At 56.7% G+C, this 115,343-nt stretch carries 103 protein-coding genes and 4 tRNA genes (1 of these 107 running past the window's edge); 53 read left to right on the plus strand and 54 right to left on the minus strand.

Annotated elements, in window-relative coordinates:
• Positions 1-2,156, plus strand: a 2,156-nt coding sequence (treF, locus tag AD949_RS10950) for an alpha,alpha-trehalase TreF (protein ID WP_408735771.1), incomplete at its 5' end; no start/stop codon positions are given.
• A 79-nt stretch (positions 2,157-2,235) separates the two neighbouring features.
• Here the strand turns inward: treF and AD949_RS10955 are convergent.
• A complete protein-coding gene (locus tag AD949_RS10955; RefSeq protein WP_048836271.1) occupies positions 2,236-2,931 on the minus strand; it encodes a histidine phosphatase family protein in 696 nt (231 codons plus the stop codon).
• 16 nt (positions 2,932-2,947) lie between these two features.
• The gene (locus tag AD949_RS10960) at positions 2,948-5,164 is read right to left on the minus strand and encodes a hypothetical protein (RefSeq protein ID WP_244463394.1); all 2,217 of its coding nucleotides are present in this window, start codon (positions 5,162-5,164) and stop codon (positions 2,948-2,950) included.
• Positions 5,165-5,346: 182 nt separating this feature from the next.
• Between AD949_RS10960 and rfbB the strand changes: the two genes are divergently transcribed.
• From rfbB to AD949_RS10995, 7 genes are all read left to right on the plus strand, one after another.
• Positions 5,347-6,405 (plus strand): dTDP-glucose 4,6-dehydratase, encoded by a 1,059-nt coding sequence (rfbB, locus tag AD949_RS10965; RefSeq protein WP_048836231.1) that lies wholly within the window; start codon positions 5,347-5,349, stop codon positions 6,403-6,405.
• Positions 6,402-7,313, plus strand: coding sequence for a glucose-1-phosphate thymidylyltransferase RfbA (gene rfbA / locus AD949_RS10970; RefSeq protein ID WP_048836232.1), 912 nt, complete (start codon positions 6,402-6,404; stop codon positions 7,311-7,313). The genes rfbB and rfbA overlap by 4 nt, the downstream gene beginning before the upstream one ends.
• A 48-nt stretch (positions 7,314-7,361) precedes the next feature.
• Entirely contained in the window at positions 7,362-7,919 is a 558-nt protein-coding gene (gene rfbC / locus AD949_RS10975) for a dTDP-4-dehydrorhamnose 3,5-epimerase (RefSeq protein WP_048836233.1), read from the plus strand.
• Positions 7,920-7,934: 15 nt separating this feature from the next.
• Positions 7,935-8,840 carry a dTDP-4-dehydrorhamnose reductase gene (gene rfbD, locus AD949_RS10980; RefSeq protein ID WP_048836234.1) on the plus strand — a complete coding sequence of 302 codons (906 nt, stop codon included), beginning with the start codon at positions 7,935-7,937 and terminating at the stop codon, positions 8,838-8,840.
• Positions 8,841-8,959: 119 nt separating this feature from the next.
• The gene (locus tag AD949_RS10985; protein ID WP_244463395.1) at positions 8,960-9,949 is read left to right on the plus strand and encodes a glycosyltransferase; all 990 of its coding nucleotides are present in this window, start codon (positions 8,960-8,962) and stop codon (positions 9,947-9,949) included.
• A gap of 187 nt (positions 9,950-10,136) precedes the next feature.
• Entirely contained in the window at positions 10,137-12,725 is a 2,589-nt protein-coding gene (locus AD949_RS10990) for an FtsK/SpoIIIE family DNA translocase (RefSeq protein ID WP_371277371.1), read from the plus strand.
• Entirely contained in the window at positions 12,722-13,432 is a 711-nt protein-coding gene (locus tag AD949_RS10995) for an RluA family pseudouridine synthase (RefSeq protein WP_048836237.1), read from the plus strand. The genes AD949_RS10990 and AD949_RS10995 overlap by 4 nt, the downstream gene beginning before the upstream one ends.
• 114 nt (positions 13,433-13,546) lie before the next feature.
• Here the strand turns inward: AD949_RS10995 and AD949_RS11000 are convergent, their stop codons facing one another.
• From AD949_RS11000 to AD949_RS11030, 7 genes are all read right to left on the minus strand, one after another.
• A complete protein-coding gene (locus AD949_RS11000) occupies positions 13,547-14,641 on the minus strand; it encodes a glycosyltransferase family 61 protein (protein WP_048836238.1) in 1,095 nt (364 codons plus the stop codon).
• A gap of 102 nt (positions 14,642-14,743) precedes the next feature.
• Complete coding sequence (locus AD949_RS11005) at positions 14,744-15,925, minus strand: glycosyltransferase family 4 protein (RefSeq protein WP_244463396.1); 1,182 nt, start codon at positions 15,923-15,925, stop codon at positions 14,744-14,746.
• A gap of 64 nt (positions 15,926-15,989) precedes the next feature.
• Positions 15,990-16,661 carry a glutathione S-transferase family protein gene (locus AD949_RS11010; RefSeq protein ID WP_048836239.1) on the minus strand — a complete coding sequence of 224 codons (672 nt, stop codon included), beginning with the start codon at positions 16,659-16,661 and terminating at the stop codon, positions 15,990-15,992.
• Between the two features lie 16 nt (positions 16,662-16,677).
• Entirely contained in the window at positions 16,678-17,808 is a 1,131-nt protein-coding gene (mnmA, locus tag AD949_RS11015) for a tRNA 2-thiouridine(34) synthase MnmA (RefSeq protein WP_048836240.1), read from the minus strand.
• Positions 17,809-17,847: 39 nt separating this feature from the next.
• Positions 17,848-18,162 (minus strand): ferredoxin family 2Fe-2S iron-sulfur cluster binding protein, encoded by a 315-nt coding sequence (locus tag AD949_RS11020; protein WP_048836241.1) that lies wholly within the window; start codon positions 18,160-18,162, stop codon positions 17,848-17,850.
• A gap of 6 nt (positions 18,163-18,168) precedes the next feature.
• Positions 18,169-19,347 carry a cysteine desulfurase family protein gene (locus tag AD949_RS11025; RefSeq protein WP_048836242.1) on the minus strand — a complete coding sequence of 393 codons (1,179 nt, stop codon included), beginning with the start codon at positions 19,345-19,347 and terminating at the stop codon, positions 18,169-18,171.
• Positions 19,348-19,383: 36 nt separating this feature from the next.
• A complete protein-coding gene (locus AD949_RS11030) occupies positions 19,384-20,544 on the minus strand; it encodes a cysteine desulfurase family protein (protein WP_048836274.1) in 1,161 nt (386 codons plus the stop codon).
• A gap of 448 nt (positions 20,545-20,992) precedes the next feature.
• Here AD949_RS11030 and AD949_RS11035 point away from each other — a divergent pair, with 448 nt between their 5' ends.
• Positions 20,993-21,658 (plus strand): alpha/beta hydrolase, encoded by a 666-nt coding sequence (locus AD949_RS11035; protein WP_048836243.1) that lies wholly within the window; start codon positions 20,993-20,995, stop codon positions 21,656-21,658.
• A 144-nt stretch (positions 21,659-21,802) separates the two neighbouring features.
• On the opposite strand, the gene AD949_RS11040 is transcribed toward AD949_RS11035, so the two are convergent.
• Positions 21,803-22,570: an RNA methyltransferase gene (locus AD949_RS11040; RefSeq protein WP_082064767.1), complete on the minus strand. Its 768-nt coding sequence runs from the start codon at positions 22,568-22,570 to the stop codon at positions 21,803-21,805.
• Positions 22,567-23,937 (minus strand): cysteine--tRNA ligase, encoded by a 1,371-nt coding sequence (gene cysS, locus AD949_RS11045; protein ID WP_048836245.1) that lies wholly within the window; start codon positions 23,935-23,937, stop codon positions 22,567-22,569. The genes AD949_RS11040 and cysS overlap by 4 nt, the downstream gene beginning before the upstream one ends.
• 133 nt (positions 23,938-24,070) lie before the next feature.
• Here cysS and AD949_RS11050 point away from each other — a divergent pair.
• Both AD949_RS11050 and AD949_RS11055 read left to right on the plus strand, forming a co-directional pair.
• A tRNA-Thr gene (locus tag AD949_RS11050) sits at positions 24,071-24,145 on the plus strand.
• Positions 24,146-24,239: 94 nt separating this feature from the next.
• Entirely contained in the window at positions 24,240-25,850 is a 1,611-nt protein-coding gene (locus AD949_RS11055) for a DUF6538 domain-containing protein (protein WP_048836246.1), read from the plus strand.
• Between the two features lie 61 nt (positions 25,851-25,911).
• Here AD949_RS11055 and AD949_RS11060 read toward each other — a convergent pair whose 3' ends face one another.
• Positions 25,912-26,526 (minus strand): YajG family lipoprotein, encoded by a 615-nt coding sequence (locus AD949_RS11060; protein ID WP_048836247.1) that lies wholly within the window; start codon positions 26,524-26,526, stop codon positions 25,912-25,914.
• A gap of 311 nt (positions 26,527-26,837) precedes the next feature.
• Here AD949_RS11060 and AD949_RS14175 point away from each other — a divergent pair, with 311 nt between their 5' ends.
• On the plus strand, positions 26,838-27,167 hold the full coding sequence (locus AD949_RS14175) for a hypothetical protein (RefSeq protein ID WP_141325357.1): 330 nt from the start codon (positions 26,838-26,840) through the stop codon (positions 27,165-27,167).
• Here AD949_RS14175 and AD949_RS11065 read toward each other — a convergent pair.
• Entirely contained in the window at positions 27,159-27,830 is a 672-nt protein-coding gene (locus tag AD949_RS11065) for a recombinase family protein (RefSeq protein ID WP_048836249.1), read from the minus strand. The two genes, AD949_RS14175 and AD949_RS11065, sit on opposite strands and share 9 nt — an antisense overlap.
• Before the next feature lie 277 nt (positions 27,831-28,107).
• Between AD949_RS11065 and AD949_RS11070 the strand changes: the two genes are divergently transcribed.
• Positions 28,108-28,722: a helix-turn-helix domain-containing protein gene (locus AD949_RS11070; protein WP_048836250.1), complete on the plus strand. Its 615-nt coding sequence runs from the start codon at positions 28,108-28,110 to the stop codon at positions 28,720-28,722.
• A gap of 245 nt (positions 28,723-28,967) precedes the next feature.
• Positions 28,968-29,876, plus strand: coding sequence for a hypothetical protein (locus AD949_RS11075; protein WP_048836251.1), 909 nt, complete (start codon positions 28,968-28,970; stop codon positions 29,874-29,876).
• 200 nt (positions 29,877-30,076) lie between these two features.
• On the opposite strand, the gene AD949_RS11080 is transcribed toward AD949_RS11075, so the two are convergent.
• From AD949_RS11080 to tsaE, 6 genes are all read right to left on the minus strand, one after another.
• A complete protein-coding gene (locus AD949_RS11080) occupies positions 30,077-31,426 on the minus strand; it encodes a bifunctional folylpolyglutamate synthase/dihydrofolate synthase (RefSeq protein ID WP_048836252.1) in 1,350 nt (449 codons plus the stop codon).
• An 11-nt stretch (positions 31,427-31,437) separates the two neighbouring features.
• Positions 31,438-32,364 carry an acetyl-CoA carboxylase, carboxyltransferase subunit beta gene (accD, locus tag AD949_RS11085; RefSeq protein WP_082064769.1) on the minus strand — a complete coding sequence of 309 codons (927 nt, stop codon included), beginning with the start codon at positions 32,362-32,364 and terminating at the stop codon, positions 31,438-31,440.
• A 131-nt stretch (positions 32,365-32,495) separates the two neighbouring features.
• A complete protein-coding gene (gene trxA / locus AD949_RS11090) occupies positions 32,496-32,822 on the minus strand; it encodes a thioredoxin TrxA (RefSeq protein WP_025829565.1) in 327 nt (108 codons plus the stop codon).
• A gap of 130 nt (positions 32,823-32,952) precedes the next feature.
• A complete protein-coding gene (gene addA / locus AD949_RS11095) occupies positions 32,953-36,648 on the minus strand; it encodes a double-strand break repair helicase AddA (RefSeq protein ID WP_048836276.1) in 3,696 nt (1,231 codons plus the stop codon).
• A 14-nt stretch (positions 36,649-36,662) separates the two neighbouring features.
• Positions 36,663-39,827 carry a double-strand break repair protein AddB gene (gene addB, locus AD949_RS11100; RefSeq protein WP_048836253.1) on the minus strand — a complete coding sequence of 1,055 codons (3,165 nt, stop codon included), beginning with the start codon at positions 39,825-39,827 and terminating at the stop codon, positions 36,663-36,665.
• A gap of 12 nt (positions 39,828-39,839) precedes the next feature.
• Complete coding sequence (gene tsaE, locus AD949_RS11105; RefSeq protein ID WP_048836277.1) at positions 39,840-40,310, minus strand: tRNA (adenosine(37)-N6)-threonylcarbamoyltransferase complex ATPase subunit type 1 TsaE; 471 nt, start codon at positions 40,308-40,310, stop codon at positions 39,840-39,842.
• 727 nt (positions 40,311-41,037) lie between these two features.
• Between tsaE and AD949_RS11110 the strand changes: the two genes are divergently transcribed.
• Positions 41,038-41,799, plus strand: coding sequence for a response regulator transcription factor (locus tag AD949_RS11110; RefSeq protein WP_048836254.1), 762 nt, complete (start codon positions 41,038-41,040; stop codon positions 41,797-41,799).
• Positions 41,800-41,820: 21 nt separating this feature from the next.
• On the opposite strand, the gene thiD is transcribed toward AD949_RS11110, so the two are convergent.
• From thiD to secA, 17 genes are all read right to left on the minus strand, one after another.
• The gene (gene thiD, locus AD949_RS11115; RefSeq protein WP_048836255.1) at positions 41,821-42,648 is read right to left on the minus strand and encodes a bifunctional hydroxymethylpyrimidine kinase/phosphomethylpyrimidine kinase; all 828 of its coding nucleotides are present in this window, start codon (positions 42,646-42,648) and stop codon (positions 41,821-41,823) included.
• Positions 42,649-42,679: 31 nt separating this feature from the next.
• Positions 42,680-44,029, minus strand: coding sequence for a phosphoglucosamine mutase (gene glmM / locus AD949_RS11120; protein WP_048836256.1), 1,350 nt, complete (start codon positions 44,027-44,029; stop codon positions 42,680-42,682).
• Between the two features lie 154 nt (positions 44,030-44,183).
• Positions 44,184-45,218 carry a dihydropteroate synthase gene (gene folP / locus AD949_RS11125; protein WP_048836257.1) on the minus strand — a complete coding sequence of 345 codons (1,035 nt, stop codon included), beginning with the start codon at positions 45,216-45,218 and terminating at the stop codon, positions 44,184-44,186.
• An 88-nt stretch (positions 45,219-45,306) separates the two neighbouring features.
• Positions 45,307-47,265: an ATP-dependent zinc metalloprotease FtsH gene (gene ftsH / locus AD949_RS11130; protein ID WP_048836278.1), complete on the minus strand. Its 1,959-nt coding sequence runs from the start codon at positions 47,263-47,265 to the stop codon at positions 45,307-45,309.
• A gap of 132 nt (positions 47,266-47,397) precedes the next feature.
• Positions 47,398-48,705 carry a tRNA lysidine(34) synthetase TilS gene (tilS, locus tag AD949_RS11135; RefSeq protein WP_048836258.1) on the minus strand — a complete coding sequence of 436 codons (1,308 nt, stop codon included), beginning with the start codon at positions 48,703-48,705 and terminating at the stop codon, positions 47,398-47,400.
• A 38-nt stretch (positions 48,706-48,743) separates the two neighbouring features.
• Entirely contained in the window at positions 48,744-49,622 is an 879-nt protein-coding gene (locus AD949_RS11140; protein ID WP_096430388.1) for a tol-pal system YbgF family protein, read from the minus strand.
• Between the two features lie 140 nt (positions 49,623-49,762).
• Positions 49,763-50,242, minus strand: a complete 480-nt coding sequence (gene pal / locus AD949_RS11145) for a peptidoglycan-associated lipoprotein Pal (RefSeq protein ID WP_048836259.1) — start codon at positions 50,240-50,242, stop codon at positions 49,763-49,765.
• A gap of 739 nt (positions 50,243-50,981) precedes the next feature.
• On the minus strand, positions 50,982-52,343 hold the full coding sequence (tolB, locus tag AD949_RS11150) for a Tol-Pal system beta propeller repeat protein TolB (protein ID WP_048836260.1): 1,362 nt from the start codon (positions 52,341-52,343) through the stop codon (positions 50,982-50,984).
• A gap of 23 nt (positions 52,344-52,366) precedes the next feature.
• Positions 52,367-53,362 (minus strand): hypothetical protein, encoded by a 996-nt coding sequence (locus AD949_RS11155; RefSeq protein WP_048836261.1) that lies wholly within the window; start codon positions 53,360-53,362, stop codon positions 52,367-52,369.
• A gap of 36 nt (positions 53,363-53,398) precedes the next feature.
• A complete protein-coding gene (gene tolR, locus AD949_RS11160; protein WP_048836262.1) occupies positions 53,399-53,830 on the minus strand; it encodes a protein TolR in 432 nt (143 codons plus the stop codon).
• Positions 53,831-53,833: 3 nt separating this feature from the next.
• Entirely contained in the window at positions 53,834-54,553 is a 720-nt protein-coding gene (gene tolQ, locus AD949_RS11165; RefSeq protein WP_048836263.1) for a protein TolQ, read from the minus strand.
• Positions 54,554-54,671: 118 nt separating this feature from the next.
• Positions 54,672-55,085, minus strand: coding sequence for a tol-pal system-associated acyl-CoA thioesterase (gene ybgC, locus AD949_RS11170; protein WP_048836264.1), 414 nt, complete (start codon positions 55,083-55,085; stop codon positions 54,672-54,674).
• The gene (gene ruvB, locus AD949_RS11175; protein WP_048836265.1) at positions 55,082-56,161 is read right to left on the minus strand and encodes a Holliday junction branch migration DNA helicase RuvB; all 1,080 of its coding nucleotides are present in this window, start codon (positions 56,159-56,161) and stop codon (positions 55,082-55,084) included. The genes ybgC and ruvB overlap by 4 nt, the downstream gene beginning before the upstream one ends.
• Positions 56,158-56,766, minus strand: coding sequence for a Holliday junction branch migration protein RuvA (gene ruvA, locus AD949_RS11180; protein ID WP_048836266.1), 609 nt, complete (start codon positions 56,764-56,766; stop codon positions 56,158-56,160). The genes ruvB and ruvA overlap by 4 nt, the downstream gene beginning before the upstream one ends.
• Entirely contained in the window at positions 56,763-57,269 is a 507-nt protein-coding gene (gene ruvC, locus AD949_RS11185; RefSeq protein ID WP_048836267.1) for a crossover junction endodeoxyribonuclease RuvC, read from the minus strand. Before ruvC ends, ruvA begins: the two co-directional genes overlap by 4 nt.
• 2 nt (positions 57,270-57,271) lie before the next feature.
• Positions 57,272-58,021 (minus strand): YebC/PmpR family DNA-binding transcriptional regulator, encoded by a 750-nt coding sequence (locus AD949_RS11190; protein ID WP_048836268.1) that lies wholly within the window; start codon positions 58,019-58,021, stop codon positions 57,272-57,274.
• A 33-nt stretch (positions 58,022-58,054) separates the two neighbouring features.
• Positions 58,055-60,778 carry a preprotein translocase subunit SecA gene (secA, locus tag AD949_RS11195; protein ID WP_048836280.1) on the minus strand — a complete coding sequence of 908 codons (2,724 nt, stop codon included), beginning with the start codon at positions 60,776-60,778 and terminating at the stop codon, positions 58,055-58,057.
• Between the two features lie 235 nt (positions 60,779-61,013).
• Here secA and AD949_RS11200 point away from each other — a divergent pair, with 235 nt between their 5' ends.
• The 5 genes from AD949_RS11200 (at position 61,014) to AD949_RS11220 (ending at position 67,513) form a co-directional block, all read left to right on the plus strand.
• On the plus strand, positions 61,014-61,952 hold the full coding sequence (locus tag AD949_RS11200) for a peptidylprolyl isomerase (RefSeq protein ID WP_061504659.1): 939 nt from the start codon (positions 61,014-61,016) through the stop codon (positions 61,950-61,952).
• A gap of 71 nt (positions 61,953-62,023) precedes the next feature.
• On the plus strand, positions 62,024-63,268 hold the full coding sequence (gene argJ, locus AD949_RS11205; protein ID WP_048834760.1) for a bifunctional glutamate N-acetyltransferase/amino-acid acetyltransferase ArgJ: 1,245 nt from the start codon (positions 62,024-62,026) through the stop codon (positions 63,266-63,268).
• A 23-nt stretch (positions 63,269-63,291) separates the two neighbouring features.
• Complete coding sequence (locus AD949_RS11210; RefSeq protein WP_048834761.1) at positions 63,292-63,927, plus strand: RDD family protein; 636 nt, start codon at positions 63,292-63,294, stop codon at positions 63,925-63,927.
• Between the two features lie 291 nt (positions 63,928-64,218).
• Positions 64,219-66,762 (plus strand): mechanosensitive ion channel domain-containing protein, encoded by a 2,544-nt coding sequence (locus tag AD949_RS11215; protein WP_371277370.1) that lies wholly within the window; start codon positions 64,219-64,221, stop codon positions 66,760-66,762.
• The gene (locus tag AD949_RS11220) at positions 66,755-67,513 is read left to right on the plus strand and encodes a 2OG-Fe dioxygenase family protein (protein ID WP_048834762.1); all 759 of its coding nucleotides are present in this window, start codon (positions 66,755-66,757) and stop codon (positions 67,511-67,513) included. Before AD949_RS11215 ends, AD949_RS11220 begins: the two co-directional genes overlap by 8 nt.
• A gap of 17 nt (positions 67,514-67,530) precedes the next feature.
• Here AD949_RS11220 and AD949_RS11225 read toward each other — a convergent pair whose 3' ends face one another.
• A complete protein-coding gene (locus AD949_RS11225) occupies positions 67,531-67,836 on the minus strand; it encodes a hypothetical protein (protein ID WP_048834763.1) in 306 nt (101 codons plus the stop codon).
• 174 nt (positions 67,837-68,010) lie between these two features.
• On the opposite strand from AD949_RS11225, the gene AD949_RS11230 reads away from it, so the two are divergent.
• The gene (locus AD949_RS11230; protein ID WP_048834764.1) at positions 68,011-68,430 is read left to right on the plus strand and encodes a hypothetical protein; all 420 of its coding nucleotides are present in this window, start codon (positions 68,011-68,013) and stop codon (positions 68,428-68,430) included.
• Between the two features lie 85 nt (positions 68,431-68,515).
• On the opposite strand, the gene AD949_RS11235 is transcribed toward AD949_RS11230, so the two are convergent.
• Both AD949_RS11235 and AD949_RS14245 read right to left on the minus strand, forming a co-directional pair.
• Complete coding sequence (locus tag AD949_RS11235; protein WP_048834765.1) at positions 68,516-69,424, minus strand: DnaJ C-terminal domain-containing protein; 909 nt, start codon at positions 69,422-69,424, stop codon at positions 68,516-68,518.
• On the minus strand, positions 69,421-69,597 hold the full coding sequence (locus AD949_RS14245) for a hypothetical protein (protein WP_167334761.1): 177 nt from the start codon (positions 69,595-69,597) through the stop codon (positions 69,421-69,423). Before AD949_RS14245 ends, AD949_RS11235 begins: the two co-directional genes overlap by 4 nt.
• A 249-nt stretch (positions 69,598-69,846) precedes the next feature.
• Here AD949_RS14245 and AD949_RS11240 point away from each other — a divergent pair, with 249 nt between their 5' ends.
• The 7 genes from AD949_RS11240 to AD949_RS11270 all read left to right on the plus strand — a co-directional run bounded on the left by AD949_RS11240 (position 69,847) and on the right by AD949_RS11270 (position 75,229).
• Entirely contained in the window at positions 69,847-70,146 is a 300-nt protein-coding gene (locus tag AD949_RS11240; RefSeq protein ID WP_048834766.1) for an accessory factor UbiK family protein, read from the plus strand.
• Positions 70,147-70,192: 46 nt separating this feature from the next.
• Positions 70,193-70,693, plus strand: coding sequence for a type III secretion system chaperone family protein (locus AD949_RS11245; protein ID WP_048834767.1), 501 nt, complete (start codon positions 70,193-70,195; stop codon positions 70,691-70,693).
• The gene (gene proC, locus AD949_RS11250) at positions 70,693-71,517 is read left to right on the plus strand and encodes a pyrroline-5-carboxylate reductase (protein ID WP_048834768.1); all 825 of its coding nucleotides are present in this window, start codon (positions 70,693-70,695) and stop codon (positions 71,515-71,517) included. The genes AD949_RS11245 and proC overlap by 1 nt, the downstream gene beginning before the upstream one ends.
• Before the next feature lie 55 nt (positions 71,518-71,572).
• Positions 71,573-72,220 carry a hypothetical protein gene (locus AD949_RS11255; RefSeq protein WP_048834769.1) on the plus strand — a complete coding sequence of 216 codons (648 nt, stop codon included), beginning with the start codon at positions 71,573-71,575 and terminating at the stop codon, positions 72,218-72,220.
• Positions 72,221-72,291: 71 nt separating this feature from the next.
• Positions 72,292-72,366 (plus strand) — tRNA-Gln (locus tag AD949_RS11260).
• Positions 72,367-72,500: 134 nt separating this feature from the next.
• Positions 72,501-73,883, plus strand: a complete 1,383-nt coding sequence (locus tag AD949_RS11265; RefSeq protein WP_048834770.1) for a DUF2142 domain-containing protein — start codon at positions 72,501-72,503, stop codon at positions 73,881-73,883.
• A 107-nt stretch (positions 73,884-73,990) separates the two neighbouring features.
• Entirely contained in the window at positions 73,991-75,229 is a 1,239-nt protein-coding gene (locus AD949_RS11270; RefSeq protein ID WP_244463272.1) for an MFS transporter, read from the plus strand.
• A gap of 127 nt (positions 75,230-75,356) precedes the next feature.
• Here the strand turns inward: AD949_RS11270 and AD949_RS11275 are convergent, their stop codons facing one another.
• Positions 75,357-75,626, minus strand: coding sequence for an HU family DNA-binding protein (locus tag AD949_RS11275; protein ID WP_025826565.1), 270 nt, complete (start codon positions 75,624-75,626; stop codon positions 75,357-75,359).
• A gap of 114 nt (positions 75,627-75,740) precedes the next feature.
• Between AD949_RS11275 and AD949_RS11280 the strand changes: the two genes are divergently transcribed.
• On the plus strand, positions 75,741-76,700 hold the full coding sequence (locus AD949_RS11280; protein ID WP_052944504.1) for a rhamnan synthesis F family protein: 960 nt from the start codon (positions 75,741-75,743) through the stop codon (positions 76,698-76,700).
• On the opposite strand, the gene AD949_RS11285 is transcribed toward AD949_RS11280, so the two are convergent.
• Both AD949_RS11285 and AD949_RS11290 read right to left on the minus strand, forming a co-directional pair.
• Positions 76,642-79,428, minus strand: a complete 2,787-nt coding sequence (locus AD949_RS11285) for a glycosyltransferase (RefSeq protein ID WP_096430419.1) — start codon at positions 79,426-79,428, stop codon at positions 76,642-76,644. The genes AD949_RS11280 and AD949_RS11285 overlap by 59 nt on opposite strands.
• 216 nt (positions 79,429-79,644) lie before the next feature.
• The gene (locus AD949_RS11290) at positions 79,645-81,063 is read right to left on the minus strand and encodes a beta strand repeat-containing protein (protein ID WP_048834772.1); all 1,419 of its coding nucleotides are present in this window, start codon (positions 81,061-81,063) and stop codon (positions 79,645-79,647) included.
• Positions 81,064-82,327: 1,264 nt separating this feature from the next.
• Between AD949_RS11290 and AD949_RS11295 the strand changes: the two genes are divergently transcribed.
• Positions 82,328-84,559 (plus strand): glycosyltransferase, encoded by a 2,232-nt coding sequence (locus tag AD949_RS11295; protein ID WP_244463273.1) that lies wholly within the window; start codon positions 82,328-82,330, stop codon positions 84,557-84,559.
• 197 nt (positions 84,560-84,756) lie between these two features.
• On the opposite strand, the gene AD949_RS11300 is transcribed toward AD949_RS11295, so the two are convergent.
• A tRNA-Gly gene (locus AD949_RS11300) sits at positions 84,757-84,831 on the minus strand.
• Between the two features lie 188 nt (positions 84,832-85,019).
• On the opposite strand from AD949_RS11300, the gene AD949_RS11305 reads away from it, so the two are divergent.
• Positions 85,020-87,071: an NAD(+) synthase gene (locus AD949_RS11305; protein ID WP_048834774.1), complete on the plus strand. Its 2,052-nt coding sequence runs from the start codon at positions 85,020-85,022 to the stop codon at positions 87,069-87,071.
• Between the two features lie 192 nt (positions 87,072-87,263).
• On the opposite strand, the gene AD949_RS11310 is transcribed toward AD949_RS11305, so the two are convergent.
• Positions 87,264-88,778 carry an MFS transporter gene (locus tag AD949_RS11310; protein ID WP_048834775.1) on the minus strand — a complete coding sequence of 505 codons (1,515 nt, stop codon included), beginning with the start codon at positions 88,776-88,778 and terminating at the stop codon, positions 87,264-87,266.
• 183 nt (positions 88,779-88,961) lie between these two features.
• On the opposite strand from AD949_RS11310, the gene AD949_RS11315 reads away from it, so the two are divergent.
• The 9 genes from AD949_RS11315 to ubiM all read left to right on the plus strand — a co-directional run bounded on the left by AD949_RS11315 (position 88,962) and on the right by ubiM (position 96,291).
• On the plus strand, positions 88,962-89,837 hold the full coding sequence (locus AD949_RS11315; RefSeq protein WP_096430416.1) for a LysR family transcriptional regulator: 876 nt from the start codon (positions 88,962-88,964) through the stop codon (positions 89,835-89,837).
• A gap of 223 nt (positions 89,838-90,060) precedes the next feature.
• On the plus strand, positions 90,061-90,657 hold the full coding sequence (hisB, locus tag AD949_RS11320; protein WP_048834777.1) for an imidazoleglycerol-phosphate dehydratase HisB: 597 nt from the start codon (positions 90,061-90,063) through the stop codon (positions 90,655-90,657).
• Positions 90,658-90,747: 90 nt separating this feature from the next.
• Complete coding sequence (hisH, locus tag AD949_RS11325; protein WP_048834778.1) at positions 90,748-91,416, plus strand: imidazole glycerol phosphate synthase subunit HisH; 669 nt, start codon at positions 90,748-90,750, stop codon at positions 91,414-91,416.
• Positions 91,403-92,743 (plus strand): 1-(5-phosphoribosyl)-5-[(5-phosphoribosylamino)methylideneamino]imidazole-4-carboxamide isomerase, encoded by a 1,341-nt coding sequence (gene hisA / locus AD949_RS11330; protein WP_048834779.1) that lies wholly within the window; start codon positions 91,403-91,405, stop codon positions 92,741-92,743. Before hisH ends, hisA begins: the two co-directional genes overlap by 14 nt.
• Positions 92,743-93,531: an imidazole glycerol phosphate synthase subunit HisF gene (gene hisF / locus AD949_RS11335; protein ID WP_048834780.1), complete on the plus strand. Its 789-nt coding sequence runs from the start codon at positions 92,743-92,745 to the stop codon at positions 93,529-93,531. The genes hisA and hisF overlap by 1 nt, the downstream gene beginning before the upstream one ends.
• A complete protein-coding gene (locus AD949_RS11340) occupies positions 93,528-94,019 on the plus strand; it encodes a phosphoribosyl-ATP diphosphatase (protein WP_048834781.1) in 492 nt (163 codons plus the stop codon). Before hisF ends, AD949_RS11340 begins: the two co-directional genes overlap by 4 nt.
• Positions 94,020-94,022: 3 nt before the next feature.
• Positions 94,023-94,397 (plus strand): histidine triad nucleotide-binding protein, encoded by a 375-nt coding sequence (locus AD949_RS11345; protein ID WP_048834782.1) that lies wholly within the window; start codon positions 94,023-94,025, stop codon positions 94,395-94,397.
• A gap of 84 nt (positions 94,398-94,481) precedes the next feature.
• Positions 94,482-95,072 carry a nitroreductase family protein gene (locus tag AD949_RS11350; RefSeq protein ID WP_048834783.1) on the plus strand — a complete coding sequence of 197 codons (591 nt, stop codon included), beginning with the start codon at positions 94,482-94,484 and terminating at the stop codon, positions 95,070-95,072.
• Between the two features lie 4 nt (positions 95,073-95,076).
• Positions 95,077-96,291: a 5-demethoxyubiquinol-8 5-hydroxylase UbiM gene (gene ubiM, locus AD949_RS11355; RefSeq protein ID WP_048834784.1), complete on the plus strand. Its 1,215-nt coding sequence runs from the start codon at positions 95,077-95,079 to the stop codon at positions 96,289-96,291.
• A 54-nt stretch (positions 96,292-96,345) separates the two neighbouring features.
• Here ubiM and AD949_RS11360 read toward each other — a convergent pair whose 3' ends face one another.
• Positions 96,346-96,810 carry a DUF4186 domain-containing protein gene (locus AD949_RS11360; RefSeq protein ID WP_048834785.1) on the minus strand — a complete coding sequence of 155 codons (465 nt, stop codon included), beginning with the start codon at positions 96,808-96,810 and terminating at the stop codon, positions 96,346-96,348.
• Positions 96,811-97,079: 269 nt separating this feature from the next.
• Between AD949_RS11360 and AD949_RS11365 the strand changes: the two genes are divergently transcribed.
• Positions 97,080-97,271 carry a CsbD family protein gene (locus AD949_RS11365; protein WP_048834786.1) on the plus strand — a complete coding sequence of 64 codons (192 nt, stop codon included), beginning with the start codon at positions 97,080-97,082 and terminating at the stop codon, positions 97,269-97,271.
• Between the two features lie 616 nt (positions 97,272-97,887).
• A complete protein-coding gene (locus AD949_RS11370; RefSeq protein WP_082064576.1) occupies positions 97,888-99,219 on the plus strand; it encodes a tyrosine-type recombinase/integrase in 1,332 nt (443 codons plus the stop codon).
• Between the two features lie 80 nt (positions 99,220-99,299).
• On the opposite strand, the gene AD949_RS11375 is transcribed toward AD949_RS11370, so the two are convergent.
• The 3 genes from AD949_RS11375 to AD949_RS11385 form a co-directional block, all read right to left on the minus strand.
• Positions 99,300-100,244, minus strand: a complete 945-nt coding sequence (locus tag AD949_RS11375; protein ID WP_006115690.1) for a hypothetical protein — start codon at positions 100,242-100,244, stop codon at positions 99,300-99,302.
• Positions 100,245-100,635: 391 nt separating this feature from the next.
• On the minus strand, positions 100,636-100,815 hold the full coding sequence (locus tag AD949_RS11380) for a hypothetical protein (RefSeq protein WP_048834788.1): 180 nt from the start codon (positions 100,813-100,815) through the stop codon (positions 100,636-100,638).
• Positions 100,805-101,041, minus strand: a complete 237-nt coding sequence (locus AD949_RS11385; protein ID WP_346186933.1) for a helix-turn-helix domain-containing protein — start codon at positions 101,039-101,041, stop codon at positions 100,805-100,807. The genes AD949_RS11380 and AD949_RS11385 overlap by 11 nt, the downstream gene beginning before the upstream one ends.
• Positions 101,042-101,185: 144 nt before the next feature.
• On the opposite strand from AD949_RS11385, the gene AD949_RS11390 reads away from it, so the two are divergent.
• The 11 genes from AD949_RS11390 to AD949_RS11440 all read left to right on the plus strand — a co-directional run bounded on the left by AD949_RS11390 (position 101,186) and on the right by AD949_RS11440 (position 109,117).
• Positions 101,186-101,431: a hypothetical protein gene (locus AD949_RS11390; RefSeq protein WP_048834790.1), complete on the plus strand. Its 246-nt coding sequence runs from the start codon at positions 101,186-101,188 to the stop codon at positions 101,429-101,431.
• Entirely contained in the window at positions 101,428-101,865 is a 438-nt protein-coding gene (locus AD949_RS11395; RefSeq protein ID WP_048834791.1) for a hypothetical protein, read from the plus strand. The genes AD949_RS11390 and AD949_RS11395 overlap by 4 nt, the downstream gene beginning before the upstream one ends.
• Complete coding sequence (locus AD949_RS11400) at positions 101,862-102,293, plus strand: hypothetical protein (RefSeq protein WP_082064577.1); 432 nt, start codon at positions 101,862-101,864, stop codon at positions 102,291-102,293. The genes AD949_RS11395 and AD949_RS11400 overlap by 4 nt, the downstream gene beginning before the upstream one ends.
• Positions 102,290-103,483 carry a hypothetical protein gene (locus AD949_RS11405; RefSeq protein WP_048834792.1) on the plus strand — a complete coding sequence of 398 codons (1,194 nt, stop codon included), beginning with the start codon at positions 102,290-102,292 and terminating at the stop codon, positions 103,481-103,483. The genes AD949_RS11400 and AD949_RS11405 overlap by 4 nt, the downstream gene beginning before the upstream one ends.
• A gap of 146 nt (positions 103,484-103,629) precedes the next feature.
• A complete protein-coding gene (locus AD949_RS11410; RefSeq protein WP_052944505.1) occupies positions 103,630-103,935 on the plus strand; it encodes a hypothetical protein in 306 nt (101 codons plus the stop codon).
• Complete coding sequence (locus AD949_RS11415) at positions 103,932-104,549, plus strand: hypothetical protein (protein WP_141325355.1); 618 nt, start codon at positions 103,932-103,934, stop codon at positions 104,547-104,549. Before AD949_RS11410 ends, AD949_RS11415 begins: the two co-directional genes overlap by 4 nt.
• On the plus strand, positions 104,546-105,616 hold the full coding sequence (locus AD949_RS11420; RefSeq protein ID WP_048834795.1) for a DUF7146 domain-containing protein: 1,071 nt from the start codon (positions 104,546-104,548) through the stop codon (positions 105,614-105,616). Before AD949_RS11415 ends, AD949_RS11420 begins: the two co-directional genes overlap by 4 nt.
• Positions 105,585-107,495, plus strand: coding sequence for a DUF927 domain-containing protein (locus tag AD949_RS11425; RefSeq protein WP_048834796.1), 1,911 nt, complete (start codon positions 105,585-105,587; stop codon positions 107,493-107,495). The genes AD949_RS11420 and AD949_RS11425 overlap by 32 nt, the downstream gene beginning before the upstream one ends.
• A gap of 121 nt (positions 107,496-107,616) precedes the next feature.
• Positions 107,617-107,997 (plus strand): type II toxin-antitoxin system RelE/ParE family toxin, encoded by a 381-nt coding sequence (locus AD949_RS11430; protein ID WP_025828413.1) that lies wholly within the window; start codon positions 107,617-107,619, stop codon positions 107,995-107,997.
• Positions 107,994-108,299, plus strand: a complete 306-nt coding sequence (locus tag AD949_RS11435; RefSeq protein ID WP_025828411.1) for a helix-turn-helix domain-containing protein — start codon at positions 107,994-107,996, stop codon at positions 108,297-108,299. The genes AD949_RS11430 and AD949_RS11435 overlap by 4 nt, the downstream gene beginning before the upstream one ends.
• Before the next feature lie 248 nt (positions 108,300-108,547).
• The gene (locus AD949_RS11440; protein WP_048834797.1) at positions 108,548-109,117 is read left to right on the plus strand and encodes a recombinase family protein; all 570 of its coding nucleotides are present in this window, start codon (positions 108,548-108,550) and stop codon (positions 109,115-109,117) included.
• 870 nt (positions 109,118-109,987) lie between these two features.
• On the opposite strand, the gene AD949_RS11445 is transcribed toward AD949_RS11440, so the two are convergent.
• The 6 genes from AD949_RS11445 to mnmE all read right to left on the minus strand — a co-directional run.
• Positions 109,988-110,063 (minus strand) — tRNA-Lys (locus AD949_RS11445).
• A gap of 67 nt (positions 110,064-110,130) precedes the next feature.
• Positions 110,131-111,054: a ParB/RepB/Spo0J family partition protein gene (locus tag AD949_RS11450; protein ID WP_174766763.1), complete on the minus strand. Its 924-nt coding sequence runs from the start codon at positions 111,052-111,054 to the stop codon at positions 110,131-110,133.
• Positions 111,048-111,839 carry a ParA family protein gene (locus AD949_RS11455; protein ID WP_048834870.1) on the minus strand — a complete coding sequence of 264 codons (792 nt, stop codon included), beginning with the start codon at positions 111,837-111,839 and terminating at the stop codon, positions 111,048-111,050. The genes AD949_RS11450 and AD949_RS11455 overlap by 7 nt, the downstream gene beginning before the upstream one ends.
• Positions 111,832-112,428 carry a 16S rRNA (guanine(527)-N(7))-methyltransferase RsmG gene (gene rsmG, locus AD949_RS11460; protein ID WP_048834799.1) on the minus strand — a complete coding sequence of 199 codons (597 nt, stop codon included), beginning with the start codon at positions 112,426-112,428 and terminating at the stop codon, positions 111,832-111,834. Before rsmG ends, AD949_RS11455 begins: the two co-directional genes overlap by 8 nt.
• On the minus strand, positions 112,422-114,293 hold the full coding sequence (gene mnmG / locus AD949_RS11465; RefSeq protein WP_048834800.1) for a tRNA uridine-5-carboxymethylaminomethyl(34) synthesis enzyme MnmG: 1,872 nt from the start codon (positions 114,291-114,293) through the stop codon (positions 112,422-112,424). The genes rsmG and mnmG overlap by 7 nt, the downstream gene beginning before the upstream one ends.
• Positions 114,294-114,311: 18 nt before the next feature.
• On the minus strand, positions 114,312-115,343 hold the 3' portion of the coding sequence (gene mnmE / locus AD949_RS11470) for a tRNA uridine-5-carboxymethylaminomethyl(34) synthesis GTPase MnmE (RefSeq protein WP_048834801.1). The gene runs 312 nt beyond the window's last position; the window shows 1,032 of its 1,344 coding nt (coding positions 313-1,344); its start codon lies off the right edge, out of view; its stop codon occupies positions 114,312-114,314.

Raw genomic sequence — 115,343 nt, forward strand, 5'->3', positions numbered from 1 at the left:
CTCCTGCTCCTGCTCCTGCTCCTGCTCCTGCTCCTGAGGCAGAGTCCAAAGCCTCTCTCCCTGCAAGTCCAGAATCCGCGCAGACAACACTGGATGAAGACGCAGCCGTGCCCCCTGTGCAGGTCAAGCTGTTTGACGTGCAGCCTGCCACCCATACGGGAGACCATGCTGCGCCGGATTCGGTGCCGCAGGACCTCCGTCCGCCCTCCATCGCGTTGGGAGATCTGTTTGCCGCCATTCATGCCGCGCACATCTTTACGGACGCCAAGGCTGTGGCGGATGCTATTCCGGATCAAGCCCCAACGGATCTGGTGGCGGAATGGCGGCAGGAGAAAGACCTGCCTGATTTTAATCTCAAACGCTTTGTTTCCCAGCACTTCACCATCCCCGTGCTGCGCTCGGCGGCCTACAGCCGCAAGCCCGGCGAAAATGTCCGGGACTATATCTCCGGCATGTGGGACGTGCTGACGCGGGAAGCCGATACCGCGGTGCCGTGGTCCTCCCTGCTCCCGCTACCGGAGACCTATATCGTGCCCGGTGGCCGGTTTTCGGAGTTTTATTACTGGGACACCTACTTCACCATGATCGGCCTGTATGAGGACGGGCGGATTGACCTGCTGCGCAATGTGGTGCGGGACATTGCCTCGCTGATAGACCGATACGGCCATATGCCCAACGGCAACCGGACCTACTACCTCAGCCGCTCCCAGCCGCCCTTTTTCTCCCTGATGCTGGACCTGCTCGCCAGCCATGACGGGCAAGTGGTGTACACATCCTTCCTGCCTGAATTGCAGCGGGAGTATGATTACTGGACGCATGGCGCGGACACCCTCAAACCCGGCGAAGCCTGGCAGCATGTCGTACGCCTGCCCGATGGCACACTGATGTTCCGCCCGTGGGATGACATGGACACCCCGCGTGATGAAAGTTACCCGCAGGATCTGGCTACGGCAAAACGCACACAGCGCCCCGCGCCGGGGCTCTGGCGTGACCTCCGGGCTGGCGCGGAAACCGGGTGGGATTATTCCTCGCGCTGGCTGGCGGATAACAGGACGCTAGGGACCATCAACACCACCTCTCTCATCACCATCGAATATAACTGCCTGATAGCGCATCTGGCGCAAACGCTCTCCCACGCCTACGCCCTGAACGGAGAGAAAGAAAAAGCCTCCTTGTACAGCCAGCAGGCCACCCAACTGCAAAACGCCATCAATCATTATCTATGGAACGAGAAGGAAGGTGCCTATTTCGATTACAACTGGCGGACGGGGCAACTCCGGGATGTGCTGTCCACCGCAACACTGGTCCCGCTGTTCCTGCATCTTGCGCCTCAGGACAAAGCCGACGCCGTGGCCCGCGCAGTCAAGGCCCGTCTTTTACACGTGGGCGGCCTGACCGTAACGGACCGCGAAACCGGGCAGCAATGGGATTACCCCAACGGCTGGGCACCAGAAGAATGGATGGCCATCAAGGGGCTGGAACAGTACGGGCATGACGCGCTGGCGGCGGAAATTGGCCGCCGTTGGATGGCACGTGTTATCGGCACCTATGAAAAAAGCGGCGTGCTACTGGAAAAATATGATGTTGTCTCGCCCGAAATCAGCGCGACCGGCGGCAAAGGCGGTGGGGAATATCCAATGCAGATCGGCTTTGGCTGGACCAACGGCACCCTGCTGGGACTGATGAACCGCTACCCGCAGAACACCCGTCAGGTGCTGGACAACAACCCGCTGGCAGACCAGCCCTCCCAACAGCCGCTGCCACCGGTTAATGCGTGGGATGCCAAAGGGCCGGAAATCCCGGTGACGGAACGCTCACCGCTGAAGGGTGTGTCGGTCTCCACTCTTAAAGCCGACCGTCCGGCACAGGACAAAACCCCTCGGCCAGAAACAGAGGCTCCCGCAACGCCCGACGCGCCACACCCTGCCGACCCGGCCACGATAAACCCTCCGACCAGCCAGACCCCGGTAAAGCAGCCCCCGGCAAAACCGGAGAAGAAAGCAAAACCGGAGGAAAACACGCAACACGCCGCACCGGACCAGAAGCAGGACACCAAACCAGTCCCCAGCGCGGACCCGGTTCCGGTTGTCCCGCACATGAACCCGACACCCGAGCAGCACCCCGCAGGGACTTCTGGCCCGGGACCAGCGGATTGAGTGCGGAGGCAATAAAGCCGGTCTTTATTAGGAGGGACCCAGCGTTGCGCGGCGTGCCAGAGGCACCTGCCCGGAGAGATTAAATCCCAGGCAGTTCGTTCACTGTTACTACGCGCCAGCCCTCATCCAGACGCTCCAGAATGGTCAGGGAGAGATTCTGAATAGAGAAATGCAACGCGGTCTCGGGATGGATGCGCAGAGCATGGGCAAGAGCGCCGCGAATAGCACCGCCATGGCTGACGGCAACAATATTCTGCCCGTCATACGCGTCCGCCAGACGGTCCAGCGCCGCCCCGACGCGCCCGCAAACATCCATCATGCTCTCGCCACCGGGCGGGCATTCCGTCGCCGAAACGGACCAGAACGGGTGCGGGGCCAGACGCAGATGCTGTGACAGATCCTGATGCGGCATATTGTGCCATTCACCGAGATTTTGCTCGATCAACGCCGGTTCCACAGTCAGCGGCACGGAGCCATATCCGGCCTCCTGAATCGCTTCAGCCGTGCGGCGGGTGCGGGAAAGCGGGCTGACAACCCAGTGCGCCTCACGCGGGAGACGCGCGGCCAGTGCTTCATACATCGGGCGCTGGGCAATCAGACTATCTGGGCATAACGGCACATCCAGCGCGCCATACAGCCGGAGCCGGGCATTCTGTTCCACCAGCGCATGGCGGATCAGCCAGAACCGTGTGATGCCGGGCGCAAGCTGCGGCGTGTCGAGAAAATTACCCTGATTGGTCTGTCGGGTGGCGGGGGAGGTCTGGTGAGCAGTCATGGTTTCTGTTGTGCTGTCAGGAACCGCCCAGCGCAAGGGCGGAAATGGAACGCCGCAGGGCATCCGCCTTCTGCTCGCCTGTCACGTTATCTTTAGGGGCTTGCGCTTTAGAAACTGGAGTTGACCAGCGAGCCTCATCGGCCCTGTCCTCCTGCTCCCAGCACGGCGCATAGGATGGAAGAGGGTCGGCCTGCGCGATGACCTCCCAATACTTCAGAATCAGGCTGATTTTTTCCAGAACCCGAAGCGAATCCTGAAGTTCACGCGCCATCCGGGTCTTCACGTCAAGACCTTCATGAGACGGCTCGCCTGACACCAGACGCGCCCCGGCAGACAGCCTTAAAGCCCCCACCAGTCCGCCAGCCGCCTGAACGTGCGGAATGGGAACAGGCTGGCCGATATGACACAGCAGCCCCGCAAGCGCCTTCTGCTGTTGCGGAACATAGGGGGACAAATCGGCATTCAGCCACTGATACAGCTTGCGACAACGCGCGAGATCCAGCGGAATCGCCGCGCCAGTTTCGCCGCTGGTTTTTTCAGGTGCCCGCACAAGAAAAGAGAGAATCGTCTGCTGACGGTCCCAGTCGTCCGGCAAAACGTTCCGCTGGGGGCTAGGCTGCGGCAAGAACTCAAGGTCCGGATTGGCCTCGATTCCCCGCGTCACAGCAGTCAGAAAACTCTGCAACCGCTCCGCAATCACCGCAGGCGGGATCGCGCTGAGAGCTGCCATTTCCGCCTGCGCAGCCTTCCAGCGGAGCAGCAAGCCATGGTTAAAGCCGGATGCCAGCGTTTGACAGGCGGGGCTTTCTGGCCATTCACACTGGTTCGCGTAGGCGGCGAGGCCCGCTGGGAGCGCCCCGTGGTCCAGCCGGGCTTTCCAGCAGTCTGGCAGGAGAAGTGCTCCGCAGAATGGCGGTCCGGTGAAAAACTTGGACCCTGTCACCATTACCGCCCAGCCTCTGGCCAGATAGGCCTGCACACGCTCTGGCATCAGCCGCGCCTGACAGGCATCCACCACCACATCCAGTTGTCCCGGATACTGATCACACAAGGCCTCAAGAGCTGTAAGATCTGGGGCAAGCAAGCCGGTTTTGGACAGGTCCAACACATGCAGCAGCACGCGCCGCCCCTGTGCCAACTGGTCTCTGATCTCTTTCTGGCAGTCCGCCGTCACCTCCGCCTCTGGCCGTAAATGACCCTCCGTATCACGCAACGGCAGGGCGACACAGCGTGTATCCTCCCTGAACCCTTCTACCAGAGCCCCTTTGCACACAGACGTTCCGAGGGCCGTCTCCTGTGCAAAATGTTGCCCGTGGGACGCTAGCGGCACTCCGCTGCCAGTCTCTTCCGGTGCTGTCAGCACAACTGAAACCGGCTGCCCCGGAAGAGCGGACAGTGCCAGCACCGCCAAGGCGACATCTGTGCCAGAGGAGGCCAGCACAACGTGATCCTTCCCGGGCAAGCCAAACCAGCCCGCCAGAAAACTCCGCACGTCCAGAGCCAGAGCCTGCAACGCTAGTGGTGCTTTGTTTGCAAGGACAGCCCGAGCCAGATGCACTCTGGCCATCTCCCCGCCCGTAAAACCGCGTTCTGATAAAGACGATGCGGTTGAGGAGGCAAACGTCACAGCCCATGGGCGCGGGCGGTGCGAACAGCCGTAATGATTCAGGCCAGTGCGCACATCAACCGCCAGCCGGGCATCCCCCCCTTCGGCCATGAGGGCTTCAACAGGGCCAATCAGCGACCAAGCCTGTGCCAGCCATGCCTGAAATTCTTCCCACTGAGCAGAGGTATAGACAGCCCCCTCCCCTATCTGCCCGAAAAGCGGGCACAGGGCCGCAAAAATGTGAGGAAGTGCGTCTCTGGCTGGGGGCTGCCTGCTTGCAAGCGTCCGTACCCATGCTTCCGGGGCGGGCAGGTCTGACGGGGCATCCAGCATCCAGAATCGGGCAGCCGTTCGGGCCGCGGAAAAAGAAAGTCTCAGCAGATGAACGGGGTCCGACTCCTGCAGGCCAGAGAGAACGGCCAGTTCCAAGGCGTGACGCAGATGGAACGCCACAACCCGCTGCTCCCCAAGACACGGAGAACCCAGCACAATCTGCCGCCCGACCTGTACACGAAATGGATGTATAACGCGCGGGTCCAGGGAGATTTTGCAGTCCATAGCAAGCAGGCGCAGTTCCGGGCGATCCAGCACATGCAGCAAGGTTTCTGTCAGATTTCTGGCAAACATTTTCCGCTTTCAACTTTCTGACAGCCTCTGCGTTCAGACTGCCTGTGCGCCTGCTTTCCATACAGCCAAGCAATAGAAAATCGCAAATCATCCGAGATTACTGGCGAAGAGTGTACTTCTCGGCTATGCCCGATATTGAAGATTTTAAATGTTCCTTTCGGTCCACAAAATACGGAATATCAATGCGTATCTTATTGACAGGCGGATGCGGGTTTATTGGCTCAGCAGTAATCCGTCATATTATTCGGGACACGACCCATTCCATCCTGAACGTTGATTGTATGACTTACGCGGCTTCGGAAGAAACCGTGGAAGACGCCGCCGCCAGCGGACGATACGAATTTGCCCGCGCCAATATCGTCAATGGCAGCGAGCTCAGCCGGTTGTTTGAAACCTTCCGCCCGCAGGCTGTTATGCATCTGGCCGCGGAAAGCCATGTAGACCGCTCCATTGATGGTCCCGGCGTGTTTATCCAGACCAACGTGGTCGGTACCTACTCCCTGCTGGAAGCCGCCCGTAAATACTGGCTGACGCTGGACAAGGCTGATCGTGCGGCCTTCCGTTTCCATCACATTTCCACCGATGAAGTCTTTGGGGCGCTGGAGCCGAACGACCCGCCCTTTACCGAGACTACACCCTATGACCCGCGCAGCCCGTATTCTGCCAGCAAGGCGTCCTCCGACCATCTGGTCCGCGCATGGTACCATACCTACGGCCTGCCGACATTTGTGACGAACACGACCAACAATTACGGCATCTGGCATTTCCCGGAAAAACTGATCCCGCTCATCACCATTAACGCAATCGAAGGCAAGGATCTGCCTGTGTATGGCGATGGCAAGAACGTGCGGGACTGGCTGTTTGTGGAAGACCATGCCGAAGCGCTGGTCAAGGCCGTGGAAACCGGCGTACCGGGTGAAACCTACGCCATTGGTGCCCGCCAGCCGCGCACCAATCTGGAAGTGGTTGAAACCATTTGCAACGTGCTGGATGAACTGGTGCCGGACCCGGCAGGCCCGCGCACGCGCCTGATCAAGTTCGTCACCGATCGCCCCGGCCATGATTTCCGATATGAAATTGACCCATCCCACGCGGAACAGGCGCTGGACTGGAAAGCTAAACATACCTTTGAAACCGGCATTCGCCGCACGGTTCAGTGGTATCTGGATAACCGCGACTGGTGGGAAGGCATCCGCGCCCGCCGTTACACAGGCACACGACTGGGAAGCACCGTAGAATGACACAGAAACCTGCAATTCAGACAAAAATGAAGGGTATTCTGCTGGCCGGTGGTTCCGGCACGCGGCTGTATCCCATGACGCTCGCTGCCAGCAAGCAGTTGCTGCCCGTGTATGATAAGCCGATGGTCTATTACCCGCTTTCCACGCTGATGCTGGCGGGGATCCGGGACATCATGATCATTAGCACACCTGCTGATCTTCCGCAGTTCAAGCGCCTGCTGGGCGACGGGTCTCAGTTTGGCGTCACATTCGAATATCGGGCTCAGCCTTCCCCGGACGGCATCCCGCAAGCCTTCCTGATTGCGGAAGACTGGCTGGATAACTGCCCGTGTGCACTAGCACTGGGTGACAATCTGATTTTTGCGGACCATCTGAGTGCCGCCCTCCAGACCGCCGCCATCCGCCCGACGGGGGCAACGGTTTTCGCGTATCAGGTCCGTGACCCGGAACGCTATGGCGTGGTCTCTTTTGATGAGACAGGCCGCGCGCTGAGCATTGTTGAAAAGCCGAAAGAGCCTGTGTCCAACTGGGCCGTCACCGGGCTGTATTTCTATGACAATCGCGTTCTGGACTTTGCCAAACGCGTAAAACCCTCCACCCGTGGCGAGCTGGAAATTACCGACCTCAACCGCTTCTATTTGGAAGAAGGCAGTCTGCATGTGGACCGTCTGGGTCGTGGCTGCGCGTGGCTGGACGCCGGTATTCCGGACAGCCTGATGGAAGCTGGTCAGTTTGTGCACACCATTCAGGCCCGGCAGGGCATGCTGGTTGGCTCTCCGGCGGAAGTTGCCTACCGGCTTGGCTTTATTGACGCGGACCAGCTCCGTGCACACGCCGCCCGCATGGGCAAGACAGAACTGGGACGGCTCCTGATGCAGGTTGCCAATACGGTTCAGCCAACAGGCTGAACCTCCCCTTTCTTTTTCAGACCGTTTGCAGACAGGAGCTTTCCGTCCATGAAAGTCGAACGCCTTGCTATTGAGGCCGTGATTCTGGTCACGCCGCCCCGTTTTCAAGATAATCGTGGGTTTTTTTCTGAAACCTATAATGTCGACCGGATGCGGGATGCTGGCATTACCGAACCCTTCGTGCAGGATAACCAGAGCCTTTCCCGCCAGAAAGGCGTGATCCGTGGCTTGCATTGCCAGCTCGCACCCTATGCTCAGGGTAAGCTTGTCCGCTGCACCAAAGGCGCTATCTGGGATGTGGCTGTAGATGCCCGCACTGGCTCCCCGACATACGGTAAATGGGTCGCGGCTGAACTTTCTGAAGAAAACTGGTCTCAGCTCTGGATTCCGCCGGGCTTCCTGCACGGATTCTGTACCCTGACGGAAGATGCGGAAGTGCAGTACAAATGCACTGGCCTGTATAACAAAGCCTCCGAACGCGCCGTGATCTGGAACAGCAAAGAGCTGGCTATCGACTGGCCCGTGACGCTGGAAGACGCCGTACTTTCTGAAAAAGATCTGGAAGCTCCAGAGTTTTCCGCCGCTAAAGGCTGGTTTCATCTGTAATCAGGAGCAGACCTCATGAGCAGTCTTGCACAGAACGGCGGCCCCATTCTGGTCACTGGCGGCAAAGGCCAGTTAGCGACCTCTCTGGTTAATTTGGGAGGACCGCGCATTCGCTGCGTCGGCCGTCCTGATTTTGATTTTGACAAACCCGCAACACTCGCGGCCACACTGGACGCCATCAAGCCGGTCGCCGTCGTCAATGCGGCGGCATGGACGGCGGTTGATCTTGCGGAAAGTGAGCAAGACGGCGCTGCCCGCGCAAACGCCACAGGGCCGGAAGAACTGGCCCGCCTGTGTGCCCAGCGTGATATCCCGCTGATCCATGTCTCCACAGACTATGTTTTCTCTGGAGATAAAGGTGCGCCCTATGTAGAGACAGACCCGGTTTCACCCGACACTGTCTATGGTCGCACCAAAGCAGAAGGTGAGAGCAAGGCTCTGGCCGCAAACCCCAAAACCATCGTGCTGCGCACCGCATGGGTTTATTCCGCGCACGGGAAAAACTTTGTGCGCACCATGTTGAATGCCGGTGCCAAAAACCCGGTCCTGAAAGTGGTGGGCGACCAGAAAGGCAATCCGACCAGTTCGGATGATCTGGCTAAAGCCATTCTCTCCATTCTCGCCGTGCTGGAAAAAGACGGCTGGAAAGACTCTTTTGCCGGGATTTATCATGCCTGCGGCACGGGAGAGACGACATGGCACGGGCTGGCCGTTGCCGCCCTGCAGGATGCCGCAACGCATGGCCAAGCCATGCCTGAAGTCACCGCCATCCGTACGGAAGACTGGCCCACGCCGGCTAAACGGCCTGCTGATTCACGTATGGACAACAGTAAACTTACGCGCGTTTTTGGCGTTACTATGCCGAACTGGCAGGACAGTGTGCGGAAAACCGTTCATCAGATTTTCGCACAGACAGCGTAAATCTCCGACAACGCTATCTGGGTGATCTGAAATTTGACAGATTGTCCAGATAGACTGTCAGCTTGCCCAGCCCCGGGCGTATTTGTCATTTTATATGACCGGAAGGAAGAGCAGCACAGGTGCAGGAAGATAGCCAGCACACCCTTATGAGCGACCAGAACAGTTCTGGTGACAAGAGGCCATCTGTCGCTATTCTTCTCTCTCTTTACAATGGTGAAGCGTATTTACAGCAGCAGCTGAACTCGATTCAGCAACAGACCTACACGGACTGGGCGCTATACTGGCGAGATGACGGCTCTACGGACAGCACGCTCACACTCATGCGCCAGTTCACTCACGAGGTCGGCGCGGAACGCTGCGTGGAAGTTACCGCGCGTAAAGGCGAGCATCTGGGGGTTACGGGCTCCTACGTCACCCTACTGGCGCAAAGCCCGCCCCACACCGCTCTTGCCTTTTGTGATCAGGACGATGTCTGGTTTCCTGACAAGCTGGAACGCGGGATGGCTGCACTGGCGAGCGTGTCGACCTCCATTCCAGCACTCTACTGCACACGCCAGACGCTGACGAACAAAACGCTCCACGCCACCAGCCTGTCCTCTGCTCTACCGGAAAGCACCAGTTTTCTGCCCGCCATGACGCAGAATATTGCGACGGGCTGCACAATCATGCTCTCCCCCGCCGCCTGCACTCTGCTTCGTAACGCTATGCCCGCTCCGACCTTTTTGCTGCATGACTGGTGGGCTTATCTAATGGTAACGGGAGCCGGAGGCCGGGTTCTAACAGACAATCAGCCGTCTCTGTTCTATCGCCAGCACGGAAAAAATGCTGTGGGAGCCCGTAGCCATTTCCTACACCGAGCGCTCGCAGCCCTGAAACGTGGCCCGACGGCGTTCATGAATATTTTTCGGGCGAACACCTTATATCTGCTCCAGCGTCAGGCTCTTCTGACGCCAGACACCGTCAACGCCCTGAAACGACTGCAAAAAACACAACGGCCGGGCTGGCCCGGCTTCATGGCCCGAGTCTCGGCTCTGTGCCGCCTGAAACAGCTCAGACGCCACAAAATGCTGGAAAATCTGGTTTTCAGAGTCTGGTTTTTGCTCGGATAACCTTTTGTTCCGGCGTTTTGCAGAAAGACTCGCCTCGTAACCTTACTTTAGGGCACCAGTTCAGGTTAGGTTACGACCAGTTTCGTCCAGAAGCAGCCATTATCAATTATACGCCGCCAGTCTTCCTTTGCTGACAGATAAAGGGACAGGTGGCCCTCAGGAGTCAGGATACAGGCCCTTGGCGCGCGTGAGCCACTCAAGATCGTCCGATTACCCCACATCCCCTTACAAAAGCGCGTTTCGTCTGCGGCTTGAAGAAGGGGGAGGGATTTTGCTGTGCCTGCTCGCCTGCGTGCTGCTGGTCGCACTGGTGACATATAACCCAAACGACCCCTCCTTTAATACTGCAACTGGTCAGTCCCCCACCAATCTGCTGGGCATGACGGGTGCCGTGCTGTCTGACACGCTTTTGCAGGGAATCGGGCTGGCGGCTGTTCTGCCATCCCTGATTTTGTTTGCATGGGGTTGGAGATTTCTGAGCCATCGGCTTCTGGGGCATGAAGCGCCAATGGTGTTCGGCCTGCGGTGTCTGGCGCTTATCTGCCTGTTACCTGTTGCCGGGGCGCTGCTTGCGGCCATTCCGCTTCTGTTTACGGCACTCCCCCCCATCCACTGGCCAACACAGGCTGGGATTGGTGGTGGCATTGGGTTTTCCATTGCCCAGACGTCCCTCTCCGCTGGCATGGCCGCCATTGGCCCGGCAGGCGGTATGGTGCTCTGGATTCTGGGCGTCCTGCTGTCTATTCTGCTGACTGCCCTCTGCACAGGCCTGCGGCGTGAAGAATGGCTGACACTGTGGCGCGGCGTGGTTGTTCTGTTCCGCTTGCCCGGCCAGCTTGGAATGCGCTTTGTACGGTATTACGCCAGCCGCAAACCGCAGACGGAAGACATCTCCGGCCCTCTGGGCGGCTATGCGACAGGGGAAGAAACCTCCTACGCCAGAAGCAGCGGTCACACCCATAGCCTGTTTCAGGATGATGAGGATATTGAGGATCACCAGCCCCCGCTGCGTCCCATTGGCTCCACGACCGCCTTCCACGCGGATGAACTGGATGATGAACCCGCCATTGCACGAGACCCCGCTCCTACGCGGACTGAGGGCGCGAGCGCTTCCGGACTGACGCTGGAACCGGCTCCCTCCGCCTCAGCCCCACAAGGCCGCAATGGCCTTCTGGGACGGTTGTTTACCGGCAAGGATGCCGCCGCCTCTGGCGGGAGCCCCAAAACAACAAAGACTCCGGCCTCACTCCCCCGGAAAGGGGGTTGGGAGCTCCCACCGTTAAGCCTGCTCAAGCCCGCTCCAGCCCACACACAGCATGGCCCCTCAGAAGAGGATCTGACAAAAACAGCGCGTCAGTTGGAACAGGTGCTGAATGATTACGGCGTGCAAGGCAGCATTGTGGGCATGAGCGCTGGGCCGGTTGTCACGTTGTATGAGTTGGAACCGGCAGCAGGCATCCGCTCCGCCCGCGTGATTGGTCTGGCGGATGACGTGGCCCGCTCTCTCTCCGTACTGAGTGTGCGTATTGCCACCGTACCCGGCCGGAATGTGATCGGTATTGAAGTGCCGAACAAAAAGCGGGAGACGGTGTATCTGTCCGAACTGCTGAACCAGCCGGACTGGCGGGAAGACCCAGCCCATCTGTCCCTCGCACTCGGCAAGGATATTGAGGGCGAGCCGGTTTTCAGTGATCTCGCCCGTATGCCGCATCTGCTGGTGGCAGGCACCACTGGCTCCGGTAAATCCGTTGGCGTCAACGCCATGATCCTCTCGCTGCTCTACCGGCTTTCTCCGGATGAATGCCGCCTGATCATGATTGACCCCAAGGTGCTGGAACTCTCCATTTATGATGGCATCCCGCATCTGCTGACCCCTGTGGTGACAGAACCACCCAAAGCCGTAAACGCCCTGAAATGGGTGGTGCGGGAAATGGACCGCCGCTACCGCACCATGGCGCACCTACAGGTGCGTAACATTGCAGGCTACAACGCCCGCGCCGCTGAAGCACGTGCGGACGGGGAAGTGGTCGTGCGCCGTGTGCAGACCGGGTTTGACCCTGAAACCGGCAATCCGGTGTTTGAGGAACAGTCCGTTACACTGGACCCGATGCCCTATATCGTCGTGATTATTGACGAGGTCGCGGACCTGATGATGACGGCTGGCAAGGAAATTGACGCCTGCGTGCAGCGTCTGGCCCAGAAAGCCCGTGCGGCGGGCATCCATGTTGTCATGGCGACACAGCGCCCGTCCGTGGACGTAATTACCGGCACCATCAAAGCCAACTTCCCCACCCGGATCTCCTTTCAGGTGATCAGCAAATTCGATAGCCGCACCATTCTGGGTGAGCAGGGTGCCGAGCAGTTGCTCGGACAGGGTGACATGCTGTTCATGCAGGGCGGTGGCCGTATCACCCGCGTGCATGGGCCGTTTGTGGCGGATAATGAGGTGGAGCAGGTCGTCAACTTCCTGAAAGAACAGGGCGAGCCGATCTATGATGATGACGTTCTGGCCGAACCTGTGGACGAAGCCCCGGCCAGCAGCGGCAAATCCGGCGGCGGCGGTGGCGATAACGGTGAAGCCGACATGTATGATGAAGCCGTGGCCATTGTGACACGGGAAGGAAAGGCGTCCACCTCCTTCGTGCAGCGCCACCTGTCCATTGGCTACAACCGCGCCGCCAAGCTAATTGAGCAGATGGAACGTGAAGGCATTATCAGCAGGGCCGACCATGTGGGTCGCCGCAAGGTGCTGACAGGCCCCACCCGCGAGGAATGAGCAAACCTCTCCGCTCCCCTCTCCCATACCCTTTCCCGCTGACCTTGCTGTATCAGGACCAGCATGTGGTGATTCTGGACAAACCCGCCGGTGTGCCTGTGCATGCCGGACCAAAGGGTGGCCCCTGCGTGGAAGACTGTTTCCCGCTGCTCTCCCGTCGTAAAGATGGGCCATGGCTGGCCCATCGGCTGGATGCGGAAACCTCCGGCTGTCTGGCTATCGCTCTGCGCAAACAGCCCTTGCTGGCCATGCAGAAAGCCTTTGCCGACAAAACTGCCCGCAAAACCTACTGGGCCGTTGTGGAGGGGGGACCTGATGCGGAGCAGGGGACAATTGCCCTCCCTCTGACCAAGACAACAGCACCGACCGGCTGGCGCATGATCACCAGCCCTGATGGCGCTCCGTCACGCACGGACTGGCGCGTGTTGGGCCGGGGCGGCGGTCTGTGCTGGCTGGAACTCTCCCTGCATACCGGGCGCACGCATCAGGCCCGTGTGCATTGCGCCGCCATGGGCTGGCCAATTCTGGGGGATACGCTCTACGGCCATCCGCACCCGCAAGGACTGCATCTGCTGGCAAGGAGTCTGATGCTCCCTCTGACGCCGCCCGTCTCTGCCACAGCCTCCCCACGCGCAGGAATGCACGCTGCTTTGCACACCTGCGGATGGGTGGAATCAGAAACTGTAGACTATTCCGATGGTTTTTGATTCAAGAGCCTGAGAAAACAAACCAACCCATGCCAGAATTACGGACGGCCGCCACTCTTAGGCTCCTGTTATTCCAAAAACCACAGCAGGCTACATTCCGGTAGCCTGTTGAAATTATTGCGGAATGAGAGAGTCGACCTTTTCAAGAAAGCTGTTCAGCTCATCAGGCGTGCAATCCATGACATATTCGTTTCTCTCTGGAGTAGGCCATTTGCAGTTTTTGGTTACATAAACATTCTGATGCCCCATCAGGTAACCAATATGAAGCTGAACGGCGTTCCAAAAACCAAGGCAACCAACAACAGTACCGGGGGCGGAAAAAAGAGTACTGTGCATGCCTGACCCGTGCTCACCAACAACTGCGGCGGCCTCGGAAAATACCTGTATCTGCTCTTCGAGAGAAAGTTTTTCAGGCTGAATAATTTCGTACCCACGCTGAAGAGCTAGTTCTTCAAACGCTGCACGGTGGGATAATTGCCTGTTGCTATGCATATAATTTGAACGCGAAATCAGAATTTTGCGTGTTTTTTTGACTGCTTCGTCAGGTGGCGTGAGCGAATTATAAAAATCCCGCACAAAGCTATGAAAAGAAAATTCATTAGTATAGCAGTAAGAAGGAAGAATCGCCTCCTTACAGAGCACAATGTCGGCTCCCGGGTTATAACCAACGATCTTGTCCCGACTGACCCCACAGGCAAAAGCCAGAAACTGGTAAATCCACTCCGGCGTGGAATGTGGCAACAGAATTTTCAGGTTTGAAAATTGCTCTCCCATCATGGCTTTAACGACGCCAAATCTGGGAAGATAATCAACCAGCCAGTGTCCCCACACGTCGCATGCGACACCGTCAGCAACAATGACACGTTCCTCAATAACGATCTTATTCCGGGAGGACTGGGAAAAATAATCATCTTCATGCGGGACGCTATGCTGATTATCCAGACCGGTAGCGCAGTTATAAACCAGATTGGTATTCAGAATGGTGCTGCCCGGCCGGGTTACGATAAGGTCTTTGACCGTGTAAAATCCAACCGGGTTTAACGTCTCCGTTGGTCTTTTCCAATGATAGGCGTGCACCCAGCCTTGACGATCCGTCAGTTCCCAAACTTTAAATGGCCCAACAACTTTTTCTGCGGGTCTATATTCCTGAAATTCAGAAACTCCACAGTCCGGATTTTTCTGACCTCTGGAAATATCGGAAAATCTCATCGCTCTTGTCCCACCCACGCTGTAATCTTGAAAAATAAAAAGCTTATCTCACCATTCCATAATGCAGCATTATTGAAACTTCATGCATTTGTACTCTGAACATCAAGAACGAAACAACCCTTTCCAGCGCCATTCCCGCACAATGTCCTCATGCAGGAGGCGACGTTTCTCGCGCATCACCGTGGCGTCAAACAGTCTGGCCCGTGCATGCCCCGCCTGCCCCGCTTCTGTCCGCAAAGCAGGTGAGGCGATGAGTTGGTCCAGGCTATCCGCCAGCGTGTCTGGCGCGTCCGGGTCCACATAGAACCCGGCCTCTCCCACCACATCGGGCAGTCCGCCCCGATGCGATGCGATCACCGTCGCACCACACCCCATGGCTTCCAGAGCCACCATACCGAACGGCTCCGGCCAACGGCTGGGCACCACGACAATGGCGGCGCGGCTCATGGCCTGCATCACAGCCTCATGCGGCTGGTAGCCCCGCAGTTCCACACCGGCCTGTTCCGCCTGCGGGCGCAAGGCGCTGAGAAAAGGCGTTTCCGGCGAATCAGCCCCAAAACGATCCGCGCCAATCATTTCTGCGCACCAGCCTGTATGGCGCGGCAGAATGCGGGCACAGGCCGCCACAAACGCATCCGCCCCTTTATCCGCCACAAGACGCCCGGCGAACAGCACCACCGGATCCCGCTCCGCCACAAGGGGGGGCAGGACGGAAAAATCCAAACTATTGGGCAGAACCCGCACACAGGATGTCACGCCGTGACTGATAAATCGCCCGCGCACCCATTCCGACACCGCGACCACGGCCACCGCCTGCCCCAGATGCGCGCGCTCGGCAACAGTCCGGGCGCGCTTCATCCCGCAGGGATCATTATGCAGCACCAGACTGACTGGCAGACCGGGGCAGACCTTTCGCAGAGCCAGCGCAACATCAGGCCGGTTATGCACTTCAATCAGGTCCGGCCGGACAGACCGCACAGCACGCGCAACACCTGCCACATACCGCTGAATCCGACTGAACGGCCGAAAAACAGGCACCACTGGCACAAACCGCACATCTGCAAAGGGCTGGCCAACAGGCGGCAACCCCACCACGGTTTCCGCAGGACCGGCCATGCGGCGCACCAGCAGCGCAATGGCCCCGGCCTCACCCGATGCAAACCGTTCCCGTGGCGGCAGAACCGTCAGGACATGCAGAACATCTGGTGGAGTCTGACCCTCCCCTGCTCCACCACCCTCAGCGGCAGGAGGAACCCGTGCCGGGCCAATCCGGAACGCCATCATGCCGGTGTAACCCTCAGAAAAATCTGGTCATCAGAAAACTGGTCATCAGGAAAAATAGCCCTGCTCAGGCCAGAGATTCATAAACGTCCAGATGCCAGTCCGTGGGTTCCTGCGCGGCCTGAGCGTACCAGTCACGCATCAGCGGATGCTGGCGCACGGCCTCCATATACTGGCGGGAAATGTCAGACAGACCCGGAACATCATAAGACAGAAAGCGCGCAACAACCGGCGCAAACATGGCATCGGCATTGCCAAACGCTGCCCCGAACAGGAACGCGCCGTCCTGCCCGAACCGGGTGCGGGCGTCTGTCCAGAGTGTATCGATCCGGGCAATATCTTTCAGAACGTCCTCATCAAACCCGGCGGCAGGCGGGCGTTTATCGCGGCCCAGATTCATGGGCAGAGCGGAGCGCACAGCATGGAAACCGGAATGCATTTCCGCTGCAATGGAACGGGCCACAGCACGGGCGCAACGGTCCGCGGGCCAAAGGTCCGGGTCTTGTTCCGCACAATATTCCGCAATGGAGAGCGAATCCCACACCACCGCGCCATGATGTTCCAGATAGGGCACACATCCGTTGGGAGACAGCGTCTTCAACGCGGCAGTTCTGCCGCCACCCGCTAGTGGAATGACGTCAATATCAACAGTCAGCCCTGCCAGCCGGACGGCAAGCCAGCCCCGCAGAGACCATGAAGAATAACGCTGTGTTCCGATCACCAGCCGTCCGTCTGCCATTGTCTCTCTCCCTTTGTCAGGCTGCCGGGTTTACGTCTGCCTGAATGTCTTTCTGAACATCTGTGTGAATGTCTTTTCGGGCCTCAGCCCGGCGAATAAAACCGCCACCCAGAATACGGCTGCCATCATAAAACACACAGGCCTGACCGGGGGCGGGCATGGCGGGTTCTTCCAGCAGGACGGTCGCTCCGTCTGCTGTGGGAATCACACGGGCCGGGCGCGGTTCTTCCCGCGCGCGCATCTGCACCCGGCACGGCAGCCCCTCGGGCGGTGCATCCACCAGCCAGTTGACATCCCGCACGGACAGGGTGCTGACGTAAGAGCCTTCACGCGGGCCAATCACCACCCGCTTGCGGCCCGGTTCCACGCCCACAACCATCTGGCGTTCGCCGTCCAGACGGGCGGCATTGCCCAGCCGTTTGCTCTGCCCAACGGTAAAGCGCATCACACCTTCATGCTGGCCCACCACGCGGCCAGTACTATCCACAATCTCACCGGGGCCAGCCATCTCGGGGTGCATTTTTTCAACGAGGTCCACATAGGACCCATCGCTGACAAAACAGAGATCCTGACTGTCCGGCTTGCCGGCCACAACCAGCCCGAACTGCTCGGCTTCCGCCCGCACGGCGGCCTTGTCCGGCATATCGCCCAGCGGGAAGCGCAGAAAATCCAACTGCTCGCGCGTGGTGGCGAACAGGAACCAGGACTGGTCCCGCGCCTCATCCACCGGGCGGTGCAGTTCAGCCCCGTTCGGACCTTCCACGCGGCGCACATAATGCCCGGTGGCCATGGCGTCGGCCCCGATTTCCTTTGCGAGGCCAAGAAGATCGGTAAATTTCACGCCCTGATTACAGGCCACGCATGGCACCGGCGTCTCACCAGCCGCATAGGCATCGGCAAACCGCTCGATCACGCTGTCCTTAAACCGGCGTTCCGCATCAATCACATAATGCGGGAAGCCCAGACGGTCAGCCACGGCGCGGGCATCACGAATATCCTGCCCCGCACAGCACGCACCCTTTTTAGCCGCACCGCGCGAATCATAAAGCTGAAGGGTCGCCCCGATCACCTCGTGCCCTTCTGCCTGAAGGCGGGCGGCAACCACGGAACTGTCCACCCCTCCGGACATGGCCACAAGAATACGCATCGGCGCGTCCCCTTACTTCTCTCGTGTTTAAAGTCGCTGTCAGGCTGTGCGCGGCAGGCGTACAACCAGACCATCCAGCGCGTCTGTCATGACAATCTGGCAGCCAAGGCGGGATGTCTTTTCCAGCCCGAACGCCAGATCCAGCATATCTTCTTCATCATCCGTCGCAGCAGCCAGTTTCGGAGCCCAGGACGGGTCCACCACCACATGGCATGTCGCGCAGGCCAGAGAGCCTTCACACGCGCCTTCAAGATCAATGCCATGCTTGTGGGCAATTTCAAGCACAGAAAGGCCAAGCGGCGCATCAACCGTGCGTTCGGTTCCATCCTGTTCAACAAAAGTCATCTGGGGCATGCGTTTTTATCCTGCCAGGGCTGTCTTGATCTGAGCGGCCTGCACCAGCCTGTCCGCCGCGCGCTCCGCCTCGGCGGCTGAGGTAAAACGTCCGGGAGAGAGACGCAAGCTTCTTCCGGCCTCATCGCGCCCCAGCCCCATGGCTTCCAGCACGTAGGACGGGGCAATTTCCGCCGAGGAACAGGCCGAACCCAAAGACACCGCCAGCCCCGGCATGGCGGCAATCACATCCAGCGCCCGCCGCCCTTCCGGCAGCCTCAGGCTGAACAGACCGGGCAGACGCGGGGCTGGCTCAGCGTTCACCACCACATCCGGCAGGCTCTGGCGCACCCGCGCCAGAAACACATCCCGCAGATGCGCCAGATGGGCGGCGTCTTTCTCCTGTTCCACCAGCGCAATCCGGCAGGCTTCCCCGAATCCGGCCAGCAGAAAGTCCGGTAGTGTGCCAGACCTCAGCCCACGTTCCTGCCCGCCGCCAGAAAACAGCGGTTGCAGCCTCACCCGAGGGCGACGGCGGACAAACAGCGCCCCAGCCCCTTTGGGACCATAGAGCTTGTGGGAAGAGATGGACCCCAGAGCCAGCCCCATCCGCCGGACATCGACCGGCATTTTCCCGGCCGCCTGTGCTAGATCGGAATGCAGCAAAGCCCCTGCCTGCTCCACCAGAGGGGCAAGGGCGGCAAGGTCCTGCACCACACCCGTCTCATTATTGGCCGCCATGATGGAAACGAGGGCGGTGGGCACCTCCAGCGCCTTTTGCAGAACAGCTGGGTCCAGCAGCCCGTTGAAATCCACCGGCAGAATAACCGGTTCAAACCCCTCCTGAGCCAGATCCCGCACACTTTCCAGAACACATTTATGTTCGGTCGCCACCGTAATCACCCGGCGGCGCGGGCTGCCCATGGCCGCAAGATGGCGGGCCGCGCCCTTGATGGCGAGGTTATTGGCCTCCGTCGCGCCGGAGGTAAAAATAATCTCGCGCGGGTCCGCGCCAATCAAGGCGGCAACCTCCGCCCGTGCCTCCTCCACCCGCTCCGCGGCCCTGCGGCCAGCGGCATGGGTGGTGCTGTGCGGGTTCCCATGCTCGGTCTCAAGAATAGTCAGCATGACAGCGCGCACACGCGGGTCACACGGGGTGGTTGCCGCATGATCGAAATAAAGCGCGTCCCTCTCTACGTTGTTCATATCCCGCCCTTTCTCCTGTCAGCCTGTAAGCAAGGGTCAGCCTATAAGTGTAGGCGTTCTGCTCTGCGCCATGGCTGTGTAAGCCCGGATAAACTGATGAATGTCCTCTTCCATCACATTCCAAGGCAGAGAAACCCGGAGGGACTGTCCGGCCAGTTCCCCCAACCCCATAGCCTCCAGCACATGAGAGGCCGCAACCTTACCCGAAGAGCAGGCCGACCCGGCAGATACGCAGACCCCGTCCAGATCCAGCCGCATCAGTTGCCCCTGTGCTCTGCGCCCCGGCAGCGAGAGGCTGGTTGTATTGGCAAGCCTTGGCGCTGCCCCCCCATTAACCACGGCCCCGGCAGCAACAGCGGCCTGCTCCAGCCTGTCCCGCAAGGCGGCAAGCGGCTGGGCGGGCTGCGCCAGAGACGCCTGTAACGCCGCCGCAAGCCCCGCCAGCGCGGGCAACGGCGGTGTGCCACCCCGGCGGCCCTGCTCCTGCCCGCCACCTTCAAACAGGGGCGTCAGGCGCGCGGGGGCCGGACCACGGAGCAGCAACGCGCCCGCCCCTTTGGGGCCACCCATCTTATGGCCGGACAGGGCAAGACTATCCGCCCCCATATCCTCCACACACAGCGCCATCCGGCCTGCCGCCTGCACGGCATCCACATGCAGATGCGCGCCGTACCTCTGGCAAAGGCGGGCAACCTCGGCCATGGGGTGCAGGACACCCGTCTCATTATTCGCCAGCATTAAGCAGACAAACGCGGGAGACTCGTCCTGCGCCAGTTTGGCCTCCAGCACATCCAGCCGCACCTGCCCGCTGGTGTCCACCGGCAGCCAGTTCAGCGGAGCCCCTGCGGGCACGCCCATGCGCACGGCATCATGCTCCGTCTGCCCCACCAGAAAACGTCGCCCCTGACCCAGCCCGGACATGGCGAGCACATTAGCCTCCGTACCGCCGGAGGTAAAAATGCAATTGAGCGGAGCAACCCCGAGCGCTCTGGCCACCTGATCCCGCGCCTCTTCCAGCACAGCCCGCGCCATACGTCCGGCACTATGGACGGAGGACGGATTGCCCGTCAGATCAGCCGCCGCCAGCATGGCGTCCCGCGCTTCTGGCCGCAGAGGTTCCGTGGCGTTGGCGTCCAGATAAACCCTACGCGGCGTCTCCCCCCCGCTCCGCGCCCAGAGATTCGCCCCGAGATTCATGGTTTGCTCCTCTTTCCGGCCTGCCCCGATTGCGGCCTGATGCCCATCACATGTCCGTGCTGTTCCCTGCAATGGGCACAAAACAGCCATCAGAACGATTTATGTGGAAATTGTGACCGCACACCCCTTATAGAAGGGCTCATGGTCAATACCATACAGTGCAGCAAGGTGAGGTCCGCGCAGTATGCCCGTGCCAGCGGCAAGGTCAATCTCGGATTTTGCGCCCTCCCCCTTTTTCTGCCTCCTGCATGATACCATGTCCATAACAGAGCGTTCTCTGCCGCTTCTTTTCCTGCATGCGGCGGTGGGTGGCCTGTTTTTAACTGTTTTGCGGGCCGCCTGACCCGCCTGCACCGGCTTGTAGCGTGGCATCGCCCCCTGCCGGAGCATCTGCCCAACCGGGATGCGTCATGCCCACGGACGCATTTCAAAACCATGCGGAACCCGAATGCCTGAGGTTATGTTTGCCGGCCCGGACGGGCGTCTTGAAGGACGTTACCACCACTCCAGCCAGCCCAATGCTCCCCTTGCTCTGGTGCTGCACCCACACCCGCTGCATGGCGGCACAATGAACAACCGCATTACTTATGCCATGTACCGCTCGTTTGAAAAAATGGGCTTTTCAGTCATGCGCTACAACTCCCGTGGTGTCGGGCGGTCTCAGGGCCGGTATGATGGCGGGATTGGTGAAATTTCCGATGCCGCCGCAGCCCTTGACTGGATGCAGATGGTCAACCCGAACGCTAGCGGCCTGTGGATTGCCGGTTATTCCTTCGGCGCATTTGTCGGCATGCAATTGCTGATGCGCCGTCCGGAAATTACCGGCTGGATCAGCGTTGCCCCTCCGGCCACCTATTACGACTTTGGCTTTCTGGCACCCTGCCCCTGCGGCGGCCTGATGATTGCTGGCGGCAAAGATGATATGGCGCCAGAACCTGCCATCCATAAACTGGTGGACAAGCTGAACACCCAGAAGGGCGTTACGGTGGATTACCGCGTCTTCCCTGATGCAGACCATATCTTTGCCAAACAGGCAGACAAGGTGACGGCTGCTCTGGAAGACCATGTGACAACCGCCATGGCGCATCGCAACATGCCGCTTGCGGCTGACTGATCTTCTGTTACACGGGGCGGATTTTCCGCAAATCTGCCCCGTGACCTACCTCCTGCTTCCTGCCAGAAATCACGTCCGATCAGACGTCGCAGGCTGCACTGTCTGAGCAGTTAAAGCGTTTCTAAAACTCTTTCGAGGCACCTGTTATTTTCTACGCGGATGCGCCAGTTCCCGCACCACGCCGTGCAGCGTGCGCAGTTCCTGCTCCGTCACTTCCCCGCGTGTGAAAAAGTGCCGCAGATTCCGTACCATACCGGGGCGCTTCTGCTCGTTATGCAGAAAACCACACTCATCCAGTTCGCGGATCAGGTGCCCCATGAAGTTTTCCAGCTCGCCCTTGGTGGCAACATGGGTTTCATTGGTCATGAGTTCACGCGGCGCGGTCTGGTCTTCCGCAACCCACCATTCATACGCCATGATCATGACGGCCTGCGCCAGATTGAGTGACATGAAAGCCGGGTTTAACGGGTAGCGGATCAACGCATCCGCCCGCGCCATATCCTCATTATCCAGCCCGGCGCGTTCGGGGCCAAACAGCAGACCGACTTTCAGCCCCCTATTTGTCGCCGCCCGCAATTCCGCCGCCCCGCCGCGCGCCGTCATGACGGTTTTGACGATGTGGCGCGGGCGCGGACAGGTGGCAAAAACATGGTGCAGGTCAGCAATGGCGTCATCCACGCTCTCATGCACTGTGGCCGCGTCCAGAATCCGGTCGGCCCCGGAGGCCGTGCGCCAAGCGCGCTCCTGCGGCCAGCCATCACGCGGGCTGACCAGCCGGAGGTGAAACAGCCCCCCATTGGCCATTGCGCGCGCCGTGGTGCCGACATTTTCCGCAAGCTGCGGACGCACCAGAATGACAACTGGCGTATTCCCCACAGGCTCCAGCGGCGCCCCGCCGTCACGCCCGGTCATGCGCGCCTCCAGATCGTGCCGTCTTTTGTATCTTCCAGCACAACCCCCTGTCCCTGAAGCTGATCACGCAGGGCGTCCGCCTTTGCAAAATCACGCGCCTTCTTGGCGGCTGCCCGCTCGGCAATCAGGGCGTCAATTGCGGCGTCATCCGCTGACCTATCACCCTTGAACCATTTTTCCGGGTCTTCCTGCAAAAGCCCGAGCAGGCCAGCCCCGGCTTTCAGAGCACCTGCCGCGTTCCTATCCCCAGCCAAAGCCTGTGCCGCCAAAGAGTGCAGTTCGGCAATCGCCATAGGGGTATTCAGGTCTTCCGCCAACGCTTTCAGCACGGCCTCCGGCACAGCGACGTCCGGCACCGGACCCGCAGCCAATGCGCGGTAGAACCGGTCCAGCACCTTGCGGGACTCCTGCAATCCGGCCTGCGTGTAGTTCAGTGTCGAGCGATAATGCGCCCCCAGCAACAGCAGCCGCAGAGCCTCCGCCGGAGCCTGTTTTAGCACGTCCCGAATCGTCAGGAAGTTACCGAGTGATTTTGACATCTTCTCGCCTTCAACGAGAAGCATGGCGTTATGAACCCAGTAATTGGCAAACTTGCCTTGCGGAAAGCAGCACAGGCTCTGGGCGCGCTCGTTTTCATGGTGCGGGAACAGAAGGTCCGATCCGCCCCCATGAATATCAAAGCTTTCCCCCAGATAGCGGTGCGACATGGCCGAACATTCAATATGCCAGCCCGGCCGCCCACGGCCCCACGGACTTTCCCAGCCCGGCTGGTCCGCATCTGAGGGTTTCCAGAGCACAAAATCACCCGGGTCTTTTTTGTATCCCGCGACTTCCACACGGGCACCAGCCACCAGATCTTCCGGGTCCCGGCCCGATAGAGCGCCGTAGGACGGGAAAGACGCGACTGAGAACAGCACATGACCATCCGCCTCATAGGCGTGGCCGTTTTCAATCAGACGGGCAATCAGAGCCTGCATCTCGCCAATATTATGCGTGGCACGCGGCTCAATATCCGGCGGCAGCACGTTCATGGCCGCCAGATCCTGATGGAATTCTTCTGTAGTGCGCTGTGTGAGAGAGCCGATATCCTCCCCATTGGCGCGGGCACGGGCGGTAATCTTGTCATCCACATCCGTGATGTTGCGGACAAACGTCACACACGGATAGGCCTGCCGCAGGAACCGCACCAGCACATCCGCTGTCAGCATGGCGCGCAGATTGCCGATATGGGCCAGATCATAGACCGTCGGCCCACAATAATAGACTTTCACATGCTCCGGATCGAGCGGCGTGAACGGCACGGTCGCGCGGCGCTGACTGTCGTGCAAAGAAAGGGGTGGCCGGGAGGCCGAAGCAGAGTGCGGCATAAGCGACTAGATGCGCCAGCGTTTGGCCTGATGCAATATCCGCGCCCCCAAAAAACTGCCACAAGATTGAAAACCGACCCTTGACGCGCCGCGCGTTTTACAGTTTTAATCCGCGCCTGCACGACAGTGCTGTGCCCTTATAGCTCAGTGGTAGAGCAACCGCCTTGTAAGCGGTAGGTCTTCAGTTCAAATCTGAATGGGGGCACCATTCTTTCCCTAAATGGCGAATAACCGGCCTCTGTGTAACGCAATGCCTTAAAAGCACTGCGTCTCAACCCTTCTGTAACGCATGAGTGTAACACATGCGGGCCGGATCTAATTTGCTCAAACGAGGCGACCGTTGGTTTTTTCGCTGCCGTATTCCATCGGGGCTTTCCGTCTTCATCAACCGCCAAGAGATTGTCTATACCCTCCGCACCAATCGCAAAGAGGTTGCTAGCTTTCTAGCAAGCGCTATACGTTTGAGAACAAAGGGATACTGGCAAGACATCGAAATAATGGCCGCGAACAATATAGCCAAACATACTATCACAGAGCAGATACAAAAACGGTTCCAAGAGGACCTTGAGCATGCTTTCAAGCAATACGTAGCCATGCTAACTGCTCCGAACTATAATAGCTCACTCCAAAGAGACGCAGAAGAAAATAACCTAGCTAATTTCTCCCAAGACAATCACGAGCGAAACATGAGTGTCTTCATGCAACATGCTCTCAAAATGTTGAGGGAGGCAGGCTATGATGATGCCACTGAGAATAGCCAAAGAGCTCGTGTCCTTTCAGCTTATTTGGCCGAACGCGCCGGATTGCTAGCTGAAGCGCGTTTACATTGGATTGATGGAGAGGAGGAGTATCGTCCTCAATTGCGGGACTTGCCTGAAGAACTATTTCCACCGCCACAACACAAGAAAACTCTTATCAAGGAAGACGTTTCAAAGCCTCAAACAAAACCTAGCCACACACACGTTCCGATTAGAGATATTTTAACAGCCTTCATGACTGAACGAGATTTCTTGGAGAAAAGTCAGAAAGAACGGATACGTGTGGTTGATACCTTTTGCGACATCACAAAAAAAGACGATGCGACCACAGTAACTGCGGAAGATGCTATCCTGTGGAAGAAAACACGCCTAGGCACGAAAACCTTCAAAGGCGAGAATGTTAAACCGCAAACAATAAAAAGAGACCTTAGCGTCCTTAAATCTTTGTGGGATTGGGGAAAGGCTAATCGCTTATTATCTTTTACTGAAAATCCGTTTCGTGGCATTGCTCCCCGACAGAAGAAAGGCACAGTGGATCCGGTCAGACCTTACACCGGGAAAGAAGCAAAATGGATTTTAGAGAACAGTAGATGTAACAGAAAGCCGTTCCTTCGATGGGCTCCTTGGGTTCTCGCATATACTGGTTTACGACTAAAAGAACTAATGTATCTCAGAAAAGAACACATCTGCATTATAAAAGATATTAATGTTATTAATCTGATCGCAACCAAAGATAGACCGTTAAAAACACCACAATCTTCAAGAATAATACCCCTCCACAAGGATTTAATTAAAGAGGGATTTTTGACCTATGTAGATTCTCTACAAAACGGCTCTCTTCTTTTTCCTGAAATCACTCCCGACACTAATAATGATTTGAGTGGAAATGCCTCAAAACTTCTTGGATATTGGATTCGAAAAAAGCTTCATATAGATGATCCCACTTTGAGCCCTGCTCACTCATGGAGACACCTTTTCATTGACATGGTAGCAATGGCAGGAGCCACCCCAGATATCGCAGACGCTTTATCTGGACACGAAGTAGGAACGGGCAGTGCCCGATCAGGTTATGGTGAAGGAGCCCGTCGGAAACCGTGGGAAACCGTTAAAATTATAGAAAAAATGAAGTCGTTAATAAATGGAGAGTGGGAATAGTTATAAATTCTTGGCTGTATTATTTTAACAACAGCCAATATTATATTCAGAAAAAGAATTTTTAAGAGTTAATACCTTCCTTGTTAACCACGACAGACGAAAGAGTATTTATAAAATTGGGATCACTGACAACTTGTGAAACAGCGTCAGACAAGGCCCCCTCAAGTGCTTTTCGAGCTTCACCAGAAGTCATTGCCATTAAACCTCCCCGCGTTTTTGCACCTGTTACAGCCTTCTCATACAATACGCTGTTATTAGGACCAGTTACTTTAACATTCATTTCTACGGTAGCTACAGCTTCCCCCACAAAACCAGCGTGAAACTTATTGTAGAACTTGGTAACGTCCGCAGTTACAGTTTTACCACCAGCTTTCTCAGGGAAGCCACGTGCAAGTAATTCCGTTTCAAAAGCAGATTTAACAATATCTGAAATAGGCTTCGTTGTTTGGATGCTGCCGCCTTCCATACCATAACCGTTGATTTTGGTTCCGACCCTATCATTAGGTGACAAATGATCCGTAGAAACTGCAATTTGAACGGGTGCCAAGGCAGCAGAAGCGAGTATCTCGGCTTGCTTTGAAGGCTTATAAGCAACGTCAATATGTTCTGACCCCAAGGCACAAGCTGAAAGACTCAAAAGTAAAACCACAAGTCCAGATGAACGAAACAACATCATAAAATTCCTTTGAATAATCAAATTATCCTTATATATACAGTTTTAGATTTTCCAACGACTTATATTTAAATACAAATGCATATCAGATGTGTGATTTTTAAATATCACAGAAATAAAATATTAAGTAAAACAACTCTTTCTCAAAGAAAGGATTAAAAAATGATAACATTTAGAAGGATTAATTCAATAACTGCCTTGTTTGGGCTATTTTTTTCTCTCATAACGCAAATGCTGCTGGCAATGAATTTCTAACTGCTCCACCTGTATTATTAAAAGCTAAAGCTATGATCTATTGCGGGGACATTGATCATGTGAGATCTATCGATATTATTGATCATTTAGGGGATACGAATAGATTTCGAGACAGCACACCAAAATACCCAAGCGCATCAGATGTATTTAGTGACGTAAAAAAAGAAATAACGAAAGAATACAAAGATTTTACAAAAACAATAAAAAAACAATCACAATTAAAGGCTGCAAAAGATTACTATATATCACTGTTATCAGGCATAAAGACCCTAGAGAGCTTCGATTCCTATGAAATAACATCTCATTGCAACATAAAACAATCAGTAGAAGACAGTGTGTTTGGAAAAATCAACGACAAAGAAAGCGCTTTAGAAGCTGAATTAAATTAAAGAATTTCTTGATATTAAATTTTTTACTGTCGTTGCCGTCCAAATACCACCTCTATTAGTTTTAATTCCACGCAATATTAATTCTTTCGCAATTCCATTCAGGCTAGTTACCCCTCTAGCCTGAATTTCGCGCACAATTGGCATTACAGAAACGGCAAAATGATCAGCTTTCTTTTTGATACCTGCTAACCCTTTAGCTGCGTCTGGCTTTGCTTCTGCGCGATAACCTCCTAATTTTACACCACGGGCTTTAGCCGCCTCTAAAGCTGCCTTAGTGCGGCCAGAAATTACTTCACGCTCCTGTTCTGCAACCAAAGCCATAATACCTACCGTTAGCCTGTTAGCGTTGGGCAGATCAACTGCCACAAACTCTACACCAGCGTCCCGTAGCGACATAAGAAACGTGGCATTACGGCTTAAACGGTCTAATTTAGCAATGATCAATATTGCGCCTGTAAGCTTTGCCAGAGACAGTGCTTTGGTAAGCTCAGGACGAGAGTTATTCTTGCCGCTTTCGATATCCGTGAACTCCGCAACCAGAGTCGAATTTGCTCCGCTGAGGTAGTCCAATACCGATTTCTGTTGTGCTTCCAACCCAAGGCCGCTCTTACCCTGCCGTTCGGTTGAAACCCGATAATACGCGATGAAACGTCCGTCTGACATATTCCTCGAATCCTTATAAAATCATCCAACCAACGTTGAACGATTTTATATAGAAAGACAACTCATCGAAGATGAAGAGTGACATCACGAAAAAGATTACGTTCCACGGAGGGAGGTGGCTATCCAAAAAACATTATTCCTTCGGATTACCTAAGTGTTTTTAGCGGCTGAATGCACAAATTCAATTGTGGAAATAAAAAATGCAATCGATTAACGCACTATGATTTATGATAGAATTCACTGCAATCGGAAATCATCTTTGCAGGAGTATTGTGCGATGACACAGCCCAACAAGAGAAAATACAGAAAATTGTCAGAGGCTGAATGGATAAGCGCTGTCGAACTGCATAAGATTGGTTACAGTTACAAAGAAATTGCCGAGCGCCTTAGTGTTTCAGAGAGGGCCGTGTGTATGCATCTTCCAGAAGCTATTGCTAAGGTCGATGCAGCAGATGCAGCGGTAACCGAACGCAAGGAAAACTGTATCTCGGTTCGTAGTCCTCTGCCCACAATGGAAAACCCAGAGGAGTGCGTGAGATACATCCGTCAAGAAATGTGGTCCGACGTAAATCTGGTAAGACATGCCCTCCAGCGAGAAATTAATGCGCCTGTTCCCAACGGTAGGACAATAAGAGCTTTAGCTACCGCAGCAGAAGCTCTCAGCAACGCTTGGAAGATGAGTAAAGAAATAACCCGAATGGATGAATTAACCCCTCAAGACGAGCTTCCAGTGCTCGTTGTCCGGGAAATTACACCTGAAGAGATTGCTGAGCTACGGAAGAAGCAAAAAACTGAGAATCAAGATCTGACATCGGAAGAACTGGCCCTCCTAGAAACAGAAGAGAACTCACTCATTGATGACACAACAGAGGTTATAGAGGAAAAAGAATAACCAGAATAAGATCACGAAGTCCTAGAATGAGTGAAAATAGCTTCTACCCCATACCTATGTTTTTTAGGAGGCGGTAGGAAAAATGCAAACGGCTCTTGATACTGGAGCTTCATTTCCTATCTGTTGGATAGGGTGCAAAAATTCACATCTTTTTTAGGCTTAAACCATGCATTGAAATGGCCTTTAGAAAAAACTGGATACCCGCAGAAAACAGCCACTCTAATAATGAAAATTAAGAGGTGAAAATGGCACTCGATGTGACCCAGCCTATATATGTAGCTGATACCCTTAAGGGCACTCCTGTAGGGTCTCAGAGCAAATACAGGAAGAATGCTCCTAATAGCATCGAAGGTGCCCATACCAAACCTGAGCACATACGAAACCTTATTGAGGACTATCAGCGGGCAGATAAGCTCAGCTACCGGCCTAATCAGATGTTGGGTATCGTTTTCTCACGCTTTGACGACGACAAACAAACTGACCCACTTGAGCTAAGCAAGAATCTTCGCCGCGCCATCGCCGACTGCTTGCGAAGACACAACGCGCTTTATATTGCCGTAGGAATACATGAGAATGACCGCAGAGGAGGTCATGGTCTTCATATCCACATCCTACTGTATCTTCCTGAAGATCGCTTCAGCGAGCTTTTAACGGCTCTTACGACGTGCCTCGCAAAGCGATGTAACAATTTTCTAAAAAAACTTGCGAAAACGAAGGGGGTTGCTTTCAAGTCAAGGACCAGTGCCTATGAGCTGTATCAGCGACTAGAACCTCATTATCATAAATCTTTGCCGTTCCATTTTTCAGATGTCACTCCCATGACGAAAAACGACTCCGAACAGCGTCTAGCCTATTTATGTAAATCAATTGACCCAAATTATAAGATAACCTTCAGAGGTAATACTGTTTCCATTTCTGAGATGGATTGGAGAGCGACAGGGGAAGGGACCAAACTACAGGCCCAATCCTGCAATCGCCCTTCTCGGCCTATTTTTAGCGCTGGAAATATCCATAGAACGTGCCTCACCCCCGCTAATGAAGGCTACGATCCAATTTTAATTGACGAGACCTTTGTTCCCTCAATTCGAATACAAAACAACATCCAACGAGCGACAAACGCATATGAGAAAAGTTTAGGATTGTCACATGACTGAACAGCTTTATCCTCAGCTCTCGTTTTCTGTTTACCATCTAGCTGTAACGCATAGCTGCGTGGCATGCTAATTTATTGGGTCAATAATATATGCTTCTCAATCACTTATGGAGCTTTGGGTTCAAATCTGAATGGGGGCACCATTCTTTCCTAATTTCAGAAATATTATTTGTCCGCTCTCGGTAAATCCGAAGAGCGTTGTTACGTGCCCGGCGTCCAGCCATCCTGCGTCAACGCAACGCCAGCCAGATACAGGCTCCCGCAAATCAGCACGCGCGCCGGTTTTCCGTCGGACTGCGCTTTGAGCGCTGCCAGCGCCTGAACCAATGTTGGGCCAACCTGCGCCTTGCCAGCAGACGCCTCGACAATCGCCTCAACTGGCAACGCCAGATGCTGTGTGGGTTCACTGATTGCCCACAAAGTGGTGGCGTAAGGCAGCACCGGGTTCAGGAAGCCTGTGGCATCCTTGGTCTGCTTCATGCCTACCAGCAGATGCAGGGGCTCATCCCTCCATGTCTGCAATTCCTGCGCCAGCGCATGACCGGCACCGGGGTTATGGCCGCCGTCCAGCCAGAGTTCCCATCCAACGGGCAGGCTTTCAGCCAGCGTGCCGTGCAAACGCTGCATCCGCGCAGGCCATGAGACTTTGCCCACACCCTGCCAGCCCGCGTCCGGCACATTCAGGCCCGAAACACGCAGGGCCGCTACAGCCAGACCGGCATTTTCCATCTGCCATGGGCCGGTTAGGGCCGGGGCAGGTAGGGTCAGTGCGCCGTAAGAATCGGTGAAGGTCAGGCTGCCGTCAGGCTCTAACGCCCCGTTAGCATCTGCCGGGGCAATCTGCCAGTCGATCCCACGGCAGGCTAGCGGTGCCCCCACCTTCCGGGCCTCCGCTTCCAGCATCAGCCGCACGGCGTCCGGCTGCGCACCGGTTACGGCTGGCACACCGGGTTTGAAAATCCCGGCTTTTTCCGCGGCAATCGCTTCCAGCGTGTTCCCCAGAAACGCCTCGTGATCCATGGAAACAGAGGTGACAATGCAGGCCGCCGGGTGCTTCAGCACATTGGTGGCGTCACACCGGCCGCCCAGACCGACCTCGATAATCGCCAGTTCCGCCGGATGGCGAGAAAACAGCAGGAAGCCCGCCGCCGTCAGAACCTCAAACACGGTGATCGGCGCGCCCGCGTTGACCTGCTCGATTTCTTCCAGTGTGGCGACCAGTTCGGCCTCGCTCACCAGTTTACCGGCAATGCGGAATCGTTCCGTGACATCCACCAGATGCGGGGAGGTCATCACATGCACACGCCAGCCAGAAGCCTCGCCAATGGCCCGCAGCGTGGCGCAGGTGCTGCCTTTGCCGTTGGTGCCTGCCACATGGATAACGGGCGGTAGTTTTTCTTCCGGATTCCCCAGCTTGCCCAGCAGGGTTTCCAGCCGCCCCAGCGAGAGGTCAATCAACGCTGGATAAAGGCGGTTCAACCGCTCCAGCACTTCACCTGTGCGGCCGGAAAACTCAGTCGTCGGGGCGGAGCCGCTAGCAGGAGATGTCACGCGCGCAGCACTCAGGCGGCAGGAGCCGCAGGCGCTGCATCCGGCATCGTGGCCGCAGGCGTCGCCTCAAGCTTGCCGCCTTCCGGTGTAACAGGTGTGCGCATCAGCAGGCCGATCACACGGGCCAGAGTTTCCCGCATATCCTTACGCTTGACGACCATATCCAGCATGCCGTGATCCAGCAGATATTCGGACCGCTGGAAGCCTTCGGGCAGCTTTTCACGCACCGTATCTTCAATCACGCGCGGGCCTGCAAAGCCGATCAACGCATTAGGTTCGGCAATCTGCACATCACCCAGCATGGCGAAGGAAGCCGTGACCCCGCCTGTGGTCGGGTTGGTCAGCACCACAATATAGGGCAGGCCAGCTTCTTTCAGCATCTGCACGCCAATGGTGGTGCGCGGCATCTGCATCAGGCTGATCGCCCCTTCCTGCATACGGGCACCACCGGAGGCCGTGAAAATCACCAGCGGGGATTTTTGCAGCACCGCCAGACGGGCCGCCGCCACAAAACGCTCACCAAAAGCAGCACCCATGGTGCCGGCCATGAATTCAAACGCCATGACGCCCACAACGCTGGGATGACCGCCAATCGTGCCATGCGCCACAATCAGGGATTCATCCAGATGGCTCTTGGCGCGGGCATCTTTCAGCCGGTCGGTATATTTTTTCTGGTCACGGAAGCCCAGCGGGTCCACCGGCGCGGGTGGCAGTTCAATGCGGGTGCATTCCCCGTTATCAAACGTCCATGCCAGACGGTCCGGCACTGAAGCTTTCATGTGATGCCCGCAATGGGGGCACACATTCATGGCGCGGTGCAGTTCCTTGGTCAGAATCATCTGACTGCACGAGTCACAGTTGGTCCACAGATTATCCGGCACATCACGACGCAGAAGGCCGCGAATTTTGGGACGGACGTATTCGGTGATCCAGCTCATCTTGAACCCTGCAACTAACAATAAATCAAAAAAACGGGCTTAGCCCTAGTGCTGCGTGCCTTACGCTGCTTGCGCCGTCCTGCCAAGCATTATGGCCCGACAGGGCGGCGCATCACGCCTGAAAATAAGGCTTACAGAGCGCCTTCAACCCACGCTTTAAGCTGGCTTTTGGGCAACGCACCCACTTTGGTATCCAGCACCTGACCATCCTTAACCAGCATCAGCGTCGGGATGCTGCGCACGCCGTAGGTGTTGGGGGAGACGGGGTTATCATCAATATTGATCTTGGCCACCGTCAGTTTCCCGGCAAAATCCTTGCCGAGCTCTTCCAGTGCCGGGCCGATCATCTTGCACGGGCCGCACCATTCCGCCCAGAAATCTACCAGCACCAGACCGGAGGCCTTGAGCACATCGGCGTCAAAACTGGAATCTGTAACAGCAAGCGTATGTTCACTCATTGGATTGTCTCTTCCTTGTTGGTGGACGGGTGGCATGCAGGCACGCCTGACAGAAGCATAAATTGTCTGACCGCAAACGGTTCCCCGCCCACAGCGTGTGCCTCTACACTTAAGGGGCCAGCGCATCCGGTCAAGATGCGGCCTGCGTGCCTTTACCCGGAGCATGGGCATCCAGCAGGGTATCCGGCAGCACATCCGCACGCGGCCCCTCCGTCCATACCAGCACGCACCGTATTGGTTTATCCGGGTAGAGGGCCTGTAATAAAGCGCGGTAAGCCGCCATCTGGCGCAGATACAACACGGGTGTTGCCTCTACTGTACGCGGCGTGTGCCGTCCGGTTTTAAAGTCACACACCAGCACTTTGTCCGACAGCACAATCATGCGGTCCACCTGACCCACAATCACCTGCCCGCCTGCCACACCGGCAAGCCGCTGCTCCGCCCGCGCCTGTGGTGAGAAAAGGGAGGCCAGATCCGCCAGCGCCAGCACTCCCAGCACCTGCTCCGCCAGAGTGGCAGCGTCCTCCGCCGTCAGCCCACTAGCGGGGCGGTTCAGCCAGACATGCGCCCGCTCTGCCTGCTGCGCTGGCGGATAGGCGGGCAGATATTGCAACAGCGCATGCACCAGTGTGCCGCGCCGGAAGGCGGCCTCACGCGCCGCAACGGGGGTCACGGTCGCCACATCCAGCGGAGACCGTACAGGCGGCAAAGGCCCCAGCATGGCGTCATCCGGGCGGCTGGGAGCCAAAGGCCGGGCCAGCGGCGCATCCGGCACGGGCGGTACACCCTGCCATAAGGGCGCCCGCCCCAGCCACGCTGGCAGGGATGGGGCTTTAACCGTGGGCGAGTTGGCCCCAGAGGAACTGCCCCCGGAAGAACTGGCTCCAGAGAAGCTGGCCTGAGAGGGGTGAACCGGAGACAGACTGGCCGAAGACCGGCTGACTGAAAGACCGGTCTGATCTTCCACCTGCACTTCGGCCTTCTGCATCCCGTCCTTTTGCGCACGGGGCCGGGGCTTTTCTTCCAGTACCAGCATCTCGCCGGTCCAGCCGCCAGAATCCCAGTCCTGCGGTACAGCCCCTGCGACTTCAAACCCCTTGCGGCACCGCTCATACCAGCTTTCCGGCGGCACCACCCGCCCCGGCTTCCAACCACACACCACCAGACGCTCCGCCGCGCGGGTCAATGCGACATAGAGCAGGCGATTATATTCCTCGATAGCGCTGGCCTGCATGGCCGCCCGCAGCTTTTGCGTCACGCTGACAGCCAAAGCGCCACGCGGAACATAAAGCGGCACGTCCAGCCCGGTCGGGCCGTCCTTTACCCAGAACAGCCTGTCCTCAAACCGGGGTGTGCCGACCGTATCGGGCAAAATCACCAGCCGCGCCTGCAACCCCTTGGCCCCATGCGCGGTCATGACGCGCACCGCATCGCCTCCAGCCTCGGCTTCCCGCTTCACGCTTTCTTCTGAATTACGCAGCCAGTGCAAAAAACCCTGCAAGGAGGGCGGGTGCATGTCCTGATAGCGCAGAGCGGCCGAAAGCAGTTCATCAATCGATTCGGCAGCTTCCGGCCCGAGCCGCGCCAGCAGACGCGCCCGCCCGCCAGACCGCCCCAAGGCTTCAGACAGCAGTTCATGCGGGGTCAGATAATCCACGCGCCGGAACAGCCCATCCAGCATCTGCCACGCCTGCGCCCAGTCGGGCCGCTCAGCATGGTGCACGCGCAAAGCGGACCAAAGCGGCTCCGCCTTACCGCGCCCAGTGGCCAGCGCCATCAGGCTTTCATCTGACAAACCGCCCAGAGGCGATGTCAGCACACAGGCAAGTGTCAGATCATCCTGCGGCAACAGCAATGCGCCGCACAGCGCCATCAAATCCTGCACGGCAAGTTGGTCCGCTAGCCCGGTGCGCACCAGTGTTGCCACCGGCACATTCTCGGTTTTCAAAGCGCGGATCAACGCTGTGACAAACGAGGACCGACGCGGCACCAGCACCAGCACATCTCCCGGCGTGAGCGGGGCTGCACCCTCTTCCGGCGGTGTTTTGAGTTGCCGTGCAATAAAACGGGCTAGTGTATCGGCAAGTTTCTGTTGCGGGTTCTGGCGCGTGGTGTTGGCGGTTGGTGGCTCCCACGGGCTGAGGGTCTCCTCCCCGTCCGTTTCTGCCTCAGCCAGTGGCCACAACTCCACGCGCCCACCTTCGCCCGGCCGAGCTGTCAGATGACGCATGGCGCGGCCATCTTCCTCCGCCACACCCTGTGCGGCCTCCGGGACAGAAAAAACAGCATCCACCAACGCCAGCACTGGCGCTGTGGAGCGGAAAGACACCGTTAAATCTGGCTCCTGCCATGGCAGAGACGCAAAAGCCGTCCGATTTTTAAATTCCCGCCGCCATGCTCTGAAAGACTCCGGGTCCGCACCCTGAAATCCATAAATGGACTGTTTATAGTCCCCCACGGCAAAGACCGTGCGCGGCCCCTGCTCCCGCGTGTGCGTGCCTTCACCAGCAAAAAACTCTGCGGTCAAATCTCCCGCAATGCGCCATTGCTCGCTTGAGGTATCCTGCACTTCATCCAGCAGCAGATGGTCAATCCCGCCATCCAACTTATACAATACCCATGCAGCACCCGGCTGTTGCAAAAGCCCGAGTGTGCGTCGGATAAGATCATCATATTCTACAAGACCACGCTGACTTTTGCGCTGATCATAGAGTGCTGCAACCGGAGCCGCCGTTTTCAAAAGTGCCAGACCAAGCCGCGCCAGCCGTCTGGCCCGCAGAGCTTCTTCCACCGCCAGAATCCGTGCGGCTTCCTGCTCCAGAACCGTTGCCAGATCCGCATGGTCATTTGCAAGTTTTGTTGTGATCAGGCCACGTTTTCTCGGTTTACCATCTTTGGTCAGCAGGGCATTCCGCCACACATCCCACTGCCCTGCCCGGCCAGCAGGAGATAACGCCAGCCAGTCCAGCAGACGATAGGCCGTGGCTTTAACCGTGTCCGTGCCTTTAGTAACCAGTGTTGGGATATACTCCCGCAGACGGTCCTCGCCCGGAAAATCCGTGCAAGCCGCTTCAATCTGCGCGGCATCCGTCCCCTTGAGTGCGCCTTGTGGTAAACCAAGAACCCTACACAAAACCACTGGTAAAACAGGAGGGGTTTCAAGAACACGGGTCCGGATAGCTTCTGCGCGTGGCTCATGCCGGAGCGTGCTGACCAGACTGACAAAATCCGCAAGACTGATCTGCCCCGCCAGAGGTTCTATGCTGCTGGTAGCACTCTTACCCAAAACGGTTTCCACGCATCCTTGCAGGGCCAGTCGGGCATCCGTTTCTTCCATCACGGTAAAATGCGGGTTCATGGCGGCTTCCAGCGGAAAGCGCCGCAGGAGAGACTGGCAAAAGGCGTGAATGGTACCAATCCGCATCCCACCCGGAAGATCAAGCACTTCCGCGAATAATGCCCGCGCGCGTCTACGTGTTTCGGCAGTGCAGGGCACAGACAGGCTCTGCAATTCCTTGTTGAGCGCATCATCCGGCAGTGTCACCCACCGGCCAAGACGTTTCTGGAGTCTGATGGCCATTTCCGCCGCAGCGGCCTTGGTAAAGGTCAGGCACAAAATACGCGCAGGCGGGCTACCGGGCAGAACCTCTCCGCCTGCGAGACCGGGTCGAGGCAACATCAGCCGCAGCAGTCGGTCAATCAGCAGTTTGGTTTTGCCACTTCCGGCGGACGCCGAGACAAAAACTGACGCCATCGGGTCAGATGCCAGAGCCTGCTGATGGTTAGCCTGCGCAATGGCCTCTGAAAACTCAGGAGTCTGCGACATAATCTGAGAAGTGCTCACGCCTCATCCTCCATCCGGGTCGTGTTCCATTCCGGCACACGGGCCAGACGCGCATAATCCGCAAAACGTGGCTCCCTGCCGGGATGCGGATGAGATAGATAGGGTTGCTCCGGGCTATCATACGCCCAAACACGCTGCCGCAGACTTTCCCATGTCTGTTCCGCCAACGCGGTGAGAGAGGCCTCTGCCTCCGGCTTGACCGCCACTTCCTCACCCGGCTCCGCGCCACCTGTCAGCCGCCAGTAAACCAGACCCGCAATATCCGCGGTGGCAGGCAGGCCGGAAAAACCACCGCGCAAAATCATTGCGGCTTCCAACGGAAGCTGGGGGCTCCAGCCGGACCGCACATCGCGCACAGAAGGGAGTGTGCCTGTTTTATAGTCCCGCACAATCACGCGGCCTTCAGTATCATAATCAATGCGGTCTGCCCGCCCGACAAGCCGAAATGCGCCATGGGGGGCATCTGGAATATCCACTCGCCCGCGCGATTCCGTACGGATGGCCGCAGGGGTCCCTGCCTGCTCACGCAGCGCCGTTTCCGCCTGTGCAACCCATGACGCAATGCGCATAAGCCGTGGCTCCCACCATGCCTGCAAAACCGGGCGCAGGGCGCGGGCCTGCAAGGCCTTGCGGAACGCCGCCTGCAACCCGGCTTCCGCCTGCGGAGGCCATGTTGTGCCGTGCGTGAGGAACCAGTCCTCCAGCGCATCATGCACAATCATCCCGTAATCCGAGGCATCCGCCGCCTCTTCCAATTCCGGCAATGGCTGAAGTTTCAGAATATGGCGCGCATAAATGGCATAGGGATCCCGCACCCATGTCTCGATTTCTGTCACACTCAAACGGCGCGGGCGCAGGGACACAGGCGGCGTGGGCCGTGGTGGCGCAACGGGACGTGCCGGACCATCCGGCCTGTCCAGCACCTGCAACCAGTCCAGCACCGGATGCGGCGGCACAGCCAGACCTCGTCCAGACAAAAATGCATCCAGCCGGGAAATCCAGCGTGCGGGTACCACCGGCGCGCCATCACGCCGACGCGGGCAGGACAGCACAACCTCACCCGCCGCAGCCGCGCAGGCAAAAAAATCATGCGCCGCCTGCCCCACCGCCTGCTCTGGTGAGGGTAGCCCCACACGCTGCCGCATAGGGCGGCTCATCCACGGCCCGGCATCCGCCGCCGGGGGCCAGATATTTTCCGCAAGGCCACCCAGAACCACCACATCCGCCGTTTGCAGACGGGCCTCAAACAAACCCCAGATCAACACACGCGGATGCAACGCCGCATGCTCCACCCCGCGCCGCACCGCCACACGATCTTCCGCCAGCACAGCACTCAGAAGACCATCCAGCACAGCGGGTGGCTGCGGCGGCAGAACATCAGACGCCATCATCAATTCTGTCAAACGCCCGGCCAGACTATTACCTTCCTCGCCACTCCATAGGCGTTTGGCAGCGTCCTCTTCGTCTGTTTTAACAAGGCGTTCTACGGCCTGAATCAAAGCCGCCAGCAAATCCGGCACAGGCTCCCGACAACTGAAATCCGGTGCCTCACCTACCGCGCCAGCGTCAGCCGCATCGCCTTCCGGGGTGTCATACACTTCTGGCTCAGGCCCCTCTGCAAGGCGATCTGCTCCTGCGCTGGCCATTCTGGTATCCCATGGCAAGATAGGCTCCAGACAAAAAGCCAGACGATCCATAAAGATTTCCAGAGGTTCCGGCCCATATGGGCGATCTGCCTCGGCACCGCCTTCTGCACGCTCACGTGCTCGCTCGTCTTTCGCCTGCTCTGCCAGAACAGCCGTGACCGCCCCCCGCAGAGCCGCAAAACCGGGTGGTGGCGCCGGGCCACGGAGCACGGTCCGCTCCAACAGGCGCGCTGTTGCACGGCATGTCCCCATGGAAAGGCCGCAAGATACCAACGGATGTTTGAGAACAGATAGAACGGAGACAGGGGAAAATCTGTTTTCGACCATCTGTGCAACAAGACGTAGCAACACGGCACCGGGTGTTTCAATGAGAGACGCTCCGGCACTATCATCCGCCAGCACGCCCCAGCGGGCCAGTTCTGTTGCGACACGTGCGGCAAGCGCACGGTCTGGCGTCACGAGCGCCACCCGTTTTTCTGGTGTTTCCACCACGTTCCGTAAAATCATCGCTATGGCAACAGCTTCTTCCTGCTGGTCAGCGGCATCAAGCCGGGAGACCTGTGCAAGATGTGTAGGGCCAGAGCGCGCCCAATCCTCCAGAGCCGACGCTGGCAGCAACGCGCGGGACAACACCTGTGCCCGCTCGGGAAAACCGCCTTCACCCTTCCAGAGTTCGACATCCGCCCGCACCCTGTCCAACGCGGCCAGTAGATGACTCAAGCCAGCCTGCGGGTGACTATCTGGAAGGCGCACAAAAGTCTCTTCCGGCATTTCCAGATCCAGACCGGGCAAAATCACCTTCCCACCGGCACGGGAAAGCACCGCACGCAACGCTTCCGCCGTGGCAGGCATGACATTAGTAAACCCTGCTGCCCAGATAGGAGTTTTATCCCCCTGAACCGCCTGCTCCTGCCATAACCGTGCCTGCGCCCGCAGCAACATGACCTGACGCGCAACCGGATTCATCACCTGCTGGCTTGCCAGCCAGTCCGGCCAGACACGGGTAACAATCTCCAGAAATTTCAGGATCACCTGCCAATGTTCGGCAAAGTTTTCCTGCACAGCTTCCGGCAGCCGTGTCGCCAGATCGACATCCGCCCACTCGGCCTCATCCATCAGGTCCGCCAGCGCTTTGGCAAGTGGCCATGCCTGATCCAGCGTAGGGCGCGTTCCAAAAGCGCCTTCTGCCTGCAAGACAAAGCGTGTCAGCACGGCAAGGCGCGTCATCCCGGCAACAGCAGGAGGTAGGTCAAACCCGGTCTGCCCGCCTAGATCGGACGCCAACCCCAGTTCCGCCTCATCCAGTGCGCTGACAGGCAGAATACGAGGTAGTAACATGGCGCGGCCATCCATCTGCCGCAAAAACGCTTCCGTCAGACCACGCGCCGCACGACGACCGGGTAGAATGATTGTCCCTTCCCCTACCACCTCCGGGTGATACTCCGCAGCCTGAAGCCAGCGCGTTGCAAGCTGATCAAGAAACGGCAGGTGGGCGGGTATTGTTGCAAGGCTCATGGTCAGCACCCTTTAGGCGGAAACAGTGGCTAAGAGTGCAGACCCATCCGACCTGCCGTCCCAACCGCGCAGATGGGCCGTCCGCACGCCGTCTGGCCCGACGGTCAGTGCAAGATGCAACGCATCCGCCGGTGTCAGATCTTCCAGACGTTCAGGCCATTCGACCAGAACGACACCATCCCGCGCATCGTCCCAGCCAAGCTCCTCCAGTTCATCCGGCCCTCCCAGACGCCAAAGATCAAAATGTGAGACCGTGCAGATTTCAGCAGAATAGGTTTGCACAAGGGTATAGGTCGGACTTGGCACTTCCAGAGCTGTATTTCCGCAAAAATCACGAAGAAAGGCGCGGGCAAATACACTTTTCCCGGCCCCTAACGGCCCTGTTAGCAAGAGCGCGTCACCCGGCCGTGCCAGAGCCGCGAGTGTGCGAGCCAGTTGCTCGGTCGCCTGCTCATTCTCCAGAATCAGCTGTGTCTCTGTCATCCTGCCCCCCTGCGCACGCATCCCACTTGCTTCCTTATATCTATAAAGCAAACGTGAAACGACGGGGAACCGGGAGACATATCAGAGGCAGAACCTGACACGATAGGAGAATCCGATTCTATTTATTTAAATTATAGATTTTTACAAATTGATTTATATTTTTAACTTTTAAATAGAAAATCATAAATTTTGCATATGAAATTCTGTTTCTAATACTATAGCTCACGCAATAATTATTTACAATATATTAACATAAAGCATGATTTTCTTATATTTCTTTTATTGCTAAAAATTCATAATTTTATTATTTCAGTAATATTTTTTGGTTATGATTTCGCATCGTATTTTATTTCGATTTCATTAACTATAATTTACAAAAAAGCATATTAGCTTATCGCCAGAATATTTTTACTTAAATGATTAAGTGTATTAATTTTAATATTTAATCCATCATTTTGTATTTTTTATGGAAAGGCATTTTTCTAGCTTATTTTCATAAAAAATTTATCTCTTCTCGTTCACAAATCGGAAGTTAATCGTGAATGATTTCAATCTGAAGTTGTTCTCCCAACCACATCTAGAACAGGCATGAAGTGCATATTTCGACACAAAAAGGTCAAAATAAGATAAATTCCTGTTTATCTTCGATAAAAAACACGTAAAAGTGGCTTTGTTATGTGTTTATACAACCTTAAGGTGTGTTTTGCTTTCGATGGGGGGAAACCCAATGCGTATCCTGTTTGCTGAAGACAAAGCGACGTCTGCCCGTCTGCTTTTGCCATCACTCAAAAAAGCAGGTCTTTCAGTAGATCTAGCGCGTTCAGGCAGAAACGCGATTGAGATGCTGCGGAATTATGATTACGGCATTGCCGTGATTGATCTGAGCCTGCCGGACATGGATGGGTATAACGTTATCAACTCTCTACGGTTACTGAAAATATCAACACCCATCATTATTCTTTCTTCTCTCGACCAGCCTGAAGCAAAAATTCGGGCTTTATCTATTGGTGCGGATGATTATCTGACCAAACCGTTCGATCCGGCAGAACTTGTTGCCCGTATTCAGGCCATCCTGCGTCGTTCCAGCGGGTTTTCTCATCCTATAACTCAGGTAGGCGAGCTCAAATTAGATCTGAACAGCCATACTGTGACAGTGCACGATCAGCCTGTACATCTGACGGGTAAGGAATTTGCCATCCTTGAACTGCTGATTCTGCGCAAAGGTGTCGCCCAGACCAAAGAGACATTTCTCAACCATCTCTACGGTGGTCGGGATGAACCCGATATCAAGATTATTGATGTTTTTATCTGTAAACTTCGCAAAAAACTTCAGGCTGCCGGAGCAGAGAATCTGATCTCTACTGTATGGGGAAGAGGATATATTCTGCATGACCCCAAAGCTAAAAGGCTCTCTCTTTCCACGGAACAAATGATCCCGACGCCCCCCCCACCTTTCGCGCAGGAACATCTTTATGCTCTTGGAGACTGAATTTTAAAATTCTATGAAAAATCAGAAGCTTTCATACCAGTCGTGCGCATGCCAGAGGGGACCGGCACCGGCTCCAAGGCCCGGTGCCGTCAGGATTGCCTGTCGCACATAAAGACGAGCCATTTCAACCGCCCGGCGCAGCGGGAGTTTTTGCGCCAGCCCGACAGCCAGAGCACTGGCCAGCGTGCACCCTGTTCCATGCGTGTGCCGCGTGGCAATACGTGTATCGCTAAACTCCGTGAAACCATCGGCATCCAACAAAACATCCACCAATCCGTCACATGTCAGATGGCCACCTTTAACCAGCACCGTCGCCCCGCTTATCTGGCGCAATACGCTGGCCGCTTTCCGCATGTCTTCTACAGATGAAATCGTCATCCCGGTTAGTTTTTCAGCTTCAGGCAGGTTCGGGGTCAGAAGCGTCGCGAGCGGGAAAAGCTGCGTTTTCAGACAGGATAAGGCCTCCTGCGCCAGAAGGCTCGCCCCGCCTTTTGCAATCATCACTGGGTCTATAACCACTGGAAGAGTGGGAGCCAGCTTACGATAGCGTGTGATTTCTTCACACACACACTGGATTTCTGCCGCACCCCCAAGCATTCCTGTTTTGATGGCATCCGCCCCAAGATCATCCAGCACGCTGCGGATCTGCGCCCGCAAAAACTCTGGGGGCACCGGCAGAATAGCCTGCACACCCTGCGTATTTTGCGCCGTCAGAGCTGTAAGGGCCGTCATCGCATAACCGCCTAGGGTGGTTATGGTCTTGATGTCTGCCTGAATGCCCGCGCCGCCGCCAGAATCACTCCCGGCAATAGCCAGAATGCGTGCAGGTTTTTTCGGTTCTGGTTCCATCACGCACTCCAGTATCTTAACCACTAAGGCGTTACGCTAGGACGTTCACAGCCTGAATCGCCTCGCACATCTGGTTGACGGCGTCATCCACCACGGCTTCATCTTCCGCTTCTACCATCACCCGCACCAGTGGCTCTGTCCCGCTTTTGCGCAGAACAAGACGGCCGCGGCCCGCAAGCATCTTCTCCACATCTTTCTGTCTGGCCTGCACGGCATCCGCTTCAAGCGGGCTCACGCCGCTAAAACGCACATTTTTCAGCTTCTGCGGGAATGGCTTAAAGAGACGACAAACCTCACTGGCTGGGCGTCCATCTTCCACTAGCACCGCCAGAATTTGCAGCGCGGCAATCAGGCCGTCTCCCGTCGTGGCGAAATCCGTCAGCACCATATGGCCTGACTGCTCTCCGCCGACATTGCTCCCCAATTCACGCATGCGTTCCACCACATAGCGGTCACCCACAGCAGTCCGTTCCAGCCCGACATCCAGCGTATTCAGGAAGCGCTCCAGCCCCATGTTGGACATAACTGTCGCCACAACGGACTGGCCAACCAGCCGCCCTTCCCGCGCCCATGACTGCGCGATAAGAGCCAGAATCTGGTCTCCATCAATCAGGCGTCCGGTTTCATCCGCAATCAGAACGCGGTCCGCATCCCCATCCAGCGCGATGCCCAGATGCGCGCCATGCTGCACAACCGCCTGACACAGCGCTTCAGGATGCGTGGAGCCACACTGGTCATTGATATTCACGCCATTTGGCGTGCAGCCAATACGAATGACCTCCGCACCCAGTTCCCACAACGCGGTGGGTGCCACGCGATAAGCTGAGCCATTAGCGCAGTCGAGCACGATTTTCATGCCATCCAACCGCAACTTGCGCGGGAAGGAGGCCTTGGCATTTTCCACATACCGGCCTGCGGCGTCATTCAGGCGGGAAGCCCGGCCAATAGCGCGGGGCGATGCCAGACGGTCGGTCAGATCCGTCTCCATCAGATTTTCAATGTCAATTTCGTTCTGGTCAGACAGCTTGAACCCATCCGGGCCAAACAGTTTGATCCCGTTATCCTCAAACGGGTTATGCGAAGCAGAAATCATGACGCCCAGATCAGCCCGCAGAGACCGGGTCAGCATCGCAATCGCGGGTGTAGGCAGCGGGCCAACTAGCGTGACATCCATTCCGGCAGACAGAAAGCCCGCGACAAGCGCACTCTCAATCATATAACCGGAAAGCCGGGTATCCTTGCCCAGCAGAACGGAGTGCCGGTGCTCTCCACGCGTAAAGTGCAGGCCAGCCGCCTGCCCCAGTTTCTGGGCAATATCGACGGTCATTGGCGCGATGTTTGCGGTCCCGCGAATGCCATCTGTCCCAAAAAAACGTCTCATCTGCCTCGTCCAATCTCGTTTTTTGTGGCGTCTGCGCCCAGACAAATAGTCTGACTTTGGGAGCCAGAGCCGTGCGAACGCTTCTTTGTTCCCTCTTCCCTAAAGGGCTTTTTAACGGGAAGAAACCGCAAGGCGCGAAAACAGTTCTCTTTTTTCAGCGAGTGTGGACACGCTGCCAGACACGCAGCGCCTGCGCCATACCCGCCACTGCATGCACACGCAGCACGCTCTGGCCTAACGGCAACGCCGCCACAGAAGCAGCCTGTGTTCCCGCATCGCGACCTGCCGGGTCCTGCTCACCCGTGATCTCCCCAATCATCCTCTTACGGGACACGCCCAAAACAACCCGGCAGCCCAGATTGGCCAGCAGAGGCAGGCGGCGGAGCAAGGCCAGATTTTGCGCTGTGTTTTTTGCAAACCCCAAGCCGGGGTCCACACTCAGCCGTTCTGGCGCGATCCCGCCGTCTATAGCGGTTATCAGGCGGGCACCCAGTTCCCGCACAACATCACACGCCACATCCTCATACACGGCATGCTGCGCCATGGTAGTCGGCGTGCCGCGCATATGCATCAACACCACGCCACAACGTTTTGTAGCCAGCAGAGGCAGAGCTTCCGGGTCATGCGTCAGGGCCGACACATCGTTAATCACATCCGCGCCAGCCGCTAGCGCTTGCGCCATCACCTGACTGTTGCGCGTATCAATGGACAGAACCGCATCCGGCCTCTGCTGCTTCAGCCCCTGCACCACGGGGCCAATCCGCTGCCATTCTTCCTCAGGCGTTACAACCGCAGCACCGGGGCGCGTGCTCTCTCCACCAATATCCAGCACACCCGCCCCTTCGGAAAGCTGCGTTAGCCCGGCCTGTACGGCCCGGTCTGCCTCCCGATGCTGGCCGCCATCACTAAAGCTGTCTGGAGTGACATTGAGAATACCCATGACCTGCGGCCCCTCCGGCATTCCGGCAGAAGCAGGTTTTGCGACCAGCCGGGCCAGCACGTCCTGCCAGCCTGCGGGTACATCCGCCACGGGCATAAAGCCACTATGCGTTTGGTCTTCTATCAAATCCACAAAACTAAAGGCCGCTGGACCACCGGCTAAAGGCCGCGCCCAGCCGCGTTTGACAGCCTCCTGTGCCGCTGTGCCGTAGAGCAGCCCCGCAGGCTCCGCCAGACGCCGAAAATTCATTCCCTCTTGCCCCCTCTCTCCAAACGCAAAAGAGGCGGCATTGCTGCCGCCCCTCCTGATCTCACTCTCTACTCTGCACAGCTGATTGTCAGCCGGGCTGGGGCACGGGATGAACTTCCCCGCCCTCATCCTTATCGTTCTCCGGCTTATCACCCGGCTGCACGATTTCGGGCCCAGACACCTGCGGGACGGAGGACCGGCGGTTGACCGGCGTTGTCTCATCAACCTCCACCCGCTCAATCGGCTGGCCCCGCATGATCTGGCGAATATCTTCCCCGCTCAGTGTTTCATATTCCAGCAGGGCTTCCGCCAGACGATGCAACTCATCCACATGGTCATGCAGATAGTTCCGCGCCTGATCATACGCCTCATCAATCAGCCGCTTGATTTCAGAATCAATTTCCATGGCCGTATGTTCAGAGAAGTTCTTGGCAGCGCCCCCGAAGAACATACCGCCACCGCCCTGATCATCATTGGCGTAGGCAATCATGCCGACCTTGTCGCTCATGCCCCATTCGGTCACCATGCTGCGGGCCACGCGGGTTGCCATCTGAATGTCCCCCATCGCGCCATTGCAGATATTGTCTTTCCCGTAGACAACTTCCTCTGCAACGCGGCCGCCCATAGCCACAACAAGATGCGCAATGCAGTTCTTCTTGCTCATGGACAGACGGTCACCTTCCGGCAGCCGCATGACCATCCCCAGCGCACGGCCACGCGGAATGATGGTGGCTTTATGAATAGGCTCACTTTCCGGCACCAGAACCGCCGTAATGGCATGTCCGGCTTCATGATAGGCGGTGCGTTTCTTTTCCTCTTCATTCATGACGAGGGAGCGACGCTCAGCGCCCATCAGAACCTTGTCCTTGGCGTCTTCAAACTCACGCATAGACACCGTGCGCTTGCCCAGACGGGCCGCGGCCAGAGCGGCCTCGTTCACCAGATTGGCGAGGTCAGCGCCCGAGAAACCGGGGGTACCACGGGCGATAATGCGCGGGTCAACGTCAGAAGCCAGCGGCACCTTGCGCATATGTACGCGCAGGATTTTTTCACGCCCGCCCACATCCGGGTTTGACACCACAACCTGACGGTCAAAACGACCCGGACGCAGCAGAGCCGGGTCCAGCACATCGGGTCGGTTGGTCGCGGCAATCAGGATCACGCCCTCATTGCTTTCAAACCCGTCCATTTCGACCAGCATCTGGTTCAGGGTCTGCTCGCGCTCATCATTCCCGCCGCCAAGGCCCGCGCCACGATGGCGGCCCACGGCGTCAATTTCGTCAATGAAGATAATGCACGGCGCGGCCTTCTTGCCCTGCTCGAACATGTCACGCACACGGGACGCACCAACACCGACGAACATTTCCACAAAATCAGAACCGGAAATGGTGAAGAACGGCACATTGGCCTCACCCGCAATGGCGCGCGCCAGCAGGGTTTTACCCGTGCCCGGAGGCCCGACCAGCAGCACCCCTTTGGGAATCTTGCCGCCAAGACGAGTAAATTTCTGCGGGTCTTTCAGGAAGTCGACAATTTCCTGCAACTCGCCCTTGGCTTCATCAATCCCTGCAACGTCTTCAAAGGTCACACGGCCCTGTTTTTCCGTCAGCATCTTGGCGCGGGACTTGCCAAAGCCCATCGCACCCCGGCCACCGCCGCCCTGCATCTGGCGCATCATGAACAGCCAGATGCCCACCATCAGGATAATCGGCAGCGCGTTCAGGAAGTAGCGCAGCAGCGGGCTGCCTTCCTGATCCAGCGGTTTGGCCACAACCTCAACACCCTTGCCCGTCAGACGGGAGACAAGGGAGGGGTCCTGCGGCGCAAAGGTTTCAAAAGCCGTGCCATCTGTCAGCGTGCCGGAGACATTCTGATTCTGCATCACGACGGACCGGACACGCCCGGTATCCACATCGGTAATGAAGTCAGAATAGGCCAGTTGCTGCGCTGCGTGCTGCGTGTTCCCCGGCTGGAACACATCTACAAGCAGCAGCAGCATCACGATAATGCTGACCCAAAGCGCCAAGTTGCGGCCTAAATTGTTCATCTTGCCTGTGTTTCCATACTGATCGTGCGCGAGCGCCGGAGTGCCCCAATCTGAGCGGCAGACGCCGAAAAATGCAACCTCTGCCATTACAAATGGGGTGCTGAGCCGATATTCCCACCCCACACATGATATTTATTCTCTTGTAGCACGCCCATCGGCTTTGACCTCTGGCCAGCCATACACGCCACTGCCGGTCACGGAAACTGGGGGCTGAAACAGAAAACGGGCGTATTTGAACTGCCCTTCCGCCCACCAGCCCAGATGCGGCACCGCAACACGCTGCCCTTGCCTCCATAAAGCAGGCAGTGTGGCGCAGAACAGGGCGGGCCATCCCCCACGCACTCCGCGATCCAGCCCTAGCCCCGCCGCGCCAATCTGCAACCCCTGCCCGGACAGCGCGGACGGAATAGAAAGTTCAAACCGATTATCCCACCGCGCCCCGCCCTCCGCCGGAAGCGGTGCCGCCATGGCCGCAGCCTCCCGCACAAGGTACCAGTCTGCCCGCCTGCGCACGAGATGCACGCCCGCCAGTGTGGCCTCCTGACCAGCAGCCCGCAACCGGGCAACCGCAGCAGGTGATGGCGGATAGAGCGCCCCGCCAACACCACGAATAAGCCGCGACAGCACTTCCGGCTCCGGCAGTTCCGGGCCTAGACAAGCCCAGCCTTCCGGCCTGAACGCCACGTGTCTGGACAAAATAGACGCCTGCTCTGCATCCCGCTGCATCCGGGCGGCTCCCGCGCACAGGCTGGTTTCCCATAAAGCGAGGCGCGTATCCTGCTCTTGCAAATTGTGCCGCACCCGCACCCGCGTTGCGCGCGTATCCTGATTGGAGGGATCATCCACCCACGTCAGCCCGGCCTGCCGTAACGTTTCCCGCAGGGCCAACCGCGAGACGCCCAGCAGAGGCCGTACGAGCCGCACATCCGGCAGGGCTGTGACCCACCCCATGCCGGCCAGACCATCCGGCCCGCTGCCAGAGTCCTGACGCATCCGAATTGTCTCAACCTGATCATCCGCCTGATGACCGAGCAGAAGGTCCAGACAGCCAGCCTCCCGGCACGCCTGCGCCAGAACAGCATATCGCGCCTGCCGCGCCCGCTCGGCCATGCCGGGACCTTTGGCGAGGTTTGTCAGTGTTAGAAGCCGCGCAGGTACATCCATGGCGGCAAGCCGCTGCAAGGTCAGCCGGGCTTCCTGCGCGGAGTCCGCCCGCAACCCGTGATCCACCACAAACGCGAGAAGATTTTTGCGCCAGTGCCGCGCCAGCCATGCCAGACACAGGCTATCCCCACCGCCAGACACGGCCAGCCCGACGGGCGGCAGACCCGGAGCATCGGGCAACCATGGCCCAAGTCGCTTTATGCTCGCAATAAAGGCCGTGGGGGGGAGAGGACGCTCAGAAAACGGGTTTCCCGGCGGCGCGAAATAAGGCTGCATTTCAGCCCTTTCCGCCCCACTGGAACACTGCGCCAAACTTACTGGCAGCCACCCCGACCAGCATAAATTTCCGCCGCGTGAGAAACACGCTGCGTGGGGGACGGAAATTCCGCCTTCAATTTCCCCAGAGCCTGACAGGCAGCCTTTTTGTCACCCATCGCCAGCAGGGAGGCACTCACTCCCAGCAGGGCATCCGGCGCGCGGGCACTTTTAGGAGACTGACGGTAGGCATCATAATAGGCCACGGCAGACTGGCGATACTGCTTCTGGCCTGCAAGAGACTGCGCGAGCAGGAACTGAGCATCGACCTTAAACGCACCTTTGGCATTTTTGAGCGCACGTTCCGCATTATCATGCGCGGTATCATAATCGCGCTTCTGCAGAGCCGCTTTGCCGCTCGCCAGCAGGGCATCCGGCGTTGTGGCGGCACTCTTCGCAGGGGCTGCGGACTCACTGGCCGCACCCGCTGCGGCTGCGGCAGCCGGGGCCGCGCCACCGCCACCGCCACCGCCACCATTCTGGGCAGCAAACTGGTTATCAGCAATCTGTTTGGAAAGAGCCGCAGTCTTCTGCTGAAGGTCATTGGTGAGCTGGTCAATTTCACCGCGCATATCGCGCTGCTGCTGCTCTAGCGTGGTGACCCGGTCAAGCAACTGCGCTGTCAGGTCGCCATTACCGGAAGAAGAGGACGGAGCCGGTGTGGCAGAGGGAGGCGCCATGGCACCGCCGGATGTCTGCATCTGGCTCATCGCCTGCTTGAGCGCCATAATCTGGTTTTGCAGCGCAAGACCTTCCCGGCTGGTCACGTCCTGTGCATGTGCTGCGGGGGCAGAGGCCACCAGCACGGTCGCAACAGGCAGACACAAGGCCACGGCACGCCACGGCGCAGTAATGGACGTCATCAACCCGCGTTTCATCAAGACCTCACCCTTTCTTTAAAAGCGGGCAAGGATTTCATCATTCCTACCCGGAAAACAAGACAGGAAATACAAAAACAGGCCGGGTGAAATTCACCCGACCTGCCCTGTCAGCTCAAACGCGCGAAATACGCCAGACCTTAGTGAACGGCAGTAATTGCGTTACGGTTCTGAGCCCATGCGCTTTCATCATCACCTTCTGCGGTCGGACGATCCTTACCGTAGGAGATGGTGGAAATGCGGGAAGACGCAACGCCCTTGGCAACCAGATAGTCACGAGCAGCGTTAGCACGACGCTGGCCCAGAGCAATGTTGTATTCTTCCGTGCCGCGGTCATCGCAGTTACCGGCGACTTCAACGTTAACCTGCGGATATTTTGCAAGCCATGCAGCCTGCTTTTCCAGCGTTGCCTGCGCATCGGACGTCAGGCCGCTTTTGTTCAGCGGGAACAGGACGCGGTCACCAGCCGTGGCAACCAGATCTTCTTCGCTGCCCGGCACGGGGCCGCTCGGCTGCATCGCCGTGGAGGCACCACTGGAGTCACCCGTGTTTGCCTTCTCGTGCGCACAGGCAGAGAGAAGGGCAACCATGCTCAGAGCAGCAATATATTTCAGTCTCATGTGTCGGATCCTGAGAACTAGTTCCTGACAGGAACTATTCGGAGAAAAAAAACAGTTAATGCCTATATCCCCGCGCATTCCTCTGCTCCCCTCCGAAAACCATCGAAGAGCCGAACGAACTGTGGAGACCACCTTGCCGTAAGCCATAGCTCATTCATCCGGTCAAGCGTGATCTCTTTTTGGCATAGCTGACCCCGTAAAACCGATGCTGAATAGACACATAAGGCTTTCACAACCGGCATTTTATCTACGGCTCAACGTTTACCGCCAAATTAACGGAAACCTTTCTACTATGCTTCCGCGGCACATTTGTCGGATTTTTTATTCTTCTTCCATACCTTTCCTTTATTAAGGAAAAAGATACTGGCAAGCGTCTTTAACAAGACACCACTCACTACTTTTTGTGAGTTACTCTCCACTCAGACCTTCAAAAAACCATAAATGCGTAGTTCTCGAAAATATTCATTTCGGCCTATCAGGCTGACCGAATCGGGATAACGTTCTGTTTTTTGCCAGTTGGCGCACCTCTCCTCATCACATTGAGCACCCACTCACACCTCCTACGGTAGGATCGGCATCGAAGAAAAAGATGTGATCTGACTTAAGTGCAGAACAATTTCTGAAAGCCGTAGCCCTTCAAACGCTTAAGGCAAAAAATCAAACCTAAGTATTCTTGAAAACGTAAAAAAAGCCCCGGACTTTCACCCGGGGCTTTGCGCGATTTTATGACAAAACAGATTTACTCGTTCAGCGGAGACCATGCCGGGTCAGACGCCTGACCGGGTGTGTGCAGCGCACGGTCATTAAACCCGGTAATATCGACCATTCCGATGGAGGACGCGAAGCCTGCGCCGCCTGCCCCTGCGCGGCTCTGGCGGCAATAAGCCAGCACACGCCCGTTGGGGCAGAAGCTGGGGCTTTCCACCGTAAAGCCTTCCGTCATGATGCGTTCGCCTGAGCCATCAGGGTTCATGACACCCAGCGAGAAGCTGCCATTGGCGATGCGGGTAAAGGCGATCAGATCCCCACGCGGAGACCACACGGGCGAACCATAGGTGCCACTCCCGTAGGAAATCCGCTTCGCGCCACCACCAGACGCACTCATGATGTAAAGCTGCGGGCTGCCGCCACGGTCAGAGTTGAACACGATCTGAGAACCATCCGGGCTGTAGCACGGGCTGGTATCAATCGCGCCGGACGACGTAATCTGGCGGCGGGAGCCTGAACCCAGATCAACCACAAACAGATCAGACCCACCATTACGCGTGACGGACAGCACGACCGAGCGGCCATTTGGCGCAAAACGCGGCGCGAAAGAAATCCCAGCAAATTCACCCAGAATCTGCTGGCGGCCGCTGCCCAGATCAAACAGATACACGCGCGGACGGTTATTGGCGTAGGACATGAACGCCACCTGATCCTTCACCGGGCTGAAGCGCGGTGTAAGGGTCAGCCATTTGCCCGCCGTCAACATGCGGCTATTGGCACCGTCCTGATCCATGATAGCCAGACGCGTGCTCTGGTGCCCACGCGGGCCAGAGCGTGCAATGAACGCGATGCGGGTATCAAAATAGCCTTTTTCACCCAGCATACGCTCGTAGATGACATCCCCGACAATATGCGCAATCCGCCGCCAGTTGGCTGAGGTTGTGGTATAGGCTGTGCCCTGAATCTGCTGGCTTGTCAGCACGTCCCACAGGCGCATTTCCACGCGCACGGAACCACTGCCAGACACGCTCCCCGTCACTAGCGCCCGTGCGCCCATGGCTTTGGCAGCTGCAAAATCCGGGCTGCCAGACCCGGACCCACCGGGCAGAACCTTGAACAGGCCGGTGTTGGTCAGGTCATTATTCAGCACTTCAGCAATCTGGGCACCAAGACCGCCGCCAAAGTTCGGCAGAACAATCGGGATCGGCGCTGTACGAGCCTGATCAACCGTAATTTCAGCCTCTGGAGCGGCTGTTGCCGCCATGCCCGGCAGCGGTGTCATCAGCAGGCCGCCAGCGGCAACGCTGGCCCCCATCAATGTGCGACGGCCAAGGGCCGCAACCAGTGTGTCGGCTTCCTGATCAGAAATAAGCGGGCGTGTACTCGTAAGCATCTGTTTTCCTCCAGGTGGCCTGATCAAGGCCTGAACACAAATTTCAACTGCCGGGTCTGGCCCAGAAGGTTTTTGGGGATAGGCAGTTTGGAGCAGGTGGGGCTCAACACAGCCGCCCGCGCCCGTTCCGCCAGAGCCCGGTATGAGGCGTCCGCATTCATCTGCGCCTGTGTCTGCGGGGCAAACTGCACAATACGGGCCTCACCAGCGGCATCCACCGTCACAATCAGGTGCGCGATAAAAGTGGCATAATTTTTGGCAGCCGTATCTTCCGTATAGCACCGGCGCACAGCGCCCCCGATGGCCTTCTGCTCTCCGGCAGAAAGACTACGGGTAATATCCCCATCCGGTGAGCCCCCTCCATTCGGTGCGCCACCCTGCACAGGATTGGCTCTGGCCTTGGGCGCATGCGTCTGCTTGGTGTCAGACCGGAAGGAATCCAGCGTCTCCAGCAGAGAATGCGAATCCTCCTGCGTTTTCTTTGCCTTATTGGGCTGCGTGATGTGCGACGGCGTGGGTGTATCCGGCAGCGTATCCGCAGGTTCCGTCACCGGAGACGGCGGCGCAACACTCGGCGTCGTCTTGGGTGGCGTTGGCGGAGACGGCGGCGTTTTCACCACGTCGGGAGACGGTTCCTCAGCCTTGGGCGGCACGGGCGTATCCGGCAGCTTTTCTGCCTCCGGCGCAGGCGGCGGGGGCACCGGCTGGGGCGGAGGTGGCGGCGGAGGCGCTTCCTCATTCGGGGCAGCCTTCGGCGGCTCCGGAGACGGAGGGGCATCATTCGGCACGGGGGCCGGGGCCGGTGCGGGTTTGGGGGCTGGCTGGCTGGCTTTAGCCGGAGAACCACCAGAGTCTTCAGGGGCCTCAAACTGCATTTCCACAACCGGAGGAGGCTCTTCCTCCGGTTTAGGCGGTGGCAGAGAAACCAGCAGGGCCAGCAGCAACGCAATATGCGCTCCACCGGACAGATAAAGGCAGCGCCTCAGCACAGCCTGTTCGGAACGGCGTGGCCGCACCATGAAATTTCTCCGCCTCTCTGCGTTAGAGAGAATGAGTTAATGGCCGCTGCTGGCGGGTTGTTGCGCCAGCAATGCCACATGAGTGAAGCCGCCTTCGGTCACCTGCCCCATAACCTGCATCACACGACCATAATCAATATGGGCATCACCGCGCACAAAAATGCGGTGTGACGGGTCATTGTTGGACGCAGCCTTAAGCTGGGCAACCAACTCCTCCGGTGAGACTTGGGACTCTCCGAGATACAAGCTGCCATCCGCCCGAATGGACACGGTGATGGGCTTTGTATCGGAATTGACAGGCTTAGCGTCTGTCTTGGGCAGGTCCACATTCACGCCGCTGGTCATCATGGGGGATGTGACCATGAAGATAATCAGCAGCACCAACATGACGTCCACCATCGGCGTCACGTTGATGTCGGCCATCGGACGCCTGCGGCGGCGCCCGTTCCCTCCGGACGGCATGCCCATGGTTCAGGCCCTTTCTTCGGACTGGCGGGACAGAATGGCCGCAAATTCCGTGCCAAAGCCCTCCAGCCGGTCCTGAAACAGGTCCAGACTGTTGCTGATCACGTTATACGCGACATAGGACGGTACAGCCGTCATCAGGCCGATGGCCGTTGCGAACAGGGCTTCGGAAATACCGGGAGCCACAACGCTCAGATTGGTGTTGTGCATGGCGGCAATGGCGCTGAAGGAGTGCATGATACCCCACACAGTGCCAAACAGGCCCACAAACGGAGCCACCGGGCCAACCGTTGCCAGAAACACCACCCAGCGACGCAGGCGGTCCATCTCACGTGTAACCGTAATGCCAATCGCGCGGTCCACACGTTCCTTCACGCCACCGCGCACAAGGTCCACACCGGGGATACGCGCGGAACGACGCCATTCACCCATGGCGGCACCAAAAACGGCAGCGAGCGGATGCACGGGCTTGGCGCCATCGCTCTCATACAGATCATCCAGACTGCCACCGGACCAGAAGCGGTCCTCAAAAGCGGAAGCCTGTTTATTGATGCGCCGTAGCGTTACAATTTTATCGAAAATAATGGCCCAGACCATCACGCTACAGAACACCAGCCCCAGCATGACCAGTTTGACCATCAGGGAGGCATTCATAAACAGCCCCCACACCGACAGGTCTCCCGCCGCTGCTACGCCGAGATTTGCCGCGTCAACCGCACGATCCAAAAACGCCTCCTGCCTCTAGCGCCCGTCACGGGCAACCTGTCTGCGACTCGGGCTTTGCTCCACGCGTCCCGGTCGTGCTGTTTTTTACTGTCTTCCGCACAAAAGCAGAAGAGGCCGTCTAAACCTCTGCCGCAAGTCCGCGCAAAAGATCACGCCATAATGGCGGGAATCGGGCAGGACGACCATCTTCTGCCCTCACGCAGGCCAGCCGAACATCCACACGGGCACAAAAAACATCATCCCGCGTAAAAACCTGCTCCAGCCGGCAGCTTGCAGCCCCTTCTTCCAGCAGACGGGTGGTGATGGTCACCACATCATCCAGCTTGAGCGGCACGCGGTAATTCAGGGTTGCGTCATGCACCACAAACACCAGACCGTAGTCACTCAGCAGGGAGGCCGCGGGCATACCAAGGCTGCGGATAGCTTCCGTCCGCGCCCGCTCGGCAAACGCCAGATACCGGGCATGATAGACAATGCCCCCGGCGTCCGTGTCCTCATAATAAATGCGGAAATTGATTGAATGCGTGGTCATGCGCCGTCCTCTTCGTCAGGCAAAAGATCCATCTGGGCGGAACGCGGCTCGTCCGGTTGGGCGGGGGGTGTGAGACCAAGGTGCCGCCATCCGCGTTCCCCCAGCACACGCCCCCGGCTGGTGCGCAGGACAAGCCCTTCCTGAATCAGATACGGCTCTATGACATCTTCCAGCGTATCCCGCGCTTCCGCCAAAGCCGCCGCAAGGGTTTCCACCCCTACAGGACCACCGTGATGATACTCCGCAATGCGCCGCAGATAGCGTCTGTCCATGGCGTCCAGCCCCAGCGCGTCGACTTCCAGCCGACTCAGAGCGGCATCAGTCACGTCACGGCTGACAGGCGCGCCACCGGGCGCGATGACAGCCGCAAAATCCCGCACACGGCGCAGCAGACGGCCCGCAATACGGGGCGTACCACGTGAGCGGCGGGCAATTTCCTCCGCGCCTGCGGTTGTCAGGTCAAAACCGAGTTTTTCCGCCCCGCGCGCCACAATGGCCCGCAGTTCCTCCGGGGTATAGAACACCAGCCGCAGCGGAATGCCGAACCTGTCTCGCAACGGAGTGGCCAGCAGTCCGGCGCGGGTTGTCGCCGCCACAAGCGTAAAGGGCGGCAGATCAATCCGCACGGAACGCGCCGCCGGGCCTTCCCCAATAATCAGGTCGAGCTGGAAATCCTCCATCGCGGGATACAGAATTTCCTCAATGGCGGGCTGGAGGCGATGAATTTCATCAATAAACAGCACGTCACGCGGCTGAAGATTGGTGAGAATAGCCGCCAGATCCCCCGCCCGCTGGATGACCGGGCCGGATGTGGCCCGGAACCCCACGCCTAGTTCGCGCGAGACAATCTGCGCCAGTGTGGTTTTCCCCAGCCCCGGCGGACCATGCAGCAGCACATGGTCCAGTGCCTCGCCACGCTGGCGGGCGGCGGCAATAAAAATAGACAGATTTTCACGGCTGGCTTTCTGACCGGTAAAATCAGCCAGTGTTTGCGGGCGAAGAGAGGCTTCCCCCATATCCTCATCCCGCCGGGTCGCATCAATCTCCCGATCCGGGATGAAGTTTCCTCCACTCATCGAGCCAGAGCTTTCAGACTATCCCGCAGCACGGTGTCCAGAGAAGCCGCAGGCCCCTGCTCATCCAGCAGCCGCTTGACAACCGGCGCTGCCTCCGACCGACGGAACCCCAGTCCCGCCAGCGCCAACAGCGCATCGGCCTCAATCCCACCGCCGGGCGTGGCGCTAGCCGGAATGACAATGCCCCCGCCACCACCGGGCATTTTGCCCGCGCGGTCGCGCAATTCCGTCAGAATCCGTTCCGCCAGACGTCCACCCACACCGGGCGCACGGGTCAGGGTGGCTTTATCCGAAGTTGTCAGCGCGGCCACCAGCTCCCCCGGAGAGAGAGTGGAGAGCATACCAAGCGCCACTTTTGCGCCCACCCCCTGCACACTGGTCAACAGGCGAAACCACTCGCGCTCGGCACTTTCCACAAAGCCGTAGAGCAGAATCGCGTCTTCCCGCACCACAGTTTCAATCAGAAGACGGGCTTTTTCTGGCGGATGCGGCAAAGCAGCGAGCGTGCGGGTGGACGCCGCCACCAGATAACCGACGCCATTCACGTCGATCACGCAACTCCCCAGTTCCACCTGAATGACCAGTCCGCTCAGAAACGCAATCATGCCATTCTTACCCCGGCTGCAATATGGCGGGCACTTGCCCGATGATGTGCATGACAGATCGCAATGGCTAGTGCATCAGACGCATCAGCCCGTGCCACCTTAACCCCCGGCAGGAGGCGGCGCACCATCATTTCAACCTGATCCTTATCGGCGGACCCTGTTCCGACGACGGCCTTTTTGACAGCCAGCGCGCCATATTCCGCCACATGCAGGCCCGCGAGTGCTGGAGCCAGCAACGCCACCCCGCGGGCATAGCCCAGTTTGAGCGTGGCGGTGCCGTTGCGGTTGACGTACGTTTCTTCCACGGCGGCTTCCGCCGGGTTGAGGCGATCAATCAGAATCGTCAGATTTTCGTGCAGGACTTTCAGCCGGTCTGGCACACTGTCCGCGCTGTTGGTTGCAATCACGCCATTTTCGACATGCCGCAACCGATTACCCTCGACATCAATCACCCCCCAGCCCGTAAACCGCAGGCCGGGGTCAATGCCGAGCAGGCGCACCACTGTCAGGCGGACAGTTTTTCGGCGAGTTCGTCAGAAAGATCAAAGTTGGCATAGACGTTCTGCACGTCATCATGATCTTCCAGCACGTCCAGCAGCTTAAACAGGGTGCGGGCCTTTTCTTCATCAAGGCTGATCGTGTTTTCCGGGCGCCAGTCCAGCTTGGCGCTTTCTGGCTCACCAAAGCGGGTTTCCAGAGAATCCCGAACCGTGAAGAAGGCTTCCACCTCACAGGTGATTTCATGCGTGGTCTCGGAAGACACTACGTTTTCCGCACCCGCTTCAATCGCGGCTTCCAGCATGTCATCATCAGAGGCGACAGCATGCGGATAGGTCAGCACGCCCAAACGACGGAACATGAAGGAAACGGAATTGGTTTCCCCCAGAGAGCCGCCATATTTGGAAAACGCCGCCCGCACGTCAGACGCCGTGCGGTTGCGGTTGTCGGTCAGACCTTCCACAATCACGGCAACGCCTGCGGGGCCATAGCCCTCGTAGCGCACTTCAATATAGTCTTCCCCACCCGCTGCGCCGGAGGCCTTTTTAATGGCGCGGTCAATGGTGTCCTTGGGCATATTCACATCACGCGCCGCGACAATGGCCGCCCGCAGACGCGGGTTGGAGGACGGGTCAGGCAGGCCCGCACGTGTTGCAACCGTCAGTTCGCGAATAATCTTGGCAAACTGCTTGGCCCGCTTGGCATCCTGCGCGCCCTTGCGGTGCATAATGTTCTTAAATTGGGAATGACCCGCCATCTTCTCTTACCCTGTCCGTCGGCCCCGCGCGTCTTAAACCAGACGGCCGTGGCAATGCTTATATTTTTTCCCTGACCCGCACGGGCACGATGCGTTGCGCGGTGTCTCCCCCCAGCTTGAAGGGTCATCCGGCATGATGGCGCTGCCACCGATCGGCGTTGCCATTTCCGGTGCGGCTCCGGGGGAAAGGCCGGGGCCGGGTTCAGACGCAAAGCCCGGAATTTCCGGGTTAGCGTGAATTTCCGCCGTGTTGGCAAACGGGTCCACCGTTTCCTGCGGTGCCACTTCAACCCGCGCCATGAGCGAGACAACACGCTCCCGCATTTCTTCCAGCATGATGGTAAAGAGCTGGAAGGCTTCGTGCTTATACTCGTTTAGCGGGTCTTTCTGGCCATAAGCGCGCAGGCCAATGCCCTGACGCAACTGGTCCAGCGCGTGCAGATGCTCTTTCCAGACGCCGTCATAGGTCGTCATCAGCACCTGTTTTTCAATAAAGCGCATCAGATCCGGGCCAAGGTTGGCCGCACGGGCCGCCTGTGCCTGTGTGGCGGCCTGACTGATCCGGTTAGCCACTTCCTCAGCGTCCATCCCGTCTTCTTTTGCCCAGTCCGCAATCGGCAGATCAAGAGCCAGACCGTCCTGAACAGCCTTGGTCAGCCCCGCGATGTTCCACTGCTCGGCAAAAGATTTCTCAGGGATATGGCGGCCCACCATGGTGTCGACCACATCTTCCCGCGCTTCATTCACAATGCCGGAGACATCTTCCGTCGCCATATATTCCCGGCGCTGCGCATAGACTTCCTTGCGCTGGTCATTCATCACGTCATCATATTTGAGCGTGTTTTTGCGCATGTCGAAATTACGGGCTTCGACTTTTTTCTGCGCCCGCTCCAGCGCCTTGCTCAGCCACGGGTGAACAATGGCTTCCCCTTCCTTCATGCCCATTTTCTGGAACATGCCGCCCATACGGTCAGACCCGAAAATCCGCATCAGGTCATCTTGCAGGGAGATAAAGAAGTGGGAGTTACCGGGGTCACCCTGACGCCCCGCACGGCCGCGCAGCTGGTTATCAATCCGGCGGCTTTCATGCCGCTCGGTGCCAATCACAAACAGGCCGCCCGCAGCTTTGACAATATCGTGGTCACGGGCAACGCGCTCCCGGATAGCCTGCGCGGCGGCATCCCGCTCCGGTCCTTCTTCCATACCATCAAGCTCTTGGCCGATCAGCATGTCCACGTTGCCGCCCAGTTTAATGTCTGTCCCACGGCCTGCCATGTTGGTGGCAATGGTGATGGCACCGGGAGACCCGGCCTGCGCGACAATTTTTGCTTCCATCTCATGGAAGCGGGCATTCAGCACGTTATGCGGAATCCCTTCCTGCGCCAGCAGAGCAGAGAGGGCTTCACTCTTCTCAATGGACGTCGTGCCAACCAGAATGGGCTGGCCACGCTCATGCACGATGTTGATCAGCTTAACGACCGCCGCGAATTTCTCGGCTTCCGTCAGATAGATCTCGTCGTCTTCATCCTTACGGGCCACCGGGCGGTTGGTGGGAATTTCCACCACATCCAGCTTGTAGATTTCCGCAAATTCATCGGCCTCGGTCATGGCCGTGCCGGTCATGCCGGAGAGTTTGGGGTAAAGGCGGAAGAAGTTCTGGAAGGTAATGGAGGCAAGGGTCTGGTTCTCCTGCTGAACCTCGACATGCTCCTTGGCTTCCAGCGCCTGATGCAGACCATCGGAATAGCGGCGGCCATCCATCATACGGCCTGTAAATTCGTCAATAATGACGACTTTTCCGCCACGCACGATGTAGTCCACATCACGCGAGAATAACGTATGCGCCCGCAGGGACTGCTGCACATGGTGCACCACAGCCACGTGATGCAGGTCATACAGCCCGCCTTCATCCAGCACACCGGCGGCGCGGAGTAGGTCTTCCACCTTGTCGGACCCGGCATCCGTCAGCACAACGCTACGGAATTTTTCGTCCTTATCAAAGGTTTCAGGGTCCTGCACCAGTTGCGCGACCACTTCATCGACTGATCGATACAGGTCGGAACTGTCTTCCGCTGGGCCAGAAATAATCAGTGGAGTCCGGGCTTCATCAATCAGGATGGAGTCCACCTCGTCCACAATGGCGTGGTAGAAGGGCCGCTGCACCATCTCTTCAAGGCGATATTTCATGTTATCGCGCAGATAATCAAAGCCGAATTCGTTGTTGGTGCCGTAGGTGATATCAGCGGCGTAGGCTTCCCGGCGCGCATCATCGGGCATGTTCGGCACAATGGTGCCCGTGGTCATGCCCAGAAAATGATACAGTCGCCCCATTTCGGCGGCGTCACGCGCGGCAAGATAATCATTCACCGTCACCACATGCACGCCTTTACCGGCCAACGCGCTGAGATAGACGGCGAGGGTTGCAACCAGCGTCTTGCCTTCCCCCGTACGCATTTCGGCAATCCTGCCGGCATGCATCACCATGCCGCCAATCAGCTGCACATCGAAATGGCGCATGCCCAGCACACGGCGGGCCGCCTCCCGCGTGACGGCAAACGCTTCCGGCAGAAGACTATCCAGAGTAGCCCCTTTGGCCAGCCGCTCCCGGAATTCTACGGTTTTGACGGCCAGCGCAGCGTCATCCAGCGCCTGCATCCGGGGTTCCAGGGCGTTGATTTCCGGCACGCGACGCTGGAACATCTTGAGCGTCCGGTCATTGGCTGTGCCGAACAGGGCGCGGACGAAGCTTGCGAGCATGAAGACCTTTCCGGAACAATGCGTGCCTCTCCTGCCTTCCCTCCGGAACCAGACCGGCGAAAACATGAGCAGAACATCAGCATGGAGTGGCTCGGCTGCAAAATAGGACCCGGACCCGCTGCGGTCAACCAATCAGCCTTGTTTCTTCCTTCCGAGAGGGTCAGAGGGCTTGCAGGGCAGAATAGGCTCCTTCATAGATGATTGAGCAATTTTCCTTTGTTTAGGGTTTGTCCTCATGCGCTTTTCCACCAAGGCCTCAGCTCTCGCAGCCACGGCCCTGATTGCCTCAGCCGTTCTTTCCGCCCCGTCTTTTGCTGCTCCGGCTCCCGCCGCAGCAGCCGCACCGGCAGGCGCAGCCCCCTCAGCCCCTCCGGCAGACCCGAAAACGGTTGTCGCAACGGTTAACGGTGAGAAAATCACGGTTGCGGACGTGCAGGACGCCGCAGCCAACATGCCCGAGCAGATGCGCCAGCTCCCCCCCAACGTGATCTACCCGATGCTGATCAACCAGCTGGCGGACCAGAAAGCCATCCAGATTGCCGCCCACAAGGACGGTCTGGAAAAAAATCCTGACGTGAAAAAAGCCATGGATGCCGCCGCGACCAGCGCGCTGCAGAACGCATGGCTCTCCCACGAAGTCATGCCGCACCTGACAGAAGCCGCCGTGCAGGCCGATTACCAGCAGAACTACGCAGGCAAGCCGCCGGAGCAGGAAGTGCATGCCCGCCACATTCTGTTAAAAACGGAAGCCGAAGCGCAGGACGTGATCAAAAAGCTGAAGGCGGGTGCAGACTTCGCCAAGCTGGCCGCTCAGGTCTCCACCGATACAGGCAGCGCCAAACAGAATGGCGGCGACCTCGGCTGGTTCAAGAAAGGTGACATGATCCCGGCGTTCTCTGATGCCGCATTCGCCATGAAAAAGGGCGAAATCAGCAGCACCCCGGTCAAGAGCCAGTATGGGTTCCATGTTATTCAGGTGCTGGACACCCGCACGGACCCGATCCCGTCTCTGGATTCCGTCAAGGGCAAGATCCGTCAGGAACTGATCCAGAAATACGTGCGTGAAGCTGTCGCCAAGGCCGCATCCGCCGTGAAGATCGTACGGTTTGACCCCTCCACCGGCAAGCCGCTGCCGGATGCTCCGGCCTCCGCCGCAGCCCCTGCAAAAAAATAATTTCTACGTCTGACTGACTAGCCCCGCCAGCCTGTGCTGGCGGGGTTTGCCGCTTCCAAGGACCTCGCGTTATGGCGCACGCTCTCCCTGTCTCTCCTCTCGCTCTGCCTCTCCCGGAACTAAAGGAGGTGCGCGGGGTGCGCCTAGGTGCAGCGGAAGCTGGCATTCGCTACAAAGGCCGGACAGACCTTGTTCTGGCCGAATTTGCGCCGGGCACCACGGTGGCCGGTGTGTTTACCCGTTCAAAATGCCCCGGTGCTCCGGTTGACTGGTGCCGCGATAGCCTTCCCGCAGGGAAGGCCCGCGCCCTCGTCGTCAATGCCGGAAATGCCAACGTGTTTACCGGCCGTGCTGGCCGCGAAACCTGTAAAGCCACAGCCGAGGCTGCCGCCCTACTCGCCGGATGTGAGCCTCAGGCCGTGTATCTGGCCTCCACCGGCGTAATTGGTGAAATTCTGCCGCATGAGCGCATGACAACCGCCCTCCCGGCTCTGCATGACGCACTGTCCGCACAAGGCTGGGAAGCCGCGGCCCGTGGAATCATGACCACGGACACCTTCCCCAAAGCCGCCGTCCGCACCGCAATGCTGAACGGCACCGAAGTTCTTATTCAGGGCATTGCCAAAGGCAGCGGCATGGTCGCGCCCGACATGGCCACCATGCTGGCTTTTGTCGCCACCGATGCCGCCCTACCCGCCTCCGTCCTGCAATCCCTACTCTCTCAGGGTGTGAAGACAACCTTCAACTGCATCACGGTCGATTCTGACACCTCCACCTCGGACATGGTGCTACTGTTTGCCACTGGCGCCGCCGGAAATGACGAGCTTTCTGACAGCACGCCCGCCAACGCCGCCGCCCTGACGGAATTTCGGGACGCCCTGCACGACGTGCTGCATGATCTGGCCCAGCTTGTCATCCGGGATGGAGAAGGCGCTACCAAGCTCATGACCATCAGCGTAACTGGCGCGGTATCTGACGAGTCCGCGTGGCGTGTTGCCATGGCCATTGGCAATTCTCCGCTGGTGAAAACAGCCGTGGCGGGGGAAGACGCCAACTGGGGCCGCATTGTGATGGCCGTTGGCAAATGTGGGGAACCCGCGGACCGCGATACGCTTTCTGTCTCAATCGGCGGTGTCTGCATTGCGCGTGAAGGCATGGTTGTGCCGGGCTATGATGAAACGCCGGTTGTCGCCCACATGAAGGGGCATGACATTGATATCGCCGTAGACCTCGGCCTTGGCAATGGCTCCGCCCGCGCATGGAGTTGTGACCTGACGCACGGCTATATTGATATCAACGGCTCATACCGGAGCTGATCGCGTTTTAAGGAACAGGCCTGATGTCTTCTTCCGCTTTTCCTCCCGGCTGGGGGCAGCCCTCTGGCACACAGAACGGCGCAGGCTTTCCGCAAGGGAACAATGGCCGCCCTGTCTGGATTTATGCCGGGTTCTGGTGGCGTGTTTGGGCGTTTCTGATCGACAGCCTCATCCTCACCATGGTGAATGCCGTGCTGGGCTATTTCATCCTGCCGGATTTCAAGGTCCAGTGGGAAGAACTGCCTGTGCCGGACGCCTCGGGCCAAACGGTGGACGTGGTGGATATTGCGCAGCATGTGCAGCCCGACACCATTTCCGTGCTCATCCCGCATATTCAGGCTGGCAATTGGCATCTGCCGGGGCTTCTCTTGGCTCTGGTGCCTGCTCTGTATTTTATTCTGTTTGAATCCTCACGCTTTCGGGCCACGCCGGGCAAACGCCTGTGTCAGCTTGAAGTCACGACCCTTGACGGTGCGCGTATTTCCATTGGCCGTGCCACACTGCGCTTTCTCATCAAGGCGCTGCTCTCCTTTCCCCTCCTGTATATTGGCGTGTTGATGGTGGCCTTTACGCGCAGGAAGCAGGCACTGCATGACCTGATTGCCGGAACATTGGTTATCCGCGCAGAAAACACGCAGTTGGTTACGTTCGACTCCTGACACTGCGCCTTTTCTGGGCGCCTCCTCTGGGCCACTCTGCTGGCGGCCCATCTGGCTCTCTGGCCGCACACCTTGATACCGCGAGATTTGCCCCCTACCCTTGTGCCTAACATAGGGGCCGCACCTGTGCCCCTTTCCTGATCGATCGTTCAAACAAGGATACGGCACGTTATGGCGGCAGAGAGCCTGCACCAGAGTACGACCCGAGCCCCCACGGCTTCTCCCTTTTCTTCTGTAGCCAGATTTGCCCCCGGGCTCTGTTTTGCCCGTCTTCTCGTGTGCGGGCTTCTGATGTTCGGACTTCTGATGTTCGGGCTCGCGCCCCGGCTCACCAGTCAGGCTTTGGCGGCGGATGCACCATCAACCGCCACCCCGACCACCGCGACACCCACCGGCAACCTCAGCCGGCAGGATGCGGAGCAGCTTCTCAGCGTTCTGAATGACCCCAAGAAGCGGCAGGATTTTACCAATACGCTGACGCTGATGGCCAAAGGGCTCCCCGCGACCCAATCCGCCGCGACACCCGCTACACGCAAAGATGCTGCCGCCACCGTTATTGACAGTGATGTGCATTCTGAGCTGAACGGCCTGAACAGCACGCTGCATGGCTATATGCAGAATTTTACGGGACTGTTTAAAGACCTCCGCTCGGTCGGGACATGGTTCCACAGGGAAATCAGTAACCCAGAGTCCCGCAAAACGCTGATTGATGCCTTCAGCCGCGCCCTGATTATCATGCTGGTGGCTGTAGCACTGGAACGCTGCATCAGTCTTTTGCTTAAAAAGCCGCTGAGTGCCGTCACCGCGCATGCGGAAGCGCGGGAACGCAAGCAGGACGCTGCCGTTGCGGTTGAAGCTGTGCAGACCGCGACCTCCACACCGGATGGAGACAACACCACAACCCGCGCGGATGACCAGCGCCGCCGGAATGAGGTGATGCGCTACCTCATCCGCGTGCCTTATAATATCCTGCATTTTCTCCTCAAACTGCTGCCCGTCGCCGTCTTTTTCGGGCTTGGCTATCTGGGTGCGGAATTCCTGACCACAACACAGCAGGCCAGCACCGTCACCATTACGCTGACGAATGCCTATGTCATTGCTCGCTGCCTCTATCTGCTGGTGGAAACGGCTCTGGCCCCGCGTTCCCCCGCCATTCGCCTGGCACCCGCGCAGAATGAAACCGCGCGGATGCTCACCCGCTGGTGGAACGTGCTGGTCGCAGCGCCTTCACTGATTATCTGTCTCTCCACTCTGGGGAGCGAGTTCGATCTGGCCCCGCGCGGCACAGAAGCCATGATGCGTGCGGTTGTGCTGGTCCAGCATCTGATTATTGCCGCCTTCATCTGGCGGATTCGCCATATTGTCGCCAATGCCCTGCAACCCTCTGAGAATATGCGCAAAAAAGCCTTTTGGGCTTTTGTTGGCACGCTGGCACGGTTCTGGTGGATTCCTGTGCTGTTTCTGGACATCGCCCTGTGGTTTGTCTGGGCGGCCCACCTTAAGGGCGGTTATCAATGGATTCTGCGCGGCACCGGCCTGACATTTGCTTTTCTGATACTCTCCCGTCTGGCGGCCGTGCTGGCCTATGGCTTGCAGGATCGGCTGTTCCGCGTGAGTGACACGATGGAGGCGAACTATCCCGGCCTCCAGAAAAGGGCGGATTATTATTATCCGTTTGTGCGCCGCGTACTGACCATTGTCATTGTCTTCATGACCTGCGTGATTATTGCGCAAAGCTGGGGTGTGCCGAGCTTCCAGTTCTTTTTCCATTCCGCTCTGGGCGCACGGCTTGTGGGGGCAGCCCTCAGTCTGGCTATCGGGGCCACCATTGCGGCTCTGGCATGGGAAGTTATCAATGGTCTGCTGAACAAGCAGATTGACCGCTACACATCCACTTCCCAAGCCTCACGCGCAACGCGGTTGCGCACCGTACTGCCCATTATTCGCACCGTGCTGCTGGCCATCATCATCATCGTGGTGTCCGTCACCACGCTTTCGCAAATTGGCATTAACGTCACGCCATTGCTGACGGGTGCTGGCATTATGGGTGTGGGCCTGTCTTTTGGTTCCCAAAGTCTGGTGAAGGACGTGATCACCGGCTTTTTCATGCTGGCGGAAAACGCCATTCAGGTGGGGGACTGGGTGACCACTGGGGGCGTTTCCGGCACGGTGGAACATCTGTCCATCCGCACCCTGCGGGTCCGCTCCTTTGATGGTGACCTGCATATTATCCCGTTCTCCTCAGTGACCTCCATTGCCAACACGGGCCGTGGCTTTAACCAGATTATTGTCAAACAGGTGCTTGATCTGAGCGAGGACACGGAAAAAGTCGCCAAGCTGATGGCGTCCATCATTGCGGACATGCGCAAGGAGGACGCCTACAGCCATATGATCTATTCGGATTATGCGGATCTCGGCGTGGATCTGACAGACGGCAACGGCGCCATTCTGGTAGGAACCATCAAGACCGCACCGATGATGAAGTGGAAAGTGCAGCGAGAGTTCTATCGCCGTCTGTCCAGCCTGATGGTGGAAGCAGGCGTGAAATATTACACGTCCACGTCCTATTCCACCACGCCGCCGGGCAACAGCCTGCATCTTGCTGTGGATGATCTGCCCGAAACCTTTACTGCCCATGCGCCGCCTGCACCGACGCAGGAGCCTGCTGCGCCGCAATCAGTGTCACACCCCGTCAAAACCGAAAACGCGAACGAGAAAAAAGACGGTGCCTCTAAAGACGGTGCTTCTGTGGAAAAAACTGACAGACACGCGCAAAAGTCTGAAGAGAAACACACGCCCCCCGCTGCTTCCGGAGAAGGTTTACCCCATGCCTGATACTCTCCCACACGCTCTCCCGCCAGAAACCCTCACAGCACTGGGTGCTCTGGAAGCACCGCTAGGCCAGAACGGCTTTGCCTACGAGCAGGCCGCCGCCGTGCGCCCGCTTCTGGAACAGTTCGGGATGGAGCAGTGGGAGACGTTTGCAGAAAGCTGGAACCATCTGGGGGTTGATCGCTACATGGCGGATGGCGGCCGTTACCGCCGCCGCCGCCACGCGACGTTCACCCTGACGGAAGATCAGATTCTCCGAAAACCGCATCAACCGCATTACCAGAGCCGGGATTACAATACGCTCAATGGTGGCATTGAGCGCTGGTTTAAGCCAATCACCCCGGCCATAGGGGAGCACCCGGCCCTTCTGGCTATCCTGCGCCTGACCCAACATATTGCGGATGACCTCACTCCGCAGGCCCAGCGCCCCGTGGCGTGGCATGCGGAAGTCCATCAGTTCCGGATTGAAGCCAGCCCGGACGCAGCCGGACGCCCCACCCCGGAAGGCTTACACCGGGACGGCGTGGACTGGGTCTGTGTGATGATGGTGCGCCGGGACAATATCGCCCGGGGCGAGACAACCATCCATGACCTGAACCGCCAGCCAGTCGGCAGTTTTACGTTAACAGATCCGATGGATACCGCTCTGGTGAATGACAGCCGGGTTTATCATGGAGTAACGCCGGTCAAACCTGTTGACCCGGCCCATCCGGCCTATCGGGATGTTCTGGTTGTCACGCTCCGGCACGAATAACCGGAGACAGGCGGGTTTTAATAGCCCGCGTGATACATGGCGTTAAAGCCGAGGGCGGCAAAGCAGAACACGAACACCATTGCCCCGACCATCTGGAACACTTCCTTGATGGCCACACCTTCAGAGTCTTGCGTGGCGGACGGCACGGGTGCCGGAGTTACTGGCAGAACGGGGTCCGCCGTAACCGCGTGGTCGTCTTGCCCAGTTACGTCATGCTCTGCCAGTTCATGTCCCGTCAGTTCATGCTCTGCATGCAGGTCAGTCTCGGGGGGATATGTCTGATGAACCACGGATGCATCGGGCGATGAATCTGTTTCTGGCATGGCAATCCCCCTTCATTTTTTGCAATGCAGATTTGTAACTTGCACTTATCTGGGTCTGAAAGGGCGCATCGTCAAGTCTGGGTTTTGAATAAACGTCATCAATGTTTTCAGCCGGGGTAGACGGAAAGCCTGCTGGCAGGCACATGAAAAGATCTATTTTCAGGAGTGCTTGCCATGAAGCCGCGTTTCGCCTCTGCCCTTATCCCGCTCAGCCTCGCGTTCGCTGCGCCGCTTTCCGCCCCACTGTCCGCACTGGCTGCCACGCCCAAGGCGCAGGCACCCGTCACACAGGCGCATTACGAGACCGCTGTTTTTGTCGGACAATGGGCCATTATGGCGATGGACCCCGTTACAGTTGCCGCAAACAAGGCCACAGGCCCGGCAGAACGTCTGCTGGTTACGCTGCCTGAGTCGCTGAAGAAAATTGTCGGGCAGGATAAGTTCAGCCTCACCCGCGCCTCTGGCTCCACGTGGAACGGCAAGCAGGGTGACCTGACTGTGACTTTCAAACTTGTTTCAGAAAATAGCGCACAGATTCAAATTACCGGAGAAGGCACCCACAAGCTGGACCTTCCCCTCTATCGGGATAACTAAAAGCCTCTGCGCCCTTAGCCGGAATACCCGCTTCTGTGTCTGACCGCTCACTGGCGGCACAGACACAGAACGCACTCATAAGTGGTCAAGCCGTTTCGGTAGGTGTCCATGTTTTCAGGAACTCTTCCAGCGCTGCGTCTGGCTTCCCGATTTTAATTTGCAACGTGACGTACAGATTCCCGGCTTCCCGCGTACCATGCGCCTGCACGCCTTTGCCGCGTAAACGCAGTTTTGTACCGCTGTCTGACTGCGCGGGCACGTTCATTTTTACCGGCCCTGTCGGGGTCGGCACCGTAATGGGGCCACCCAGCACGGCGGTTTTCAGGTCCACCGGCAAAACTTCGTTCAGGTCAAACCCATCCCGCGTATAGGCCGGGTCTGACTGCACCGTCACGGTAATCAGCGCATCCCCCTCCGGGCCGCCCTGCACACCGGGGCCACCTTTGCCGCGCAGGCGCAGGGTCTGGCCATCTTCAATGCCCGGTGGAATGCGAACATCCAGCGTTGCCCCTTCCGGCAGCGTGATACGGGACTTCCCTCCTGTGACCGAATCCAGAAAGCTGACCTTCAGGGAATAAGATCGGTCTGCCCCTTTGCGCGGCCCGGCGGAACGCCGCCCACGGCCTGTGAACATGCCGCTGAACAGATCGCCCAGATCTTCCTCACTAAAGCCCTGCCCCTGTCCGCCGCCGTAACGGAAGCCACCCGGACCAGCACCGTAATTCCCGTAGCCACCGCCGCCGCCGCCAAAACCGGGGTGGCGTTCCTGCCCTGCGGCATCAATTTCGCCCCGGTCAAACCGGGCGCGCTTTTCCGTATCGGACAGCAGATCATTCGCTTGCCCAATGGCCTTGAACTGTTCTTCGGCAACTGTGTCACCGGGGTTCAAGTCGGGGTGATATTTCTTGGCAAGGTTACGATAGGCCTTGCGGATATCATCCTGACTGGCGGTTTTGGAAACCCCCAGAACCTCATAAGGATCACGCACACTCATGCCACACCTCCTTGATCAGAAGGCGGGTTGGGGTCTGCTCCAAAATTCATTGTGTCCAGCAGGCTGATCAGCAGGGCAACTGTCACATCCTGACTATACCCGGCTTTATCTGCCTCACTGACAAGGGCTGCAAGGCGGGGTTTGAGAAATGCCTCCGCCGTCATGTTGTCCATAGAGTTTGTTGCTCCGCTTATCGTTCGCAGGCGGTTCTGTTGGTCAGACCGGCCTGATAATGGTTTCAATATCTTATTCTAGATAATGGGAACGCTCCGGGGTGCGGTCAATGGACAACACGGGCGGCACGGGCTGGCGCACACCAGATACGCACGGCCCAGACATTTCCAAAGAAGCGATAGCCTCATGCCGCCAGACTGACTATAAGCCTAGAAGAGACGATAAACTATTTGAGTGGAGAACCGGCAATGGCTGACAAACCGCGTTTTTTTGATGATCTTGCTGGTGTGGCCGGCGGTGCTTTGTCTGCCCTGACGGGCGCTAAAGAAGAAATGAACGCCATTGTGCGCAGCCGCGTGGATGAAGTGCTGACCAGCCTTCAGGTTGTCCGGCGTGAAGAATTTGAAGTGGTGCGTGAACTCGCCGCCCGCGCCCGCATCGGGCAGGAAGAAGCCGAACGCCGCATCACCGCGCTGGAAGCCCGGCTGGATGCGCTGGAGCAGAAAAACCACGGTGACCACGCGCACCACACCCCACACACGTCCTGAGCGCAGCGTCTATCCGCATCACCCTGCTACGTACGGAGAGTGAGCCATGCCCGCGTTATTGACAGATACCTCCAAACCACCCGTTAATCCGCTGGATCTGATGGAACAGGTCATTTGTGGACATGGCTGGAATTTTGAGCGTTGCAACGCAACCGAAATGGCCGTGGAAGCCCCCGGCAAATGGTGCGATTACGGGCTGTTTTTCTCATGGTCGGCAGAGCTTGGGGCCGTGCATTTTACCTGCGCGTTTGACCTCAAGGCCCCTCAACCCCAGCAGCGCATGCTGTATGAGCTGATCGGCATGGCCAATGAGCGCATGTGGATTGGCCATTTCAGTCTGGATCAGGAAGACGGTGTTCTGCTGTTCCGCCACGCTTTACTGCTGCGCGGGGCCAGTATGTCTGTCGAAATCTTTGAAGATATGATCGACATTGCGCTGACAGAGTGTGAACGCTTTTACCCGGCCTTTCAGTTTTTCCTCTGGGGAGGGCAAAGCCCGGCCGATGCTTTGGCAGCCGCCATGCTGGACTGTCAGGGAGAAGCATGATGGCGGCGCAGACCACGCCGCTCCCCTCTGTCCTGCTGGTGGGGTGTGGCCAGATGGGGAGTTCCATGCTGGAAGGGTGGCTGGCGCATGGGCTAAAACCCTCCGTCGTGCTGGACCGGCATGACCGCGCTCTGCCTGCCCCCCATAAACTGGCCGCAACTCTGGATGCTGTTCCGGCAGAGTTTCAACCGGATATCATTATTCTGGCGGTCAAACCCCAGAAAGCGGATGAGGTGCTGGGGGCTCTGGCGCAGCGTTTCCCCAATGCCACGCTGTTAACCGTTATGGCAGGCCGCACGGTGGCAAGCCTGACGGCGTGTTATACACATAGCAACCCCAAGGCTCAGCCTGTTATTATCCGGGCCATGCCCAACACGCCCTGCGCAATCGGCGCAGGGATGAGCGGCCTTTACGCCCCTCCGAACGCCACGGAGGAACAAAAGGCGCAGTGTGACGCTCTGCTTCGCGCAGTGGGCGACACGGTCTGGGTTGCGCAAGAAGAGCAGATGGATTCCGTAACGGCTCTTTCCGGTAGTGGACCAGCTTACATCTTCCTGCTGGCTGAACTGCTGGAAAAAGCTGGGGTGGAGCAAGGCCTTCCTGCCGAAACTGCCCGCACGCTGGCCCGAAAAACTATTTACGGCGCAGGTGCTCTGCTCAACCAGTCTCCCGTGGATGCAGAAGAATTGCGCCGCCGTGTAACCAGCCCCGGCGGCACCACGGCGGAAGCTCTGAAAATTTTCATGGCCCCGGACGCATGGCCCGCCACAGTGCCGCAGGCCGTGGCTGCCGCCGCTAGACGCGCCAAAGAGCTTTCAACCTGACCCACGCGACCTGCCGCTTTATCTCCCTCTTTTTCGACAAACAGGCTTCTTTCTTATGGACCATGATGACTTTGACGCCGCCCTTCTCAGCGCTGCCATGACACAGGCTGAGCACGGGGGCTGGGCGTCTGTCTCTCTGCTGGATGCAGCCCGAAACGCCGGACTTTCCTTCCCGCAAACACGCGAGCGTTTTCCCTGCCGCGCCTCGCTGCTGCTCCGGCTTGGGCGCATGGCGGACGAGTCTGCTCTGGCGGACAACACAACCTTCGGCGCCCCGCGTGAGCGTCTGTTTGACCTGCTGATGCGCCGTCTGGATGTGTTCCAGCAGTATCGTCATGGCATTCGGGCTGTCATGCGCGCGCTCCCAATGGACCCACCCCTCGCCCTTCTGCTGGGCGGTGCCACTCTGGAAAGCATGCGCTGGATGGCGGATGCCGCAGGGATTGCGGTTGCCGGGCTGGGCGGCTTGGTGCGGATCAATATGGTCGTCGCAATCTGGACCCATACCCTGCGGGCGTGGGAAAAGGATGAGAGCGAAGACATGGGCAGCACCATGGCGGCTCTTGATCAGGCTCTGAACCAAGCCGCGCGTTTCCGCCTGTTTCCGGCAGAGAGCGCACTGGAAGACGGTGGCCTGCCGGATCTCGATTTTGAGGAACCGGATGCGCCGTCTGCTCCCCTCTCACCTGAAAATTCTCACTAAGACGCAAAACAGAGCGTTCTCACTCTTTACGAACGCTACCGGTTGGCCTTAATAAGAGCCAACCGTAGTGTTGGGGCGTAGCCAAGCGGTAAGGCAGCGGATTTTGATTCCGCCATGCGGAGGTTCGAATCCTCCCGCCCCAGCCATTTTCTCCAAAACATAAAAATCTCTCTCGCCGTTTTGGCTGAATATTTTTCCCCTCGTGCAGCACAATCCCTGTACAAGCTGCCGTTAGGCGGGATTATTCTTGCAGAGCCATAAGAGCCACAACGGATTTTTTATGTTTTCTTTTCAGCATTTGTCTGTGCAGAAGAAAATTTCCCTTCTCGCCGCAGTCCTTCTTGGTCTTTTCTGTTTTTCTCTGACAGCTCTCATCCCAGCTCTTCAGTCACCTGATGAGCGGGATCATCTCAAACGCGCTTATTTTTTGAGCCAAGGGCAAATTTTTCTTGCGTCCAAACCGCATAAGCTGTCGGGCGGACCTCTGGATAGCGGCCTTCTGGACTATCTGAATTTTTCAGAAAAATATCCTTTCCATCCAGAAAGTAAGGTCACTGAAAAAGACGTTGTCACCGCAAGAACCTTTTTGTGGTCTCACCAGAGCGTTTATGCGGAAGCGCCGGGCACTGGATACTATTTTCCGGCCTTATATGCTCCACAGGCCATAGGGCTGACGACTGGCCGATGGCTCGGGCTTTCCATTGACCGCTCCTATATGCTCTCCAGACTGAGCGCCATTACTGCGATCAGCCTTCTGCTCTTCATGGCATTCCGGCTCACCACCCCCAACCCACTGGTGCTTGCTCTTCTCATTTTACCTATGAGCCTGTTTCAGGAAGCCGCCAGCAGTCTGGATGGTGTCTCTACCGCCGCAACCGTTCTAGCAACTTCCTGTTTTTTACGCATCACGCAGCAGAGAGAGAAAACGCCCCGGCACCTTCTGGTGCTGTTTGCCGTGTCCGTAACGCTGGTGACATCCTGCCGCCAGCATGCTTTGCCCTTACTGGGCCTTATCTTTCTCAGCGCTGCCTATACCCGCAGCAAGGCCAGTCTTATCGCTGGAATGCTTGCCAGCCTTTTTACTCTTTTATGGACTGTGGTGTCTCTTAAAACCACAGTCTTCAGACTGCCGCTCCCAGCCACCTCCGCTTCAGAAAGAGCGGTCTATTATATCCTGCATCCATGGTCTTTCTTCAAAATCCTGTTTCATACGCTTGAACAGCGTACCGTGCAGGCGGATTACCTGACAACATTCCTTGGCCGTCTCGGCTGGCTTGATACGCCGCTCCCCGCGCACGCTTACATCATTCTGACCAGCGCCCTTATCCTTTTGGCTGTTCTCTCCTGCTCTTTCACGACTTTGCGGGAAAACTGGGTGTGGCGCGTTGGCCTTCTGTGTGCCGCCTTGGTCTCGTGTTTGCTGATTTTCTTCGCTTTACTCATCACATGGAGCGGCGATCAGGCGATGACAATCAGCGGCGTGCAAGGGCGTTATTTTCTGATCCCCGTGCTGTTTTTTGCCTATGCGCTCACTGCCAGCGGGAATGGAGAATTGCCTTCACGCCGCTATACCGTATCCCTAACCCTGCTGGGCGTGCTGTTTCTTTTTTCCACGCACGAAATGATCGGTGTGCTTTTACAGCGTTATTATATTGCGCCATAAAGCTAACTGCCGGTTCCCGTCCCCACACCAACGCTCGCAATTTATTTAATCGCCACCCCCTCTATAGGGATAGGTCTTTTCCCACACTGCCTGTTATGTCTTGTGTCATGACAGACACTCCGGCAGCCGCCCCCACGCCTCTCTTATCTCAGCCCGGTCTTGTTGCGGCTCTTACATCCCGCACACTTGGCGCATTTTCCTCTCAGGTGCAGGCTGTCGCCGTCGGGTGGCAGATTTATGCGCTGACCCATAGTGCAGCGGCACTTGGCTTTGTCGGTCTTGCGCAGTTTCTGCCCATGGTGATGTTCATTTTTCCGGCAGGTCACGCGGCTGACCAGCATGACCGGCGGCGCATTGTCATCACCTGCCAGATCATTGAGGCCTGTGCCGCGGCCTTCATGGCGCTGGCCTCCTTTGAGCATTTTCTGGCGCCGAGCATGATTTATGGTCTGGTTGCCCTATTTGGAATCAGTCGGGCTTTTGAAATGCCCGCCCAACAGACCTTTCTCCCCTCTCTTGTGCCCACATCCGTTTTTCCGCGTGCATCGGCGCTCTCTGCCTCCCTATTTCAGGTTGCCTCTATTGCCGGGCCTTCGCTGGGTGGTCTGCTTTATGGGCTGGGGGCTGGCATCTGTTACGCGTTATGTGCCGCGGGTTTTGCCGTGGCCGCTCTGGCAACCACCAGTATGACGCTGCGCTTCCCAGCCCGCCCCCGGCAACCCGCCACACTCTCTGCTGTTTTTGGCGGCATTTCCTTCTTACGCCGGAAACCGGCAATGCTCGGAGCACTCTCTCTGGATCTTTTTGCGGTTCTACTGGGGGGGGCGACCGCCATGCTACCCCTCTTTGCGACCGATATTCTCCATGCTGGCCCGTTGGGCTTGGGGCTACTCCGGGCAGCGCCCGCCATTGGCGCGCTGCTGGTCGCCACTGTTCTTGCCCGCTATCCGTTGGGCCGCCACGCCGGGCTGTGGATGTTTGTCGCGGTCATGATCTTCGGGGTCGCCACGATCATTTTCGGGCTTTCCCGTTCCATTCCGGTTTCCATTACCGCACTCGCCGTGCTGGGCGGCGCAGATGTTATCAGCGTGATGGTCCGGAGTGCGCTCGTTCAGCTTGGCACACCAGATGAAATGCGCGGACGAGTTTCCGCCGTTAACATGCTGTTCATCGGCTCATCAAACCAGTTGGGAGAGTTTGAAAGCGGGATGCTAGCGAGTGCTATTGGGGCTGTTCCTGCTGTTGTGGTCGGCGGGATTGGCACATTGATCATTACCGGCCTGTGGATGGCATTTTTCCCGGGCTTGCGGAAACTTGACCGTCTGGATGATATCAAACCCGATTAAAACACAAGAAGACGGTTCATTCTTGGAAAAAAGACAAAAAAAACAGCCCTAAGGAAGCCTTAGAACTGTTTTCAAAAGCATGAAGCAGAGTAAAAAACCTGCCTGTACTTTACTCTGAAAAAAGCAATCAGACTGCTTTTTTCAGATTCGGGCTGGCTTTAAAGCGTACCGTCTTACCGGCTTTCACTTTTACAGGCTCACCCGTCCGCGGATTCAGGGCTTTGCGCGCCTTTGTCTTGCGAACTGTAAAGGTCCCAAAAGACGGAAGGGTAAATCCACCTTCCCGCTTCAACTCTTCTACAATCGCATCCAGAAGGTCGTTCGCAGCCTGATTGGCGGCAACGCCGGTGCAGTTGATCGAGTCCTGGATCACCGCAGCAATAAAGGCCTTGCTCATTGAGACTTTAACTCCCCTTCAGACAGAACTATGTGAGTAACAATTCTTCGGCTACTATAACCAGCAACACTCGCGGCTTGATAGTCATATTTCACCCAAAAAACCAAATTAAAAATGCAATCAGTTTCGATTTCCCCCGCAGGCATCATCAAAAAACAGGTTGAAAGAGCACCCTTTGCTCCTTTGCCTACGGGAACAGTCTGCCTTTTTGCCTGTTATGCTCCAGATGGCAATCTTCCACCCTATACCTGTTTTTACCTGAAAAACCTGTTGGAATGTGGCATTATCCTCCATATTATTTTGTCTGGAACAGAAATTATTCATAAAACCACACAGAATTTTTGTAATAACTATGGTATTCAGGTCTGGAAAAGGCCAAATGGCGGCCTAGATTTTGGCGCGTGGCAGTTTCTTCTGAAAAAAGGACTCGCTGAAGGCGCACCTTATGTTCTTTTTGCCAATGACAGCGTTTTCGGCCCCTTTGCCCCCCTGTCGCCCCTTCTGGAAAAACTTGGCGCACGTCATCGCCCCGCATGGGGGCTCGTTGCCTCACGCGCGGTGACACCACACCTGCAATCCTGGTTTATCGGCCTTTCTCAGGCGGCATTTCAGTCAGCCCCTGTTCAGCGCGTTCTGAAGCTTCCTTTTGCCGATATGAACCGCGATGAAATTATCTGGCACGGTGAACTCGGTTTGTCCGTTGCCCTGAACGCTGCGGGGTTTCCCCTTCATGCCGCATGGAGTGACCTTAACACGCCCATCGCCCGTTTTTTCCCCACCAACCCCATGCACACACATTGGCGCGGCATGGTACAAACGGGCACGGTGCCTTTCTTCAAGCAAGAAATTTTACGGGACAACCCATTTCGGGTTCCGCATCTTTCAGACTGGCGCGCTTTGATCTCGCCAGAAAGCGGTTTCAACCCTGACTGGATTGAAACCTACCTGAACCAGCATCCTCCCCGCCCCACCATCCTCCACCCAACATGGAAAGGGCGCGCGGTTTATCGGGTCATCACGCAGTTGGATCGGCTGAAATGGCAGAAAGATCGGTGGCAAGACGCCGGGCGTTAGCCGTTTCTTTTGCCACAACGTCTCGCAGAACGCCGTCCAGTTCGGCCGTCTGTTCTTCAAACGTCGCCAGAGTGTGTTTGAGCGGATTAACGTATCCCGTCAGTTTTTCTGGATTTCTCAAAAGCGCCTCAATCGCTTTTTGCAGACCATCGGCCTGCCCATCCATGGCAATCAGCGTGCCGTTAACCCCATCAACAATATCTTCCGATTGACCACCGGGAGCCGTGGAAATTACCCATATATCGCGCGCCAGAGCTTCCCGCACGGTCAACCCGTAGCTTTCCTTCCATTGTGACGGGAAGAGCAGCACATCAATCCCATCGAAAAATGTCTCCATGGTTTCTGGAGAATAGGCCGGCACCGTCGTGACGGTTCCCTTTACTTTCCATGACTCGGTGTAAACAGAGCGAATCCCCAGATTCAGCTTGTTATCAACAACCCGAAGTTCCCAGTTGCTTTCCGAGAGCGCCTGAAACGCTCGCCGCACCAGCGGATAACCTTTAATATTTTCTGTGCCGCCAACATATCCAAACCGCAGCGGGCTTCCAGACTGGCGCGGCGTACGCGGAACTAACGGCCAGATAAACCCATTTTTGTTCACGATAATACGCTCTGGAGAAACACCATTGGCAATAAACAACTGCCGATGTGTCTCGCTCGGGGAAAGAAGCAGGGCAGCCCCCTCCAGCGCGGCCCGCATCATCACAGCGCGGTCAGCCAGATGCCGCGCCTCTGGCACACACATCTGGCAAATACGCAAATTAATTGTTTCCTGAAAACAATAATGTCCGTCAGCTTTCACCATGAACTGACGCTCACACAACCACCATGCATCATGCAGTGTAATAATATAAGGCACACCGGCTTCAATACAGGCCCTTAACAAGCCCAGCCCCATACCTTGCGTTGCATGAAAATGCACGACATCAGGCTGCATGGCAGAAAGCCATTTCCTGAAGTGACTGGTCGCGGCCTCATTATCAATACCCCCCACCCGGTCATGATCAGGTGGGACCCGCACCCCCAGCACGGAACACCCACCCACACTATAGCGAACAGACGCCTTGCCACGATTGTGCAATTCCGGACGGGACGTCATGACAGACACATCCACGTCTGGCAGGCGCTGCAAGCGACGGACCATTTCTTCCGCGACAAACGTTGCGCCACCAAAAGAGCGCGGGCTGAAATACACATTGACGCACAGAACATGCAGATTTGTTTTAGAGCGATTTTCAACAGGCCGCCCGAAGACCGGCAGGACCTGCTGCTGGGTAATCTGCTCAGGACTATAACGGCCGAGAACGTCCTCATAGGCCTGTTGGCCTAACCGCGCTCTTAAAGCCGCGTCTTCAGCCAGTCGCAGAATAGCATCTCGCCACTGCGTATCCTGTTCAGCCAGCAGACCATTTTCCTCATCCCGCATAACCTGAAGGAAGGCGTCACGCGGAGAACAGACGGCGGGCACTTTCAGAATAGCCGCTTCAAGAAATTTGATATTACTTTTGGCGTCATTGAACACTGTGGGTTCAAGAGGCGCAATTGTCATATCCGCTTGCGCCAGAAGCCCAAGATAAGCCGCATAATCACGCCCTGCCAGCGTCTGTACGCGGTCCTTGACGGCTTCAAAGCTTTCAGGAAGCGTGAGGTCTCCTATAATACAGAGTGTCAAACGCGGGTCTGTTTGCATAGCGGCCAGAATACCCTTGGCCGCAACCCGGAAATCAGCATCATGCGTTTTGGTGCCGGACCCATAAACAATACGGATTTCCTGCGTAGTGTCATGCGCTGGCACGCCGTACTCCGCCAGACTGCGTGCGATATCTATCGTCTGCTGATCCAGAGCGTTTTCAATAACAACGGCAGACGGAATGCCTGCATCCCGCATGGCTTGAGCTAGCACTCGGGTGGAAGCAATGGCGCGGTCACAAGACAGCAGGCATTTTCTGAATAGCCTGACACCAAAAAGCAGCTGGTTTTGCTCCGCCTTATCCAGCGTCTGCAGGTTGCCATTTTCCTGATATAGTTCGGCGGAGAAAATCAGGTCATCCACTTCCCACCACGGGGATAAACCAAGCCGCCGTGTTTCCTGCAGAAGGTTTTCAACCGATTCAAAGGCAGGAACTCTGTAGAAAATAACCTCTGTGCAGGTTTGTAACGCTGACAGTGCTTGCTCAGCTTCACGCCAGTCAACAACATCCACGGCCCAGCCCAGAGAACGCAGTTGCTCCTCTTTTTGCCAAACCCGATATTTTGCACATTGCCGCAGCGAAAGTTCTGCAATTATTAGGAAACGCGGCGCAAGCTGACCTCGCGTTTCACCAAGCGACTGCGTATAAATCACCTCAAGTGTTTTCTGCCGCTCCTCCGCCGTTACTGGGCGGAGTTTTACCTCATGCGTCTGAAGAGTTGACGGCCGTGCTGAAGCGGCAGCACCTGAGGAAGGCTTCTTGCGATCAGGCGTGAGCCGCCCCACCATCCGCCCCAGCTTCGTCTGTGGCAAGCGGGCCTGAAGACGTTGCGTAACGCCTTTCACCCCCTCATCCTGATAAACCTCTCTCACGCGCCGATACACGACGGGGATTTTCTGCCCAGTGGGCAATTGTCCCTTCATCAAATGCCGGACAACACGCAAAGGGGCTGTAACACGCCAAGACACCGTCTGCTGTTGCACATGTAGTATATGGCGCAAGTGAGCCGCTTCATGCGCCAGACCGTCAACCCGCATGCCCTGTATCTGTGCACTGGCGCGATAGCTGGCGGACAAGGCTTCTGCCTGCGTCAGAACCTGCCTGATTTTTTCTGAATTGTCAGGTGAATCACTCACAGGCGGCACTTTCTCAGCAAGACGAAGATTTGAAACTGTTACTTATATTCCGCTCAAAAGAAAACCGGGCCTTTCGGCCCGGTTTCCTTGGAACGCAAACAGTCCTGAGACTGAATTTTACTTCAGACCGCTGAACTGGTTTGTGTTCAGGCTGGAGTAGTCAACAAACGTGATCTGGCTGTTATCAGACAGCGTAATCGTTGTGTTGTTGCCGTTATGTGCGGCTTTATCCAGCACGTTCTGCTGGAACTGAGACGCCGTGTAGTCATAATCGACCAGCAGCACGGAGTTACCAGCAGCGCTACCGAAGTCTGTGATGGTGTAGTCAGCGCCAGCAATCCCGTCGCGGAAGCCGAATACGTTAGCCGCACCAGAACCACCCGTCAGCGTTGCATTGCCAACACCGCCAACCAGCGTATCGCTGGCAGAGCCACCGATGAACAGCTGGCTACCCGTTGTGCCAACAACGTTACCGAATGCGTGGATACCGAATGCAGAAGATGCACCGTCCAGCGTTTCGTTACCGTCGTTCGCTACGAACAGGGAGTCAGCACTCGTAGCGTTGACACGCGCATACAGGTTGTTGGAACCGAAGATGGTTGCCTGACCAGCCGTAATGGTCGTGTCACCCGTGCCACCAATGAAGGTGAGAGCACCGCTGACATTGATATTCGCGGAGTCTGTATGCGCGGTGGTGAGGTTACCATGCGCAGCAGAAATGGTGTTCCGCTGACCACCTTCAACCGTGCCGGTTGCACCAGCCATGTTGATGTAGTCGTTAGAGCCACCGGTTACGGTGCTTGCGCCGCCAACCGTGATCTGCTCGTTCCCTGCAGCGTCAACCACCAGAGAGTTTTCGCCCACGTTAACGAAGGAGTTGCCACCGTTCAGCGTGATGCTCTGCACACCAGAGGTTGCAGTGATCGTATCCTGACCATCAGAGTGAACATAGTTCACGCCGGTGCCCAGAGTAATGGTGTTGTTGCCGGCACCAGCATAGATGGTGTCGTTACCATTACCGCCGTTGATGGTGTCATTGCCGTCACCCGTACGGATGTCCCATGCGCCGGGAGCCGCATCCAGGTAATCGCCCTGGAACAGGTTGTCGCCAGAACCACCGACGAACAGACCGCTCTGTGCGCCTGCATGGAAGCCAACGCCCTGCGCGGTGCCTGCAATAACGCTCAGATAGTCGGTCGTCACTTTGCTTGCGTCGATATTGACCCAAGCGTCCAGAGCCGTGCTCGGAGCGGTTGTTGCAGAGTTGGCACCAACAGTCAGCCAGCGAAAATCGCCGGAAACCTGATAGGAACCACCTGCCGTGATCACGCCATAACCAGACTGGTTGCTGGAACTAGAAGCTTTGCTATTGGAGCCCTTGTCCAGATAACGAGCATCCAGCTTCCCGTCGTCAATCTGGCCTGAAAGCTGGTTGGCAAGAGCCTGCGTCCGGCCTACGAACGCGGTGTTCATAGCACCATCAACAGTGACCTGTACGGTCCCTCCTGACGCACCAGCAACGGTGATAATCGCCATATTTATCCGTCCTTTTCTACGCCCGCTTTATTAGGCACGAGAGGGTCACACCCATACAGCGGCACAACAACGTCAGGCTTCGTTTTAGGCGAGGCCCGTACGAACATGCAAGCATCTTCTGGGTATTCTCAAGGTTTAACGCTTTTTTTTGCAAAATCTTCAAAAAAAAGACACACGAGGTTAGGTACCCAACCTGTGCTATTGAACTTATGCTACTGTAATTAGTGATAAATTAAGCAAATTAATCTTTCAGATTGTCAAATAGTCAGTTCGCGGCAAAATAGTCTCTTGATTTGAAATCAGGACCCTTTGCTTTCCCATGCCAGCCTCTTTATCAGATTTCCCGCCCCATAAGCCCTCCACCTCTGTTGCGTCTTTGTGTAGCGCGGAGTCCGAGGCGTTTTTTAGCCAGGTTATTCTGACAGAGGGCGACACGACAGGCTGCGGACATCTGCCTTTTATGGTCTGGCTACTGGCCTCTCTGGCCCCGGAGATTCTGGTGCTGATTGGCGCGAGTCGTTCCGTAAAAGAGACTTTGAAACAAGCCATTCACAATCAGACTCTTCCAACCCGAGTGATTGAAACGCGGCTTTTTTCTTCTTTTCCAGAAAAAGACTCCGCACTTTATTATTGTGCTCACCCTTTGTGGGAGTTGCCAGACCGTTTGAAGGAGGAACTGGACCTACTTCCATCAGGCAGTCTGGTACTTCTGGATGGTATCGAAACCCCTACTGCACGGCCAATATGGGCAGAGCTTGAAAAAACCTTTCTGACATTTAGTTTTTTCCATGCAAATGGTCTGGGTCTCCTCACGAAAACTCCCCAAAAAAACGATAATGTCAGTTTTATTTTAACGATAAATTCTGACTGTTCGAAAGACGATTTATGTAAAAAAGCCGTCTTCCGCGAACGCTTTAGTCAAGCCGGGCAGTTCTGGGAAAACAAGGCGCTTCTGCACACACACTCTGAGAAAATACAGCAGCTGCAAGACGCCCTACGCCAAGAACGCATCTCATTACTCGATACAATTCTCGCGACAAAGCAAGAAAAAGCATCTCTCAATGCAGAATTGATTACAAAAAAAAACCAGTTCGAACCCGAAAAAAATGCCCTGATTACCTCTCTGAGCACATACGGAGACTTCTGGCACCAACAGGCTCTTGCCTTGACAGACACCAATACAGAACTTTATCAGTCTTTATCTCAAGCGCTCGACCATCTTCAGCGTAATTCAGAGTCCCTAGCCGCGTTCTCTCAAGAGATCGTGAGCCGTGAAGACGGCTTGAACGCTCTTCGTGCTTTCCTTTCCACACCCGCAGGCTTTCTGCGCTCTCTGGCACGTACAATGGTGCGCGGCTCTATGGCGCCTTTTGTGCCGAATCTCCCAAAGCCTCCCACGCTTACTCAACCCGATATTTCTCTCCCCTCCCCTCCAGTTTTACCGAATCAGCCACCGCCCACAGCCCATGCCAACGCGCAGGCAACGCAAATAGTCGTCCCTTCCGTCTCTGTTGAAAACATCCCAACGCCCGCCAACAGGCATAGTCCACGCCGCAAACTCCTTTTTGTCGCTGGAGAGCCAGAGTCTCCTGGCGTGGAATATCGCTGCATTCGTAATGCCGCAGCCTGTGTCCGGGCGGGGCATGAGGCACGCTGGAAACCCTGCGCCGAGGTTAACCCGGATGACCTGATCTGGGCCGATATTGTCGTTCTCTGGCGCGTGGAATTCAGTGGGCATGTTGATATTCTTCTGCAACTCGCCCGTGAAAACGAGGCTGATGTCATTTTCGATACTGATGACATCACGTTCCTGCCGCATATGGCCCGATTTGATATTATTGATGGTATTCGCAGTATTGGGGCAACAGAGCAGCGTATCGAAGCCGTGTTTACGGAAATGCGCCGCACAATGATGCGTTCTGATCTGTGCATGGCGCCAACAGACACCCTTGCGGGCTTGATGCGCATCAATAAACCGCTGACTTATACTGTCCCCAATACATTTGATGCTGATTCGTTACGGCGCAGCCGTATGGCCATGCGGAAAAAACAATGGCTTGGGTCAGATGGCCTTGTCCGCATTGGCTACGCAACTGGCTCCCGCACGCATCAGCGTGATTTTGCGCCAGTTGCTGGTGTTCTAGCCAACCTGATGCTGGAACGTGCAGACCTGCGCCTTGTTCTGTTCCGGGAACCGGGCAACCATCGCCCTGTCCTGTTGATGAATGAATTCCCCGAACTGGCCGCTGTCGCAGAGCAGATTGAATGGCGGGATATGGTGCCACTCCCCGACCTGCCAGAAGAGACAGCCCGCTTTGATATTGCCATCGCACCGCTGGAAACCGGGTCCCTATTCTGTAACGCCAAAAGTGAGCTTAAATTTTTTGAAGCCGCTCTGGCCAGCGTTCCGTCCATTGTCTCCCCCACCGCCCCTTTCCGCCAATGCATTGTGGAAGGCGTAAGCGGCTTGCTGGCGGATACACCTGATGAGTGGGACGCCGCTCTTCGCGCACTGCTCGAAAATCCAGACTTGCGCCGCCGTATGGCCGACACAGCCTACCATTCTGTGCTCTGGTATTTCGGGCCGCAACGGCAGGCGCTGGTTTTTGATAGTCTTATTGAAGGACTCGGCGGCGAACAGGCTGCCGCCCGTGCTGCCGAAATTCAGATTGCCCGTGGCGCCTATCGCGCCAAAAGTTTGCCGGACGTCCCTCCGCATGAGGTTCTGTTCCATCAGGACAGGATGGATGAGGCCGCGGTCACCGTCATCATCACCTCTTATAATTATGAAGCTTTCATTCTGGAGGCGCTGGAATCCGTGCGGGCGCAGACCATGCTTCTGCTGGATCTGGTTGTGGTGGATGATGGGTCTTCCGACGAGTCGGTTGCTCTCATCACAGCATGGATGATGCAGCATAACGCCCGCTTCAATCGCCTTATTCTACTAAAAACCACCGTCAATGCCGGACTTGGCGGAGCCCGCAACTGCGCCGTCACCCATGTGGAAACGCCGTTTTTCCTACCACTGGATGCCGATAATCGCCTGTTGCCAGAAGCCTGTGCGTCTCTTGTTGCCGCAACAGATGAGATGACAGCCTATGCCTACCCCATTCTGGAGCAGTTTGGAGAACCCACACTGCATAAACAGCTTGGCGACAAACCTTATCATCCGATGCAACTGGTAGCGGGCAACTATATTGATGCCATGGCTCTTGTCGCAAAATGGGCATGGGCAGCGGCAGGAGGCTATTATGTCAGCCGTTCCGCCATGGGCTGGGAAGATTATGACCTGTGGTGCTCTTTTGCGGAACTTGGCCTACAGGGAACGCATGTTCCTGAAATTCTGGCGGAATACCGCGTGCATCGCACATCCATGACCAGCAACGTCACAGAGCAGGACGCCCATAAACAGCGCGTGGTGGCATTTGTGGAAAACCGCCACGCATGGATCAAATTGGTGCAGAGAGCAGCCAAAGACCGCGAAAAGGCTTCATAACATCTAAGTGAAAGCCGTTTTGCTATGGTGCCCAACACCGGAACCATAGCAGCCGCCGTGCTCACCCTATGACCGCGCAAAGTCGGGCTGTAGGAGGAGGCGCAGATTATCACGCCTATTTTTTTAAGCCCGACCCAGAACGCAAAAAAGGCCGCGTGTGCGACCTTGATGCTTACCGCTCAAATTTTTAAGAAATTTGGAGCGGGCGATGGGATTCGAACCCACGACCCCAACCTTGGCAAGGTTGTGCTCTACCCCTGAGCTACGCCCGCATTGGATGGCCTCCTTCTAAGGGCGTTCCCGAAAACGCGCAAGAGGGTTTTTGTATTTTTTCCGTTTATTTTGAGTGCCCTTTCTTACCCTTGGCGCGAGCGCCGGAAAGTCCTTGTGTTGGCGCGTGTCCACTTCTCTGCAATCATGGGCGCACTCTCTTGCCCATGCTGGATAAGGATGGACCACGTTGTCGGCTTCCGCATTTCACGCGCTGTATCATCAGGGGTTTGCCCGTGTTGCAGCCTGCACCGTTCCCGTCGCTCTAGCGGACCCGGCCACCAACGCACAGCGTACGCTGGGAGCCGCTAAGACCTGCGGGCAGGAGGGGTCCGTACTCTGCGTGTTTCCAGAACTCGGGCTCTCCGGCTACGCAATAGATGACCTTCGCCAGCAGGAAGCCCTGCTCAACGCTGTCGAACAGGCTCTTGCGGAGCTTGCCGCGGCTTCAGCCGATCTCCTCCCCATGCTAGTCGTAGGGGCACCCCTCCGGCATGATAACGCCCTTTATAATTGTGCTGTCGTCATCCATCGGGGCGCAGTGATCGGGATTGTTCCCAAAAGCTACCTGCCCAATTACCGCGAATTTTATGAAGCGCGGCATTTTACATCCGGCGCTGGCATACAGGGCCAGACCATGCGGCTGAACGGTACCGATATTCCGTTCGGCACCGATCTGCTGTTTGAGGCAGAAGACCTCCCCAGCTTCTGTCTTGGTCTGGAAATCTGTGAAGACCTCTGGGTGCCGGCCCCTCCGGGAACACAAGCTGCCCTTGCGGGGGCCACCATTCTGGCGAACCCCTCCGCCAGTGACATTACTGTCGGCAAAGCCGAAACCCGCACTCTGCTCTGCCGGGCACAGTCCGCCCGCTGTGTCGCAGCCTATCTCTACGCGGCGGCTGGAGAAGGCGAATCCACAAACGATGTTGCGTGGGACGGGCAAATTACCATTTTTGAAAATGGTGACGTGTTAGCCCAGAGCGAACGATTCCCCACCGGGTCCCGGCATGTCGTGGCGGATATTGACCTCACGCTACTACGGCAGGAACGCCTGCGCATGGGGTCCTTTGCTGCCAATGCCCGCGCCATGCAAGCCCATGCTCCTGCATGGCGACGCATTCGCTGCACCCTCACGCCGCCCATGACCAATCTTGGCCTACGCCGCCCGCTCTCCCGCTTCCCCTTTGTGCCTAGTGACCCGGACCGGCTGGCGCAGGACTGTTTTGAGGCCTTCACCATTCAGGTGTCCGCCCTCAAGCAGCGACTACGCACCAGCGGCGTCAAACGCATGGTCATTGGCATTTCCGGCGGGCTGGATTCCACACAGGCTCTGCTGGTGGCGGTCCGGGCGGCGGATGAACTCGGCTGGCCCCGCAGTGCGGTGCTGGGCTACACCATGCCCGGCTTTGGCACGACGGAAAAAACACTGGCCAGCGCCCAAGCGCTGATGGCCGCCCTTGGCACCGGGAATGAGGTGCTGGACATCCGCCCGGCCGCCAGTCTGATGCTGCGGGAAATCAAGCACCCCTTCGCACAGGGCGAACCTGTGCATGACATTACGTTTGAGAACGTGCAGGCAGGCCTACGGACCGATTTTCTATTCCGTCTGGCCAACCAGCATCAGGGCATGGTGATTGGCACGGGCGACCTCTCCGAACTCGCCCTCGGCTGGTGCACCTACGGCGTAGGGGACCAGATGGCGCATTACAATGTAAATGCCGGACTGCCCAAAACGCTGATCCAGCACATGATCCGCTGGGCCATAGCCTCCGGCCATTTTTCACCAGAGGTTACCCCTCTGCTCTCCACCATTCTGGCCACGGAAATCTCGCCGGAACTGGTGCCTGTGGGTGAGAACGGGCCGCAGAGCACACAGGACATCATCGGGCCGTACGCGCTGCATGACTTCACCCTCTTTTATGTGCTGCGCTACGGCTTCACGCCGTCCCGTATCGCGTTCATGGCGGAACAGGCATGGCAGGATGCCTCGGCTGGTACCTGGCCACCGGGCTTTCCGAAGCAGGACCGCACGGCATATGACCTGCCGACCATCCGCCACTGGCTCCAGATCTTCCTACGTCGCTTTTTTGGTACCAGCCAGTTCAAACGCTCCGCCATGCCCAATGGCCCGAAAGTCATGGCGGGAGGTAGCCTGTCCCCACGCGGAGACTGGCGCGCGCCCTCGGACGGCAACGCGACCCTGTGGCTGGCGGAACTGGAACAGAATGTTCCGAAAAGGTAACACGCCTGCCCCGTTCCGACCTCTGTTGCGACTCTGCAGGATAGGCGTGATGATGAAACAGTTGAGTATCTCACGAAACGCATCGGCAGTTTCAGGGCGTCGTTGGGGTGGGCAGGGGAGCAGTCAGGCGTTCGATTCCGCGCTCGTGTGGGCCTGACAGCGCCGCACACGGGTAATGAGGGATTATTGAAATCAATCACAGTCGCCTGAACCAAAAGTGACCTGTTTCCAGCGCAGGACAGCGAAGCTCAGACCAGAAAGCGACCACGCGCAGACCAAGCCATACAACAGGACCCTGCCGAACCCCAGCGCAAGCGCCTGTTCGGCGACCGGCCTGCCGATGCCCAAAGTCTCTGCCACCGTTAGATTCCCGGCTGCGATGATTCCGCCAAGAGCCTGCACAGCACCGCCCGGCGCGCCCGCTTTCAAAAGGCTTGCCCTTATACCGCGAAGAAGGATGAACCCCATCAGCGAGATAGTAATGGCGAGCGTGATCATCCTTACGCTCATATCCATACCTGCTCCCATTCCGGCCCGTTCGGCTGGAACAGCAGCGGTGACCGTATTGGCAACAGGCGTATTCATCAGCCCGACACCAGTACCAGCAAGAACGCAACCGGGCAGCATCGTTGTGCAACTGGAAAACGCTCTCATCGTTCCAAGTTCCATGAGCAGGAAGCCCGCCCCGATTACAAACAGGCCCAGCGGCAGAACAACGACCGGCCCGTAACGCGCCAAAATCCGCTCGCCAAAGGGTGGCGCCACCAGAGTCGGCAGGGTGTAGGCGAGAAGCACAAACCCCGCCGTCACGCTGTCATAACCAAGACCGGCCTGAAACCAGAGCGGCAGATAGATCACGAAAGGCCAGAAGCTGGCGTTCATGCCGATGGCACCAAGAAGCGCGCCGGAGAATGTCGGGATACGCAGGGAGGCAAAGTCGAACATCGGCCGGGGTGCTTTCTTTTCGACAACGATAAACATCAGAAAGCTGGCCCCGCCGAGAACCACGGCGCCATCCCCCACCAGATCGCCGGGCCATAACGCCTGCCCGCGCGTAATCAGGGACACGAGGCAGAACACCGCCAGAGACAGTGTGATGATTCCTTTCCCATCCATGCGCATCGCCTCGGGATCGGACGACTCAACAAGAGCGAAACGTGCGAGCAGAAACGCTATGCCCGCCAGAGGCCCATGCACGAGGAACACCCACCGCCACCCAATAAAGGCAACCGCCAGCCCTCCGATTAGTGGGCCGAATCCAAGACCTGCACCAAAGACAATCCCCCACGCGCTGAACGCCAGTCCACGATAGAGAGAACCACGGAACTGATGGGAAAGCAGCGCGATCTGGCAGGCGAGCATCGCGGCACCACCAACACCCTGAACAGCACGGGCGGCAATCAGGATCGGGGCATTCTCCGCCAGTCCGCAGGCAACTGATGACAGGCCGAAAACCACCACACCCGCCATAAAGACGCGCTTGCGACCAAAGCAATCCGCCAGCGCGCCGGACGCCATAAGGCAGACCGTCATCGCAAGAGTATAGGCGTTCATGATCCATTGAATCTGCTGAAAGTCAGCCGCAAGACCATGATCCAGAGTCGGCAGAATGGCCGGGACGCTGGAGATTTCCAGACCAACCATCAAGGCGGAAAGGCAGACGGCGGCAAGCGCCAGTGCGTTCCTGCTGGTTATAATCTCCCTCATATGACGCGACCCTACCTTGTCCTGCTACTGCGAGACGCGCCGCGCGCCTGTCGTGCGATCAATCCGGCAGGCGGACATCTCTGCGCGCATGGAGGCAATCTCCATGGTCAGGGTGCCGCCCCACCCTTTATAATACAATTCCATGACTGACTATTTTAGCGATAACAGATTCGGATGGATGGAATGACGGCTCTTGATGTTGATGGCGTGCGCGCCTTCCTGATGATTGCCGACTATCGCAGTTTCACCCGTGCGGCGGAGGCTCTGGGCATCACGCAGGCTGCGGTCAGCGTAAAACTGAAGCGGCTTGAGGAGCGCCTCGGGCAACGCCTCGTCGAACGCACACCCCGGCAGGTCCGGCTTTCAACTCAGGGGGAAGTCTTCCTCCCAGCGGCGCGTGAGTTTCTGGCGGCCCACCAGAGAGCCATCGAAAGCCTGTCTGGAAGACGTCGCCAGTTTCGCCTCGGTATTGCCAGTCATGTCATGGGGCCGGAAGTGCCCTTGCTACTGGCACGGCTGAAATCCTTTGATCCGGGCCTGACTCTCGAAGTGCGGCTTGATGCATCCGGTCCGCTGCTGGATGCTTTCGATGGTGGAGAACTGGACGCCATCATCATTCGCAGCAACGATACACGGCGCAGCGGAGAGATTCTGGGGCCTGAACATTTCGGCTGGTTCGCTGCGCCAAACTTCTCCTGCAACCCTGACGACCCGCTGCCGCTGGCGGGCCTGTCGTCCTGCTCCGCCGTGCGCGATACTGCAATGCGCCTGCTCGACCGTGCCTCGATCCGATGGACCGAAGTGTTTATCGGCGAAACGCCTGCCATCGCCGCAGCACTTTCGGCGGGTCTGGCAATCTCACCCTTCCCTGTCCGGCTTGCCCCCGCCGATGTCGTTGATGTCAGTACGGTCTTCGGGCTACCGTCGTTGCCCTCCTTTACGCTCGTTCTCCACTCATCACTGTCAGACCAGAAGACAAAGGAGTCACTCCGCGCGATCACGGCCGCCTTTCGCGAGCATCGCAGAATGAGCGATAATCCTACGCGCCTTACGAACTGACTGGCTCTACAGATCCACCGAGAAACATGGAGCCTGTCATCTCAGGGCGGAGTTGAAATTTATACAATCTGGACTTCAGAAAAGCATGAGGCGTCTGACCTGCCAGGCAGGGGAAGGCATGTCCACTTCCGTATCATGACTTTGCCGCAGTCCCTCCTTATGGACATACCCTGAACCTCCCAGATGGTATCGGCCCGTATCTTCCGCTATAAAGCACCCCATCATGAGCACAGCACGCCAAGCCACCCTTCATCGCGTTACCAGCGAAACCGATATTGCCGTCACTCTTGATCTGGATGGATCAGGACAGGCCGACATTGATACGGGCATTGGTTTTTTTGACCATATGCTGACGGCGCTGGCCAAACACGGCCTGCTGGACCTGAAGGTTGTGGTGAAGGGTGACCTCCATATTGATGGCCACCACACGGTGGAAGATACCGGCATTGCCATCGGGCAAGCACTACGGCAGGCGCTAGGCGACAAGCGCGGCGTACGCCGTTTTGGCCATGCGCTGGTCCCGCTGGATGAAGCCTTGTGTGAAGCGGTTGTGGATCTGTCCGGTCGTCCCTTTCTGGCATGGGACGCCACGTTCGACCGGGACCGCATTGGTGAACTGGATACGGAACTGGTGGAAGAGTTTTTCCGCGCCTTTGCCATGTCCGGTATGCTCACCCTGCATCTGACACAAAAAGCCGGTAAAAACTGCCATCATATTGCCGAAGCCGCGTTCAAGGCTCTGGCACGCGCCCTGCGTATGGCCGTGGAACCAGACCCGCGAGCACAGGGCAGCATTCCTTCCACCAAGGGTGTGCTATAGTCCCGCCGACTGTTTTCTTCCCCGAACCTCATTCTGTTCAGGCACCGGGGGAAACCCGGTTTCTGAGACGAACCAGACGTGCGAGGTCCCATGACCAGATCCCTCTCCATTGCCGTTATTGATTATGACGGCGGCAATCTGGCGTCTGCCGCGCGTGCGGCGGCCCGTGCGGCAGAGCTTTCGGGCCTTGCGGCGTCTGTACGCATTACCAGTTCCCCGACAGATGTGCGGGAGGCTGACCGCATTATCCTGCCCGGTCAGGGCGCTTTTGCGGATTGCGCACGGGGGCTGGAGTCCGCCCCCGGCCTGAAAGACGCCATTCTGACAGCAACCCGCGCAGGCACGCCTTTTCTGGGCATTTGTGTCGGCATGCAACTCATGGCCGAACGCGGGCTCGAACATGGTTGCACAGAAGGCTTTGGCTGGATCAAAGGCGAGATTGCCCCTATGGACGCCCCCAGCCTGCGGATGCCGCAAATGGGCTGGAACGAGCTGAATTTCACCCGCCCTCACCCCCTGACAGAAGGGCTGGGTGCCGCCCCGCATGGCTATTTTGTACATTCCTATGCGTTGCGACATACCCGCCCTGAAACACTGGTGGCCACAACGGATTATGGTGGCCCAGTGCCAGCTCTTGTCTGCAACGGCAATGTTGCCGGAACACAGTTCCATGTTGAAAAAAGTCAGACGGTTGGCTTGCAGATTCTCGCCAATTTTCTGAACTGGACTCCGGAAACGCTCTGCGATGTCTGTCTCTAAGAATAAATTTGTCCAACGTGCACTGTCCCTGACGGATGACGACCTTCAGGCGCTGTGCGAAGCCGCCGACGCCGCTATTCTGGACGGTGGCGGCTTTGGCTGGGTGCAGCCGCAGGGCCGGCAGGTTCTGGAACGCTACTTCCGCGGGCTGCTGCTGGTGCCTGAGCGCATGCTGTTTGTGGTGCGGCTGAAAGGCGAGATTGTCGGTTGCGCCCAGCTTGTGCGCCCCCCCCGTAATAATGAATGTCAGGCCATGTGCATCACCCTGATGCATCTGTTTGTTGCCCCCTATGCCCGCAATCGGGGTCTGGGCGGGGCACTCCTGCATGAAGTGGAAAACGCCGCCCGCAGCATGGGCTTCCGTGTGATGAACATGGATGTGCCGGACACCCAGACGGCGGCCATTTCCCTGTTCCAGAAGGCCGGTTTCCTGCACTGGGGCACCCACCCCCATTTTGCACGTATGGGAGACCAGACTGTAAGCGGGCTGTTCTTCACCAAACTTCTTGATACCGTGCGCTCTGCCCCCGCGGAGCCTTCCTTCTCCTCTCAGGTTGAAACACCGGACATGATTGCACCCACTGCTTCCTCCCGCCCGCTGACCCTTTATCCGGCCATTGATCTGAAAGACGGAGCCTGCGTACGCCTGCGCCGGGGAGAAATGGACGATGCCACCGTCTATTCGGATGACCCGGCCGCACAGGCGCGGGCATGGTGTGACGCCGGGTTCAAATGGCTGCATGCGGTGGATCTGAACGGGGCATTTGCAGGCCAGTCCGCAAACGCACCAGCTGTACGCGCCATTCTGGAAGCCTCCACCGTGCCCATGCAGCTTGGGGGCGGCCTGCGGGATATGAAGGCCATTGCCTCATGGCTGGAAGCCGGTGTTACCCGCGTCATCCTCGGCTCGGTTGCTGTGAAAAACCCAGCTCTGGTCAAGGAAGCGTGCCGCGCCTTCCCCGGCCGGATTGTCGCGGGGATTGATGCCCGCTCCGGCCATGTTGCAACGGAAGGCTGGGCGGAAGTGTCCGATATGCAGGCCACGGAACTCGCCCTGCGGATGCAGGATGCGGGGGTAGCCGCCATCATCTTTACGGAAATCAGCCGCGATGGAATGCTGGATGGTCTGGATATTGACCAGACAGTGACACTGGCCAACACCGTCTCCGTGCCCGTTATCGCCAGTGGCGGGGTCGGCAATCTGGACCATCTGGCCGCCCTGCGCAAAGCCGCGGATGACACACCGGGTATTGAGGGCGTAATTGTAGGCCGGGCGCTGTATGATGGCCGGGTCTCTCCGGCTGAGGCTCTGAAGGTTCTGGCCTGATGTTGAAACTCCGGGTTATCCCCTGTCTGGACGTCAAGAACGGGCGCGTTGTTAAAGGCGTGAACTTTGTTGAACTGCGTGACGCCGGAGACCCTGTCGAACAGGCCGCCCTGTATGACGCCGCTGGTGCGGATGAACTGACCTTTCTGGACATCACCGCCAGCCATGAAAACCGGGATACCATTCTGGATGTTGTCAGCCGCACGGCGGAGCGGATTTTTCTGCCACTCACAGTCGGCGGCGGCGTACGCACCACGGATGACGTGCGCCGCCTGCTGCTGGCGGGGGCCGATAAATGCGCCATGAATTCCGCAGCCGTCTCTCGCCCGGAGTTGATTAACGAGGCCGCGCAGAAATTTGGCAGTCAGTGCGTGGTTGTCGGGGTGGATGCTCGCCAGACGTCAAACGGCGCATGGGAAGTCTATACCCACGGCGGCCGCACCCCGACCGGGCGGGATGTAATTGACTGGTGCCGTGAGGTTGCCGAGCGTGGAGCAGGCGAGATTCTGCTCACCTCCATGGATCGGGATGGCACACGCTCCGGGTTTGACCTATCCCTGCTGAAAGCCGCGACACAAGCCGTCCGGCTCCCGATTGTCGCCTCCGGCGGTGTGGGCGAGTTGAAACATTTTGTGGAAGGTGCCGAGGCTGGAGCCACGGGCCTTCTGGCAGCCAGTGTCTTCCATTTTGGCCAGTTTACTGTGTCTCAGGTTAAAGCCACACTGGCTGAAGCCGGTCTGCCCGTACGCCCTACCCCTTCCTTTTTTCAGGCAAAGCCCCGCCCATGACCAAAAAACCCACTCTCAAGACGCCTGTTAAATCCGCGTCAAAAACCAGCGCGAAAACGATGCCCAAAAGCAGCCAGAAAAAATCTGCTCCGGCAAAAAAATCTGTGATGGCAAAAGAACTTCTGGAAGACAAGCTCTCTCAGTCTGCGGATGAAACCATTCTGGACCGGCTCTACAACGTGGTGCAGGCCCGTAAGGGGTCAGACCCCAGCCTGAGCCATTCAGCCCGCCTGCTTTCTCGCGGCACCTACAAAATTGCCCAGAAGTTTGGGGAAGAAGCTGTTGAATGTCTGATTGAAGCCGTTGCTGGCCGGAAGGATCTTCTGGTCGGGGAAAGTGCTGATGTCCTCTACCACCTTATTGTTTTGTGGGTGGATGCGGGTGTCACTCCGGACGAAGTCTGGGCAGAACTGCGCCGCCGCGAAGGCACCAGTGGGATTGCGGAAAAAGCTTCCCGGCCTAAAGACGTTTTTTCAAAAAAGGACTAAGTCATGGCTGTTAACGGAACAGGGCCTTACGACCCAGACAATATTTTTGCCAAAATCCTGCGCGGGGATATTCCCTGCAAAAAGGTTTTTGAAAATGAATGGGTTCTCGCCTTTCAGGACATTGCCCCCAAAGCGGCCGTTCACGTGCTTATCATCCCTAAAAAACCTTATGTCTCTTTTATTGATTTCACAAAATCGGCCCCTACAGATGAAATTTCCGGTGTCATGAAATCTGCCGGACAGATTGCGTCCGATCTGGGGCTGGATGACAAAGGGTATCGTGTGATTACCAATGCGGGCGAAAATGGCGGGCAGGAAGTGCCCCATTTCCACCTGCACCTGCTGGGAGGCCAGTCTCTGCCGCCGTTTCCTGTCTGAGTCGGCCTGTCTGAGTTAACCAGCCTGAACTGGCCCGTCCGAACTAGCGTCTTTTCCTTATTCGTTAAAACAGGATCTCCGATCATGACACCCATGGACATGCTTCTGACCCGTGCCTCCACTGACCGTCTGGCAGATCCCGCGCCGTCAGACGCCCAGCTTTCCGAGATTCTGGCCGCCGCCATGCGTGCACCAGACCACGGAAAGCTGCGTCCGTGGCGTTACGTGGTCATTCGGGATGACGCCCGCCCTCTTATGGCCGAACGTATTGTTGCCAGCATGCTACGGCTGGATGCCAACGCACCGGAATTTAAAATTGAAAAACGTCGCAAGCGTTTTTCAACCATGCCGCTTATTCTCGCTCTGGGCATGCACCTGCGCCCCGATAATAAAATCCCCATGTGGGAGCAGGAAATGGCAGTCGCTGCAGCCACCATGAATGTCCTGAACGCGCTGCATGCCACCGGTTTTGGTGGAGTCTGGGTGTCTGGCGATGTAGCGGAAGATCCAGTTCTGACGGAAGAACTCGGTTTTCCCGCTCCGCACCGGCTGGCCGGTTTCCTGTTTATCGGCACACCAGACGGAGAACAGCCCGCGCCTAAACGGTCTGACCCCGCCGAATTTACCGCACCATGGACCGGCAAACCCGTAAGCTTTGCCGCAGACAGGACCTGAAGCCATGACCACACCAAAACAGACACCGCCACAGACAGATGTCGCCATCATCGGGGGCGGGCCAGTCGGTCTGGCCACAGCGCTTTCTCTGGAAAACGCGGGGCTGTCTGTTACGGTGCTGGAACGCGCGCCGCGTGCGGTGTGGGCTGAACCGTCCTTTGACGGGCGAGAAATTGCCCTCACGCACCATGCCGTGCATACCCTGCAAAAAAACGGCGCATGGGACCATATCCCGGATTCCGCAATCTGCCCGCTTCGGGAAGCGCGTGTAGAAACCGGCAAATTCCCGCATCCGCTGCGTTTTGATACAAACGGACGCGGCGTAGAGGCTCTGGGCTGGCTGGTCTCCAACAACCATATTCGGCGTGCCTTGTTTGCCGCAGCAGCGGAGCGTCCGCGTATTAGGCTGCTAGACTCCACCTCTGTTGAAACCGTAAGGCAAAACCCGAGTGAAGCTGTAGTCCATCATTCACACGGCCAGACGGCGGCTCAGCTTATTGTGGGGGCGGATGGGCGCTTCTCGCCAACACGCCGGCGCGCGGGGATTGGCGCGATTATCCATGACTTCAAACGCAGCATGCTCGTTTGCCGCATGGCGCATGAATCGCCGCATCATAATATTGCAACGCAATGGTTTGATGAAGGACAGACCATCGCCCTGCTTCCGGTGAACGGTATGGCGTCGTCTCTGGTGCTGACCCTGCCGCCAGACGACATTCAGCGCCTGCTGGACATGCCGCGAGAGGCCTTCAATCAGGACGTCATGCAGCGCATTGGCAACCGTCTGGGCCAGATGCGGCTTGTCAGCACTCGGCACGCCTATCCGCTAAAAGGCGTCTATGCTCACCGCTTTGCCGCACGCCGTCTGGCGCTGGTAGGAGACGCTGCCGTGGGCATGCATCCTATTACCGCCCATGGTTTTAACCTCGGCCTGCGTGGGCAAGAGACACTTGCAAATGAAGTCGGAAAAGCCTTTTCAAACACCGGTGATGCCGGAAACGCACAGGCTTTACGCCGCTTTGAACGCCAACACCGGATGATCACCGCACCACTCTTTGCTGGCACCAACGGCATTGCAACGCTCTACACACATGATGGTGCGCCATTCAAACAGCTTCGTCAGGCAGGCCTACGCTTTGCAGATACGTTTATGCCATTCAAAAACGCGGTGACGGCTTTGCTGATGGACCGGGAAGTTCAGCCGCCCACGGCGTCCTGAAACAGCAAACAGCATTTATAAACTTCGTGATGTAGAATAAGGATTAACACACTCTTATTCTACATTTTTTTCTTTCGTGGCAGGACAGACGCTCTGTTCAGCCACCTGCGCGCTGGCTCTCGCCAGTTCCTGCTCCAGCCATCCAGCAATAACTGCCAGTACATAGTGCTGCTGGCTGGATGTTAAAGACTGTCCTTTTGAGAAATGATGCCATTTTTCAAGACAGGAGCGGCAACATGTTCCTGTGGCATGTTGCGCAACAAAAACCGGATGGCCCTTCCAAGGTGTCTGTTTACCATCCCGGGCAGGATGAGCCGGAGCCAGCCGCTTGGCGATGAAATCTGCCCCATGCTCCAACACAACAGGCAATGTTTTTTCCTGAAGGTAGGATAAGTCCGCTGTGTTCAGATGAAATCTCCCACGGAATGCTGACCGCGCAAGCCTTTCCCATAGCGTGGCCGAAACCGATGGTAACGACTTCTCTGCATCCAAACTGAAAAGATCACCTTGAGAAAACATCGGCCCGTGTCACCCCTTTATCAGTATGTTCACCTCCACCGAATCTTGGCTAGCTCTCCAGATTCAGTCCCATGCCACAGCCCTACTCCTCGGCAGTAAGATAAGGACATCCAGCGGTGAGTTCAAATTCCGGCTTACACATGAGGATGACCGCCCCCTTACAAAACCGTCCTTCCAAAGATTAACCATATGAAACTTTTGTCGTCTCTTTCAGGAACTACCGTTCGAAATTCGCGTTTAAAGTGCATAGTATTAAGGAGGGTATCGTAATGAGCTCCATGAAAGACAAAGTCACCGGTATTGCCAATCAGGTCGCTGGTAAGGTGAAAGAAGAAGCTGGAAAGCTGACAGACAATGAACGTCTTGAAGCTGAAGGCGTGGCACAAAACCTGAAAGGGAAAGTGCAGAAAACGACTGGGGATGTAAAAGATGCCGTTAAAAGCGGCATTGATAAGCTCTAGTTTTTCAAAATTTTCTGCATAAGGAAAATCCTGACAGCCTTAATGCTGTCGGGATTTTTTATTGCTTTCAGAAATACCCATGACTCAGAATTTCCATGTTAGAAAAATTGAGCTACTTGCTCTTCTGAGTAGGATGTTTTTTTTGAGCTTTAGAAAAAGCACACGGCTGTAGGAATATTCCAAAAAGACATCAGGATTTTAATCCTAAAACCTGAAACCACCGAAATCTTTAGAAAAGAGTGGTGGGCGCACAAGGGCTCGAACCTTGGACCCGCTGATTAAGAGACAGTGGCGGTGAGATACCGTTAAGACGCAGGCAGATGTAAAGAGCTGCAAAAATCCTTGTTTTCCCTCACTTTACCGAATTGCTATGACGCAACGTGACGCAGCAAGCCGCACGGGTTACCTTTTCAAATGACTCCGGAGTGACTCCGGAAAAGTCTATCAGCGGGTGAGAGGGGAAAAACGGAGGGCGGCGTTACACCAAAAGCAGGTGTATAAGGTGTATAGGTGTAACACTCATAGATAATATACTGTTTTCCCTCACTTTTTTCCTTCTCAGACTGCTACACCTCACGGCTTGGTGAGGTGTATAAGGTGTAGCAGAAGGTTCGGCATGAAGTTTACAAAATCGGGAATAGACACCCTCACCTGCCCGCCGGGAAAGCGGGACGTGATGTTTACGGATGACGAGGTGAAGGGCTTTGCCATCCGGGTGAACGCCACCGGCAGCAAGACCTTTCTGTTCAACTATCGCTTTGGGGGTAAGGCCCGGAGGCTGGTGCTTGGCCAGTATGGGGAATTGACCCTCGCACATGCCCGCAAACTGGCAGAAGCCGCACGGGGTAAGGTTCTGGCGGGTGGTCACCCTGCCGAAGAGAAGAAAGCCGTTGCTCAGGCCTTCCAACAGCAGGCCATAGAGGACGCCAGACAAGCCGCTGCAAATGCCCTCACGTTTGAAGCCCTCATAGACCGCTGGACCAGCAACGCCCTGCGTGACAGTAGCGAGAGCCACCGCACGGAAGCGCCGCGCCGCCTGCGGCTTAACTTTGCTGATATGCTGAACCGACCAGCTCACGCTCTGACCGTGGCGGAGGTGCAGACCCGGCTGGATGATGTGGCGGAAAAACACCCGACCACAGCCCGCCGCCTGCTATCCTATGGCCGCGCTCTATATGGCTGGGCAACAAAACGCCAACTGGTGGAGGAAAACCCCTTTGCTCGTGTCGTGGTAGAAGGCCGTGAGGTATCCCGTGACCGTGTGCTAACCGATGCCGAATTAGGTGCGGCATGGCGGGCCGCCTGCCAGATGCCCTATGCCTTTGGCCCGTTCTTTCGGCTGCTTGTTCTCACGCTCCAGCGCCGAAGTGAGGTTGCTGGGATGCGGTGGGAAGAGATAACGCCGGACCTGACCACATGGACCATTCCGGCCAGCCGCACCAAGAACGGCAAAGAGCATATCGTCCACCTGTCCGAGCCTGCCCGGCAGGTTCTAGCCTCCCTGCACCGGCAGACAGACAGCAAAACCGGCGCTATCTCTCCGTTTGTGTTCACCAATACGGGCCGGACGCCCATATCTGGCTTTTCTGACGGCAAAGAGCGTCTGGAAGCTCTGATGGAACAGGAACGGGCTACCAACGCCACCAGAGGGCCAGAAAACGCGGAAAAGAAGCCCTCCACCCTGCCCGCAAGCGGATGGCGGCTACATGACCTGCGGCGCACTGGCGTAACCACAATGGCCCGCTTAGGCATTGGCCCCCATGTGGCCGATAAAGTGCTGAACCATACGGAGGGAGCCATAAGTGGCGTGGCCGCCGTGTATCAGCGGCATGAGTTTCTGAAGGAGCGGGCGGCGGCTTTGGATGCTTGGGCCGGGCATGTGCTGAGTGTGGCTTCCGCGACGGGATTCGAACCCACGGCAGGGAATGTCGTGCTTCTGCGGAGGTAAAGAAAAAGGGCCTCTGCAATTTTACAAACGCCCTTACAAATACTGATCAGCCTATCAGGCTAGAAAACAGCACACCTCCCTTAATTTTCTTCAAAAGGCAGGTTTATTTGTCGTGCCGCGCTACGGTGCTGCATTACCTTCAAAATCTTGGTTTCGCTTCTCAGTCCGCCATCTGTCTGCCATTGCTGCACCAGCACCTTACAAACCAGAATATCTCCCTTAGCAAAGGAGATTTCGTTGCGGTCAACCTCGTCCAGAAACTCCTGATCTTCTATTGAAGCCCAGACTACATTCTGTCCGTCATTAAGCTTCCATTTTCCATCTTCGTTAAAAGAAAGACTGACAATGGAAAAAGCAGCCGTGCTTTCCATGTCGATAATCTTGTTATCGTCCGTTTCAGGGACAGAAAAAGAAGGCAAATCAGGTTTGGTGATATGAACCGGGGCCGTGTCTTTGGCTGTACCAGCAGGGCGAAGAGATAGGTTTGTGATCCCATTTCTTCCCAACGGTTTCACTGTATCAGCTATGGCCTTTCGGACCCTCACATCCCTGTATAGTTCGGCAAGCTGCACAGGAACCACAATGGTATCTCCTTCCGTAGAAAGAGAGTCAGGCGGAAACTCCAATGAAACATTGCCATCACGCAGAACAACAGCCTTTTTAACCTTCCGCCCTCGTGCAAACTGAAGCAAACCAAACAGGCCACCACCGATGCTCCCAGTTGCGCCTAAAAAGGTCCAGAGGTTGGAGAGAGCAGAAGCCCCATTGCCAGAAAGCAGGTCGCAAGCATGGGCGAAAAACCCTTGCACAAGATGCAAGTAAACCTCAAAGGAGCCTTCGTTAAAGGCTTTAACCCTCACGGACACCTGAGATTTTTCACCATTGATGACGCGGTTTGCTTCTTCAAACAGCTTACCAAAAGCAAGGAGAGCCGGTGCCAGATCAGCTACAGCCATCTCGCCAGCTTCTAGAGCTGGTCCATCATAATTGATGCAGATGGTCTTTCCGCTCATTTCTTCGCTCACGGCTTTCCCTTACATATGATCAGCGCACAACAGACTGGATTTTACCAATTAAAAATTTGACGGCCTTTAAGCATGGCCTACGCGCGCTGTCTAACCAAGAAAAACTGAATAACTTTTTGAGGGATGCCCTCCGGTAGGCTTGCCCCTTTCTCGCATCTGAGGAGGCCCCATAACCGGCGTTTCTCATATCTGAGCAACGGAGGATTCCTGCCAGTTTAGTGAGTCTTTAGGGATGCAGGAATTCCTGCATCGGGCGATGTGCGAATTTCCATATCGGTCACTTCTCATATCTGAGAAGTGGGAGAAAACCGGTAACGCCAGATGTGGCGCTACCAGTTTCCAGCCAGTTATCAAGGATTCCTTGACAACTGAAGGCAAAAAACCGGCCGCCTCAGTTTGCCCAAGGCTCTTGCAGCATCATGTAAGCCAGACCTTGGTTAGCTCCTCCACCAGAAGCATGCGTGGTGGCTGACTGGCCTGTTTTCTTACTAGTCACTGTAATCACACCTTTTTTGACGGAATACCAGCCGATCACTTCACCATCTTTTTTAACTTCATAATCACTTGTCATGTTTCTCTCCTTTCAACCTCACCCCAGCCCCTCCGCCGTTTTCAGGGATAAACTCAACCCCTGCGGCTTCTAGGGCGGAACAGATGGCTTCTATCGTGCTGGCTTTCAGTTCCTCGCCTCTTTCAAGTCGGGCGATAGTATCAGGTGAAACGCCAGCCTCTTTTGCTAGATCACGGACTCCCCAGCCAATAGCAGCACGGGCCATTTTACATTGAACAGCTAACAAAATCCGAACCCTGATACGATTTTTTCATTGCAGATTTATCGTAACTATGTTCGGATAATAGGGCAATGTAATTTGCGGCCAAATGGGGAGATTGGACCCTCCCACACTTGGCCTAACCACAACCGCTCGCACTAGGAGACGGTAATGGCTGACCGAGCCTATACCATGCCCGGCACACGCTGGGCAGTGCTCACTCTTGCTCGCCTTCATGGCGATGCTCTGGCCGCCTTTGCTGTGGCTGGCCTTTCTCTGCTGGCACTGGCAGGCTTCTTGCACCCTGAACACCTGCACCACCCCTCCGGAGGGGTAACAAGCCACACGCACCACCACAGCAGCCCTCACGCTGTTCTGGTGGCTTCTGCTGCTGTTGGCGCGGAGGTGATGCAATGAGCCAGCCCATAACCTCCAAACTATCCCGCCGTGGTGCCCTTGCCTCTGTGCTGGCCGCGACATGCGCCGCACTCCCTGCCGTAGCCACAGCAGCAACCGGCAAGGATGCAGCCCTACTCGCGCTCTATCGGAAGTTCTGTCGGGTCAATGCGCAAATACAGGCGATTGATGACGCGCCGGAATACGAATTTGGCTCTTATGAAGAGCGGCAGCGGGAAGCGAGAACCAATGACCTTTGCAGGCAGGAAGGCCAGATTGTGCGAAAAATGGCTGAAATACCAGCCTGCTCGCCCTCCGGCCTGAAAGTCAAAGCCGCTGTCTTACAGACCTTGCTGCCCGGCATATTGAGAGACTGTTACATCGGTGAAGACTCGGCAGAAATGCATCTGGTCATGAGTCTGCTAGGTGATCTGACGGGGGGTGCTCAGATATGAGCAGGCCCTCCGTTTCCCGCCGTGGCGTATTAGCCGCGTCCCTCGCTGCCACGGCTGCGTCCATACCTGCTGTGGCTTCTTCCTGCCCTGCTCCGGGGCCGGATGCCGTGCTTCTGGATGTGCTGGCCCGTTTCTGGCTAGCAGAACGCGTCATCCTCGCTATGGAGGCTTCGACGGAGCCACCTTTAGCGGATCCCGAGTATCCCGCATGGGAAGCTAAGTTTGATGGCCTGATAGCAAGCCGTGCGCAGGCAATGGGTCAGATGGCCGGTATACGTTCCATGACGCCGGAGGGTCGACGCGGCAAGGCTCAGGTAGTTGAACGCTGCCTGCCATCCAGTGTGCGCTGGGGTGATGGCGGGATGCAGACACCTGAAAGCCTGCTGGCCTTGTCTCTGGCGCGGGATGTGGCCGGAGGGGCAGCATGATTGCTATGCAACAGCCCTCCGCTGGTTCCCTATTGCCTATTCCGGTTTTGTTCCCGATTAATGAGGTGAGCGCGGCTAGGTTTGGCCGCCGAACGCCTGACCCCCATGACAGGCCCGCCGCGCTCCCATTTATGGTTCATGGGGATAACCGGCGTGGGGCGGTTGTGTGGGAAATGTATACTCTTCCTTCTACGGAAGACAGGCTGAAAAATGGCATCAGGCTCTCTGACTGTTATCATGCCTTGGCCCTGCTTGATGATTGGATAGAAGACAATTTTGATGGCATGAATCGCGCTATGTGCGAATGTATAGCATCAGGTGATCTACCTGAACGCGCTTTTAATTTTCCAGATAAAATAAGGGAATTTTTGGGTCCTACAGATTTAGCATCTAAATATGTGAGGCAATTTCAACAATATCGTTATGCAATTTACCAAAATATAAAATCACTTCTTAAGTCAGGCAGATTAACTGCTTACGGAAAAAAGAAAATAACAGATAAAAAATGGACAATAATTCCCAGTTTTTATTTTTCTTTATCATGTGAGATTTTATTTGATGAAAATAAAACCATAGTTGAAGAAATAAGCTTTATAGATGTGCGCGTCACCTGCCTTGAGGGACTACCCATATGGTGTGCGATGGTCGCTTACGGTGATGAGGAGTTAGTGCCTACTCTGATGAAGTACGAGGGAGCACGCCGCGTTGCAATGGCAGACAATGAAGGCATTGCTCGTTGCCTTGATGATACCCAGTCTTTTCTGGTCTATTTTTGCTCGCTTATGAGAGATGGGAAATTAAAATCTGTTTATGCAGAAACAAACAAACCTGTAGACCAGACTTTATGGAATGAAAAGTTTATATGCCTTGCTCAATCTGAAATTTGTATAGGAAAAAACATACAGCAGGGGGTCAAAGTTATTACCCCGCACCCTCCAATAAATGAGGAAGATGCAAACACTCTGGCAGCTAATGCATCTCGTGTTCCAACCGGCTCTCGGGGTTACGGCGCTAGTGATGCTCTGCTTGCAAAAGAAATGCATGAATTGATTTTGGGCGGTCAGGCTCAAAACGTCCATCAGGCCGCTCAGCAGGTCGTCGACAAGGCCAAAGGCAAGAACACTCTTGAGAAGAGCAAGGTGCAGCGTCTTATGGGAGCATATAACAAGGCGTTTGGGTCTTCTCGCTAGATAGAAATTTCTTTCAGTTTTTCAGAACTGTTCAGTCTGAAAAATACTGAAAAGACCTGAATGAACAGTCTCTCGTAATCCTCAGTTCATGCCCATGCAGCAAGAACACGCAGCAAGGGACACCGTGAACTAAAGGAGTTTTCCCTATGCCTTCAATGGCACAATCTCAGAATGATCGATTACAGACGATGGGCAACATTGCTCATTTTCCTGCACACCATCAAACGAGTGGCTCTATGCCTTTGGTTGTATCAGAAGCTGAGGCGGCGGCACTCGTAAACCTTGCCCCGCGCACCTTGCAGGCAAAGAGGCTGGATGGCACCGGCCCGGCATACGTGCAACTCACCAAGCGCCGTATTGGCTACGCGGTAGAAGCCCTCCGCGTCTGGGTTGCTGCACAGTCCTGCAAAAGCACGGCTGAGGCCTCTGTAAAAGCCAGAGGTGCAGTATGAAGCACCCCGTAGAATTATGGAATTGGAGCGATTCTAACGGAAAGCCTGCTTTGCTTACCCGCTTCCTTTACCTCTGTTGGCAAATTGACTGGCAGTTACATGCCACCCCATTCAATTCCGATATGTCCAACCTTGTAAAAGAATACAGCAGGGACTTTACGCCGGGATTTTCAGAAAATGTTGTCATAGGCCTGTCTCAGGCGTGGCTGCACCTCAGTAAGCTTACAGTGGCAGAAAAAAGTTATGAGGAACTCTCTGACGGCAGCAAAACGGAGGGAGCGGAAGAACGCTTCATTCCTATGGCCCCTGCCCTCCGCTGGTTCTGGCATGGCATAGAAAACGATCTTAGAGCCGTTGAAGCAAAAAAATGGCTTCTTTCCATCGGCTGGGCCTCTATTCTCCAACAGGCTGAGAAACGCGATGCTGCCATTAAATTAGTGCTGGCTGGTCACGCTGTATCATATGGCTGCTGTATTGAGGAAAAGCCCGCATATACCCGCGCACGAAAAAAAGCTGATCGTGACTGGGAAGAAGCAATGCGGCAATGGGTGCGTGCGGGTGGAACTGGTCCGCAGCCTGACATAGCTGACTATCTCGCCAAGGCTGCGGCATGAGGTCGCGGCCTAATGCCTCCGAACTGGCGCGCCTTCTGGCTGACCACATCACGCGGCTTGCGCCGGAACTACTGCCACATGGCAAAAAGGACAGCTCAGAGTGGCGCGTGGGCAGTCTGGCCGGAGAGCCGGGGCAATCCCTTGCGGTGCGTCTTTCCGGCGCACGGCGGGGCGTATGGGCTGACTTTTCCAGCGGTGAGCGTGGCGATGCTCTAGACCTTGTGGCGGGCTGTCTGTTTGGTGGTGACCGTAAGCAGGCTATGGCATGGGGCTCTAACTGGCTGGGGCTGAGTAAAACCACCAATGCAGCCCTTATCCAGCGCCGTCCCATTCAAGAAAAACTGAATAATTCTCAGGAACTGGACAAAGAAGCACAGCAGCGGAGGGCCAAGGCTCGCCGGTTATGGATGGACACCTCAGCCGGAATAGCTGGCACACCTGTTGAGGCCTATCTGGCAGGGCGTGGCATAGACCTCCGGGCATTGGGCCGCGCTCCCGGTGCCTTGCGGTTTCATCCTGCCGTCTGGTGTGCGGAGGTACGTAAACCCCTCCCCGCCATGCTGGCCGCAATCTGCGGACCTACCGGAAAGCTGGTGGCCGTGCATCGGACATGGCTGGCGCAATCGCCCTCCGGCACATGGGCCAAAGCTGATCTTCAAAACGCAAAGAAGGTTCTTGGTGGTTTTTCTGGTGGTTGCATCCGCCTCTGGCGCGGAGTTTCCGGCAAGGCGTTGGATTTAGCACCGGCAGGGGATGTAGCGATTGTTGCCGAGGGCATAGAAACCGCTTTGTCCTGTGCCATCGCCTGCCCGGAATACCGGGTTCTGGCTGCTGTCAGCCTCAGCAACATGGCCGCCATGAAACTGCCTGACACACTCACGGAAATTATCGTCGCAGCAGATAACGATACCGGCAATGCCTCCGCACGGAAGGCGCTGGATGCTGCACTCTCACAATTCGCACAGCAGGGCCGCACTGTCCGGCTCGCTATGCCTGAAATACAGGGGCAGGACTGGAATAATGTCCTGACATATCATGACAAAGACACAGGACCAGAACGGTCGTGACGGTGTGCGCGCAGGCCTGACCTCCGCCAAAGTTGTTTCCATGCCCGGCGCAAAAAGCAAAGCGGCAGGCAAGCGCATAGAGTCTCAGTGCGGCCGGTTTTTCTGTGACGCTCACGGGCTGTTCCGGAAGGCAGCGGACAACAGCAAAACAGACATGAAGCTTTCCGGGCCTGTCTGGATCATAGCCGAAACACGCGGGGCAGACGGTAAAGGCTGGGGCATTTTGCTCGGCTGGACAGACCGGGACGGCCAGCAGCATGAACAGGCCTTTCCTCGCGCCATGTTCGCGGGTGACTGTGCTGAACTGCGGAGCCAGTTAGCAGACGGCGGCCTAACCCTTCAGGCAGGTTCAGCCGCGAAAGCCGCTTTTGCAGACTGGCTGGCTTCCATCGCTACAGAGGAACGCGCGTTTTCCGTCAACCGGATAGGCTGGCACACTCTGAACGGTGGTAAGGTTTACGTGTTGCCAGATGCAACCTACGGCAACCTGAAAGAGCGGGTTGTTCTGCAAACCTCCGAACAGGAAACAAACCTTTTTTGCGTATCTGGCTCTGCGGAAGACTGGAAAAGCAATATCGGCCAGTGCTGCAAAGGAAATTCACGCCTTATTCTGGCAGCATCCACAGGCTTTGCAGCCCCCTTGCTGGATGTGCTGGGATTGGAGGGCGGCGGCGTCTCATTTGTAGGTGCATCCCGTGCAGGGAAATCCACAGCTCTTGTGGTTGCATCCAGCGTGTGCGGGGGAACGCCAGAAGGGGGTGCCAAGGGCTATGCCCGGTCATGGCGTTCAACCTCTAACGGTTTGGAAAGCGTGGCCTTGGCAAGCTGTGACGCTCTGCTGCCTATGGATGAAATCGGCCAGCTAGACCCGAAAGAAATTGGTGACGTGGCCTACATGCTCGCCAACGGGCAAGGCAAAGTGCGGGCCAGCCGGACAGGTGGCGCACGGGTTACAGCCCGCTGGCGGGTGCTGTTCCTTTCCACTGGTGAAAAGACACTGGATGATCTGAACAAGGAATCCGGCAAAGGCACCAAAGCCGGTCAGGAGGTACGATTTTTGGATATGCCTGCCGATGCTGGGGCCGGTATGGGTTTGTTTGAAGAGACACATCATTGCGACACGCCCGGAGAATTTGCGGACTATCTGGCAAATGCCTGCGGGCAATTCTATGGCGCACCCTTCCGGGCCTTTATGGAGCATCTGGCGAGCCGCATGGCAGCGGAGGGCGTGAGAGGATTCCGTGAAACCCTGCTGGCACGGATGGACGCCATAGCAACCGCCTATCTGCAAAACTGGCCCAAGGCTTCCGGGCAGGTGCGCTCAGTAGCGCGCCGCTTTGCCATGATTGCTCTGGCCGGAGAACTGGCCACAGAATTTGGCCTGACCGGCTGGGACCGTGACACGCCGGAAGTGCTGGTAGGCTTGTGCTTTGCCGACTGGCTGCGGCTACGCGGCACAGCAGGCCGGAGAGAGGACGAACAGGCCATCCAGAAGCTACGGGACTTCATTTCCCGCAATGCGTCTGCCCGATTTGAGGACTGGATAGATAAGTCAGCCGAGGAACAACCTCAGAGCGGAGAGAATGGCGAGCCACCAAAAGAACGCTACCGCACAATGAACCGGGCTGGCTGGCGGCGTTGGGTCAAAGCTCCGGATGGCCGATACGTGTGGCTTTACCTGCTGACCTCTGATGGCATGAATGAAGCCCTGAATGGCGTGTCCGCACGGGACGCCAAGCAAATGCTTGTTGATCGTGGCCTGTTAATTAAGGCCAAGGACGGCAAGTTCTCTGAGCTCTTACGCCCTCCGGGTCAGGGGCAAGTCAGACTCTACCAAGTGCATCACGATATTCTGGCGGTTGCCACGGGCGACAGATGAGCCGGACAGGCCGGAGGGTAAGCGACTGCCCTCCGCTCATAATGCATGACATTGCGGTTATTTGCGTCTTGTTGCCCTTCTGTTGCCTTGAAGAATATATAAGTAGGTGTATATCGTTCCTATGACGTCAGAACGTAAACCCATCGAGTTCTTAGGAACAGCGTTGTCTGATTTGCGGGAGTTTCCCCCGGAAGTCATGCGAGAGATGGGATATGAACTGGCACTAGTGCAGGAAGGGGATACCCCCTCTGACTGGAAGCCAATGGCTATTGTCGGTCCGGGTGTGAAGGAAATTCGTGTTAGTGATGAGGATGGTATTTACCGCTCGCTCTACGTCGCTAGCCTAGGAAGCAAAGTTTACGTTCTTCATTGCTTTCAGAAGAAGTCACAGACAACACCTAGGAAAGACATTGATCTGGCGTCAAAACGGCTTAGCGCGCTTTGTCGTGAATTGCGGGCGAGCAGTGCTAAGCCAAAGCAGAAAAAGGAGAAGCAGAAATGACCAAGAAAACAGAGGAGTTCGCTGCTTCCCAGACCTTCGATAGCGTGTGGGATGCAATCTGCGATACACGGGAAGAAGCTGAGCAGATGAAGCTTCGTTCCGAAGTTATGGCGGCCCTTGAACGCTTTGTGAAAGATAACAAAATGACACAGGTGCAGGCCGCTGATGCCTTTGGCGTCACCCAGCCTCGTGTTTCCGATCTGATGCGCCGAAAGTTTGACAGATTCTCTCTGGATAGTCTTCTGAGTATGGCAGCAAGGGCTGGCTTGCAGGCGCAGATTACTTTCCGCAAAGCAGCCTGACCCAATACTTTCATAACTCCGACCAGAGGCCAGCATCACGCTGGCCTTTTCTGTATGTGGCGTGTTCCGTCCTTGTTATGCGTCTGGTACATGGCTTGCGGCGTTCCATTAGGGCAAGATCTATTGGTACAAATGATATGGAACACTTTTACCCTCGCTTTCTGTTCCAATAGGGTTGTTTTTCGTTTTTTGGGACTATATGGGTCTAGGGTCTAGACCTTTTGGAACAGTTTTAGGAACACCCTCACATGAAAATTGGATACGCACGGACTAGCACCACCGATCAGGTGGCAGGGCTTGAATCGCAAGCCCGTGACCTGTCAGCCAATGGGTGTGAACGTATCTTCCGTGAACAGGTGAGTGGTAGCAGCACAGACCGGCCTCAGTTGAGTGCGGCGTTCGATCACATGCGGGCCGGTGATGTGCTGGTAGTCACCAAGCCGGACAGGCTGGCCCGTTCCACTACGGACCTGTTGCGGCTTGTGGAAGAGGTTAAGGCAAAGGGTTGCGGCCTGATCGTGCTGTCCATGAACGGCATGACACTGGATACCACCAGCCCCACCAGCAAGATGATGCTGACCATGCTCGCCGCTGTCGCTGAGTTTGAGCGTGACATTATGAAAGAGCGGCAACGTGAGGGCATAGCCAAGGCCAAAGCGGATGGCCGCTATAAAGGACGCAAGCCTACAGCCCGGAGTCAGGCGGAACAGGTGCAGGCACTGGCGGCTAAGGGTGTGAGTGCTACGGAGATAGCGAAGCGTCTGGGCATGGGCCGGACCTCTGTTTATCGCTGTCTGGTGGCTTCTGCTACTTCCTGACGAGGCATTGTGCCGTGGGCTGGGTGTGCGCGGGCAGCGCGCGGGTTTCTTTCACGCGTTTTTTAGCCTTTGGAATGAATAAGGTCGCTTGCTATGCGCTCAGATCATGACAAAACAGGCTGGAAACAATCTTTTTTCCTGTCTCAAAAAGAGAGACTGGCAAGGTGTTTTCTTGGGGGTTTGCTCATAAATGGCAGAAAACAGCCATTCCTACATTCAGGCTGTTACACCTTTTTGGACCGGGTGTAACGGCTGACACCAAAAAGGTGTAACAGATTTTCTATTATAAAACAGATAGTTATGGGGTTTGTTACACCTGTCACACCTTGTACACCTTTTTTTAGGTAAGGGTTGGAAGTGTGGCCGTAAGAGAACTGGCTCAGTCCATGCAGACAGCGCATGGCTCTACCTGTCTCAGCCGAGGGGGGCTGATTAAAGTCTCATGCCGTTTGGGCACCGCAACCGCATCAGGCTCACGCGCAGATTTTTCGCAGGTTTTTGAAATTAATCAAAAAATCAAAGAGAAGAGATGAAAAATCAGGAAAAACGGCAGGAAACAGCCATTTTTCCTCTGATTTGGGGCCTAGTGCCCGAAAAGGGGTGGGGGGTGCTAAATCTCTAGGGTCTATGAGTGCCGGGACCGCGCCATAGGCAAATTTTCATACCCGCGAAATTGCAGGCAAAAGTCACCAGCCAGCGATCAAAATTTTGCGGAGATAACTGAGCCGGAAGGTGCTCTGAGCAGACTCGGGAAAAACCCCCTACCCTGTCAGCACATAAAGGCCAATCAAATGACTCCGGATTGACTCCGGAAAGCTATGAGGGTGAAGCACCCTAAAGCCTGAAAACCACCTAAGTCTTTGAAAAGATTGGTGGGCGCACAAGGGCTCGAACCTTGGACCCGCTGATTAAGAGTCAGCTGCTCTACCAACTGAGCTATGCGCCCTTACAGTTCTATGAACTGAAGTGGGTGCTTTCTATCACCCTCAATCTTTTAGCACAAGTCTGAAATTTCAGCTTTTTAAACGGGCGAGAACATCATCCAATTGGTCAAGACTTTTATAGTGAATTTGCAGAGAGCCGCCTTTACGCCCGTCAAAATGCACCTGAACTTTCAAGCCCAGTCTTGTCCCTAGATCTCGCTCAAGAGCTGAAATTTCGGGATCAGCGGCTTTTTTAACCGGAGCAGGCTGAGCTTTCCCTTTGCTGTCCAACGCCTTCTGCACAAGGGTTTCCGTCTGCCTTACAGAAAGACCTTTCTCAATAACCTCCTTAGCTGCTGCAATCGGGTCAGGATGCGCCAGAAGAGCACGTGCGTGCCCTGCTGATAGAACCCCTGCTCCAACAGCTTTCCGCACGCTTTCAGGCAAACGGAGCAGGCGCATGGTGTTCGCCACATGCGGGCGAGATTTCCCGATAGCTTTAGCCAGTTCGTCCTGCGTCAGGCTGTATTCTTCCATCAAACGGCTGAAACCGTCTGCTTCTTCAATCGGGTTCAGGTCAGCACGTTGGAGGTTTTCAACCAAGGCCGCAGCCATGGCATCAACTTCATCCAGATCCCGCACATGCACCGGCACAGTATGGCATTGTGCTAGCTGCGCTGCACGCCAACGTCGTTCCCCGGCAATAATCTGATACTGCCCTTTTTTATCCGGGTCTGGCCGCACCAGAATAGGCTGCAAAATGCCACGCGCCCGGATAGACTCCGCCAGTTCTTCCAGCGCTTCCGGCTCCATATCCTGTCTGGGCTGAAATGGCCCCGGAACAAGAACATCAACGGACAATGAACTCACAGGCGTTGCTGGCCCCGCAGAGGCCGCCTGAGTCGGTCCAGCAGACGCTACAGCGACAGAGGGTGTGACATCACCCAGCAAGGCGGCAAGACCTCTGCCAAGTTTTGGTCGGGCTGCAGATTTACGCTGAGACATGCCTAGAATGCCCTCCTCTTAATTTCCGCCGCCAAAGCTCGATAAGACTCCGCACCGCTGGCCCTTGAATCATACGTCATGACAGGCTGACCATGACTCTGGGCCTCAGAAATACGGATATTTCGTGGGATAATGGTTTCAAGCACATCATCCCCAAAAAAGCTCCTTGCATCCGCTGCAACAAGTTCAGACAGGTTATTTCGTCTGTCATACATTGTCAGCACAATGCCGGCCATTTTCAGGGTGGGGTTCAATTTTTTTCTGACCCGATCAATCGTCTTGACCAGATGCCCCAGTCCTTCCAGTGCAAAAAATTCACACTGCAACGGAGCCAGAACACCATCTGCAGCAACCAGTGCATTCAGCGTTAGTAAGCTGAGGCTGGGCGGACAATCAATAATGATATAGTCCACACTCTTGGCCAGCGGAGCGAGGGCCTCCCGCAGGCGCGTTTCACGCTCATCCGCGTCGACCAGTTCAATTTCAGCGCCGACCAATTCTGTATTGGCTGCAATAACGGAGAGACCGTTTATCTCGGTCGGCTGCAAAAGGTCCGCTGCCGGTTTCTCATGCGTCAGCAGGGCATAGGCCCCGCCCTGCCGGGCATCATACCCAACACCCAAGCCCGTGGAGGCGTTACCCTGCGGGTCCATATCAAGCAGCACGACCCGTGCACCGTCTTCCGCCAAAGCAGCGGCAACATTAATGGCCGTGGTTGTTTTTCCAACCCCACCTTTCTGGTTTGCAACAGCCAGAATACGGCACGTTTTTGTTTTTTTGTCAGACTTAGACACGTTCAAGATTGCTCACTTCAAGAATCACACCATCATGGCTTGTTATGCTGCGGTGGATACGCACATTCATGTGCCAGTTCCGTCGGGCCTCGGTCAACTCTTCATCCGCTTGCTGGCCTTTGAGAAAAAAGGCTTTCCCCTGTTTTGCCAGCAAGGGAGCCGTCCACTCCAGAAGCTTACTTAACGAAGCCAAAGCCCGGGCCGTAACGACCGGCGCAGGCGCAATATCCACCTGCTCAATCCGCTCAGCTAACACTGTTAGCGGCGCTTTTGTAGCGCGAGCCGCTTCCCGCAGAAAGGCGGCTTTACGCTGGTCAGATTCAATCAATGTTCCGGGCACACCCGTCGCGATTGCAACAATAACGCCGGGAAAGCCACCACCGGAACCCATATCAATAAACCGTTCCTGTCCTGCCACAAACGGCGCAAGCTGGAGGCTGTCCAGAACATGCCGCTCCCACACACTGGCAATGTCACGAGAGGAGACAAGGTTAATCCGCGGATTCCATTTTTCCAGCAGGGCGACAAACGCTTCTAGCCGCTCCTGTGTTTCACGTGAAACATGAACACTTTCCGGCAGGTTCAGCATCGTGCACTCCTTTGCCTGACATGGGCAAGCACCGCTACCAAAGCAGACGGTGTCACACCGGGAATTCTTTGTGCCGCTCCAAAATTTTCCGGTCTGGCGCGTTCGAGCCGCTCCTTCATTTCAGCGCTCAAGCCCCCGATTGCATTGAAGTCCATATCTCCGGGGAAGCGAATTTCGGCCTCGGCTTCAAGTTGCCTGATTTCTCGCTGCTGCCTTATAAGGTAGCCCTTGTAGCGGGCCTGTGTTGTGACATAAGAGCGGGCGCGATCTGGCGCGGTAAGATACCAAGGCGCCAGCTTTTCAAGCACGGCATCTTCCACACCATATCCTAGAATTTCCAGCAGTGTCCGGCGTCGACCGTCCAGCGCAACCTTCAGCCCGGCCTGAACCAGCACCTGCGGTTGCCAGCTTTCCTGCTCGGCTCGCTCGGTAAGTTCTTCGATATCAGAACAATCTTTTTCAAATACGGCACGCCGCTCAGCACCCACGCAACCCCAGTCCAGACCGATTTGCGTCAGCCGCATATCGGCATTATCGGCCCGTAATGTCAGGCGATATTCGGCGCGGGATGTAAACATGCGGTAAGGCTCGCTCACGCCTTGTGTTGTGAGGTCATCCACCATCACGCCGATATAGGCTTTACCGCGATCAAGGCTGACCGCACCCAGCCCCGCCGCCCGACGGGCCGCGTTAACGCCAGCCAGAAGTCCCTGTGCGCCAGCTTCTTCATACCCTGTTGTTCCGTTAATCTGCCCAGCCAGAAACAGGTTTTTACATTTCTTAAGCTCAAGGGAGGCCGTCAGCTCCCGTGGGTCAACATAGTCATATTCCACAGCGTAACCCGGCTGCACGATGACCGCATGTTCCAAACCGGGGATGGACCGGATCATTGCTTCCTGAACATCCGCCGGGAGGCTGGTGGAAATCCCATTAGGGTAAATCAGGTGGCCGCCTTCATGCTCAGGAAGAGCCTCAGGCTCCAGAAAAATCTGATGGCCGGTCTTTTCCGCAAACCGCACGACTTTATCTTCAATAGACGGGCAATAACGCGGCCCACGGCCTGAAATTGCGCCGCCATAGACAGCAGAAAGATGCAGAGACTCTCTGATAATATCATGGGTTTTTTGGGTAGTTGTCGTAATGCCGCAAACTAATTGGGAGTTAGTAATTCGCGTTGTCAGGCGGCTGAAAGGTTCGGGGGATACGTCCCCCTTATCTTCCGCCAGAATTCCCCAATTTATGCTATCTTTCAATAAACGTGGGGGCGTGCCTGTTTTAAGCCGCCCCATTGTTAGATTCAGATTTTTCAGTCTGCGTGCGAGTGCAACCGCAGGTTGCTCCCCCACGCGCCCCGCTGGCTGGCTTTTATGCCCAATATGAATAACTCCATCCAGAAAGGTACCGGTTGTCAAAACAACGGCACCAGCCCGCCAGTGTGTGCCATCTTCACACACAACACCCTGCACTGCTCCCGCATCCGTGCAGATCAGGTCAGTTACCGCCCCTTCAGCACAAGTCAGATTAGGTGTTTCAGCCAGCAAGTCCTGCACGGCCTGCTTATATAAAAACCGGTCAGCCTGAGCTCTTGGCCCCTGCACGGCTGGCCCTTTGGACCGATTGAGCAGTTTGAAGTGTATCCCAGCCCGGTCCGCAGCCCGACCCATCAGGCCATCCAGTGCATCAATTTCACGCACCAGATGCCCTTTACCAATACCGCCAATGGCCGGATTGCAGGACATTGCACCGACAGTGTCTTTACGATGGGTGAGCAGGAGTGTGCGCGCACCACAGCGGGCAGCCGCAGCTGCGGCCTCACACCCGGCATGGCCACCCCCAACCACAATCACATCATACGAACGGTCCATAACCCTGCCGCCTTACCTTTACTTTCCGATACAAAACTGGCCGAACACCGCATCCAGAAGGTCTTCGACCCCCACATGCCCCGTCAACCGCCCTAAAGCCCGCATAGCGAGCCGTAATTCTTCCCCGCGCATTTCCGGCCAATCCTGCTGCAGCGCCGCCTCCAGACACGCACAGGCCTCTTTAACACCGGCTTTATGCCGCGCCCGAGTCAACAAAGGCGCTCCAGAAGATGAAGACGCCGTTAGAGCTTCTACCTTCTGCTCCAGCACAGATTTAAGCTGGTCCAGCCCCTGCCCTGTTTCAAGGCTGACCGGCATGACCGGATGCCCCTTAACCTCATTCGGCACTGTGCCGAGATCCGTTTTGTTTCCAATCAACACACTTGCTGGAAACACGTCCTTCGGCTCATCACCAGCAGCAAACATCTGTAACACACAGTCGGCTTGTTTCACGTGAAACAATGCCCGCTTTACGCCTTCTGCCTCAATGGCATCCTCGGTTTCCCGCAAGCCTGCCGTATCCACAAATGTTACGCGGACTCCGGCCAGAATACCGCTGATTTCTATCGCGTCCCGCGTGGTACCCGCTATGGGGGAAACAATAGCGGCATCACGGTCCGCCAGCCAGTTTAAAAGACTGGACTTGCCAGCATTTGGCGGCCCGGTAATGGCAAACACAACACCACGCCGGATGCGCTCGCCTCTGTCCCCTTCCTGTATATGCACTTGCATGGCGGCTATCAGAGCATGGATTTCATCCAGAAGACCTTGTTCCACTTCAGGCGGCAGGTCTTCATCCGGGAAGTCAATCAACGCTTCCTGATGTGCTAAAACGCGTTTTAGCCGGTCTGCCCAGTTCTGATAAAGGCGACTCAGCGCGCCATCCGTCTGCGCCAGAGCCAGTTTGCGCTGGCTTTCTGTTTCCGCTTCAACCAGATCTGCAATACCCTCGGCTTCAACCAGATCCATGCGACCATTCATGAAAGCTCTGCGGGTGAATTCCCCGGCCTCCGCCGGGCGTGCCCCACCTTCAACCAATGCCCCAGCCAC

The sequence above is a fragment of the Acetobacter orleanensis genome (assembly GCF_001581005.1).
GTDB classification, from domain to species: Bacteria; Pseudomonadota; Alphaproteobacteria; order Acetobacterales; family Acetobacteraceae; genus Acetobacter; species Acetobacter orleanensis.

Coding starts and splice junctions, on each gene's coding strand:
- AD949_RS11055 (WP_048836246.1), top strand. CDS start 24,240: ATGCGGGCCGGATCTAATTTGCTCAAACGAGGCGACCGTTGGTTTTTT.
- ftsH (WP_048836278.1), bottom strand. CDS start 47,265: ATGAACAATTTAGGCCGCAACTTGGCGCTTTGGGTCAGCATTATCGTG.
- AD949_RS10955 (WP_048836271.1), bottom strand. CDS start 2,931: ATGACTGCTCACCAGACCTCCCCCGCCACCCGACAGACCAATCAGGGT.
- rfbC (WP_048836233.1), top strand. CDS start 7,362: ATGAAAGTCGAACGCCTTGCTATTGAGGCCGTGATTCTGGTCACGCCG.
- secA (WP_048836280.1), bottom strand. CDS start 60,778: ATGCTCGCAAGCTTCGTCCGCGCCCTGTTCGGCACAGCCAATGACCGG.
- AD949_RS11210 (WP_048834761.1), top strand. CDS start 63,292: ATGTCTTCTTCCGCTTTTCCTCCCGGCTGGGGGCAGCCCTCTGGCACA.
- AD949_RS11155 (WP_048836261.1), bottom strand. CDS start 53,362: ATGGTGCGGCCACGCCGTTCCGAACAGGCTGTGCTGAGGCGCTGCCTT.
- AD949_RS11065 (WP_048836249.1), bottom strand. CDS start 27,830: ATGTCAGACGGACGTTTCATCGCGTATTATCGGGTTTCAACCGAACGG.
- AD949_RS11290 (WP_048834772.1), bottom strand. CDS start 81,063: ATGGCGATTATCACCGTTGCTGGTGCGTCAGGAGGGACCGTACAGGTC.
- cysS (WP_048836245.1), bottom strand. CDS start 23,937: ATGCCGCACTCTGCTTCGGCCTCCCGGCCACCCCTTTCTTTGCACGAC.
- hisF (WP_048834780.1), top strand. CDS start 92,743: ATGTTGAAACTCCGGGTTATCCCCTGTCTGGACGTCAAGAACGGGCGC.
- AD949_RS11400 (WP_082064577.1), top strand. CDS start 101,862: ATGAGCAGGCCCTCCGTTTCCCGCCGTGGCGTATTAGCCGCGTCCCTC.
- mnmA (WP_048836240.1), bottom strand. CDS start 17,808: ATGCGTATTCTTGTGGCCATGTCCGGAGGGGTGGACAGTTCCGTGGTT.
- AD949_RS11380 (WP_048834788.1), bottom strand. CDS start 100,815: ATGACAAGTGATTATGAAGTTAAAAAAGATGGTGAAGTGATCGGCTGG.
- AD949_RS11225 (WP_048834763.1), bottom strand. CDS start 67,836: ATGCCAGAAACAGATTCATCGCCCGATGCATCCGTGGTTCATCAGACA.
- AD949_RS11255 (WP_048834769.1), top strand. CDS start 71,573: ATGGACCATGATGACTTTGACGCCGCCCTTCTCAGCGCTGCCATGACA.
- AD949_RS11310 (WP_048834775.1), bottom strand. CDS start 88,778: ATGAGGGAGATTATAACCAGCAGGAACGCACTGGCGCTTGCCGCCGTC.
- rsmG (WP_048834799.1), bottom strand. CDS start 112,428: ATGCTGAACCTGCCGGAAAGTGTTCATGTTTCACGTGAAACACAGGAG.
- mnmG (WP_048834800.1), bottom strand. CDS start 114,293: ATGGACCGTTCGTATGATGTGATTGTGGTTGGGGGTGGCCATGCCGGG.
- glmM (WP_048836256.1), bottom strand. CDS start 44,029: ATGAGACGTTTTTTTGGGACAGATGGCATTCGCGGGACCGCAAACATC.
- addA (WP_048836276.1), bottom strand. CDS start 36,648: ATGTCGCAGACTCCTGAGTTTTCAGAGGCCATTGCGCAGGCTAACCAT.
- AD949_RS11360 (WP_048834785.1), bottom strand. CDS start 96,810: ATGTTTTCTCAAGGTGATCTTTTCAGTTTGGATGCAGAGAAGTCGTTA.
- tolR (WP_048836262.1), bottom strand. CDS start 53,830: ATGGGCATGCCGTCCGGAGGGAACGGGCGCCGCCGCAGGCGTCCGATG.
- AD949_RS11435 (WP_025828411.1), top strand. CDS start 107,994: ATGACCAAGAAAACAGAGGAGTTCGCTGCTTCCCAGACCTTCGATAGC.
- ruvA (WP_048836266.1), bottom strand. CDS start 56,766: ATGATTGCGTTTCTGAGCGGACTGGTCATTCAGGTGGAACTGGGGAGT.
- AD949_RS11285 (WP_096430419.1), bottom strand. CDS start 79,428: ATGCGGGTTGACGGTCTGGCGCATGAAGCGGCTCACTTGCGCCATATA.
- proC (WP_048834768.1), top strand. CDS start 70,693: ATGGCGGCGCAGACCACGCCGCTCCCCTCTGTCCTGCTGGTGGGGTGT.
- AD949_RS11280 (WP_052944504.1), top strand. CDS start 75,741: ATGCAATCAGTTTCGATTTCCCCCGCAGGCATCATCAAAAAACAGGTT.
- AD949_RS11420 (WP_048834795.1), top strand. CDS start 104,546: ATGAGGTCGCGGCCTAATGCCTCCGAACTGGCGCGCCTTCTGGCTGAC.
- pal (WP_048836259.1), bottom strand. CDS start 50,242: ATGAGACTGAAATATATTGCTGCTCTGAGCATGGTTGCCCTTCTCTCT.
- rfbD (WP_048836234.1), top strand. CDS start 7,935: ATGAGCAGTCTTGCACAGAACGGCGGCCCCATTCTGGTCACTGGCGGC.
- ruvB (WP_048836265.1), bottom strand. CDS start 56,161: ATGAGTGGAGGAAACTTCATCCCGGATCGGGAGATTGATGCGACCCGG.
- trxA (WP_025829565.1), bottom strand. CDS start 32,822: ATGAGTGAACATACGCTTGCTGTTACAGATTCCAGTTTTGACGCCGAT.
- AD949_RS11270 (WP_244463272.1), top strand. CDS start 73,991: ATGACAGACACTCCGGCAGCCGCCCCCACGCCTCTCTTATCTCAGCCC.
- AD949_RS11040 (WP_082064767.1), bottom strand. CDS start 22,570: ATGACCGGGCGTGACGGCGGGGCGCCGCTGGAGCCTGTGGGGAATACG.
- argJ (WP_048834760.1), top strand. CDS start 62,024: ATGGCGCACGCTCTCCCTGTCTCTCCTCTCGCTCTGCCTCTCCCGGAA.
- AD949_RS11035 (WP_048836243.1), top strand. CDS start 20,993: ATGCCTGAGGTTATGTTTGCCGGCCCGGACGGGCGTCTTGAAGGACGT.
- AD949_RS11230 (WP_048834764.1), top strand. CDS start 68,011: ATGAAGCCGCGTTTCGCCTCTGCCCTTATCCCGCTCAGCCTCGCGTTC.
- AD949_RS11340 (WP_048834781.1), top strand. CDS start 93,528: ATGACCAAAAAACCCACTCTCAAGACGCCTGTTAAATCCGCGTCAAAA.
- AD949_RS10960 (WP_244463394.1), bottom strand. CDS start 5,164: ATGTTTGCCAGAAATCTGACAGAAACCTTGCTGCATGTGCTGGATCGC.
- folP (WP_048836257.1), bottom strand. CDS start 45,218: ATGAATTTTCGGCGTCTGGCGGAGCCTGCGGGGCTGCTCTACGGCACA.
- AD949_RS11315 (WP_096430416.1), top strand. CDS start 88,962: ATGACGGCTCTTGATGTTGATGGCGTGCGCGCCTTCCTGATGATTGCC.
- AD949_RS11110 (WP_048836254.1), top strand. CDS start 41,038: ATGCGTATCCTGTTTGCTGAAGACAAAGCGACGTCTGCCCGTCTGCTT.
- addB (WP_048836253.1), bottom strand. CDS start 39,827: ATGAGCCTTGCAACAATACCCGCCCACCTGCCGTTTCTTGATCAGCTT.
- AD949_RS11000 (WP_048836238.1), bottom strand. CDS start 14,641: ATGAGATTTTCCGATATTTCCAGAGGTCAGAAAAATCCGGACTGTGGA.
- ybgC (WP_048836264.1), bottom strand. CDS start 55,085: ATGACCACGCATTCAATCAATTTCCGCATTTATTATGAGGACACGGAC.
- hisH (WP_048834778.1), top strand. CDS start 90,748: ATGACCAGATCCCTCTCCATTGCCGTTATTGATTATGACGGCGGCAAT.
- AD949_RS11005 (WP_244463396.1), bottom strand. CDS start 15,925: ATGATGGCGTTCCGGATTGGCCCGGCACGGGTTCCTCCTGCCGCTGAG.
- AD949_RS11215 (WP_371277370.1), top strand. CDS start 64,219: ATGTTCGGACTTCTGATGTTCGGGCTCGCGCCCCGGCTCACCAGTCAG.
- AD949_RS11410 (WP_052944505.1), top strand. CDS start 103,630: ATGCCTTCAATGGCACAATCTCAGAATGATCGATTACAGACGATGGGC.
- hisA (WP_048834779.1), top strand. CDS start 91,403: ATGTCTGTCTCTAAGAATAAATTTGTCCAACGTGCACTGTCCCTGACG.
- AD949_RS11265 (WP_048834770.1), top strand. CDS start 72,501: ATGTTTTCTTTTCAGCATTTGTCTGTGCAGAAGAAAATTTCCCTTCTC.
- AD949_RS11390 (WP_048834790.1), top strand. CDS start 101,186: ATGGCTGACCGAGCCTATACCATGCCCGGCACACGCTGGGCAGTGCTC.
- AD949_RS11070 (WP_048836250.1), top strand. CDS start 28,108: ATGACACAGCCCAACAAGAGAAAATACAGAAAATTGTCAGAGGCTGAA.
- tolB (WP_048836260.1), bottom strand. CDS start 52,343: ATGCTTACGAGTACACGCCCGCTTATTTCTGATCAGGAAGCCGACACA.
- AD949_RS11395 (WP_048834791.1), top strand. CDS start 101,428: ATGAGCCAGCCCATAACCTCCAAACTATCCCGCCGTGGTGCCCTTGCC.
- tsaE (WP_048836277.1), bottom strand. CDS start 40,310: ATGACAGAGACACAGCTGATTCTGGAGAATGAGCAGGCGACCGAGCAA.
- AD949_RS11425 (WP_048834796.1), top strand. CDS start 105,585: ATGACAAAGACACAGGACCAGAACGGTCGTGACGGTGTGCGCGCAGGC.
- AD949_RS11345 (WP_048834782.1), top strand. CDS start 94,023: ATGGCTGTTAACGGAACAGGGCCTTACGACCCAGACAATATTTTTGCC.
- accD (WP_082064769.1), bottom strand. CDS start 32,364: ATGAGCTGGATCACCGAATACGTCCGTCCCAAAATTCGCGGCCTTCTG.
- rfbB (WP_048836231.1), top strand. CDS start 5,347: ATGCGTATCTTATTGACAGGCGGATGCGGGTTTATTGGCTCAGCAGTA.
- AD949_RS11440 (WP_048834797.1), top strand. CDS start 108,548: ATGAAAATTGGATACGCACGGACTAGCACCACCGATCAGGTGGCAGGG.
- AD949_RS11020 (WP_048836241.1), bottom strand. CDS start 18,162: ATGCCCCAGATGACTTTTGTTGAACAGGATGGAACCGAACGCACGGTT.
- AD949_RS11220 (WP_048834762.1), top strand. CDS start 66,755: ATGCCTGATACTCTCCCACACGCTCTCCCGCCAGAAACCCTCACAGCA.
- AD949_RS11075 (WP_048836251.1), top strand. CDS start 28,968: ATGGCACTCGATGTGACCCAGCCTATATATGTAGCTGATACCCTTAAG.
- hisB (WP_048834777.1), top strand. CDS start 90,061: ATGAGCACAGCACGCCAAGCCACCCTTCATCGCGTTACCAGCGAAACC.
- AD949_RS11405 (WP_048834792.1), top strand. CDS start 102,290: ATGATTGCTATGCAACAGCCCTCCGCTGGTTCCCTATTGCCTATTCCG.
- AD949_RS11030 (WP_048836274.1), bottom strand. CDS start 20,544: ATGAATCTCGGGGCGAATCTCTGGGCGCGGAGCGGGGGGGAGACGCCG.
- AD949_RS11275 (WP_025826565.1), bottom strand. CDS start 75,626: ATGAGCAAGGCCTTTATTGCTGCGGTGATCCAGGACTCGATCAACTGC.
- AD949_RS11200 (WP_061504659.1), top strand. CDS start 61,014: ATGCGCTTTTCCACCAAGGCCTCAGCTCTCGCAGCCACGGCCCTGATT.
- rfbA (WP_048836232.1), top strand. CDS start 6,402: ATGACACAGAAACCTGCAATTCAGACAAAAATGAAGGGTATTCTGCTG.
- AD949_RS11245 (WP_048834767.1), top strand. CDS start 70,193: ATGCCCGCGTTATTGACAGATACCTCCAAACCACCCGTTAATCCGCTG.
- ubiM (WP_048834784.1), top strand. CDS start 95,077: ATGACCACACCAAAACAGACACCGCCACAGACAGATGTCGCCATCATC.
- tilS (WP_048836258.1), bottom strand. CDS start 48,705: ATGCAGCCTTATTTCGCGCCGCCGGGAAACCCGTTTTCTGAGCGTCCT.
- AD949_RS14245 (WP_167334761.1), bottom strand. CDS start 69,597: ATGGACAACATGACGGCGGAGGCATTTCTCAAACCCCGCCTTGCAGCC.
- AD949_RS11010 (WP_048836239.1), bottom strand. CDS start 16,661: ATGGCAGACGGACGGCTGGTGATCGGAACACAGCGTTATTCTTCATGG.
- AD949_RS11350 (WP_048834783.1), top strand. CDS start 94,482: ATGACACCCATGGACATGCTTCTGACCCGTGCCTCCACTGACCGTCTG.
- AD949_RS11370 (WP_082064576.1), top strand. CDS start 97,888: ATGAAGTTTACAAAATCGGGAATAGACACCCTCACCTGCCCGCCGGGA.
- AD949_RS11235 (WP_048834765.1), bottom strand. CDS start 69,424: ATGAGTGTGCGTGATCCTTATGAGGTTCTGGGGGTTTCCAAAACCGCC.
- AD949_RS11430 (WP_025828413.1), top strand. CDS start 107,617: ATGACGTCAGAACGTAAACCCATCGAGTTCTTAGGAACAGCGTTGTCT.
- AD949_RS11060 (WP_048836247.1), bottom strand. CDS start 26,526: ATGATGTTGTTTCGTTCATCTGGACTTGTGGTTTTACTTTTGAGTCTT.
- AD949_RS11240 (WP_048834766.1), top strand. CDS start 69,847: ATGGCTGACAAACCGCGTTTTTTTGATGATCTTGCTGGTGTGGCCGGC.
- AD949_RS11190 (WP_048836268.1), bottom strand. CDS start 58,021: ATGGCGGGTCATTCCCAATTTAAGAACATTATGCACCGCAAGGGCGCG.
- AD949_RS11025 (WP_048836242.1), bottom strand. CDS start 19,347: ATGAACAACGTAGAGAGGGACGCGCTTTATTTCGATCATGCGGCAACC.
- AD949_RS10995 (WP_048836237.1), top strand. CDS start 12,722: ATGAGCAAACCTCTCCGCTCCCCTCTCCCATACCCTTTCCCGCTGACC.
- AD949_RS11415 (WP_141325355.1), top strand. CDS start 103,932: ATGAAGCACCCCGTAGAATTATGGAATTGGAGCGATTCTAACGGAAAG.
- thiD (WP_048836255.1), bottom strand. CDS start 42,648: ATGGAACCAGAACCGAAAAAACCTGCACGCATTCTGGCTATTGCCGGG.
- AD949_RS11365 (WP_048834786.1), top strand. CDS start 97,080: ATGAGCTCCATGAAAGACAAAGTCACCGGTATTGCCAATCAGGTCGCT.
- AD949_RS11140 (WP_096430388.1), bottom strand. CDS start 49,622: ATGAAACGCGGGTTGATGACGTCCATTACTGCGCCGTGGCGTGCCGTG.